General features: G+C 76.4%; 76 protein-coding genes and 7 pseudogenes (2 of these 83 only partly in view). 38 read left to right on the forward strand and 45 right to left on the reverse strand.

The window, feature by feature from the left end; translation table 11 throughout:
- The 3 genes and pseudogenes from VSR01_RS33395 to VSR01_RS33405 all read right to left on the reverse strand — a co-directional run.
- A pseudogene (locus tag VSR01_RS33395) lies at window positions 1–1,797 on the reverse strand (IucA/IucC family protein); its annotated part reaches 31 nt to the left of the window's first position; the annotation flags it as partial.
- The gene (locus VSR01_RS33400) at window positions 1,794–4,037 is read right to left on the reverse strand and encodes an IucA/IucC family protein (RefSeq protein WP_326452717.1); all 2,244 of its coding nucleotides are present in this window, start codon (window positions 4,035–4,037) and stop codon (window positions 1,794–1,796) included. The pseudogene VSR01_RS33395 and the gene VSR01_RS33400, both read right to left, overlap by 4 nt.
- Complete coding sequence (locus VSR01_RS33405; RefSeq protein WP_326452718.1) at window positions 4,034–5,257, reverse strand: ATP-grasp domain-containing protein; 1,224 nt, start codon at window positions 5,255–5,257, stop codon at window positions 4,034–4,036. Before VSR01_RS33405 ends, VSR01_RS33400 begins: the two co-directional genes overlap by 4 nt.
- Before the next feature lie 220 nt (window positions 5,258–5,477).
- Between VSR01_RS33405 and VSR01_RS33410 the strand changes: the two genes are divergently transcribed.
- Entirely contained in the window at window positions 5,478–6,359 is an 882-nt protein-coding gene (locus VSR01_RS33410; RefSeq protein WP_326452719.1) for a (2Fe-2S)-binding protein, read from the forward strand.
- 29 nt (window positions 6,360–6,388) lie between these two features.
- Complete coding sequence (locus VSR01_RS33415; RefSeq protein ID WP_326452720.1) at window positions 6,389–6,949, forward strand: DinB family protein; 561 nt, start codon at window positions 6,389–6,391, stop codon at window positions 6,947–6,949.
- A gap of 28 nt (window positions 6,950–6,977) precedes the next feature.
- Here VSR01_RS33415 and VSR01_RS33420 read toward each other — a convergent pair whose 3' ends face one another.
- Both VSR01_RS33420 and VSR01_RS33425 read right to left on the reverse strand, forming a co-directional pair.
- Window positions 6,978–7,319: a DUF5713 family protein gene (locus VSR01_RS33420; RefSeq protein ID WP_326452721.1), complete on the reverse strand. Its 342-nt coding sequence runs from the start codon at window positions 7,317–7,319 to the stop codon at window positions 6,978–6,980.
- Window positions 7,320–7,419: 100 nt separating this feature from the next.
- Entirely contained in the window at window positions 7,420–8,118 is a 699-nt protein-coding gene (locus VSR01_RS33425; RefSeq protein WP_326452722.1) for an SDR family NAD(P)-dependent oxidoreductase, read from the reverse strand.
- 321 nt (window positions 8,119–8,439) lie between these two features.
- Here VSR01_RS33425 and VSR01_RS33430 point away from each other — a divergent pair, with 321 nt between their 5' ends.
- Window positions 8,440–9,381 (forward strand): helix-turn-helix transcriptional regulator, encoded by a 942-nt coding sequence (locus tag VSR01_RS33430; protein WP_326452723.1) that lies wholly within the window; start codon window positions 8,440–8,442, stop codon window positions 9,379–9,381.
- 30 nt (window positions 9,382–9,411) lie between these two features.
- Here the strand turns inward: VSR01_RS33430 and VSR01_RS33435 are convergent, their stop codons facing one another.
- Window positions 9,412–9,771, reverse strand: coding sequence for a DUF6204 family protein (locus VSR01_RS33435; RefSeq protein WP_326452724.1), 360 nt, complete (start codon window positions 9,769–9,771; stop codon window positions 9,412–9,414).
- A gap of 279 nt (window positions 9,772–10,050) precedes the next feature.
- On the opposite strand from VSR01_RS33435, the gene VSR01_RS33440 reads away from it, so the two are divergent.
- The 7 genes and pseudogenes from VSR01_RS33440 to VSR01_RS33470 all read left to right on the forward strand — a co-directional run bounded on the left by VSR01_RS33440 (window position 10,051) and on the right by VSR01_RS33470 (window position 20,762).
- Entirely contained in the window at window positions 10,051–10,566 is a 516-nt protein-coding gene (locus tag VSR01_RS33440) for a hypothetical protein (RefSeq protein WP_326452725.1), read from the forward strand.
- Window positions 10,563–12,359, forward strand: coding sequence for a hypothetical protein (locus tag VSR01_RS33445; RefSeq protein ID WP_326452726.1), 1,797 nt, complete (start codon window positions 10,563–10,565; stop codon window positions 12,357–12,359). Before VSR01_RS33440 ends, VSR01_RS33445 begins: the two co-directional genes overlap by 4 nt.
- Window positions 12,356–13,930, forward strand: coding sequence for a vWA domain-containing protein (locus VSR01_RS33450; protein WP_326452727.1), 1,575 nt, complete (start codon window positions 12,356–12,358; stop codon window positions 13,928–13,930). Before VSR01_RS33445 ends, VSR01_RS33450 begins: the two co-directional genes overlap by 4 nt.
- Window positions 13,931–14,071: 141 nt before the next feature.
- Entirely contained in the window at window positions 14,072–15,184 is a 1,113-nt protein-coding gene (locus tag VSR01_RS33455) for an ATP-binding protein (protein ID WP_326452728.1), read from the forward strand.
- 71 nt (window positions 15,185–15,255) lie between these two features.
- Window positions 15,256–18,110 (forward strand): annotated as a pseudogene (locus VSR01_RS33460) (hypothetical protein).
- Window positions 18,111–18,538: 428 nt separating this feature from the next.
- Window positions 18,539–19,441: an alpha/beta hydrolase gene (locus tag VSR01_RS33465; RefSeq protein WP_326452729.1), complete on the forward strand. Its 903-nt coding sequence runs from the start codon at window positions 18,539–18,541 to the stop codon at window positions 19,439–19,441.
- A gap of 133 nt (window positions 19,442–19,574) precedes the next feature.
- Window positions 19,575–20,762, forward strand: coding sequence for an L-talarate/galactarate dehydratase (locus VSR01_RS33470; RefSeq protein WP_326452730.1), 1,188 nt, complete (start codon window positions 19,575–19,577; stop codon window positions 20,760–20,762).
- 121 nt (window positions 20,763–20,883) lie between these two features.
- On the opposite strand, the gene VSR01_RS33475 is transcribed toward VSR01_RS33470, so the two are convergent.
- Both VSR01_RS33475 and VSR01_RS33480 read right to left on the reverse strand, forming a co-directional pair.
- Complete coding sequence (locus tag VSR01_RS33475) at window positions 20,884–21,468, reverse strand: hypothetical protein (RefSeq protein WP_326452731.1); 585 nt, start codon at window positions 21,466–21,468, stop codon at window positions 20,884–20,886.
- Window positions 21,465–22,046 carry an NAD(P)-binding domain-containing protein gene (locus VSR01_RS33480; protein ID WP_326452732.1) on the reverse strand — a complete coding sequence of 194 codons (582 nt, stop codon included), beginning with the start codon at window positions 22,044–22,046 and terminating at the stop codon, window positions 21,465–21,467. Before VSR01_RS33480 ends, VSR01_RS33475 begins: the two co-directional genes overlap by 4 nt.
- A 179-nt stretch (window positions 22,047–22,225) precedes the next feature.
- Here VSR01_RS33480 and VSR01_RS33485 point away from each other — a divergent pair, with 179 nt between their 5' ends.
- Window positions 22,226–23,236, forward strand: coding sequence for a LysR family transcriptional regulator (locus VSR01_RS33485; RefSeq protein ID WP_326452733.1), 1,011 nt, complete (start codon window positions 22,226–22,228; stop codon window positions 23,234–23,236).
- A 93-nt stretch (window positions 23,237–23,329) separates the two neighbouring features.
- Here VSR01_RS33485 and VSR01_RS33490 read toward each other — a convergent pair whose 3' ends face one another.
- Window positions 23,330–24,349, reverse strand: coding sequence for a Gfo/Idh/MocA family protein (locus VSR01_RS33490; RefSeq protein WP_326452734.1), 1,020 nt, complete (start codon window positions 24,347–24,349; stop codon window positions 23,330–23,332).
- A 170-nt stretch (window positions 24,350–24,519) separates the two neighbouring features.
- On the opposite strand from VSR01_RS33490, the gene VSR01_RS33495 reads away from it, so the two are divergent.
- The 6 genes and pseudogenes from VSR01_RS33495 to iolD all read left to right on the forward strand — a co-directional run bounded on the left by VSR01_RS33495 (window position 24,520) and on the right by iolD (window position 31,678).
- Window positions 24,520–25,263 (forward strand): GntR family transcriptional regulator, encoded by a 744-nt coding sequence (locus tag VSR01_RS33495; RefSeq protein ID WP_326452735.1) that lies wholly within the window; start codon window positions 24,520–24,522, stop codon window positions 25,261–25,263.
- A gap of 180 nt (window positions 25,264–25,443) precedes the next feature.
- Window positions 25,444–26,193: pseudogene (locus tag VSR01_RS33500) on the forward strand (TIM barrel protein); the annotation flags it as partial.
- Window positions 26,194–26,273: 80 nt separating this feature from the next.
- Entirely contained in the window at window positions 26,274–27,308 is a 1,035-nt protein-coding gene (iolC, locus tag VSR01_RS33505; protein WP_326452736.1) for a 5-dehydro-2-deoxygluconokinase, read from the forward strand.
- Window positions 27,309–27,609: 301 nt separating this feature from the next.
- Complete coding sequence (locus tag VSR01_RS33510; RefSeq protein WP_442785734.1) at window positions 27,610–28,521, forward strand: Cgl0159 family (beta/alpha)8-fold protein; 912 nt, start codon at window positions 27,610–27,612, stop codon at window positions 28,519–28,521.
- Window positions 28,518–29,561, forward strand: coding sequence for a 5-deoxy-glucuronate isomerase (locus VSR01_RS33515; RefSeq protein ID WP_326452738.1), 1,044 nt, complete (start codon window positions 28,518–28,520; stop codon window positions 29,559–29,561). The genes VSR01_RS33510 and VSR01_RS33515 overlap by 4 nt, the downstream gene beginning before the upstream one ends.
- Entirely contained in the window at window positions 29,558–31,678 is a 2,121-nt protein-coding gene (gene iolD, locus VSR01_RS33520) for a 3D-(3,5/4)-trihydroxycyclohexane-1,2-dione acylhydrolase (decyclizing) (RefSeq protein WP_326452739.1), read from the forward strand. The genes VSR01_RS33515 and iolD overlap by 4 nt, the downstream gene beginning before the upstream one ends.
- Window positions 31,679–31,798: 120 nt before the next feature.
- Here iolD and VSR01_RS33525 read toward each other — a convergent pair whose 3' ends face one another.
- The 3 genes from VSR01_RS33525 to VSR01_RS33535 form a co-directional block, all read right to left on the reverse strand.
- Complete coding sequence (locus tag VSR01_RS33525) at window positions 31,799–32,842, reverse strand: LLM class flavin-dependent oxidoreductase (RefSeq protein ID WP_326452740.1); 1,044 nt, start codon at window positions 32,840–32,842, stop codon at window positions 31,799–31,801.
- A 79-nt stretch (window positions 32,843–32,921) separates the two neighbouring features.
- Window positions 32,922–34,133, reverse strand: coding sequence for a cytochrome P450 (locus tag VSR01_RS33530; RefSeq protein WP_326452741.1), 1,212 nt, complete (start codon window positions 34,131–34,133; stop codon window positions 32,922–32,924).
- Between the two features lie 205 nt (window positions 34,134–34,338).
- Window positions 34,339–35,832: an MFS transporter gene (locus tag VSR01_RS33535; RefSeq protein WP_326452742.1), complete on the reverse strand. Its 1,494-nt coding sequence runs from the start codon at window positions 35,830–35,832 to the stop codon at window positions 34,339–34,341.
- A gap of 180 nt (window positions 35,833–36,012) precedes the next feature.
- On the opposite strand from VSR01_RS33535, the gene VSR01_RS33540 reads away from it, so the two are divergent.
- Window positions 36,013–36,915 carry a helix-turn-helix transcriptional regulator gene (locus VSR01_RS33540; RefSeq protein WP_326452743.1) on the forward strand — a complete coding sequence of 301 codons (903 nt, stop codon included), beginning with the start codon at window positions 36,013–36,015 and terminating at the stop codon, window positions 36,913–36,915.
- A gap of 194 nt (window positions 36,916–37,109) precedes the next feature.
- Here the strand turns inward: VSR01_RS33540 and VSR01_RS33545 are convergent, their stop codons facing one another.
- The 10 genes from VSR01_RS33545 to VSR01_RS33590 all read right to left on the reverse strand — a co-directional run bounded on the left by VSR01_RS33545 (window position 37,110) and on the right by VSR01_RS33590 (window position 46,444).
- Entirely contained in the window at window positions 37,110–38,048 is a 939-nt protein-coding gene (locus VSR01_RS33545; RefSeq protein ID WP_326452744.1) for a 4'-phosphopantetheinyl transferase family protein, read from the reverse strand.
- Window positions 38,045–41,467 (reverse strand): S41 family peptidase, encoded by a 3,423-nt coding sequence (locus VSR01_RS33550; RefSeq protein WP_326452745.1) that lies wholly within the window; start codon window positions 41,465–41,467, stop codon window positions 38,045–38,047. Before VSR01_RS33550 ends, VSR01_RS33545 begins: the two co-directional genes overlap by 4 nt.
- Window positions 41,464–42,042, reverse strand: a complete 579-nt coding sequence (locus VSR01_RS33555) for a GNAT family N-acetyltransferase (protein WP_326452746.1) — start codon at window positions 42,040–42,042, stop codon at window positions 41,464–41,466. Before VSR01_RS33555 ends, VSR01_RS33550 begins: the two co-directional genes overlap by 4 nt.
- A gap of 3 nt (window positions 42,043–42,045) precedes the next feature.
- Complete coding sequence (locus VSR01_RS33560) at window positions 42,046–42,549, reverse strand: hypothetical protein (RefSeq protein WP_326452747.1); 504 nt, start codon at window positions 42,547–42,549, stop codon at window positions 42,046–42,048.
- Window positions 42,542–43,147, reverse strand: a complete 606-nt coding sequence (locus VSR01_RS33565; protein ID WP_326452748.1) for a hypothetical protein — start codon at window positions 43,145–43,147, stop codon at window positions 42,542–42,544. Before VSR01_RS33565 ends, VSR01_RS33560 begins: the two co-directional genes overlap by 8 nt.
- Window positions 43,144–43,710, reverse strand: a complete 567-nt coding sequence (locus VSR01_RS33570) for a hypothetical protein (protein WP_326452749.1) — start codon at window positions 43,708–43,710, stop codon at window positions 43,144–43,146. Before VSR01_RS33570 ends, VSR01_RS33565 begins: the two co-directional genes overlap by 4 nt.
- Window positions 43,707–44,870 carry an acyl-CoA dehydrogenase family protein gene (locus VSR01_RS33575; RefSeq protein ID WP_326452750.1) on the reverse strand — a complete coding sequence of 388 codons (1,164 nt, stop codon included), beginning with the start codon at window positions 44,868–44,870 and terminating at the stop codon, window positions 43,707–43,709. Before VSR01_RS33575 ends, VSR01_RS33570 begins: the two co-directional genes overlap by 4 nt.
- Entirely contained in the window at window positions 44,867–45,706 is an 840-nt protein-coding gene (locus tag VSR01_RS33580; RefSeq protein WP_326452751.1) for an acyl-CoA dehydrogenase family protein, read from the reverse strand. Before VSR01_RS33580 ends, VSR01_RS33575 begins: the two co-directional genes overlap by 4 nt.
- Before the next feature lie 25 nt (window positions 45,707–45,731).
- On the reverse strand, window positions 45,732–45,998 hold the full coding sequence (locus tag VSR01_RS33585; RefSeq protein ID WP_326452752.1) for an acyl carrier protein: 267 nt from the start codon (window positions 45,996–45,998) through the stop codon (window positions 45,732–45,734).
- A gap of 272 nt (window positions 45,999–46,270) precedes the next feature.
- On the reverse strand, window positions 46,271–46,444 hold the full coding sequence (locus VSR01_RS33590; protein WP_326452753.1) for a hypothetical protein: 174 nt from the start codon (window positions 46,442–46,444) through the stop codon (window positions 46,271–46,273).
- 368 nt (window positions 46,445–46,812) lie between these two features.
- Here VSR01_RS33590 and VSR01_RS33595 point away from each other — a divergent pair, with 368 nt between their 5' ends.
- Window positions 46,813–47,577 carry a condensation domain-containing protein gene (locus VSR01_RS33595; RefSeq protein ID WP_326452754.1) on the forward strand — a complete coding sequence of 255 codons (765 nt, stop codon included), beginning with the start codon at window positions 46,813–46,815 and terminating at the stop codon, window positions 47,575–47,577.
- Entirely contained in the window at window positions 47,508–48,587 is a 1,080-nt protein-coding gene (locus tag VSR01_RS33600) for a hypothetical protein (RefSeq protein WP_326452755.1), read from the forward strand. The genes VSR01_RS33595 and VSR01_RS33600 overlap by 70 nt, the downstream gene beginning before the upstream one ends.
- 349 nt (window positions 48,588–48,936) lie before the next feature.
- Here the strand turns inward: VSR01_RS33600 and VSR01_RS33605 are convergent, their stop codons facing one another.
- Complete coding sequence (locus VSR01_RS33605; RefSeq protein ID WP_326452756.1) at window positions 48,937–50,043, reverse strand: helix-turn-helix transcriptional regulator; 1,107 nt, start codon at window positions 50,041–50,043, stop codon at window positions 48,937–48,939.
- Window positions 50,044–50,472: 429 nt separating this feature from the next.
- Here VSR01_RS33605 and VSR01_RS33610 point away from each other — a divergent pair, with 429 nt between their 5' ends.
- The 8 genes from VSR01_RS33610 (at window position 50,473) to VSR01_RS33645 (ending at window position 63,084) form a co-directional block, all read left to right on the forward strand.
- Window positions 50,473–50,760 (forward strand): phosphopantetheine-binding protein, encoded by a 288-nt coding sequence (locus VSR01_RS33610; protein ID WP_326452757.1) that lies wholly within the window; start codon window positions 50,473–50,475, stop codon window positions 50,758–50,760.
- Complete coding sequence (locus VSR01_RS33615) at window positions 50,753–52,351, forward strand: acyl-CoA ligase (AMP-forming), exosortase A system-associated (protein ID WP_326452758.1); 1,599 nt, start codon at window positions 50,753–50,755, stop codon at window positions 52,349–52,351. Before VSR01_RS33610 ends, VSR01_RS33615 begins: the two co-directional genes overlap by 8 nt.
- Window positions 52,348–53,649 (forward strand): pyridoxal-dependent decarboxylase, exosortase A system-associated, encoded by a 1,302-nt coding sequence (locus VSR01_RS33620; RefSeq protein WP_326452759.1) that lies wholly within the window; start codon window positions 52,348–52,350, stop codon window positions 53,647–53,649. The genes VSR01_RS33615 and VSR01_RS33620 overlap by 4 nt, the downstream gene beginning before the upstream one ends.
- Window positions 53,650–53,861: 212 nt before the next feature.
- Complete coding sequence (locus tag VSR01_RS33625) at window positions 53,862–56,201, forward strand: AfsR/SARP family transcriptional regulator (RefSeq protein WP_326452760.1); 2,340 nt, start codon at window positions 53,862–53,864, stop codon at window positions 56,199–56,201.
- A complete protein-coding gene (locus VSR01_RS33630; RefSeq protein ID WP_326452761.1) occupies window positions 56,090–56,833 on the forward strand; it encodes a hypothetical protein in 744 nt (247 codons plus the stop codon). The genes VSR01_RS33625 and VSR01_RS33630 overlap by 112 nt, the downstream gene beginning before the upstream one ends.
- A gap of 75 nt (window positions 56,834–56,908) precedes the next feature.
- Window positions 56,909–58,165 (forward strand): ABC transporter ATP-binding protein, encoded by a 1,257-nt coding sequence (locus VSR01_RS33635; protein WP_326452762.1) that lies wholly within the window; start codon window positions 56,909–56,911, stop codon window positions 58,163–58,165.
- 120 nt (window positions 58,166–58,285) lie between these two features.
- Window positions 58,286–59,041, forward strand: coding sequence for an ABC transporter permease (locus VSR01_RS33640; protein ID WP_326452763.1), 756 nt, complete (start codon window positions 58,286–58,288; stop codon window positions 59,039–59,041).
- 11 nt (window positions 59,042–59,052) lie between these two features.
- A complete protein-coding gene (locus tag VSR01_RS33645) occupies window positions 59,053–63,084 on the forward strand; it encodes an SDR family NAD(P)-dependent oxidoreductase (RefSeq protein WP_326452764.1) in 4,032 nt (1,343 codons plus the stop codon).
- 118 nt (window positions 63,085–63,202) lie between these two features.
- On the opposite strand, the gene VSR01_RS33650 is transcribed toward VSR01_RS33645, so the two are convergent.
- The 14 genes and pseudogenes from VSR01_RS33650 to VSR01_RS33715 all read right to left on the reverse strand — a co-directional run bounded on the left by VSR01_RS33650 (window position 63,203) and on the right by VSR01_RS33715 (window position 95,758).
- A complete protein-coding gene (locus VSR01_RS33650; RefSeq protein ID WP_326452765.1) occupies window positions 63,203–64,288 on the reverse strand; it encodes an AMP-binding protein in 1,086 nt (361 codons plus the stop codon).
- 26 nt (window positions 64,289–64,314) lie between these two features.
- Window positions 64,315–64,869 carry an AMP-binding protein gene (locus VSR01_RS33655; RefSeq protein WP_326452766.1) on the reverse strand — a complete coding sequence of 185 codons (555 nt, stop codon included), beginning with the start codon at window positions 64,867–64,869 and terminating at the stop codon, window positions 64,315–64,317.
- 1 nt (window position 64,870) lies between these two features.
- A complete protein-coding gene (locus tag VSR01_RS33660; RefSeq protein ID WP_326452767.1) occupies window positions 64,871–65,668 on the reverse strand; it encodes a thioesterase II family protein in 798 nt (265 codons plus the stop codon).
- Window positions 65,665–66,774 (reverse strand): HAD-IIIC family phosphatase, encoded by a 1,110-nt coding sequence (locus VSR01_RS33665; protein ID WP_326452768.1) that lies wholly within the window; start codon window positions 66,772–66,774, stop codon window positions 65,665–65,667. Before VSR01_RS33665 ends, VSR01_RS33660 begins: the two co-directional genes overlap by 4 nt.
- 14 nt (window positions 66,775–66,788) lie before the next feature.
- Window positions 66,789–67,883, reverse strand: coding sequence for an acyl-CoA dehydrogenase family protein (locus tag VSR01_RS33670; protein WP_326452769.1), 1,095 nt, complete (start codon window positions 67,881–67,883; stop codon window positions 66,789–66,791).
- Window positions 67,884–68,013: 130 nt separating this feature from the next.
- Window positions 68,014–68,286 carry an acyl carrier protein gene (locus VSR01_RS33675; protein ID WP_326452770.1) on the reverse strand — a complete coding sequence of 91 codons (273 nt, stop codon included), beginning with the start codon at window positions 68,284–68,286 and terminating at the stop codon, window positions 68,014–68,016.
- Window positions 68,283–68,975: a 3-hydroxyacyl-CoA dehydrogenase family protein gene (locus VSR01_RS33680; RefSeq protein WP_326452771.1), complete on the reverse strand. Its 693-nt coding sequence runs from the start codon at window positions 68,973–68,975 to the stop codon at window positions 68,283–68,285. The genes VSR01_RS33675 and VSR01_RS33680 overlap by 4 nt, the downstream gene beginning before the upstream one ends.
- 58 nt (window positions 68,976–69,033) lie before the next feature.
- A pseudogene (locus tag VSR01_RS33685) lies at window positions 69,034–69,135 on the reverse strand (3-hydroxyacyl-CoA dehydrogenase NAD-binding domain-containing protein); the annotation flags it as partial.
- A 102-nt stretch (window positions 69,136–69,237) separates the two neighbouring features.
- The gene (locus VSR01_RS33690; protein ID WP_442785735.1) at window positions 69,238–75,786 is read right to left on the reverse strand and encodes an SDR family oxidoreductase; all 6,549 of its coding nucleotides are present in this window, start codon (window positions 75,784–75,786) and stop codon (window positions 69,238–69,240) included.
- A gap of 1,449 nt (window positions 75,787–77,235) precedes the next feature.
- Window positions 77,236–79,535 (reverse strand): annotated as a pseudogene (locus tag VSR01_RS38085) (beta-ketoacyl synthase N-terminal-like domain-containing protein); the annotation flags it as partial.
- 161 nt (window positions 79,536–79,696) lie between these two features.
- Window positions 79,697–85,399 (reverse strand): type I polyketide synthase, encoded by a 5,703-nt coding sequence (locus VSR01_RS33700; protein ID WP_326452774.1) that lies wholly within the window; start codon window positions 85,397–85,399, stop codon window positions 79,697–79,699.
- A 158-nt stretch (window positions 85,400–85,557) separates the two neighbouring features.
- Window positions 85,558–90,225 (reverse strand): SDR family NAD(P)-dependent oxidoreductase, encoded by a 4,668-nt coding sequence (locus VSR01_RS33705; RefSeq protein WP_326452775.1) that lies wholly within the window; start codon window positions 90,223–90,225, stop codon window positions 85,558–85,560.
- Between the two features lie 137 nt (window positions 90,226–90,362).
- Window positions 90,363–94,484 (reverse strand): annotated as a pseudogene (locus VSR01_RS33710) (beta-ketoacyl synthase N-terminal-like domain-containing protein); the annotation flags it as partial.
- Window positions 94,460–95,758, reverse strand: coding sequence for a beta-ketoacyl [acyl carrier protein] synthase domain-containing protein (locus VSR01_RS33715; RefSeq protein WP_326452776.1), 1,299 nt, complete (start codon window positions 95,756–95,758; stop codon window positions 94,460–94,462). The gene VSR01_RS33715 and the pseudogene VSR01_RS33710, both read right to left, overlap by 25 nt.
- A gap of 988 nt (window positions 95,759–96,746) precedes the next feature.
- Between VSR01_RS33715 and VSR01_RS33720 the strand changes: the two genes are divergently transcribed.
- Window positions 96,747–97,955 (forward strand): hypothetical protein, encoded by a 1,209-nt coding sequence (locus VSR01_RS33720; protein WP_326452777.1) that lies wholly within the window; start codon window positions 96,747–96,749, stop codon window positions 97,953–97,955.
- Here the strand turns inward: VSR01_RS33720 and VSR01_RS33725 are convergent.
- Window positions 97,940–98,272: a hydroxyisourate hydrolase gene (locus tag VSR01_RS33725; RefSeq protein WP_326452778.1), complete on the reverse strand. Its 333-nt coding sequence runs from the start codon at window positions 98,270–98,272 to the stop codon at window positions 97,940–97,942. The two genes, VSR01_RS33720 and VSR01_RS33725, sit on opposite strands and share 16 nt — an antisense overlap.
- A gap of 315 nt (window positions 98,273–98,587) precedes the next feature.
- Between VSR01_RS33725 and VSR01_RS33730 the strand changes: the two genes are divergently transcribed.
- Window positions 98,588–98,896, forward strand: coding sequence for a hypothetical protein (locus tag VSR01_RS33730; RefSeq protein ID WP_326452779.1), 309 nt, complete (start codon window positions 98,588–98,590; stop codon window positions 98,894–98,896).
- A gap of 151 nt (window positions 98,897–99,047) precedes the next feature.
- Here VSR01_RS33730 and VSR01_RS33735 read toward each other — a convergent pair whose 3' ends face one another.
- Complete coding sequence (locus tag VSR01_RS33735) at window positions 99,048–102,866, reverse strand: AfsR/SARP family transcriptional regulator (protein WP_326452780.1); 3,819 nt, start codon at window positions 102,864–102,866, stop codon at window positions 99,048–99,050.
- Between the two features lie 343 nt (window positions 102,867–103,209).
- Here VSR01_RS33735 and VSR01_RS33740 point away from each other — a divergent pair, with 343 nt between their 5' ends.
- Both VSR01_RS33740 and VSR01_RS33745 read left to right on the forward strand, forming a co-directional pair.
- On the forward strand, window positions 103,210–103,674 hold the full coding sequence (locus VSR01_RS33740; protein WP_326452781.1) for a low molecular weight protein-tyrosine-phosphatase: 465 nt from the start codon (window positions 103,210–103,212) through the stop codon (window positions 103,672–103,674).
- Window positions 103,671–104,645: a fructosamine kinase family protein gene (locus VSR01_RS33745; RefSeq protein WP_326452782.1), complete on the forward strand. Its 975-nt coding sequence runs from the start codon at window positions 103,671–103,673 to the stop codon at window positions 104,643–104,645. Before VSR01_RS33740 ends, VSR01_RS33745 begins: the two co-directional genes overlap by 4 nt.
- Here VSR01_RS33745 and VSR01_RS33750 read toward each other — a convergent pair.
- Entirely contained in the window at window positions 104,597–105,382 is a 786-nt protein-coding gene (locus tag VSR01_RS33750; RefSeq protein ID WP_326452783.1) for a TetR/AcrR family transcriptional regulator, read from the reverse strand. The two genes, VSR01_RS33745 and VSR01_RS33750, sit on opposite strands and share 49 nt — an antisense overlap.
- 264 nt (window positions 105,383–105,646) lie before the next feature.
- Between VSR01_RS33750 and VSR01_RS33755 the strand changes: the two genes are divergently transcribed.
- On the forward strand, window positions 105,647–106,084 hold the full coding sequence (locus VSR01_RS33755) for a hypothetical protein (protein WP_326452784.1): 438 nt from the start codon (window positions 105,647–105,649) through the stop codon (window positions 106,082–106,084).
- Window positions 106,085–106,266: 182 nt separating this feature from the next.
- Window positions 106,267–106,812 carry an RNA polymerase sigma factor gene (locus VSR01_RS33760; protein WP_326452785.1) on the forward strand — a complete coding sequence of 182 codons (546 nt, stop codon included), beginning with the start codon at window positions 106,267–106,269 and terminating at the stop codon, window positions 106,810–106,812.
- 150 nt (window positions 106,813–106,962) lie between these two features.
- Here the strand turns inward: VSR01_RS33760 and VSR01_RS33765 are convergent, their stop codons facing one another.
- Window positions 106,963–108,078, reverse strand: a complete 1,116-nt coding sequence (locus tag VSR01_RS33765) for a DMT family transporter (protein ID WP_326452786.1) — start codon at window positions 108,076–108,078, stop codon at window positions 106,963–106,965.
- 72 nt (window positions 108,079–108,150) lie between these two features.
- Between VSR01_RS33765 and VSR01_RS33770 the strand changes: the two genes are divergently transcribed.
- Window positions 108,151–108,651 (forward strand): Lrp/AsnC family transcriptional regulator, encoded by a 501-nt coding sequence (locus tag VSR01_RS33770; protein WP_326452787.1) that lies wholly within the window; start codon window positions 108,151–108,153, stop codon window positions 108,649–108,651.
- A gap of 26 nt (window positions 108,652–108,677) precedes the next feature.
- Here VSR01_RS33770 and VSR01_RS33775 read toward each other — a convergent pair whose 3' ends face one another.
- Complete coding sequence (locus VSR01_RS33775; protein WP_326452788.1) at window positions 108,678–109,166, reverse strand: MarR family winged helix-turn-helix transcriptional regulator; 489 nt, start codon at window positions 109,164–109,166, stop codon at window positions 108,678–108,680.
- Window positions 109,167–109,311: 145 nt separating this feature from the next.
- Between VSR01_RS33775 and VSR01_RS33780 the strand changes: the two are divergent.
- Window positions 109,312–110,510: pseudogene (locus tag VSR01_RS33780) on the forward strand (MFS transporter); the annotation flags it as partial.
- A 248-nt stretch (window positions 110,511–110,758) separates the two neighbouring features.
- Window positions 110,759–111,478 carry an EF-hand domain-containing protein gene (locus tag VSR01_RS33785; protein ID WP_326452789.1) on the forward strand — a complete coding sequence of 240 codons (720 nt, stop codon included), beginning with the start codon at window positions 110,759–110,761 and terminating at the stop codon, window positions 111,476–111,478.
- Here VSR01_RS33785 and VSR01_RS33790 read toward each other — a convergent pair.
- Both VSR01_RS33790 and VSR01_RS33795 read right to left on the reverse strand, forming a co-directional pair.
- Entirely contained in the window at window positions 111,453–111,986 is a 534-nt protein-coding gene (locus VSR01_RS33790) for a hypothetical protein (protein ID WP_326452790.1), read from the reverse strand. The genes VSR01_RS33785 and VSR01_RS33790 overlap by 26 nt on opposite strands.
- 161 nt (window positions 111,987–112,147) lie before the next feature.
- The gene (locus VSR01_RS33795; RefSeq protein ID WP_326452791.1) at window positions 112,148–112,903 is read right to left on the reverse strand and encodes a TetR/AcrR family transcriptional regulator; all 756 of its coding nucleotides are present in this window, start codon (window positions 112,901–112,903) and stop codon (window positions 112,148–112,150) included.
- Window positions 112,904–113,039: 136 nt separating this feature from the next.
- On the opposite strand from VSR01_RS33795, the gene VSR01_RS33800 reads away from it, so the two are divergent.
- Window positions 113,040–114,518, forward strand: a complete 1,479-nt coding sequence (locus tag VSR01_RS33800) for an MFS transporter (protein ID WP_326452792.1) — start codon at window positions 113,040–113,042, stop codon at window positions 114,516–114,518.
- Window positions 114,519–114,567: 49 nt separating this feature from the next.
- On the opposite strand, the gene VSR01_RS33805 is transcribed toward VSR01_RS33800, so the two are convergent.
- Window positions 114,568–115,343, reverse strand: the 3' portion of a protein-coding gene (locus tag VSR01_RS33805; protein ID WP_326452793.1) for an acyltransferase family protein. It continues 1,420 nt past the right edge of the window; 776 of the gene's 2,196 nt are visible here — the last part of the coding sequence; its start codon lies off the right edge, out of view; it ends in the stop codon at window positions 114,568–114,570.

Here is a 115,343-nt window from a genome sequence, read left to right on the forward strand (position 1 = left end):
CGGCGGTCCGCCGAACGCTCCCACCTGGTCAGCAGGTTGGCCTTGGCCGGCAGCGGCGCGCCGGCCAGCAGGGCGTCCAGCCGAGGATGCCCGCCGTGCCGGTCGCGGTACTCGGTCAGCACCGCGCGCACCGTCCGCCACAGCGCCGCCTCGGCGCCCGGGCACAGATCGGCGAGCGCCGCCAGCATGTCGCCGACGTTGTTGACGAACAGGCAGTACGCGAGCCTGGTCCAGCCCTGCTCGGCGCCGTAGCTGAGCGGTTCTGCGACGTACCGGGGCAGCGCCGCCAGCGCGGCGGCGTGCCGCTCGGGCAGGAGTTTGGCGCCCTCCAGGTCGCGGAAGAGCACTTGGCAGGGCATCCCGTCGCCGTCGACGCACACCAGCACGTTCTGCAGGTGGGGTTCGAGGACCACGCCGTGGTCCAGGTACGCCGCGAGGACCGGCGGCACGAGCAGCGCCAGATACGCCCGCCACCAGCGCAGCACCGCCGCGGGGCCGGCGCCGGGCGGCAGCAGCCGGCGCGACGTGGGCGGGACCGGTCGGGTACTCGTCGGCGACCGCCGCGGCCAGCAGCGCGGTCGCGCCCGGCCGCAGCACCCGGGACAGTCCCTCGCGGACGATCACCCCGAAGCCCTCCAGCAGGTCCGGGTCCGGCGTCCCGTCGGACCCCGGCAGGGCGAGAGCGCGGTACGCCGGCTCGCGCAACACCGCGTTGCCCGGGAAGCGTTCGGCGAGGTCCGCGGCGACCGGACCGAGCAGCTGGGTCATCGCGACCGCGCCGGCCAGCTCGTACCGCGCGTTCTTGCGCAGGCAGTTGGTGATCCGCACGTTCAGGCTGAACTTCAGGAACGTCTCGCCGTCGTAGAGCGTGCGCACGGACGCGGTGGCCGCGAACGGCTGGTCGCCGGGCCCGAGGTCCCGCACCTCACCGCGCCGCAGTGCCGCCGCCAACACCGGGTGGCCGCGCAGCAGTTCGTACTGCCACGGATGCACCGGCAGGAGCGTGTGGCCGGCAGGTGCCCGGCCGAGCGCGTCGAGGGGCGCGGTCGCCCCGGGCTCCGCGCACTCCTGCACCACCAGGTCGTCGCGGACCGCGAGCAGCCGCACAGGGAAGGCGGCCCCGGCCTCGGGGGCGTACGCGGCCCAGGTCGCGGGACCGGCCTCGCGGGCCTTGGGGGCGGGGTGGAAGCGGTGGCCGAGCGGCAGGGAACGCTCCGAGGCGAGGTAGCGGGCGTGCGAGTCGACGGCGTGGGCTGTTCCGGCGGCTCCGGCGGCGGCGCCCGTCGTCGGCGCGGAGGCGGGCGACGGCCACAAGGGGTGCGCGAGGGCCGCGGTGACGCCCCGGTGGCTGGCCGCGACCTGCGCGGTGAACTCCTCGTTGGCACGGCCGGTGCGCGCAGCGAGTTCGGCGCGGACGTGCTCCGCGAGCCGCCGCCAGCCGATCGGGGACCACCGCCCCTCGTCGTACCGCGCCACCGGGCCGGTGAAGCGGTGCGCTCCCAGGAGCGAGGCGCGCCGCACCGCCACCCGCAGCCGTACCCCGGTGCGCGGCAGCCGCAGCGTCAGCGCTCCGCCCGCGACGACGGCGGTGCCTTCGGGCCCGGCGACCTCCCGCAGCAGGCAGTTGAGAAGGGTGTGGGCCACCGCCTCGCCCGCTGTGGGCAGCCGCGGCAGCGAGCCGGGCGCCGCGCCGGTTTCGGGCACGGCGTCCGGGGCGCCGGCGGCACGGTTCACGGCCCCTTTCGCGGTGCCCGGTGCGACCGTGGCGGGTGCGGGCGGTTCGTCGGTCGACGTCATCGGGGCTCGCGCAGAAGGTAGTTGGGGCCGAGGGTGTAGTGCTTGTTGATGTCGGACGCGCCCGAACGCTCCTTCGTCAGCAGCGTGCCCGCGGTCACCATGGCCTTGACCGGCAGGCGGTCGGACTCCAGGAGCGCGGCGCGCAAGGTGCGCCCGGGGCTGCCGGGGCCGTCGCCGAGGCGTTCGGTCGCCTCCGCGAGGCGCTCGCGGACCAGGCCGGTCAGGACGGGAAACGGCGCGCGGCCGGCGCTGGCCAGGGCCACGGCCAGAGCGCCCGCGCAGAGGTGGACGGTGACGGTGGTGAACAGGTCCACGAGCGGGCCGTCGTCGTCCACGGTGACGCGCGGGTCGTCGAAGGGGGGCGGGCCGTCCTGGGCACGCGAACCCCACGCGTCCGGCCCGAGCGTCTCGGCGAGGCGGCGCCGGTTGACGCGCAGCCCGTCGTCGTCCTTGAACAGCAGCCGCAGGCGCGGCGCGCCCGGACGGTCGTCCAGGACCAGCGAGATGTTCTGCTGGTGCGACTCGAGCGCGACGCCGTACCCGAACAGCGTGGTCTGCCAGTCCAGGAGCAGTGTCAGGACGGCGTCGAACAGCGCCACCGGATCGCCGCCCGTGTGCCGGTCGGCCAGGTGGTCGGCGACCAGCCGGCCGTCGGGCGCGGTCGCGGCCAGCGCCGCCAGCGGCAGCACCGTGCAGCCGTCGAGGCCGGGCGGCAGCCGCCGCACCAGCACGGCGAGCACCGCGTGGCCCGCGTGCGCCCAGCGGGTCTCGTCGCAGTGCGGGACCAGCCCCTGGAACCGCGGCTCGCGGGCCGTGACGGCGGCGAGCAGGCGTTGCGCCGCCGCGCCGTCGACGAGCGTGCCCGGCTTGATGGTGCGGAGGTTGAGCCGGCCCAGCGTGGAGGTGGCGAGCGGCAGCTTCAGATGCACGCCGGGGTGCGCGGTGAGCGCCACGGTCCGCATGGACAGCGTCGGCGCCGCGCTCAGCCACGGCCGCTCGGCGAGCACCGCGCTGCCGAGCAGCCCCGTCGCGCGCAGCGCCTCGTGCAGCGGGCCGCCGGCCGCACCGGCCGCCGTCGACGGGTGCACGGGCAGGGCGAGATGGGTGTGGTCGAGACCCGCGAGGCCGAGGTCCGAGGGCGCGGGCCAGAACGGCGCGAGTGCGTCCGCGAGCGGATTGGTTCCGACGCCGCGTCCGCTTACGGGTGTTCCGGGGGTTCCGGCCGTCCCGGGTGTTCCGGGGGTTCCGGTCGTTCCGGACGCTCCGGGGGTTCCGGGTGACGTGATCGAGGCGGGCGGTCCGGAGGAGCCCCGTGGTCCGGACGGCGGGAGGTCCGGGACCGGGCCGCCGGCGACCGTGAGCGCCTCGCGCGGCACGGCGAGCCAGCGCAGGGCGAACGTCGCGCCGAACTCAGGTGCGTACGCCCGCAGGTGGTCGGCGGACAGGCCGGGGCGGGCGGCCCAGGTCGGGTAGAGCGGGTGTCCGTGCCGCGCGGCGAGCACGTCGAACGCGAGCGCAGCCTGGGGACCGCGCCAGTCCGCGAGGTCGTCGCCGTGCCGTGCGACGAGCCGTGCCACCGTCCCCTCACGGGTGGCCGCGTGGAGCCGGAGCGCGGCCAGCGCGTCGCGGTACTCGGCGGCGAACGCCTCGAAGCCCGGGGCGTCCTCGGCCGTGGCGTGCCGGGCGAGCGCGGCGATGACCTCCTCGCCGTCGGTCACCTCGCGACCGCCGACCACCATGAGCGGCGACCGCGCCGCGTACGCGCACTGGAAGCCGTCCTCCTCGACCGGCAGGAGGAGGTCCTGCGGCGTCCCGTTCGCGCTGTCGAACCGCGGAGTGTCGCCCCGCAGAGCGTCGCCCCGCAGAGCGTCGCCCCGCAGAGCGTCGCCTCGCGGACCGTCGCCCGCCGGGCCGTCGTCGGACCCGGCGTCCCCCGGCGCGCAGTCGCCGCCGGGCAGCCGCAGCCAGCGGCCGTCCGGCCGGTCCTCGACCGTGCTCCGCGTGCGCAGCCCGCACACGTCCTCCCGGAGCGTCGTGCTCAGCACCCGGGTCAGCAGCTCGCCCTCCACCGCCTCCCGCGAGCCCGCGTCGTGCGCCGCGTCCGCCGGGTCCCGCGAGTCCGTGCCGGGCGCCGCGTCCGCCGGGTCCGGGCTCGCGGCTCCCGCGCCTGCCGCGCCTCCCACCGCGCAGTCGCCGGCGGCGCCGTGCGCGGAGGCCTCCCCGCCTCCGGGGCGCGTCACGGTGTGATCTCCCAGGTCCGGGAGGCCACGTACGCGTCGGCCGCGCGGCCCACGCGCGCCGGGTCGGGGCCGATCGCGCGCACCACGCCGAGCAGGTCGCGGTTGGTGTGGTGGACCGGGCGCCTGCTGCCGATCTCGCGCAGCGGCCGGTACGCCAGCCGCACCCCGTCGACTTCGACGTCCTCCGGCCCCGGGGCGGCGGTGAGGACCCCGGCCGTGCGGGCGTAGGGATAGACGAGGCAGGCGGCGGCGTCCGGCGCCGGCCACGGGCCGGGCGGCAGCGGCTCGCCCAGGTGCACCCGCAGCACGAGGTCGAACAGCGGCACCCCGAGCAGCTCGGCCAGCAGCAGGTCGCACTGGTCGCCGATGGCGCGATAGTTGACCTCCACCAGCCGCGCCCGGTCGCCGTCCACCACGAACTCCGTGTGGCAGGCCCCGAACCCCACCCCGAGCGCGTCCAGTTGGACCAGCACCTGGTCCACCAGGGGCCGCGCCAGGTCGGGTTCCCAGGTCAGCCGCTCCTCGATGAAGTACGGCGGAGGGGAGAGGCGGGTGCGGAAGCCGCCCAGCACCCGGCGCGCCCGGCCGTCGCCGAGCGTCTCCAGCGTGTGCAGCCGCCCGGACACGAACTCCTCGACCACCAGGGCGTCGTGCGGGCGGCGGGCGCGGATCTCCCGGCAGCGGGCGGCGAGTTCGGCCGGGTCCGCGACGAGCACGACGTCCTCGCTCGCCACGCCCTCGCGCGGCTTGACCACGCACGGGAACGGCACCTCCCGCACCTGCGGCCGGTCCAGCGCGTCCGACAGGTCCTGCTCCGCGGGGAGTTCGGCGGCGCGCACCGTCGTGCCGGGCGGCAGGCCGGCCGCGGCCAGCCGCCGTCGCATCTCGGCCTTGTCCTTCGTCCGCAGCGCCGCCCGCCAGTCCTTGCCGGGCAGCCCGAAGTAGTCCGCCGCCAGCGCCGCCTGGACCTGGAGGTGGTCGCTGTTGCTGAACACCGCGCCGGGGCGGCGGCCGGCCGAGATCCGGGACACGACCGCGCGGACGTCGCGCACCGCGCACCGCGCCACCTCCACGTCCTCGTCGCCGGCCGCGGCGACGGCGCGGTGCGCGTCCGGCTGGTCGGTGAGCACGGTGACGGTCAGGCCGAGCCGGCGGGCGGCGGGCAGGAAGCCCTCGGTCACCGAGTCCGTCGGGTTGAGGGCCAGCAGGTACATCTGCACAGATGCGTCGGCTTTCCACGCGCGGGAGCTGGTCCGGCCGCCGCGGGCGGCGACGGGCCGAAGTGGTGTGACGACCCTAGGTTAGGCATACCTAATATTGTCAACTCGATTCCGGGTGACCCCAGTTGGACCGGCCCGGAAGAAGGTGATTAGGTTTGCCTAACCCGACGCCCTCCGGTGTCGGCATGGACTGACGCATCCGAGGGTCCGGGAGGACTCCATGTCCCTGGCCCGCGCCTACCGGCGGCTCGCCGCGCTGTGCCCCGCGCTGCGGCTGACCATCGCCGCGCCCGCCGCCGGGCCCTGCGCCGCACCCCGCACCGCCGCCGACGCGCACGCCCCCGGCTGGACCGACGGGCGCCTCCTGGCGTACGACGACGCGGCGCGCCGGGCATGGCTGGACGCCGAGGCCGCCCGCGTCCGCGACGTCTACGGCGTGCGGGCCCGCGAGGACGTCGTCGCCACCAAGGCCCTGCACGGCTACCTCTGGTCGGCCGCCCTGCTGATCAGCGGCCCCTGGTACCTGCAGCGACGGGTGCCGTACCTGCGGCCGCGGGACGTCGAGGTCGGGCCCGGCGGGGCGTACCGGGTCGTCGTCCCCGGCGCCTTCGCGTGCCTGCCCGGCGACCCGGCGGCCGGCAGCGCGCGGGCGACCGTGCGGGACCGCGAGGAGGACCTGCACGCGGAACTGCGGCAAGCGGTCGCCGAGCACGTCGGCCCGCTGCTGGAGGCCCTGCGGCCCCGGGTGCGGCGCGGCGCCCGCGCGCTGTGGGGCATGGTCGGCGACGACCTGGTCTCCGGACTCTGGCACCTGGGCCGCGCGCTGGGCGAGGAGGAGCGCGGCGCGGAGCTGGCGACCCGGGTGCTGCCCGCGCCGCTCGCGCCCTTCCCCGCCGGCGCGCGCTTCCGCCGGCTGCCCGACGACCACCCCGGACCCGACCGGCTGACCCGGACCCGTATCGGCTGCTGCCTGCACTACACCGTGCGCGGCGACGAGGTCTGCGCCACCTGCCCGCGGCTGCGCGCGCTCGCCCCGCGCGCAGCCGGCCCGGCGGCGCCCATACCCGCGCCGCCCCGGCCCGCGGAAACAATCCGTTTGTGAGCACCGCACGACCGGACCACCATGGGCGCATGAGCGACCAGCCCGCGCGATGGACCCAGGCGACCGTGTACCCCGACATGTGGGCCGACCCGGCCGACGACCCCCGCAACAGCGAGGGCCCCAGCCCGGACGGCGAACTGGCCACGCTGCGGGACTTCCTGACCGACTACCGGCTGACCCTGCGGATGAAGTGCGAGGGCCTGGACGCGGAGCAGCTGGCCCGGCGCTCGGTGCCGCCCTCCACGATGTCGCTGCTCGGGCTCGTCCGCCACCTCGCGGAGGTGGAGCGCGACTGGCGCAACTGGATCGGCGACGCCGAGCCGCTGCCCAAGCTCTACGGTCCCCGGGACGCCGACTTCGACGGCGCGGTCGCCGACCAGGCCGTGGTCGACGCGGCCTTCGCCGACCTCGCACGCGAGCAGGAGGCCACCGACGCCGCGCTCGCCGCCCACCCCGACCTCGGCGAACGCGTCGGCAAGGACGCGCTGTCGATCCGCGAGATGCTCGTGCACGCCATCGAGGAGTACGCCCGCCACTGCGGGCACGCGGACCTGCTGCGCGAGTGCGTCGACGGCAGAGTCGGCCAGTAGGCTCCGCGGCCCGGCCCCGCGCCGGGCCTCACCACTCGCGGGGCGCGATCAGCTCCTCCACGTCCGCCTCCTCGAAGCCGTACGCCGACGCCACGAACCAGAAGTCCTCGGCTATCTCCTCACGCGCGACGGTCTCGATCTCGCTGCCGGCGGCCTCGAACGCGGCCTCCAGCGCGTTGAACTCCTCCGTCGCCGCGTGCGTCAGCGTGTAGAGGCCGGGCAGGTCCGCCGGGCGCTCGGCCTCGATCCGCGCGCACAGCCGCATGAGCACGGCCCGGCCCTGGTCCACGACGTGGTCGGGGTAGTAGCCGTCCGCGTACAGCGTGCGCAGGAACGCGTGATCGGTCACCTTCGGATTCGTGATCGTCATGCCGCCGATCATGCACCGGGCCACTGACAATCCGGTCCTGGGCGGGCGGGAGCGGGCCGGGACGGGGCCGGCGGCGGGCCGGGAACGAGTCCCCGGACGCTCAGGACCAGGCGACCGGGCCGTGGCGGTCGACGAACCGCCCGGTGCCGGCGTCCGGCGGCTCGGTGGCCAGGCGCACGATCGCGTCGGTGCCCTCGGTGACGGTCTGCGGCCCGCTGTGCCCGTTGAGGTCGGTCGCGGTGTAACCGGGGTCCGCGGCGTTGACGCGGATGCCCTTCAAGCCCTTGGCGTACTGCGTGGTGAGCATCGTCAGGGCCGCCTTGGACGCGGTGTACGCGGGCGCCACCACGGACGACTCCGGCCGCGACGGGTCCTGGGTGAGGGCGATCGAGCCCATGCCGCTGCTGACGTTGACGATCACCGGGTCCTGGGAGCGGCGCAGCAGCGGCAGGAAGGCGGCGGTGGCGCGGACCACGCCGACCACGTTCACATCGAGGACGGCCAGCACGTCCGCGCCGGTCAGCGCGCCGGGGTCGCCGTGCGGGCCGTGCACCCCCGCGTTGTTCACCAGGACGTCGACCACGCCCTCGTGAGCGGCGACGTCGGCCGCCGCGGCGGCCACCGACGCGTCGTCGGTGACGTCGATGCGGACGAAGCGCGCGCCGAGCGCTGCCGCCGCCGCCTCGCCCCGCTCCGGGTCGCGGGCCCCCGCGATCACGGTGTGCCCGAAAGCGATCAGCCGCCGGGCGGTCTCGTAGCCGAGCCCCTTGTTGGCTCCGGTGATGAAGGTGATGGTCATGCCCCGATCGTCGGCCCGCGGCCGGGGCCGCGCCAGAGACGCCCCGACCGTAGGACCGCGGGTACCACCCAGCTCCCCGGCCTGCGGCCCCGCGAACGGCGGCGGCACCAGGCGCCGGTCGTCCCGCTCCTCCGGCCGGCGGCCGGTCGCTCACGGCCGGCGTTCCGATTCCGCCCGCGCCCGCGCCCGTGGGCGCCGCCGACCCGTCCGGGGTGCGGCCCGGGGGCGCTGGTCCTGACGACGCGGGGCCCCGGGCGTCCACGGGCGCGGTTGTCCACAGGCGTCCGCACGGGTGTGCGCGGGGTGCGGCAGGATGGAGGTATGGCACAGAAGGACGCCGCGGGGCTCGGCGCGACGATCCGCGCGTGGCGGGAGCGGCTGTCGCCCGCCGCGGCCGGGCTGCCCTCCGGGCCTGGGCGGCGGGCGGCCGGGCTGCGCCGGGAGGAACTCGCCGAGCGCGCCGGGCTGTCGGTGGACTACGTGGTGCGGCTGGAGCAGGGCCGCGCCACCGCGCCGTCCGCGCAGGTGGTCGGCGCGCTCGCGCACGCGCTGCACCTGTCCGGCGCCGAGCGCGAGCACCTGCACCGGATGGCCGGACTGGCGCCGCCGGACGCCGGCCCGGTCCCCGACCGGCTGCCGCCCGGCGTCCGCCGGGTGCTCGACCGGCTCGGCGACGTCGCGGTCGCCGTGTTCGCCGCCGACTGGCAGATGATCTGGTGGAACCCCGGCTGGGCCGCGCTCCTCGGCGACCCGGCGGCGGTGCCGCCCCGGCTGCGCAACTTCGCCCGTGAGCGGTTCCCGGTCGGCCCCGAGCCGGTGCGGATCTCCCGCTGGCCGGTGGCCACCGACGACGCCGAGCAGTCCGATCTCGCGGTCGTCTCCGACCTGCGCCGCGCGACCGGCAGGTTCCCGCACGACGCGCGCCTGGCCGCGCTGGTCCGCGAGCTCACCGCGGGCAACGCCGGCTTCGCCCGCCTCTGGGCGAGCGGCACGGTCGCCGCGCACCGCGAGGACCGCAAGGTCGTACGCCACCCGGACGTCGGCTCCGTCGAAGTCGACTGCGACGTCCTCACCGACGGCGATTCCGAGCTGAAGATCGTGATCCTCACCCCGTCCCCGGGCACCGCGGACGCGGCCCGCTTCCACCGCGCCCTCGCCCAGTGCGAGGCAGGCACCGCGGCGTCCGCCCCGCACCTCGCCCCGGACGCCCCCGGCACGCCTGCCGACGCGTCCTCCGCGACGGACGCGGTCTCCTCCCGCTGATCCGCTGATCAGGCCGCGCGGCGGGGGCGCTCAGGGGGTGCAGCGGGAGGCCTCGCGGCGGCGGCGCTTGCCGAGGGCGGCCTGCGAGAGGTCCTCGGCCTGGGACCGCAGGTTCTTGTAGCCGTAGCCGCGGTCGTCGAGCCACGCGCGGGCCGCGGCCTCGGCGCGCCCGGACGCCGCCACGATGTCCTCCTCGGCCTCGCCCGACTCCAGGAAGCGGAAGGTGAAGGCGGACCGCGCGGCCAGGTCGTAGCTCAGGTGTCCCTCGGGGGTGAAGGCCGCGCGCAGGACGTCGTGCTCCGCCGCGTCCGCCGACAGCTCCGCCCGCTGCTGCGGGCTCAGCCCGTCGAAGACGCCCCGGACGGTGACGCGGAAGGTGCGAGTGCTCATGCCGCGGACCCTACGCGGGCGCAGCGGCCCGCTCCACCGGGTTTCCCGGACCCCGGCGGCCGGTCCGCGACGACGCCCGACGTGCCGCGGGCCCGGTCCGGCCGTCCCCGGCCGGGCCGCTGACCTGACGAGACGTCAGTGAGCGCCGCGCCGGGGTCCGTCGGGGCGTTCGCGGTGATCGGGATTGTCAGTGCCCGGCGGTACTTTCGATCACGTCCCGCCGGGAGACGGTGGGCGGGACACCCCCCTTTTCCATGCCCTGGACGCAGAGGAGTCGGCATGTCGTCGCAGTGGGAGCGTTCGAGTACGGCACGGGTCGTGGCGCCGGCCCGGCCGCGCAAGCTCGCCAAGGTGCCGTTCGTGGAGTTGGCGGACGGACGGCTGCAAGGCGTGGTCTCCAGCGGTTCGGACGCGGCGCGGGTCTACGTGTCGTCCGTCGCCGCGGGCGACTTCGCGTACGCGTGCAGCACCAACAACAACCGGCCGTGCGGCGGCGCCCGGGGCGGCTTCTGCAACCACATACGGGCGCTGCTCGGCGAGGCGGTGCTGCAGTACGGCGGTGCGCGCGTCGCCCGCTACCTGCGGGTCGAGGCGGAGGAGGGGGAGCAGGGCGAGCCCGGCCCGGCCGCGATCGAGTACGCGATCTCGCTGACCCGCCCGCCGATGGCGGACCGGACCGACGCCGCGCCGGTCTTCAGCCGGTTCCTGCGTCACCTGGCGTATCTGGAGTTCGCCCCGGCCACCGAGCCGCTGCCGGAGATGACCTGGTTCCCCGCGAACAGGGCGGCGGCATGATGCGCGCCGACCTGCTCACCGCTCCCGTCGAGGGACTGGACGAGGCGCTGGCCGCCGCGGACGCCTTCGACCGCGCGCTCGTCGCCGGGCTGCTGCGCCCGCAGGCCGACCAGGCCGCGGACCTCGCGCTGTTCGCGCAGGCGCTGGGCGGCTCGCCGCTGGCCTCGCGGGTCGCCGAGGCCGCGGAGAAGGCGTCGGCCGGCGCGGCCGGCGAGGACCACTTCGTGGCCCTGGCCGCCGCCCGCACCGCGCTGCTGGGCGCGGCGGCCGACGCGCTCACGGCACGGGCCGCGGAGGCGATCGGCCGTCCGCTCGGTGCGGTCGCGGACGCCGCGGCGGCCGATCCGGCGGGCACGGAGGGTCCCGGGGAGACGGTCCGTCCGGCGGGGGAGCCTGGCGCGGCGCGGGCGAACGGCGACGCGAAGGCCACCGGCGCACTGGGCGGTGGCGCACCGGGCGGCGGCGAGTCGGGCGGCGGCGAGTCGGACGGCGGCGGGCCGGCGCAGACCGGCACGCCCCAGGGGGCCACCGCGGCCATTGCGGCCAATCAGGCCACTGCGGCAACCAACGCCTCCGGGGCTTCCGGGGCCTCCGGGGCCGCCACCTCCTCGGACACGCCCGCGGGAGGAATGCCGGCGAATCTGGCCGCCGCCGCGCGCTCCTGGCTATGCGACCTGGCGCGGGCCGGCTGGCGCGGGCTGGACCACGAGCTGGCGGCCGGCGCGGCCCCCGTCGTGTCCGCGATGCTGCCGGACCCCGCGCTGCGCCGGGCGGCGGCCCTGCTGGACGGCTTCGCCGCCGAGCTGGCCGCCTCCTGCCCGGGCGCGACGCTGGAGCGGATACCCGCGCGCCGCTGGGGCGATCTGTGGGCGCGCGCCATGGTCCTCACCCTGCCCGGCGCCATGGCGGCGCCCGCGCCCGGCGCCGCCACCGGCCGGCTGCTGCCGCTCGGCGTGGACCTGCACGAGCACGCGACCGCCGCACAGGCGCAGGTCCACGCGGTGTTCGAACCGGCCGACGGCGGCCCGGCGCGGCTGGTCCGGGCGAGCGTCTCGGCGCCCAAGCCGGACACCGTCGTCGGCGCGGGCGTGTGGCAACTGCTGCGCCCGCACATGTCGCTGCTGGCCGCCGCGGCCGAGGGCCGCTCGATGGACCTCGCCGACATGCCGCTCACCGCCGAGGGCGACCTGCTGTGGGACGACGCGCGAGCCCGTACCGGCGAGCCCGCGGACGCCTTCGCCACCGCCCGCGTGGCGCTGCCCGCCGCGCGGGCCGCGGCCACCGCGCCACTGGACCGGCACCCGGCGCGCCTCGCCGTCCCCGTCTTCCTGGAGGGATACGCGCCGCGGCGCGGCGACGGGGGCACGCTGGAGTTCGTCTTCCCCGGCCGGGGGGCCGCGGCGGCCGCGACCCCGACCGGGGAGGGAGCCGCCGCCGGAGCGGGCGGAGACGCGGAGGCAGCGTCCGCCGTGCCCGTCACGCCCGCCGCGTCCGCGCAGGACACCGGCGCCGCCGTGGCCGTGGACGCCACGCGGGTGCCGTCGGCCGGACCGCTCACCCCCGAGGCCGTCGCGGCCTCGACCGCCTGCATCGCGCTGCTGCGGTGGGACGCCGGGACGTTCCGGGTCCAGCCGCTCGCCGTGCGGACGGCCGTCCGCAAGAAGACCGTCGCGGTGCACGCCGGGGCATGGGCGGCCGGCACCACCGACAAGCTCGGCGCCAAGGCGGAGAAAGCCGCCACCGACGCCGTCGCCGTGCTGCGCGAGCGCAGCGGGAAGCTGCTGCGGAAATGACCGAGCCGACCGAGCCGACCGAGCCGACCGAGCCCACCGAGCCGACTGGGCCCACCGAGCCGACTGGGCCGACTGGGCCGACTGGGCCCACCGAAGCCGCCGCGGGCGTGCCCGCCGCCGCGACCGTATCCGTCCCGGACCCGGCGTCCGCGCCGCGCCCGGCGTCCGCGCCGCGCGCCGCGTCCGACGACGCCCAGGAGCACCGCCGCCAGGTGCTGTACTGGCGGCTGTTGTCCCGGCTGTTCGACCAGGAGGAGCAGATCGCGCTCGAGGCGGCGAGCGTCGCCGTGGTCGAGGACGCCGGTCTGCCGCCCGCCCTGCTGGACCCGAAGACCTCCGTCGACTCCCTGGTGCAGCGCCACCCCGAGCTGATGGCCGAGCTGGACGGCCTGATGACGCCGGAGCCCGCGGCCGACGGCGCCCGCGACCGCGCCGCCGAGGTGCGCCGCGCCGCGCTCGCCTCCAAGCTGCTGCTCAACGTCTTCGCCGCGGGCTCCGGCCCGGTCAGCGCCGCCCAGCTGGGCCGCTGGCAGTCCGACGCCGGGTGGCTGGAGCGGGCGCTCGGCTGCGCGCCGGGCGGACTGCGCGGCAGCCGGCCGGGGCGGAACAGCGGGGGCCGCGCCGCGAGCCCGACCGGCACCGGCGGCGGGGGAGCGACGCCGGACCTCAGCCGGCTCGTCCCGCCGATCGGTCCCGACCTCGCCGCGATCGAGGCCGACCTGGTCAGCCGGATGCGGCTGCGCGAGGTGCTCGCCGACCCGCGGCTCGCCGCGGGACTCACCCCGAGCATGTCGCTGATCGAGCAGTTGCTGCGGGACAAGAACAACCTGGACGGCGTGGCGTTGGCCAACGCCAAGTCGCTGATCCGCCGCTTCGTGGACGAGGTCGCGCAGGTCCTGCGCACCCAGGTGGCGAAGGCGTCGGCGGGCGAGCTGGACCGCTCGGTGCCGCCCAAGCGGGTGTTCCGCAACCTCGACGTCGACCGCACGATCTGGAAGAACCTCACCAACTGGGACCCGGAGTCCGAGCGGCTCTACGTCGACCGGCTCTACTACCGGCACACCGCCCGCAGGACGACGCCGCAGCGACTGGTGGTGGTCGTCGACCAGTCCGGCTCGATGGTCGACTCCATGGTCAACTGCACCATCCTCGCCTCGATCTTCGCCGGCCTGCCCAAGGTGGACGTCCACCTGATCGCGTACGACACGCAGGCGCTGGACCTGACGCCCTGGGTGCACGACCCGTTCGAGACGCTGCTGCGCACCAACCTCGGCGGCGGCACCGACGGCACGGTGGCCATGGCGCTGGCGCAGCCGAAGATCGCCGAACCCCGCAACACCGTCGTGGTGTGGATATCCGACTTCTACGAGTGGCGCAGCGAGCCGCTGTTCGAGTCGATGGCGGCGATCCACCGCTCCGGCGCGAAGTTCATCCCGGTCGGCTCGGTCACCAGCGCCGGTCGCGGCAGCGTCAACCCCTGGTTCCGCGAGCGCTTCAAGGACCTGGGCACCCCGGTGATCTCCGGGCACATCCGCAAGCTCGTCCAGGAACTGAAGACCTTCCTGACCTGAGCTGACCCGAGCTGACCTGATGTGACGTGAAGCTGACCCGATGTGACCTGGCTTGACCTGACCTGCTGAACCGGCCCGCGCCGCCCGCCGCGGCCCCTCCCGCACACCACCTCCGAACCCCCCTTCGCGAAAGGCACCGACATGTCCGAACTGCTGCGCGCCCCCGCCGAGATCAAGTACGCCGAGGAACTCGACTGGCTGGAGTCGATCGACGACGGCCCCAAGCCGTTCTCCTGGCGGCTGTCGCCGAAGATGGTCCGCCTGTTCATCCTCGGCTCCGAGCGCGCGGACGGCCTGGACCGGGAGATCTCCCAGAAGTGGTTCGGCGACCGCAGCTTCGTCGAACGCTCCGTCGTCACCCTCGCCTCCGACCGCGGCCTGCTGCTCATCGGCGACCCCGGCACCGGCAAGAGCTGGCTGGCCGAGCTGCTGTCGGCGGCGATCTCCCGCAACTCCACGCTGGTCGTGCAGGGCACCGCCGGCACCACCGAGGACCACATCAAGTACTCGTGGAACGTCTCGATGGTGATCGCCAAGGGACAGTCGCGGGAGTCGATGATCCCCTCGCCGATCATGACCGCGATGGAGACCGGCCGGATCGGCCGCTTCGAGGAACTCACCCGCTCCACCAGCGACGTCCAGGACGCGCTGATCTCGATCCTGTCCGAGAAGTACATCTCGGTGCCCGAACTCGACAGCGACAACATCGTCTTCGCCCAGCCGGGCTTCTCGATCATCGCCACCGCCAACTCCCGCGACCGCGGCGTCAACGACCTGTCCTCGGCGCTCAAGCGGCGGTTCAACTTCGTCCGCATCCCGGTGGTGACGAACAAGAAGAGCGAGGCGGAGATCGTCCGGTTCCGCACCGAGGAGCTGCTGCGCCGCCACCGGATCGAGCTGGACGTGCCGCCCACCCTGCTCGACGTGCTGCTGCAGAGTTTCGCCGACCTGCGCGCCTCGGCCGCCGCGGCCGGCAGCGACGACGAGAAGCTGGAGTCCGCGCTGTCCACCGCCGAGCAGATCGGCGTGCTGGAGGACGCGATCCTGCACAGCACCTTCTTCGGCGACCGCGCGCTGACCGCCCGCACCCTCGCCGCCTCGCTGGTCGGCTCGCTGGCCCGGCGCGCGCCGGAGGACCTGGCCATCCTCAACACGTACCTGCACGGCGTTATCGAGCCCCGCGGCAAGGACCTCGGCGGCGCCTGGCCGGAGTTCCTCGAAGGCGGGCGCGACGCGATCGCGACGCTGTCGTGACCGGCGCACAGACGGCCGCCGCCGGCGGCCCGGCACTCGACCAGGCGGCCGAAGCCTCGGCGTTCGGCGCGCTGCGCACCCAACTGCAGGACGCCGCCCGCGCGTTCGCCGGCGGCCAGGACGCCCTGGAGGACATCCTGCTGGGCATCGTCGACGACGTCGACCGTGCCCGGCGCGAGCCGCTGGAGATCTTCCCGGTCTGCCACCACTCGCCCGCCTCGGCGCTCGCGATGGCCCGGCGGCTGCGCGAGAAGCAGCCCGCGGTGGTGTACCTGGAGCTGTGCGAGGACATGGCGCCGCTCCTCACCGAACTGCGCAACTGCCGCCTGCCGGTGGCGGTCCAGGCGTTCGCCGGCGAGGTCGACGGCTTCCCCGCCGACTGGTCGCCGCTGTCGGTGGTCGCGCCGATCACCGAGGCGTCCGCGGAGTACCAGGCGATCGCGTACGCGCTGGACACCCCCGGCGTCGACCTCGTCCTGGTCGACCGCTCCTCCGACCACGTCTTCCAATGGGACGCCAGAGCCGGGCGGCGGGAGCAGGCCGCGCCGCCCGCCGACCCGGACGCGAGCCCCGCCGACCCCGCGCAGCAGCCGCCGGAGGAGGAGGCCGGACTGCACGGCGACGCGGTCGGCGTGGAGATCGGCGACCTGCGGCCGCGCTTCGCGGAGCTGGAGGAGCACCTGCTGCGCCACGGCCGGGTCCGGCACTGGTCGGAGTGGTGGCACCAGTACGTGGAACTGCCGCTCGGCGACAGCGACCACGACACCTACCGGCAGGTGATGTTCCTGATCGGCAGCCTCTTCCGGCGGCTCGCGCCCGGCGACCGGGACCGGCTGCGGGTGGACGAGGACCGCGAACGCCACATGTGGACCCGGATACGCGAGCACCTGGCCGCCACCGGCGCCGATCCCGCGGACTGCCTGTACGTGTGCGGCGCCTTCCACGCGGCCAGCCGCGTCGCGGAATTCGGCGTGCACGGCGCCGACGGCTTCGTGATCGGCCCGCCCACCGCGACGGTCTGGCAGCACGGCCTGATTCCCTCCAGCCACACGGCGGTCGAGGCGCAGTTCGGCCTCGCACCGGGATCGGTGTCGATCGCCGCCACCCAGTGGGCGAAGAACCTCAAGCGCACCCGCGTACGCCCGTACCGGCTGGCCGGCCAGGCCGGCGGGAAGCAGACGGCGGCGCGGACGGCGGCGACGGCGCTCGCCTCGGGCCCGCGGCGCGCCGCGGCGGCCGGGCCGGGCGGGGCCGGCCCCGCGGACCGGCCGGACGCCGGCGCCGCCGACCGGCTCAGCGGGTTCCTGCGGCGCCCACCGGTCCTCGACCCGCTGGACGAGGCGGAGCTGCTCGGCTGGTCGGTGGAGATCGTGCGGGCCGCCCGCAGGAACAACTACCTGGCGTCCACGGCCGACGCCATCGCGGTGTTCGAGACGTCGATCCTGCTCGCCGGGATGCGCGACCGGGCCCGTCCCACGCCGTACGACTTCCAGGACGCCGCGGTCACCTGCATCGAGAAGGACACCGTGGTCGGCCGGCGCGACGTGCGCCGGCTGGTGGAGATCATGATGGGCGGCGACCGGATCGGGCAGGTCGGCTACGACGCGCTGCCGCCGCTCGCCCGGGACGTGCACGACCGCCTCGCGCCGCTGGGCCTCAAACTGCAGCAGCGCGGCGTGCAGCGGGCGTTGCTGGACATCGCCGGCCTGCCGAACTGGCCCGCTGCTCCGACGCGCTGTGGATCCTGCGCCGCCTCATGCCCGACGGCGCCGCCCGGCCGATCATGGGCGAGCGCGCTTTCGGCGAGCGGGCCATCCAGGAGTCCTGGGACCTGTCGCTCGGCACCCACCAACGCGCCCTGATCGAGCTGGGCTACGAGGGGGTGAGCATCGAACAGGTCCTGGAGCAGCGGCTGCGGCGCACCGCCTACCACCCGCAGGCCACGGTGGCGGACGTGCTGCAGACCGTCGAGGACGCGGTGCTGTACCTGCGCAGCCGCCGCCTGGCCGACGAACTCGGCGCCCGCGCACTGGAGGTGCTGGCCGCCGAGCGGAGCGTCGACGGCGCGCCGGAGGTGCTGCGGCGCACCCGCCGGCTGCTGGCGTACTACCGCACCGCCGAGCCGGTCCTGCCGGCCTGGATCGAGTCCTTCGTGACGGCCGGCTACGCGCACTACTGCACGCTGCTGCCGACCGCCTTCACCGACGAGGACGCGACCGTCCGGCAGGTCGCGGCGACGCTCGGGTTCCTGTTCAGCATGGAGGGGCTCGCGCTGTCGCTCGGCTGCGACCGCACCCAACTGGAGCTGGCCGTCGCGCAGTCGCACCCCCGGGAGCCCGCGCGCACCGCGCTGCTGTGGGCCGCCCGGAACCACCTGGGCATCCTGTCCCGCGCGGACCTGCGCTCGCGCACCGACGAGTTGCTCGGCAGCCCGATGACGCTGCCGGGATACCCGCGCTATCTCAGCGGGTTCCTGGAGGCCCTCGTGCCGGTGCCGGGGCTCACCGACTTCGTGGTGGAAGCGGTGTCGAACGCCTTCGCCCGGCTGCCCGACCACGTGCTGCTGCCCTGGCTGCCGACGCTGATCACGACCGTGCGGGAGAGCGGCGCCGAGACGGTGCCGCTGCTGGTCCGCGAGGCCGGCCGGATCTTCCCCGCCCGGCTCGACGCGCTGGACGCGTGGACGCCGCCGTGGCAGCGGGAGGCCGCGCCGGCCGCCGCTCCCGCACCCGGCCCGGCCGGCGGCGCCGGCGGCGTCGCGCTGCTGGCCGCCCACCCGGCGGCGTGCGACGCGGTGGCGGCGCTGCTGGGCTGCGACGACGGGTGGCGGACGCCGGACACGGCGTCCCCACCGCGGGGCGCGGCGCTGCCGGCCCGCCACCCCGACACCGCGGTCGCGCTGGACGCGCTGCTAAGCGCGCTCTGACCGCCGCACCGCACGGGGCGCCTCCCACCGCACGGGGCGCCTCCACCGACCGGGCGCCTCCACCGACCGGGCGGCGCCCGGGCGCGCGACCGGCACGACCCCGCGGCCTCCGAACGACCCCGTGCGGCGTGGCCGTTCGGACGCCGCGGGGCAACGCGGCAGGCGGGCAAGGCGGTCAGCACAGATATGAGACAGCGCAACCGAACCACGCAACGCCTCTCCGCCGTCCTGCTGCTCCTCGCCGCCCTCCTCACGGCCGGCGCCCAACTCCCCGCCGCCGCAAGCGGACCGGGCTCCCGCACGGCCGGGGACCCCGGCGCGGCGGCGGGGCCGGCCATGCCGCGCCCGCCGTCGCGACCGCCCGCTACGACCTGGGCGACACCGCGTTCACCGACCCGCAGAGCGGCACGGTCAGCGAACTGCGCGCCGTGGTGCACTACCCCGCGACCCTGCGCGGCCGACTGCCGCTCATCGTCATGGCGCACGGCTCCTGGTGGGCGTGCGACAGCCAGGACGCCTACGACTGGCCGTGCGAGACCGGCTCTCCGTTCCCCAGCTACCGCGGCTACGACTACCTCGGCGCGGCGCTGGCCGCCCGCGGCTTCGTCGTGGTCTCCATCAGCGCGGACGGCATCAACCAGACGTCCTTCGACTACGGTGACCGGGCCCGGCTGGTCAACGAACACCTGTCGCTCTGGCAGCAGTTGGCCGCGCACGGCAGCGGCCCGCTGGCCGGGCACTTCACCGACGAGGCAGGGCGCCCGGTCGCACCGGCCTTCGCCGGCCACGTCGACATGAGCCGCGTCGGCACCCTCGGCCACTCGCGCGGGGGCAAGGGCGTGATGTGGCAGGCGTCGGACAAGCACCGCGCCGAGTGGCCGGCCGGCGTCCGCGTCCGCGCCGTACTGGGCCTCGCGCCGGTGAAGTTCGACGACCCCGAGGGCGACCACAGCGACACCCTCACCACCACCGTCCCGTTCGCCGTGGTCACCGGCGGCTGCGACGGCGCGGTCCACGAGGCCGGCCAGGAGTACCTCGACGACCTCGCCGGACAGAACACCGTCACCGACTTCTCGGTGTCCCTGACGTACGCCAACCACAACTACTTCAACACCCAGTGGACGCCGCCCGCCCTGTTCGGGGAGGACGACAGCACCTGCCCGGCCACCGAACTCACCCCCGCGCGGCAGCAGGACGCCCTCACCGCGTATGCCACGGCCTTCTACCGCTACGAATTGTACGGCGACCGCGGCGGACTGCCGCTGCTCACCGGCGCCCGGCCGCTGCCCGGCGCCGCCTCCGTCACCCGCGTCGTCCCCGCCGGACGCTGACGCGGGTCGCTGACGCCGGCCGCCGACGCCGGCCGCACCCCCCGCCCGCCTCCCGCGCGGGCCCGCCTCCGCGCCCCGCCCGGTCGTGACACCCCGGGCGGGGCGCACGATGATGGGGTGGGAGGAGGTGCTCATGGTGCGGGAGCGTGCGGAAGGCACGGGGACGGGAAGCGGCCCGGACGGGGCCGGGGAGCGGTCCGGGGACCGGATACGGAACGTGCGGGTGTCCTCGGTGCGGGTGCCGCTGCCCACCCCGGTCAGCGACGCCAAGGTGCTGACCGGAGTGCAGCGGCCGATGACCGAGGTCGCGGTGCTGGTCGCGGAGATCAGCACGCACGACGGGCACCAGGGGATCGGCTTCAGCTACTCCAAACGCGCGGGCGGCGACGGCCAGTTCGCGCACGCCGTCGAGGTCGGACCCGCGCTGGTCGGGGAGGATCCCAGCGACATCGGCCGACTGTGGACCAAGCTGGTCTGGGCCGGCGCGTCCGTCGGCCGCAGCGGACTGGCGACCCAGGCGATCGCCGCGTACGACATCGCGCTGTGGGACCTCAAGGCCCGGCGCGCCGGACTGCCGCTGGCCAAACTCCTCGGCGCGCACCGGGACTCGGTGCGCTGCTACAACACCTCCGGCGGCTTCCTGCACACCCCGATCGAGCAGGTGCTCGACAACGCGACCGCCGCGCTGGAGCGCGGCATCGGCGGCGTCAAGATCAAGGTCGGCCAGCCGGACAGCGCCGCCGACCTCAAGCGCCTGGAGGCCGTGCGCACCCGCCTGGGCGACGCGGTGCCGCTGATGGTCGACGCCAACCAGCAGTGGGACCGCGCCACCGCGCTGCGGCTCGGCCGCGCCCTGGAGCCGTTCGGGCTGACCTGGATCGAGGAGCCGCTCGACGCCTACGACGCGCAGGGCCACGCCGCGCTCGCCGCGGCCCTGGACACGCCGGTCGCCACCGGCGAGATGCTGGCGAGCGTCGCCGAGCACACCACGCTGATCGAGGCCCGCGGCTGCGACATCATCCAGCCCGACGCGCCGCGCGTCGGCGGCATCACCCAGTTCCTCAAGCTCGCCGCGCTGGCCGAGCACCACCGCCTCGACCTCGCGCCGCACTTCGCGATGGAGATCCACCTGCACCTGGCCGCGGCCTATCCGTACGAGCCGTGGGTCGAGCACTTCGAGTGGCTGGAGCCGCTGTTCGCCGAGCGCCTGGAGATCCGCGACGGCCGGATGCGCCTGCCGACGCGGCCCGGCCTCGGCATCACCCTCACCGAACAGGCCCGCGCCTGGACCACGGCGACGGCGGAGATCCCCACGGCGTGACCTGACCTGACCTGACCTGGCCTGGCCGGACCTGACGTGACCCGACGTGACGAGACCTGACGAGACCTGACGAGACGTGACGCGGCCTGACGCGGCCCCCCGTGCCCCGGCCGTCGCGCGCTCAGCCGAGGATGAAGCGGCCCCCGGCCGCCTCCGCCAGCTCCGGGCCGAACAGCGCGCCCGGCGTGTACGCGCCCGGCCGGCCCTCGCCGCGGGCCAGCCGCGCGGCGACCTCGGCCGCCGCACCGCTGGTGAACGACATGGCGTCGCCCGCGCACATCCAGCCCTCGCGGACCGAGCCGTCCGCGTCCTCCACCCGGGCCCGCGCCCAGGTGGACTCGCGCCGCATCGGGCCCGGCTTGACGGTGACCGTGGCCAGACGGCGCTTGGCGGCGTTGCCGAGCGCCGGCATCGCCAGCAGCCGGGCGGCGACCGGGATCACCACGCGCAGCACCCGCGAGGTCGGGATCTCGCTGGACCCCGACACGACGTTCGGCGCCCCGCTGGCGCGCCGGGCCGCCTCCAGTTCGCCGCTGGGCACCCGGCCGGTACGCACCGCGACGCCGTCGGGGAGGGTGAGGGACTCGACGTCCCCGCCGACCGCCGCGCGCACCAGCCGCCCGTTCGCGTACTGCCGCCCGCCGGCCGCGAGCCCGTCGACGAGCGACCCGGCCAGCGCCGCGCCGACCGCGCCCCCCTCGTTCACCAGCGCCGGCACCGCGTCGACCCGGACCCGGTGCGGCCGGGCCGGCCCTGGCACAGCTTCAGCAGCACGCTCTCGGTGCCGAGCACGCCGTAGCCCGCGCCGGTCACCAGGCAGCTCCCGGCGGCGACCGCCCGCTCGTGCCGGTCCAGCAAGCTCGTGACGGCGGGCAGCTCGTTCGCCAGGTCGAGGTAGTGCGTGCCGGGCGGGCACGCGTCCAGCACCGGAGCGGCCGTGCGGGTGAACGGTCCGACGGTGTTGACGACGACCGCGGGCGCGCCGTCCGCGACGCGCGCGGCGACCGCCTCGACGGACCCGGCGACCACCGTGCGCGGCAGCCCCGCCCGCCCGGACCCGCCCTCGTCCCCGACCCGGGACCCGCGCGCGCTCCCGGAGCCGCCCGCGTCTCCGGAGACGTCGTCCGGTCCGCCGTCCGCCCGCGCGGCCAGCTGCCGGGCCGTCTCCCGCAGCCGCTCCTCGTCACGCCCGACCAGCACCGGCGTCACGCCCGCCGCTACCAGCCGCTGGGCGATCGCGCGTCCGGACCGCCCGGTGGCGCCCAGAATCCAGATCTCGTTCATGGCCCGCTTCCGCTCGTACTCGTGGGACCGGCCTGTGCCGTCCGTGTCTCCACGGTGGCGGCGGACGGCGGGCGAGGTCCAATGAGTGTTCCGGGCCGCGCATCCCGATCCGCGCATCACCGCAGCTCACAGCCGATCGCCGGGCGACACGGCGACTCGTGGCGCGTTACGGTGAACGCATGAAGGCTCCGACCCCGCCGTCAGCCGCAGGTCCGGGCCCGCGGTCATCCGCGCCGCCGGCCGCACCGCTTGCGCCGTCGGCCGCACCGCCGGCATCGCGGGACCGGACCCCGCCCGTTCCCGCGGACCTCGACCTGCGACTCGTCCGCAGCTTCACCGTCGTCGCCGAGCACCGCCACTTCGGGCGCGCCGCGGCCGACCTGCACCTCACCCAGTCCTCGCTCAGCCGCCAGATCGCCCGCCTCGAACAGCAGGTGGGCGCGCGGCTGCTGGACCGCACCCCGCAGGGCAACGAGCTGACCGAGGCCGGACAGGCGTTCCTCCCGGCGGCCAGGGCGGTGCTGCGCTCGGCCGCGCAGGCCGCCGCGCGGGCCAGGGCGGCCGCCGAGCCGAGCCGCGTCACGATCGGCTACATCTCCGGCACCATCGTCACGCCCGCGGTGCGCGCCCTGCGCCGCCGCCATCCCGACGCCGACGTGCGCACCGTGCACCTAAACTTCGGCGACGTGGCCGGGGCGCTGCTCGACCACCGGGCGGACGCGGCGGTGGGCCGGCTGCCGTTCCCCACCGAGGGCCTGCACGTGACGGTGCTGTACGACGAGCCGCGGGCGCTGATGATGCCGCGCGACCACCGGCTGGCCGGCAAGGACTCGGTGAGTCTCGACGACGTCGCGGACGAGCCGATGCCGCGGATACCGGACCCCGAGCTGGACGCCTTCTGGCGCGTCGACCCCCGGCCCGACGGCCGCCCCGCGCCGGACGGCCCGCTGATCGGCGCGGTCGAGGACAAGATCGAACTCGTCGCGTCGGGGCAGGCGCTGGCGATCGTCCCGCTCGGCGTCGGCACGGCCGTCTTCCGCACCGACCTCACCCTGGTGCCGCTGCGCGGCGTCGACCCGAGCCATGTCGTCCTGGCCACCCGGGCCGGCGAGCGCGGCCGGCTGGTCACCGCCTTCCGCTCCTACGCCGAGGCGCTGCTCAACGGCGGCCCGGCCGCCGCGCAGGCGTAGGCGCCCGGGACGCCTGCCGCCGCGTGCTCGTAGGTCCCCAGGACGCCTGCCGCCCCGGGCCCGGACTTCCCGGGCGGCCCCTGTCTCGCGCCCTCACTCCGCGGTCGCGGCCGGGGCCGGCGGGACCGCCACCGGGCGGGACTCCGCGCGGGAGCGCGACGCCGCGTCCGCGACCGCGAGCGCCGCGCGGGCGTCGAGCGCGGTGCACGGACTCGGCCGCAGCCCCGCCGCCATCTCGGTGAACGCGATCAGCTCCGCCCGGTAGGCGTCCGCGAAGCGCTCCATGAAGCCCGGGTGCGGCGCGCCGCCCGGCCAGGACGCGCCCTCGGCCGACACCAGCGGGGTCTGGTCCGTCAGGCCTGCCACCAGCGTGCCCTTGGAGCCGCACACCTCCAGCCGCACGTCGTAGCCCGCGCCGTTGTAGCGGGTCGCGGTGCAGGTGGCCAGCGTGCCGTCGTCCAGCGTGAGCACGCTGACGCCGGTGTCCACGTCGCCGGCCGCCGCGAAGAATTCCTCGCCGCGGTTGGCGCCGGTCGCGTAGACCTCGACGACCTCCCGGCCGGTCACCCAGCGCACCGCGTCGTAGTCGTGCACCGAGCAGTCGCGGAAGATGCCGCCGGAGCCGGGGATGTAGGACGCGTGCGGCGGCGTCGGATCGGAGGTGCAGGCGCGCAGGGTGTGGGTCCAGCCCAGCCGGCCGCTCGCCACCGCCTCGCGCGCCGCCAGGTAGCCGGCGTCGAAGCGCCGCTGGAAGCCGATGTGCAGCGGCGCGCCGGCGCCGTCCGCGCCGCCGAGCGCGGCGAGCACCGCGTCGGTCTCGGCGAGCGTCCCGGCCACCGGCTTCTCGCAGAAGGTCGGCAGCCCCGCGCGCTGCGCGGCCAGGATCAGCTCGGCGTGCGCGCCGGTCGGCGCGGCGATCACCACGCCGTCCAGCCCATCGCCGAGCAGCCCGTCCAGGTCGCCGGCGACCCGCGCGCCGACCTTCTCCGCCACCGCGCGCGCCGAGCGGTCGTCGGCGTCGTGCACCACGAGCGAGGTCACCGCCGGCAGCCGGGCCAGGGTCGCGGCGTGGAACGCGCCGATGCGGCCGGTGCCGATGAGTCCGATGCGCATGCCTGGAGCCTTTCGTGCGGTGCGGTGCCGTGACGGTGCGGTGACCTTCTGCTTTCTACGTCGTGGTGGACGGCCCAGGCAAGTATTTGTTATGACATACGGACGTGCGGCACTCCGGAGGAACCGCGGTGGGCCGGCGCGCACACCCGCGGCCGGCTGGGAGGGGTGGCGTGGATTCGTACGCGAGGATGATCACCATCGACCGGAGCAGCCCGGTCCCGCTGTACTTCCAGTTCGCCCAGCAGCTCCAGCGCCTGATCGAGACCGGGGTGCTGCCGCCCGGCACCCGGCTGAGCAACGAGATCGCCATGGCCGGCGAGTTCGGGCTGTCCCGCCCGACCGTGCGGCAGGCCATGCAGCACCTGGTGGACAAGGGCCTGCTGGCGCGCAGGCGCGGCGTGGGAACGCAGGTCGTCACCGACCGGATACGCCGCCGGGTGGAGTTCACCAGCCTCTACGAGGACCTGGAACGCGACCGGCGCGGGCCGCGCACCGAGGTGCTGTCCTTCGGCACCGTCCCGGCGGGACCCGCGGTGGCCGCCGCGCTGCGCGTCGAGGAGGGCGCGCAGGTGGTGGCCTTCCGCCGGCTGCGCTACGCCGACGACCAGCCGATCGCCCTGCTGCACAACCACCTGCCGGCCGCCCGCGACACCGTCACCGCGCAGGCCCTCGCCGAGACCGGCCTGTACCGGCTGCTGCGGCAGTCCGGCGCGGGGCTGCGCACCGCCCGCCAGTCCATCGGCGCGCGCCGCGCCACCGCCGCGGAGGCCCGGCTGCTCGGTGAGACCCGCGGCGCGCCCCTGCTGACCATGACCCGCACCGCGTACGACGACTCCGGCCACCCGGTCGAGTACGGCGCGCACGTGTACCGCGCGTCCCGCTACTCGTTCGAGATGTCGGTGGCCGCCTACTGACTCACTGACTCGCGGCCGGCGTACCCGGCCCGCCCCGCGCACGCCGTGTCCGACCACGATGGGAGACCGCTCATGACCGCGTCCCTCGCCCCGCGCATCGCCGGCGCGCCGATCTCGTGGGGAGTGTCGGAGGTGCCCGGCTGGGGCCACCAGCTCGCCCCCGAGGCGGTGCTGCGGCAGATGCGCGACGTGGGACTGGCCGCCGCCGAGTTCGGGCCCGAGGGCTTCCTGCCCGACGCGCCGGCCGAGAAGGCCGCGGTCCTGGCGGCCCACGGGCTGCGCGCCGTCGGCCAGTTCGTGCCGGTCGTGCTGCACGACCGGGACCACGACCCGCTGCCCGGCGTCGAGGCGGCGATCGCCGGACTCGCCGCCGCGGGCGCCGGCACGCTCGTCGTCGCCGCGGCCTCCGGCGCCGACGGCTACGACGGCCGGCCGCCGCTGGACGCCGCGGGCTGGGAGCGGCTGCTGGCCGCCCTCGACCGGATCGCCGACGCCGCCGCGGCGGCCGGCCTGGTCGCGGCGCTGCACCCGCACGTCGGCACCCTGGTCGAGTCGGGGGAGGAGACCGGGCGGGTGCTGGACGGCTCCCGGATCGGCCTCTGCCTGGACACCGGCCACCTGGTCATCGGCGGCGGCGACCCCGTCGAGGTCGCCGCGCGCCGGCCCGAGCGCGTCGCCCACGTCCACCTCAAGGACGTCCGCCGCGACCTGGCGCTGCGGGTGCGCACCGGCGCGCTCACGTACACCGAGGCGGTACGCCGCGGGCTGTACGCGCCGCTCGGCGCCGGGGACGTCGACATCGCCGCGATCGTCGGCCTGCTGGAGGCCCGCGGGTACGCCGGCTGGTACGTGCTGGAGCAGGACACCGTGCTCGCGGCGGCTCCCGGCGAGGGCGGCGCCCCCGATCCGGCCGACGACGTCCGCGCCTCGCTCGCGTATCTGCTGTCGCTGGCCGACCCGGTGGGCTCCGCCGCCTCCGGCGGCGCGCCGGCCGGCGGGAGGGCTGAGCGATGGCCCACGACCTGCTCGCGATCGGACGCACCGGCGTCGACGTCTACCCGCTGGACCACGGCGTCGGCCTCGACGAGGTCAGGACGTTCGAGAAGTTCCTCGGCGGCAGCGCCACCAACGTCGCGGTGGCCGCGGCCCGGCACGGCCGCGACGCCGCGCTGGTCACCCGGGTCGGCCGCGACCCGTTCGGCCGCTATGTCCGGGCCGAGGCCGCGCGCCTCGGCGTCGACCCCGCGTACATCACGCCGATCACCGCGCCGGACGGCCCGCCCACGCCGGTGACCTTCTGCGAGGTGTTCCCGCCGGACGACTTCCCGCTGTACTTTTACCGGCACGGCGGCGCGCCCGATCTGATGATCGAGCCGGACGAGCTGCCGCTGGACGCGATCCGCGCGGCGGGCGTGCACTGGTCGACCGTCACCGGCCTGTCCGCCGAGCCCAGCCGCGCCGCGCACTTCGCCGGCTGGCGGGCCCGCGCCCGCCGCCCGTACACGGTGCTCGACCTGGACTACCGGCCGATGTTCTGGACCGGGCCCGAGGAGGCCGCGGCGCAGGTCGGCCGGGCGCTGGAGCACGTGACCGTCGCGGTCGGCAACCGCGAGGAGTGCGAGGTCGCGGTCGGCGAGCGCGACCCGCGGCGCGCGGCCGACGCCCTCCTCGACCGCGGCCTGGAGCTGGCGGTGGTCAAGCAGGGGCCCGGGGGCGTGCTCGCGGCCACCCGCGAGGAGCGCGTCGAGGTCGCGCCGTTCCCGGTCCGGGTGGTCAACGGGCTCGGCGCGGGCGACGCCTTCGGCGGCGCCCTCGTGCACGGCCTGCTCAGCGGCTGGGACCTGCGCCGGGTGATCGAGTTCGCCAACGTCGCGGGGGCGCTGGTGGCCGGCCGGCTGGAGTGCTCGACCGCGATGCCCACGACCGAGGAGGTCGAGGCGGCCCTGGCCACCGGCTCGCCGGCCTCCGGGGGGCCCGCCCGCGACCGGCGGGATCCGCCGCCGCGCCCCGGCGGAGCGCCGGTCCGCGCGGACGGACCGGCGTGACGGGCGCGGGCGTGGGCCGCGCGGACGGCGGCGGCGGACCCCGCGGCGGGGACGGCCACCGCGCGAGGGCAGACCGCATGAGGGACGGTGGCATGAGGGACGACGGTACGGCGGTACGACGGACGGCGGCGGGGCATCCGGTCCCGCGGCGGACGAGGGAGGCGCGCACGTGACCCACCACCACGTGGCCGGCGACGGGCTGCCCGACGGCGGCGTCAGCCCCGGCCGCACGCCGGGCGCGGGCGCGGCCCATGACCGGGGCCGCGCCGGCCGTGGGCGCTCGGCGGCGGGCGGCGGCGGGGTGGACGCGGCCGGGCTGACCGAGATCAGGGCGCGTGAGCCGGAACGGATCGGGCGCGCCTGGCAGAAGCGGGCCCGGCGGCCGCTGTGCGGCGAGGACGGACGGCTGCTGCTGGTCGCCGCCGACCACCCGGCCCGCGCCGCGCTCGGCGTGCGCGGCGACCACCGGGCGATGGCCAGCCGCACCGACCTGCTGGACCGGCTGGCGACCGCGCTGTCCCGGCCCGGCGTGGACGGCGTCCTCGGCACCCCCGACCTGCTGGAGGACCTGCTGCTGATGGGCGCGCTGGAGGACAAGGTCGCCATAGGGTCGATGAACCGCGGCGGGCTGCACGGCGCGGTCTTCGAACTGGACGACCGCTTCACTGCCTGCACGCCGCGGTCGATCGCCGCGCAGGGACTGGACGGCGGCAAGGCGCTGACCCGGATCTGCCTGGACGACCCCGGCACCGCCGCCACCTTGGCGGCCACCGCCGCGGCCGTCACGGACCTGGCCGAGCTGGGCCTGATGGCGCTGGTCGAGCCGTTCCTGTCGGTGCGCGAGGGCGGGCGGGTGCGCAACCTGCTGGACCCCGACAGCGTGATCACCTCGATCGCGGTGGCCGCGGGACTCGGCGCGAGCAGCGCCCACACCTGGCTGAAGCTGCCGGTGGTCGACCAGCTCGACCGCGTCCTGGACGCCACCACGCTGCCCACCCTGCTGCTCGGCGGCGACCCGCAGGGCGACCCGCACGACACCTACGAGGGCTGGCGGGCGGCGCTGGCACTGCCCGCGGTGCGCGGCCTGGTCGTCGGGCGGGCCCTGCTCTACCCGCCGGACGGCGACGTCGCCGCGGCCGTCGACATCGCGGCGGGGCTCGTCCACCCCGCGGCCCGCCCGGCCGCCCGCACCGCCCCGGGGAGCACCCGGTGACCGCGGGCGACGCGCGCTGGGTGCTGCCGTACGGCACGGCCGCCGCGGCCGGCTGGCAGGTGGTGGCCGAGCCGGGCGGCGTGGGCGGCGGCTGGCGGCACACCAGCCTGCGGGTGGGGACGCTGACCGACGCCCCCGGAGCCGCCGAACCCCCGCGCCGGCTCGAACTGCCGCCGGACGACTGGGAGTACGTGGTGGTGCCGCTGTCCGGCGCGGTGCGCGTCGAGGCGGCCACGCCCGACGGCGCCGGCCACGCGGCGCTGCTGGCCGGACGCGCGGACGTCTTCGCCGGGCCGACCGACGTGGCGTACGTGCCGGCCGGGTCGCGGCTGGCGCTGAGCGCGGCGGGCGGCACGGCCCGCGTCGCCGTGGCCGGCGCGCTGGTCCACCGGGGCGGGGACCCGAACGCCGCCGCGCCGGACCTCGACGGCCGTGCGCACCAGGGGAGTCCGGGTCCGGCCGCGCCCCCGCGGGCCTTCCGCCACGTGGCCGCGGCCGACGTGCCGGTGGAGCGGCGCGGCGCCGGCGCAGCCTCGCGCGAGGTGCGCAACTTCGCCACCCCCGCCGTGCTCGACGCGGACGCGCTGATCGCCTGCGAGGTGATCACCCCCGCCGGCAACTGGAGTTCCTGGCCGCCGCACAAGCACGACGTCGAACGCCCCGGCTCCGAGAGCGAGTTGGAGGAGATCTACTACTTCGAGACCGCGCCCGCGGTGGCCGGCGCGGCCGATCCGGCCGGCTACCACCGGGTGTACGCGTCCAGCCCCGACCGGCCGATCGACGTGCTGGCCGAAGTGCGCACCGGCGACGTCGTCCTGGTCCCGTACGGCTGGCACGGGCCGTCGGCCGCGCCGCCCGACGCGCACCTGTACTACCTGAACGTGATGGCCGGTCCCGGTCCCGAACGGGCCTGGCTGATCTGCGACGACCCGGCGCACGCGGCGGTCCGCGCCACCTGGCCCGGCCTGCCCTTCGATCCCCGGCTGCCGCTGCACGGCGGCGCCGGCCGGCCCGACACGCCCCCTGGAGGCACTGCATGAGCACGGCGGACCCGGCGCACACGCCGGACACGACGGCCACCGCGCAGGAGGCGGCCACCGCGCGGGAGACGGCGACCGGCACGGTGCGGCTGACGGTCGCCCAGGCGACGACCCGCTTCCTGGCCGCGCAGTGGTCGGAGCGCGACGGCGAGCGCAGGCCGTTCTTCGCCGGCGTCCTCGGCATCTTCGGCCACGGCAACGTCGCCGGCCTCGGCCAGGCCCTGCTCCAGGACGAGCTGTACGCCGAGCGGCTCGCCGAGCAGCGGGCGGGACGGCTCGTCGAGCCCGCCGACCCGCCCGCCGGTCCCGCCGAGCCGCCCGCCGGGCAAGGGCACCTCGACCCGAACGCCGAGCACCCCGATCCCCGCGCCCGCCGCACCCTCCGCTACGTGCTGGCCCGCAACGAACAGGCCATGGTGCACACCGCCGTCGCGTACGCCCGCCAGCGCGACCGGCTCCAGGCGTGGGCCTGCACCGCCTCCATCGGGCCCGGCTCCACCAACATGCTGACCGGCGCCGCGCTCGCCACCGTCAACCGCGTCCCGGTGCTGCTGCTGCCCTCCGACGCCTTCGCCACCCGGGTCGCCGCGCCGGTGCTCCAGGAGCTGGAGCAGCCGTACGCCGCCGACGTCAGCGTCAACGACGCCTTCCGCCCGCTGTCGCGGTTCTTCGACCGGGTGACCCGGCCCGAGCAGCTGCCCGCCGCGCTGCTCGGCGCGCTGCGGGTGCTCACCGACCCGGCCGAGACCGGCGCGGCCACGATCGCGCTGCCGCAAGACGTCCAGGCCGAGGCGTACGACTGGCCGGCCGAGCTGTTCGCGCCGCGCACCTGGCACATCGCCCGGCCGCCCGCCGAGGCGTCGCGGATCGCCGCCGCGGCCGACGCGGTGCGCGCCGCCCGCCGGCCGCTGATCGTGGCCGGCGGCGGCGTCCACTACTCCGGCGCCGAGGACGCGCTGCGCGCGCTCGCCGACGCCATCGGCATCCCGGTCGGCGAGACCCAGGCGGGCAAGGGCGCGCTGCCGCACGGCCACCCGCGGGAGATGGGCGGGATCGGCTCGACCGGCACCACCGCCGCCAACGCCCTGGCCAGGGAGGCCGATCTGGTGATCGGCGTCGGCACCCGCTGGAGCGACTTCACCACCGCTTCCCGCACCGCCTTCCAGGACCCCGGCGTCCGCTTCGTCAACCTCAACGTCGCCTCCTTCGACGCCGGCAAGCAGGCCGGCCTCGCGGTGGTCGCCGACGCGCGCGAGGCGCTGACCGCGCTCGCCGGCGCGCTGCGCGGCCACCGGGTGCCGCCCGCGTACGAGGAGCGGCAGGCCGCGCTGTGGGCGGACTGGGAGCGCCGCGTCGAGGCCGCCTACCACCCGCCGGCCGAGGTCACCGACCGCCTGGCGCCCGGACTGCTCACCCAGGGACAGGTCCTCGGCTGCGTCAACGAACTGGCCGACCCGCGCGACGTGGTGCTGTGCGCGGCCGGCTCCATGCCGGGCGACCTGCACAAGCTGTGGCGGGTCCGGGACCGCAAGGCGTACCACGTCGAGTACGGCTACTCCTGCATGGGGTACGAGATCCCCGGCGCGCTGGGGGTGCGGCTCGCCGACGACAGCCGCGACGTCTTCGCGATGGTCGGCGACGGCGGGTATCTGATGATGCCCACGGAGCTCGTCACCGCCGTGCAGGAGCGGGTCAAGGTGATCGTGGTCCTGGTGCAGAACCACGGCTTCCACTCGATCGGCTCGCTGTCGCAGTCGCTCGGCTCGCAGCGGTTCGGCACCCGCTACCGCTACCGGTCCGACGACGGGCGGCTGGACGGACCGCCGCTGCCCACCGATCTGGCCGCCAACGCCCGCAGCCTCGGCGCGCACGTCATCCAGGCGCGCTCGGCGGCCGAACTGGCGGACGCGGTCAAGCAGGCCAAGGCGTGGCCGGCGGACGGCGGCCCGGTCGTCGTGCACGTCGAGACCGACCCGCTGGTGCAGGCGCCGGACAGCGACAGCTGGTGGGACGTGCCGGTCGGCGAGGTCGCGGACCTGGAGTCCACCCGCGCGGCCCGCGCCGACTACGCAGGGCACAAGCGCGCCCAGCGCCCGCTGCTCGCGCCGCCGCGGTAGTCGTTCGGCAGCGGATCGGCTCTTCGGCGGCGACCGGGCGGCGGCACGCCGAGAAGGGAAGGTCCGGGCCCGCCGCGCGGGGGTCGCGACGGGCCCGGACGTCTCAGGGGGACGCGCCGGTCAGTCCTCGGCCCGGTCCTCGACGTAGGCGAACGTCTCGCACAGCGCCTGGATGTTGTCGCGCAGGTATGCGGTGGGCAGCGCCGCGTTCGGCGAGTAGAGCATCGGCTGCTCGTAGAGCGTTTCGTAGCGCTCCTGGTAGCGCTCCATCGCCTCCTTCGGCGTGCCGAAGACCGCGATGTCCTCTAGCATCCGGTCCGAGACGGCCGCCGTCATGGCCAGGTAGTCCTTGGCCGCGAAGGCCGAGCGGATCGCCGCGGTCTCCTCGGTGTAGCCGTTGAACTCCAGCATCGCGTCGGAGGCGCGTCGGGTGGCGTACGCGGCGATCTGCACCGCCGCGGCCCGCCGCGCCACCGCCGGGTCGTCGTCGACCGCGCAGATGATCATGCCGTTGACCGGCACGTCCTCCTCGCGGCCGGCCCGCCGCGCGCCCGCCGCCAGCGACGGGCGCACGACCTCCTCGATATAGCGGGGGGTGTACAGCGGGTGGCCCACCAGCCCGTCGGCGACCGCGCCCACCGCGCGCAGCATGGCCGGCTGCACGGCGGCCATGAGCACCGGAAGCGGACCGGCCGGCGGCGGGACGGACGGGTCGGCGGGCAGGTGACATTGGTAGAACCGGCCGTCATGGTCCACCGGTTGCTCGCTCAGGTGCCAGATCTCCCGCACCAGCCGCACGAACTCCTCGGCACGCGGGGCGGGATGGGGTTCCGACATGCCGTGCCAGTCCGACATCGACTGCGGGCTGCCGGTCCCGATGCCGAGCTGGAACCGGCCGTTGCTGAGATCGTCGAGCGACCGCGCGTCGGTGGCCAGGGTGAGCGGGCTGCGCCCGAACGCCCAGGCCACCCCTGAGCCCAGGCCGATCCGGGTGGTCGCCGCGGCCATCGAGGCCAGGGTCACGACGGCGGACCTGTTGTAGTACTCCGTGGTCCACACGGACGCGAAGCCGTGCCGCTCGGCCGTCACCGCGGCCTCGGTGACCAGCGCGACGTCACCGCCCTGCACGCTCAGCGCGGGGCGGCGGTTCAAGATCTTCTCCATGGTGAACTCCAGACTCCGGACGTTGTCTCACGGACGATCACGTGGACGGCGATGCTCCGCCGCGCGGGCGTGCCCACCGTCACCAGGTCACGGGCAGCTCGTAGATGCCGTAGAAGTTGGCGTCGTGTTTGAAGGGGATGCGGTCGAAGGGAACGGCGAGCCGGAGCCCCGGGATCTTGCGGAAGAGCGTGTCGTAGACGATCTCCAGCTCCAGCCGGGCCAGGTTCTCGCCGACGCAGCGGTGCGGCCCGTAGCCGAAGGCCAGGTGCTGGTGGGCGTCCCGGGAGATGTCCAGCCGGTCGGGATCGGCGAACACCCGCTCGTCGCGGTCGGCCGCGTTGCCCGCGACGATGATCCCGTCACCCGCCTTGATCAGCACATCGCCGACCCTGACGTCCTCCTTGGCGACCCGCGCGGTGACCGTCTCCACGATGGTGAAGTAGCGCAGCAGCTCCTCCACCGCCCGCGGCGTGCGCGACGGGTCGGCCGCGATGTCGGCGCGCACGTCCGGGTTCTGCAGCAGCGCGAGCACCCCGAGCGAGATCATGTTCGCGGTGGTGTCGTGCCCGGCCAGCAGGATCAGGAACGCCAGCCCCACCAGGTCCTCGTGGTCGGGTTCCGCTCCCTTCGCGCGGTGCTTGAGGATCTGCCGGCCGAGGAAGTCGTCGCCGGGGGCGCGCTCCTTGGCGGTCACCAACCGGTCCAGGTACGCCCGGAGTTCGCCGACCAGGGCGACCCGTTCCTGGTCGGTGGTGTCCCGCTGCAGCAGCCTTATCGACATCCGCTCGAACATCGGATGGTCGTCGTACGGGATGCCCAGGTGCTCGCAGATCACCAGCGTGGGCACCGGCAGCGCCAGCGCCTGCACCAGGTCCACCGGGCCGCCGTGCCGCAGTATGGCGTCCACGAACCGGTCCACGATGCGCTGGATGTACGGTCGCAGCACGCCGATGCTGCGAGTGGTGTACTCGCCGATGACGGATCGCCGGGCGCGCGCGTGCTCCTCGCCGTCCAGGGTGATCATCAGCGGGCGGGTCTGGGCGACCACTTGCCGGCCCTGGATGCCGCCGGGGAAGTTCGGATGCCGCCGGTCGGCGCTGAAGCGGCGGTCGCTGAGCACGACCTTCGCCTCCGGGTGGCCGGTGACCAGCCACAGTTCGAGACCGTCGGCCATCCGGACCCGGCTGACCGGCTCCTCCTTCGTCAGCCGCCGGTGTTCCGGCGGCGGGTCGAAGGGGTGCGCCCGTGGCGCGGGATACGCCGGTAGGGGCCTGACCGTCGTGTCGGACACGTCGTCACTCCTGTCTCCGGGCCGGTCCCGCGGCCCGGTGGTGGCGTTGCTCGGACGAGTCATCGCCCGGATGTACGCAAAAGAGTCGGCGGTTGTTCAGTTGCGGCGCTGTGCGCGTGCCCGGTGCCGTGGGGACGGCACCGGGCGGACTAACGATCTTCGGACGAAGAGGGAACGCGCGCCGTGGCCGCGACCGCCGCCGCCCTCACGCGGCGGCGGTCGCCGCCCGCTGTGCCGCGGCCACCGCCGCGGCCCGCCTGGCCCGCAGCAGCGATCGGGTCAGGAAGCACCCGGCGACCACCCCGACCAGGGCGAACGCCGCCATCCAGAAGGAGGAGACGGCCAGCGAGTGACCCGAGTCGTGCGGGGAGTAGGTACCGACCTTGGACAGGAAGAGGGTGCCGTAGGCGGCGACGCCGATCACCTGGCCGAGTTGCATGGTGGTGGTCACCAGGCCGCTCGCGTCGGGCGCGTTGGCCGGTTGCACGCCGGAAAGCGACTGTGCCACCAGGGGGCTCAGACCGCCGCCCAGACCGGCGCCGAGGACGCTCAGCACCACCCACAGCAGCACGTTGTTCCGCGCGCCGTCATGCATCGCCACGCCGAGACCGACGTACGAGACCGCGCACAGCGCCAGGCTGACCGGGCCGAGCAGCGGCTGGAAGGAGGACGGCAGCCGGCGCCAGTAGAAGCCGACCAGGCCGAACACCACCGACATCGGGACGAAGGTGAGACCGGCCCGCAGCGCGCTGAAGTGCAGGCCGTACTGCATGTGCAGGGCGAACACGAACAGGAAGCCGCCATAGGGGATCATCGAGCCGGTCAGGGTCAGCATCGCGGCGCCCAGGCCCGGCGAGCGCAGCACGTCGAGCCGCATCAGCGGTGCGCCGCCACGGGCCGCGACACGCTGCTCCACGGGCACGAAGACCGCGGCGAGCAGCACGCCGACCGCCATGCAGACGAACGTCCAGGCCGGCCAGCTCTCCTCGTGCCCGAGCACCAGCGGCAGCACGATCAGGAAGACCGCGGGCACCGCGATCGACAGGCCGGCCAGGTCCAGTTTCGCGCCGCCGCGCGGGGCGTCGGCCGGCACCAGGCGCGGCACCATCGCGACGACCAGCAGCCCGATCGGCACGTTGAGGAAGAAGATCGGCCGCCAGGTGTAACCGGCGATGTCGGCGTTGACGATCACACCGCCGAGCACCATGCCGAGCACGCTGCCCAGCGCGAGCACCGAGGCGTAGCCGCTCAGCGCGCGGGCCCGCTCCTTACCCTCGAAGCGCATCTGGATGACGCTGAGGATCTGCGGGACGAGCAGCGCGGCGGCGGCGCCCTGCACGAACCGGAACACCACCAGCGTCGTGGTGTTCGGCGCCAGGCCGCAGACGAGGGAGGACCCGGTGAAGCCGATGGTGCCCCACAGGTACATCGTCCGCCGCCCGAACATGGCGCCCAGGCGCGCACCGGTGATCAGCAGCATGGCATAGGCGACGGTGTATCCGGCGACCACGAGTTGCAGTGATGCCCCGGACGCGTCCAGATCCCGGCCGATGGTGGGCATGGCGACGTTGACGATGCTGACGTCCAGCAGGGCCATGAACTGACCGAGCAGCAGCACGATGAGCATCAGCCACCGGCGGTCGTTCTGCGGCGGCGCGGAAGAGATCGTTCCGGCCGCTGTCTGGGATCTCGTGAACATACCGATCACGGTGACACGTGAGGCGTATGTGCAAGTAGAGCGCGCTTACACTGTTACTGCCACTACCATTGTCAGGAGCGCCCGGTGCATTCGCTGCTGAGCAAAGGGAGCCATGGGGACTGTCGCTGCGACGCCGGGACTTCAGCCGTCCGGACTCATCCGCGAGCGAAGGATTCATCCATGAGCAGCCCCAGCGCACTGGCCGAGACCACCGGTGCGGACGCCGCTGCGCGTCGCAGATCCGAACTCGGACAGTTCCTCAAAGCCTGTCGTGCCCGCCGAACACCCCAGGAAGCAGGGCTGCCGCCCGGCACACGGCGGCGCACCACCGGCCTGCGCCGAGAGGAGGTGGCGATGCTCGCGGGCGTGGGGTTCACCTGGTACAGCTGGCTGGAACAGGGCCTGCCCATCAACGTCAGCAGCCAGGTCCTCGACGCCGTCGCCAGGACCCTGGCCATGGACCACGCCGAACGGCGCCACCTGTACCGCCTCGCCGACGCCACACCCGAGCGCGCCGGTGTCAACACCGCAGTGGTGACACCGGAGTTGAGGGCTGTCATCGACAACCTCGACCCGCTGCCCGCGGTGCTGGTCAACGGCCGGTTCGACGTCGTCGCCACCAACGAGGCGCACGACGACATGCTCTGGCAGTGGCACTCGATGCCGTGCGTCCACAAGAACACGCTGTGGTGCCACCTCACCGAGCCGCTGGCCCGCGAGAAGCTGCTCAACTACGACGAGGAGATCCCCTACGCGGTGGCCCGGCTGCGGGCCGACTACGCCCGGCACGTGGGCGAACCGGAATGGGAGGGCGACCTGCGCCGGCTGATGTCCATCAGCGAGGAGTTCACCGAGCTGTGGGAGCGGCACGAAGTGGCCGGGCCGGAGACCCGGGTGCGCCGGCTGTCCAACCACGACGCGGGCGAACTCACCCTGATCGTCAGTGAGTTGGCGGTCGCTGTGGCGCCGGGCATGCGCATCGAGGTGTACACCCCGGCCGACGAGGACAACCGTGAGCGGCTGAAACTGACCCGCGGCCGCTCCCGTGCCGCCTCCGGGGAAGCGCGCGAGCTCCAGTACTGACGTCCTGTCGGCAGACGGCTCGTCAGGCGCCGTGCGCCTCCGCACGGTACGGCGCGGTACGGCGCGGCCGGGCACCACCGCGGGGGCCGGGGTGCGACGAGGACGACGACGCAGTGGCGTATGAGACCGCGCGATGGGGCGGCGCACGGCGGGGGGAACGACGGAGGGGGCGGCGCGGCTGGGGCGGCGCCCGATCACAGGGCGCGGCGGCGGACCGCGGCGAGCGGCGCCGCCGACGCCAGCGCGACGGCGTGGCCCGCGGGGGCGGGCAGCGAGGTCAGGTACGGGGACTCGGCCGGCCAGCCGGGGACGCCCGGGGCGGCGGCGCGGTGGCCGGAGACATCGATGCGCGGCGGCGGTGCGGCAAGGCCGAGGGCGGCCAGCTTCATCGCCGCCTCCTTGCGCACCCACGCGGCCAGGAACGCCGCGCGCCGCGCGTGCGCGGGGAGCTTGAGATAGGCGGCGTGCTCGGCGGGCGTCAGCGCCGCCGCCGCGAGCCCGTCCGCGTCCTGGCCCGGCGCCAGCGCGTCGATGTCCGCGCCGATCAGCCCGGCGCGGGAGGCGGCGGCGCGCGGGTGCGGGCGCGCGCGGGGGCCCGGGGCGGTGTCCGGGCTGCCGGCCGTGTCGCAGGCGGCGGCGTCCCGGCCGCGTGCGGCGCCCGGCGCGGGAGGGGCGTCCGCGCTGGGACGGGTCTGCGGCGTGCGGCCGGTGTCCGGCGCCGGAGGGGTCTTCGCGGTGGGACGGGTGTCCGGCGCCGGACCGGTGTTCGCGGCGACCACCGCCATCAGCAGCCAGCGCGCGGTGTGCGAGACCGAGTAGTCCACGGGGGCGCCGGGGATGCGCGGGCGGCCGTGGCGCGGGTCGCCGCAGTGCGCGCAGGAGCGGTCCACGGCCAGCTCGCCGGGCGCGGCGTCCAGGTAGCGGGCGGCGACGAGGCGCTGCGCCCCGCGCGAGGTGAGGAAGACCGCCGCGGCCGGGCTCGCGCCCAGCGCCGCCAGCCGCTCGCGCTCGGCGTCGGAGAGCAGGCACTCCCACCGCGGCCGCGGCCGCACCTCCACCAGCCACACGTCGCACACGCCGGGACGCGGCGGCGCGATCCGGGAGGCGTGCGGCGCGGCCTGCGCCGCCGTCACCGTGCCTCCCGGTGCGCCGCGCGCCGCGACCGGTCCGCGGGCGGTCGTGCGACGGCGGGCGCTCCCGAACCGCCGAGCGCTCGGGGGTCGTCGGACGAGCCGGAGCCGGCCGTCGGCCCGTCCGTTCGTTCGGCGCGGGTCCGTTCGGCGCGGGTCCGTTCGGCGTCCGCCCGTTCCGCGCGCGCCGTCGCACGACCGCCGGTGTCCGCCGTCGCGCCCGCCAGCGCCCGCGTCGTCGCCCCGCCGGCCGCCACCCCGTCCACTGTCGCCAGCAAGTGCCGTACGGCCGCGGCCAGTTGCGCGTCCTGGACCGGCGTCGGGCCCTGCGGCGGGACCTCCACCACGATGTCCGGGTCGACGCCGCGGTTCTCCAGCCCCGCGCCCACCCCCGAGAAGTAGTAGGCGAACTCCGGCTGCGTGGTGACCGTGCCGTCGACCAGCTCGTGCCGCGGCCAGGTGGCGATCGTGCCGCCCCAGGTGCGGGTGCCGATCAGCGGCCCGAGACCGCGCTCGCGGAACATGTGGCAGAAGATCTCGCCGTCCGACCCCGTCTGCTCGTTGACCAGCGCCACCATCGGGCCGCGCGGCGACTCCAGCGGGTACGGCACCTCGCCGCTCCACCGGCCGTGCTCCGCGCCGGCCCGCCGCCGCGACAGCCGGTCGAGCAGCAGCGGCGAGGCGTGCCCGCCGCCGTTGAACCGCACGTCCACCACCAGGCCCTCCCGGTCCAGGCCGGTCAGGAACTGCCCGACGAAGTCCGCGTACCCGGTCCTGAACATGTCCGGCACGTGCAGGTACGCCAGACGGCCGCCGGACGCCCGCGTGACGTAGGCCCGGTTGGCGGCCACCCAGTCCAGGTAGCGGGCCCGGTCCTCGCTGCGCGCGGCCCGGACCACCACCCGGCGCGGCGCCGCGCCCGGCCGCCGCACCGACAGCTCGACCTCGCGTCCGGCCAGCCCCACGAGCAGCTCGGCCGGGCCCAGCGGCCCGACCGCGCGGCCGTCGACCGCGGCGATCTCGTCGCCCGGCCGCACGTCCACGCCCGGCAGGTCCAGCGGGGAGGTGGCGTCCGGGTCCCAGGGCGCGCCGCGCAGCACCCGGCCCACCCGCCAGCGCCCGCCGGGACCCGCGGCGGCGTCCCAGTCCACGCCGAGGAAGCCGTGCTCGCGGCCGGCCGGCGGGCCGTAGTCCCCGCCGCGCTCGTACGCGTGCGAGGTGGCCAGTTCGCCGTGCATCTCCCAGAGCAGGTCGGACAGTTCGGACCGGGTGGCGACCCGGTCCAGCAGCGGCCGGTAGCGGTCGTGCACGGCCTGCCAGTCCACGCCGGACATCGCCGCGTTCCAGAAGCTCTCCCGCTGCAGCCGCCACGCCTCGCGGAACATCTGCCGCCACTCGGTGGCGGGTTCGAACGGCACGGTGATCCGGTCCAGGTCCACCCAGCCGGTCTCCCGGCCCGGCGGCGCCACCGGGTGGTCGTAGTCCTCCACCGCCTCCCGCGGCAGACCCGCGGGCACCACGCGCAGCCGGTGGTCGTGCCGGTAGAGCAGCGTCGCGCCCGACGGGTCGGTGCCGATCTCGTCCACCGGCCGCAGATACTCCTCGGTGGCGTCGCCGGTCGCCAGGTCGACCAGGGTGACCTGGCCCTCGGGCTGCCGCTTCACGTCGGCCGGGTCGGGCGCGGACAGCGGCACGCCCAGCACCAGCACGGCCTCCGGCAGCCCGGCCACCGCCGCGTACCGGCCCTGCGGCACCGGCAGCGGCACGATCCGCCGCTCGACGCCCTCGAAGTCGATCTCCACCGCCGCGCCCTCGTCGGGCTCCGGCAGCGTCCGGCCGGCGAACGGCGGCGGCGCGTCGGCGGTCAGCAGCACCGCGTACGGCCGCGCGCCGAACGGGAAGCCGACGTCGAACTGCACCTGGTCGTGCTCCGGGATCAGGTCGCGCTGCCCGATGAAGTACAGGTAGCGCCCCAGCGGGTCGAAGGCCGGCAGCGCGTCGCGCAGCACCGGCTCGGTGACCCGCCCGGTCCGGCCGGTCGCCGGCTCGCACACCTTGACCGCCGTGGTCCGCAGCGTGTCGGGATAGGTGTACGCGACCCAGCGGCCGTCCGGCGACCAGGCCAGGTCGTCGATCCGCTCGTACGGACTGCTGTCCAGCAGCCGCGGCGCGAGCACGGGCGCGTCGGTGTCCACCGCCCACAGCTGCTGGCGGTTGGTGGCGAACGCCACCTGTCCGCCGGCCGGCGCGGCGGCCAGCGCGGTCACGTACCCCAGCTCGTCCAGCCGCAGGTGCCCCAGCTCCGCGCCGCCCGCCGCCGGCAGCAGCACGAGACGCTCGCCCGGACCGTCGTCGCCGGCCACCGCCACCAGCCGGCGGCCGTCGGCGAGCCAGTGCAGCAGCCGGTAGCGCACCCCGTCGGCGGCGCCGTGCCGCCGCACCGGACCGGTCCACGGCGCGAGCGTGAACGCCTTGCCGCGGGCGCCGACCGCGAGCCTGCTGCCGTCCGGGCTGAGCCGGGCGCCGTCGAGGAAGCCCGAGGCGGAGACGATGCGGCGCTGCGCCTGCGCGCCCGAGGGAGTCAGCGCGACCGGCACCCGGCGCACCGAGCCGTCCGCGGGGTCCAGCACGTACAGTTGCGCGCCGCAGTGGTAGACCAGCCGGCTGCCGTCGCCGGTCAGCCCGCGGGCGTAGTGCTCCCGGTGGTCGGTGTGCCGGGTCAGGCCGGAGCCGTCCGGGCGGCAGGAGTAGACGTTGCCGGTGCCCTCGTGGTCGCTGAGGAAGAAGATCCGCCCGGCCGCCCAGCACGGGGACGCCGGGTTGCCCGCGGGCACGTCGAGCCGCACGAAGTCGCCGGTGCCGGCCGCGTCGGCCCACAGCTCGCCGGCGGCGCCGCCGCGGTAGCGCTTGCGCCGGGCCGGGTCGGCGATGCTGCGGCCGATCACCGCGGCGCCGCCCGGGCCCAGCGCGAGCGAGGCGGCGGGCGCCGCCTCGACCAGTCGCGGCGGGCCGCCCTCCGGGCGCACCGCGAACAGCCGCGCGCCGAAGGACGGCGGCAGGCCGGCGGTGGAGGAGTAGACGATCTCGCCGGTCACCGGGTGCCAGCCGGTCACCTGGCAGGCGCCGGCCTGGCTGGTCACCCGGCGCACCGGGCCGCCGTCGACCGAGATCAGGCAGATCTCCGGCACGCCCTCTGGCGTGCCGGTGAACGCGATCAGCCGGCCGTCCGGCGACAGCCGCGGCCCGCTGCACACCGCCGTGCCCGAGGTCAGCCGGCGCGCGTCGCCGCCGCCGGCCGGGACCGCCCACAGGTCGTCCTCGCACACGAACACCACGAGGTCCCCGGCGATCGTCGGCTGGCGGAGATAGCCGCCCGCCGGGCCCGGCCCCGCGGCGGGCGCCGCGGCGCCGCTGCCGTTCATGTCCGCGCCCCCGCCCTGATCCGCTCCGCGACCTCCCGGCGGCGGCGCGCGGCCTCCTCCTGGCGGCGGCGCACGTCCTCGTCGGTCTCGGTCCAGTAGCACGCGGTCCGCCACCGGCCCACGGTGTACGAGTCGTACCCGCAGCGCACCCGCCGCTTGTCGGTCAGCTCGCCGGCCGACACGAGCATGGTGTTGTGCTCCAGCACCTGGTTGACCACCACGCGCATGTTCAGCTCCTCGCGCACATACGCGTGCGCGGCCCCCACCGCCGCCGCCCCGAACGCGCCGCGGTAGCGCGGCAGCACGCCGAAGGACAGCTCGCAGGTCTGGCTGCGCCAGTCGATCGAGGTGATCCAGGCGAAGCCGACGGTGTCGCCGCCCGGGCCGCACAGCGTGAAGATCCGCTTCACGTCGTGCTCCTCGGCGATGGTACGGCGCTGGCCGGTGGCCAGCGCGTCGTCGGAGCTGACCGCGGCGAAGTCCGTCAGGTTCGCCTGGAAACGGGACTCGCGCAGCAGCGCGGTGCGCACCGGGACGTCGTCCTCGGTGAAGTGACGGATCGTCACGAGCGGCATGCCTCAGCCCTCCCGGCCGTGGTCGTCGGTGTCCGGCCGGCGCACCAACGCGTGCACGTGGACGTCGACATGGCGCCCGGACCTGAACAGGTGCCCGGGCAGCACGCCGCGCGAGGTGAACCCGCACGCCTCCAGCGCCGGCAGCACCGGGGAGTCCGCGGGAGTCTCCGCGACGAACGAGAAGCAGCGGTGGTAGGTCCGCAGGAACTCCAGCAGCGCCAGCAGCGGTTCGGGGTCGGGCGAGGTGGTGGCGACGCGCGCCTGGCGCGGCTGCAGCGGGTTGGGCGCGTAGCCGAGCAGCGCGTCGCCGCGGCGCAGCACCCGGGCGTCCTGCGCGGCGAGGTGACGGGCCGTCAGCTCCGGGTTCTGCGTCACCGGGTCGGCGCCGAGGAACCCGCGGGCGGCGGCGCGCGGCGCCGCGTCCAGCGCCCGGGCGGCGCCGAGCGGGTCGAGCAACTCGACGTCCGCGGCGGCGGCTGGCGCGGCCTCGGGCAGGGTGTCAGTCATGGCGGAACACTCCCCAGATCTGGCGGTCGACCGGCCGCCCGTCGAGCCACAGGGCCTGCGGCACGTCCGCCTCCGGGGACAGGCCCGCGGAGCGCAGCAACTCCTCGGCGGCGGACGGGCGTTCGCCGCCACGGGGGTCGTGCGGGTGGGCGTCGTCGGCGCCGCGCGGGTGCGCGGCGGCCCTCCCGGGCGCGTCGTGGGCGTCGTGCGGGTGCGCGGCGCCGGGCGTGAACCAGCCGTACACGCGGCGCAGGTTGAGCGTGCGGTGCGCGTGGGCGAGCGCCGCCCGGAGCAGCGGGCCCGCGACCGCGGCGGCGCCGGGCCGCAGCCCGATCTCCAGCCGCGCCCTGCGGTGCACCCAGTCCAGCTCGCTGAACCGCACGAAGGCGGTCTCCGGCAGCACGAGCACCTCCTCGGCGAGGCCCCGGCCGGGCGAGGGCGGCGGCACCGACGCGGGGTCGGCCAGCGCGGGCCGTCCCGGCACGGGCAGCCCGAGCAGCTCCCCGGGCAGCCAGTCGCCGCTGAGCAGCGGCAGGTCGACGGCGCGGTAGCCGCGCAGGCGCAGTGCGGCCGGAATCGTCACGGCGGGGGCGGTCATGACGCGGGCTCCCAGATCCGTGAGAAGAAGACCTGCCCGCCGCGGCGCGCCTCGCGCACCACCAGACCGGGCAGCTCGCCCTCCTCGGTGAAGCCGGCCAGGCGCGCGGCGGCCAGGCCGCGCTCGTCGTACGACCCGACCACGACCGCGAGCCTGATCACCTCGCGCCGCCAGCGCAGCGCGCGGATCACCTCCGCGTAGGCGGCGGCCCACGCGGCCGGCGGCAGCGCTGCGGTCAGCCGCAGGTGCAGCACCACGTGGCAGGCGTGCGCCGCGCCGTTCTCCTCGACCGCGTACAGGCCTGGCTCGCCGTCCAGGGTGAGCAGCCGGGTGTCCTCGTCGAGCAGCGCGAGCAGCTCCCACTCGGGTCGGGTGTCCGGCCACGGCGTGCGGAAGTGGAAGTCGGGCTCGGTGAAGAACGCCAGCACGGCGTCGTGGTCCGCGGCGCCGACCGCGCGGGCGGCCCAGCCGGAGCCGGCCGGGGCGCCGCGGTCGGCCGGCGGCGCCGCGCCGGGCGCTCGGCCCGGCGGCGCGGGCGGCGCCGGGAGTGTCGAGGCGGTCATGTCCGCACCTTCCGTGAAGCGTTGCTCGGGGTGGTCCGCGCCGCGACGTCGCCGGTGATGTGCAGGCGCTGGATGTTGCTGGTGCCGTCCATGAACTCGAAGGCGCGCACGTCCCGGCTCCACTTCTCCAGCAGGGGGTGCTCCAGCAGCGCGCCCGGGCCCAGCGCCCGCGCCGCCCAGTGGGTGGTGCGCACCGCCAGGTCGGTGGCGTGCAGCTTGGCCGCGGCCGGCGGGCGGCGCGCGTCCGGGTCCAGGTCGATCGCCGCCGCCGCGTCGTACAGCAGCTCGCAGGCCGCCGCCAGCCGCGCCGACGCCACCTCCTGGCCCGGTGCGTCCGGTCGCAGCAGCGCGACCTCGTCCCGTACGGCCAGGGCGGTGCCCAGCGCCAGGGCCGCGATCTGCAGCCGCATCGCGTTGAACGTGCGGCCGATGCCCCACAGTCCGCGCCGCGAGGCCGGCAGGTGCGCGCCCAGCATCATCCCCGGCGGCACCTCCACGCCCTCCAGGTCCAGGTGGCAGATGCGGGCGCCGCGCAGGCCGATCATGTCCAGCGGCTCGGCGGCGAAGCCGGGCGCGGGCAGCGGGACCAGGGCGCCGCGGATGGACAGCGGGGTGCGGCCGGTGCGGCCGAAGACCACGCCGATCGAGGCCCGCGAGGCGTTGCCGACGTAGCGCTTGGCGCCGGTCAGCAGATGGCCGTCGGCCGGGTCGGGATACGGGTCGAGGCACGTCTCCATCGCGGTGGCGTCGCTGCCGTGCTCCGGCTCGGTCATCCCGAAGAAGGTCCAGGCGCGGCCGTCGGCGATGGCGTCGTAGAACAGCTCGCGCTGGGCCTGGCTGCCGAGGGTGTCGACGGCCACGCCGGCCAGCGACGGCCCGGTGTTGGAGCACACCACGCCGGCGTCGCCGCGGGCGAACTCCACGGTGGCCACCACGCGCGACCGGCAGTCGTCCGCGGAGCCGCCGACGTCCGGCATCGAGGCGTCGCGGAACTCCTTGGGCGTGGCCGCGGCGCGCATCAACGCCAGGACATCGGTGTCCAGTTGGGGCTGCGGACCACCGGGGTCGGCGTCGACGGCCAGCGCGTGGCCGCGCAGGGACCGGGCCGCCTCGCGGCAGGTGTCGCGCAACTCCCGCAGGGGCGCTTCCAGTTCGGTCATGACGTCCGCACCTCCTCGTTCGCCGGGCTCGCGACGGCCCGCAGGGCCGCCGGCCGCGGACGCTCACGCCCGGACCCGGACCGGTCCCGCGGCGACGGCTTCGGCGCGTGACGCGCCGCGGGCATGCCGTCGGCGGGCAGCCAGGTCTGCGCGACCAGCCAGCCGACGTAACCGGGCCGCGCCGCGCCGTCGGCGACGAAGCCGGACGCGCCGAGCAGCTTGGCGGCCTCCCAGTCCAGCGCGGTGATCCGGTCGTGCGCGTCGGCCACCGCGGCCGGCACGTCCCCGGCCACGCGCAGCAGCCGCAGCACGGCCTCCAGGCCGGTGTGCACGTCGGCCACCGTCCCGCGCACCATCTGCTTGCGGCTGATCGGCTCGCCCTCGGCGACACGGCCGGACAGATGCGCCACCGCGTCGTCGAGCAGCCGGCGGGCCAGGCCCGCGCGCACCGCCCCGAGCAGGGCGGCCAGCCGGTGCGCGCCGGCGTCGGCGCCGTCCGGTCCGTCCGCGTGGTCCGCGGCGTCCGGGGCGTATGCGTCGTTCGGGGCGTATCCGCCGTGTGCGCTGTCCGCGTCGTACGTGTTCTCGGGGGCGTTCGTGTCGTCGGGGGCGTCCGTGCCGTCCGGCGTCAGCGGCCACCGCACGAAGCTCACGCCCTCGCGCTCGGCCAGCCGGTGCGGCACGACGCGGGCCGCGGCCGGCACCGAGGACGTCGGCAGCGCGGCGACCGGGCCGGGCGGCGCCGGGACGCCGGCCTCGGCCAGCGCCAGGGCGAGCCCCGACGCCAGACCGCCGGCGTGGGCGGCGGCCTCGCAGGCCGCGATCATGTCGCTCATGTCGTCCTCCGTACGGCCGGGTCCGCTATCCCGCGGCGCGGGAGAGTTCCAGACGCGCCCCGATGTAGTCGGCGAATGCGCCGGCGGACCGGAACACCTCGGGTTCGAGGGATTCCGGGTCCACGTCGAGGCCGATGGTGTCCTCCAGGCTCATCAGGAGTTCGATGAACCGCATGGAGTCGATGTCCAGGTCCTCCAGGATCCTGGTCTCCGCGCCGAATTCGGGAAGCGGCCGGTCGAGGATCACGGAGAGGGAATTGCGCAGGTGCTCGATGATCTCGGCGCGTTCCACCGGTCCGTCCTTTCCGGTTGGTCTCGGGTCGGTCTCCGATTCGTTTTCCGGCCGACAGTCGCCGCGGGCCGCGGGGAATTCCCCGCGTGCCGCCGCGCCTGTCGTCGGAAATGGTGCCCGTTCGGTTTCCCCTGTCCCGGGGGAGTCCTTGAGAGGTGCTGCTCCGTGGTTCCGCGGTGCGGGCGCCGGCCGCCCGGTGAGGGGCGGCCGGCACCGGATCAGCCGCCGGCCCGGCGGAGACCGCCGGCCGGCGACGGGTGGTGCGGGCCGTGTCAGGCGGCCTTGACCGCGGCCTTGACGGCCGCCTTGGACGCCGCCTTGCTGGCGGCCTTGGACGCGGCCTTCACCGCGGCCTTGCTGGCCGCCTTGCTCGCGGCCTTCGACGCGGCCTTGGAAGCGGCCTTGCTCGCGGCCTTCACAGCGGCCTTCGAAGCAGCCTTCGACATATGAATCACACCTTCCATGATTACCTGGGACAGGAATTCGACTCCCCGAAGAGGAGCCGATCGCGCCGGTTCCGATGTCGTCCGGCTCCATGAGATTCGCCGATTCCGTCAGGCACCGTCAACCCTTCTCCGTGACCCCTCCACGTCGGCGCGGTGGCAGCAAGTTGCCGTCATCCAGTGGCCATCGCGGAATGCTGCCGCTTTTCCCCGCGGGCCCGATCCTGGAAGGGCCGGGAAAGGCCCGGGGGCCTGTGACGGCCGGGAAAGAGGAGGCGGACGATGGACCAGCCGGGCGGGTACGCGAGGGCCGGCGCACGCGAGAGCGCCGGCGCCGGCACGGGGGATACCGGCGGGCCCGGGGAGCGGCGGTGCGCAGCGCCGAGCTGTGCTGGGGGCAGCGCTACCACTGGCTGCGCTACCAGTCCGTGCCGCCGGCCGCCCGGCACGACGCGCACATCGTCGTCAACTGCGCCCTCCCCGAGGGCCTTTCACTGCCCGCGCTGCGTTCCGCGCTGGACTACCTGGTGCGCCGCCACGAGGGCCTGCGCACGGTGGTGGACCCGGCCGGCCGGTCCGGGCCGCGCCAGGTCGTGCAACCGCCCCGGCCGCTGCCGCTGCACACCGCGACCACCGAGGCGGACGGCACTCCCGCGCCCGCCGAGGTGATCGCGGGGCTGAGCCGGACGCCCTTCGACCTGGAGCGCGACTGGCCGATACGGGTCTGCGCGGTGACCACCGCGGGCGCGCCACGCCGACTCGCCGTGGTGCTCCACCACATGACCTTCGACGACTGGGGACTCGCGCTGTTCCAGCGGGAGTTCGGCGCGCTCCTGGACGCGCTCGGCAGCCGCCGCAGGGCGCAGCTGCCGCCGGTCGCGCAGCAGCCCGCGGACCTCGCCGCCGCCGAGACCGCCATGGCCCCGCCCGACCGCGCGGCGGCCCTGCGGCACTGGGAGCAGACCATCCCACTGCTGCCCACCGACCCGTTCGCCCGCCGGCGCCGCGCGCCCCGCCCGGACCCGGGCAGGCCGGCCCGGAGCCGCAGGCCGCCGCCCGCGGCCCGGTGGCGCACACCGCGACCCTCACCTCGCCCGGGATGCTCGCGGCCGTACGCGACATCGCCGCGCGGCTGAAGGTGTGGCCGTCCGCGGTGCACCTCGCGGCCTACGCGACCGGCATGGCGGCCTACACCGGCGAGGCGGTGGTCGCGCACCGGTGGCTGGCCAGCCACCGCGAGGGCTCCCGGATGGACGTCCTGTCGTGCATGTTCTCGCCCGCTCTGGTCCGCGTCGATCTGTCGGGCGACCCGGGGTTCGGGGAGGTCGCCGCGCGGGTCGCGCGGGCGCTGCGGACCGCGCAGCGGCACGCCTACGCGCCCTGGGACGAGGTGGCCGAGCTGGTCGCCGCGGAAGGGCACCGGCGCGGCCGGCTGCTGCGGGTCACCTCCGAGGCCAACTTCCTGACCAGCCCGGCGCAGCACTGCGGCAGCCGCAGGGACCGCCTGGTGCGCGGCGCCGAGCCGTACGACTGGGCGCTGTCCGCCACCGACACCTACCTGCGGGTGCGCGAGCTGGCGGACGGCGTGAGCGTCGGGCTCAACGCGCTGGACGAGGTGATGGACGCCTACGCGGTCGAGGCTTTCCTGCACGGGTACGCCCGGGTGATCGCCGCCCACGCCGACCCGGCCGTCGACCTGCGATTCTCCGACGCGGCGGCGCTGTTCGGCTTCCCCCCACCGGGCGGCCCGGCCGCGAGTGGCCCGGCCGTGAGTGACCTGGCCGCGATCGACACGGCCGCGATCGACCCGCACGTCGCGCGGGCGGCGGCCCGCGACGACCGCGGCGGCCCCGCGCGGGCGGCGCTCCTGCGGGCCGTCGCCGAGGCCAACGCACTGGATGCGGTGGAGCCCGGACTGCCGTACGTGCCCGCGGGCGGTCGGCTGCTGCGCGCGCCGTACGCGCTCGCGCTGCTGCGGGACCTCGGCTGGGCCGGCGTCGCACTGCCCGACCTGGCCGGCGTCCGCCCGCTCGCCGAGCTGGCCGACGCGCTGGTTCCCGCCGAGCCGGCGCAGGACCCCGCGCGGCACGGCTCCGCCGCTGCCGACGCCGGCCCCGCGCCGGTACGCGTCACCCAACCGGCCTGACGCGTACGCCGGTTGCGACCGACCCGCGGACCCGTTGACCCGCCGGCCGCAGCCCCCGCCGGCCGCGGCCCCCGCCGACCCGCCCACCGCGGACCCCGCCGACCCCCGGCCCCGCCGCCCCCGGCTCGGCGGACACCGCGGACCCCGCCGACACCGCGGCACGGCCGCGCGTGCCGCCGCGTGCCGCCGCGTGCCGCCGCCGCGACAACCGCTCGCACACCCGCGCCGCGGCGCACGGCTCGGCGTCGGGCGCGGGGCACGGCTCGGCGTCGGGCGCGGGGCACGCGGAAGGGGCCCGCGGCCGGGAGGGGATGCGGCAGCGGGCCCCTGGCAAGGGGAGCGCGGGGGCTCAGGCGACGACGGACTCCGCGGACAGGCGCTGCGCGAGCTGGACGCCGGCCTGGAAGCGGCTGACCGAGTCCAGGCTGCGCATCAGCGCGGCGATGTGCCGGCGGCAGGTCCGCACCGACATGCCGAGCCGGCGCGCCACCGCCTCGTCCGTCAGCCCCTGCGACATCAACTGGGCGATGGAGCGCTGGAAGTCGTCCGCGATGTCCTCCGCGTAGCCCGTGTCGTCCGGGACGAAGGGCGACGCGGACTCCCACAGCACCTCGAACATGTCGATCAGGCAGCGCACCATCGCCGGGTCGGTCACCGGGCGCGCGGTTGGCGGCCGGACCCCGTCGCCGGGGTCGACCACGACGGCCAGCGCCCGGTCGAAGACCACCGCGGCCTGGGGCACCGCGCGGACGGTGCGCAGTTCGGCGCCGCCCTCGACCAGCCGGGTGGCCCGGGTGCGGGAGGCGAAGTCGGCGCGGTCGCGGTGCGGCGCCAGGACCCGTACGCCGATCGCGCCGTCCAGCGCGCCGCAGCAGCCGTCGAACAGCGCGCTCACCGGGGTCGCGCCCTCGGCCGCGGGCACGTCGCCGCCCGGCCTGAGCACCGCGGCCTCGGTGTGGCACTCCGCGGCGGCCAGCCGCAGCAGGCCGCGCACCTCCGCCTCGCCCTCGACCTGGTCGATCACCCCGAGCGGCCCCGGAGCGGCCCCGGCCGGGCCGGCGATGGAGTCTATCCGCGCCCGCAGCCGGTCGGCGACCTCCCGCTGCTGCAGGATCGCCCGCTCGATCGGCGAGATCAGCAGCGTCGCCGCGGCCCGCGGGTCCAGCGGCACCAGGGTGCCGTCGCCCTCGTCGCCGGTGCGCAGCATGTGCAGCTCCACCAGGCGCGCGGCGGCGGCGAAGACCTCGCCCGGGGACAGGCCCAGCTCCGCGGCGACCCCGTCGAGAGCGGAGGGGGAGAGCGCGCCGCGGCGGGTCGCGTACTGGTAGACGACGACCAACGCGTCGCTGTCCGGCGGCCGTTCCGGCAGCCCGGCCCGCTGCACCGCGCCGTCCGGGCGCACCACGCCGAGCCGGGCCGCGGCCGGCGGCGCGGCGTCCGTTGTCCCCGTGATCATCGAGTGGCCCTCCTCCTGTCTCGGGCTGACTGCTGCCCCCATCGTGGCCGCGCCCGCCATCACGCCGCCCTCGCCGCCCGGCCGCCGCCGCGCGGCCCGCTCCCGCCGCGCTCCCGTCCTCCTATCGGTCCGCTATCGGTCCGCCGTCGAACCGCCGTCGAACCGCCGTGCGCCGTCCGGCCGCGCCCCGGCCGCCGCCGCGCGCACCGCCCCCGACCTGCGCCGCCGTGTGGCGACAGCCGGGCGATGGCCGAACGAGAGCCGTCAACGGTGATCTGTGTACGCGAACGGGAGACCCGACCGCACCCGAAGGACCCGCGAGAACCCGACCGAGTCCGGTGGACCCGGACCGGACGTGCACCCGAAGAACCCGAAGAACCCGAAGAACCCGAAGAACCCGAAGAACCCGAAAGAAAGGGCCTGACCGTCATGGCTGACACGGAGATTCCGCGTTCCTTCCAGGAGGTGCTGCTGCCGCATCTTCCGTACGCCGAGGCGAGCGAGCTCTCGGCGGCGGACGATCTGGCGGCGCTCGGCCTGGACTCCATGGGCGTGGTCCAGCTGCTCGCCGAGCTGGAGGACGCGTTCGGCGTCGAGCTGCCGGACGAGGCGCTGACCGAGGAGACCTTCGAGACCGTCGGCTCGCTGTGGTCCGCGGTCGACGCGCACACGGCGGCCGGCGCGTCCGCCGCGCCGGAACCGGCCGGCCATGAGTGACCGGATGACGGCCGCCGCCCCGGCCGGCGCCCCGCTGACCCGCCTCGACCGGCTGGTCGGACAGGGCGCGCCGGGCCGCCCGGCACTGACGTTCAAGGAGCGCACCGTCAGCTACGGCGAACTCGCCGAGCAGGTCGCCTCCGTCGCCTACGGCCTGTACCGGCTGGGCGTGCGGCGCGGCGACCGGGTCGCGGTCTACGCCGAGAAGCGCGTCGAGACGGTCGTGGCGATGCTGGCCACCGCCGCGGCGGGCGCCGTGTTCGTGCCCGTCAACCAGCTCTTCAAGGGCCGCCACCTGGCCCGGGTGACCGAGGACTGCGCGGCGGTCGCCCTGGTCACCACCGCGGAGCGGCTGGACACCGTACGGTCCGCGCTGGCCCCCGACACCTCGGTGCGCCACCTGGTGGTGATCGGCGACAGCGGCGAGGCCCCGCCGGTCGACGACCGCTGGCAGGTCACCGCGTGGGAACGGCTGGGCGAGAAGGGCCCGGTGCCGGTGCCCGGCGCGCACGCGGTGATCGACGCCGACGTGGCCGCCATCTTCTACACCTCGGGCAGCACCGGCGGCCCCAAGGGCGTGGTGCTCTCGCACCGCAACCTGCTGGCCGGCGCCGACAGCGTGGCCACCTACCTCGGCCACACCGGCGACGACGTGCTGCTGGCCGCGCTCCCGCTGAGCTTCGACGCCGGCTTCAGCCAGCTGACCACCGCGCTGATCCGCGGCGCGCACGTCGTGCTCACCAACTACCTGCTGCCGCGCGAGGTGGTACGGCTGTGCGCCCGGCACGGGGTGACCGGCCTGACCTGCGTGCCGCCGCTGTGGATGCAGCTGGCCGCGCTCGAATGGCCGCTGGAGGCCACCGGGCGGCTGCGCTACTTCGCCAACACCGGCGGCCGTATGCCGCGCGCGACCCTGGCCCGGCTGCGCGAACTGCTGCCACAGGCACGGCCGTTCCTGATGTACGGGCTCACCGAGGCGTTCCGCGCCACCTATCTCGACCCGGCCGAGGCGGACCGGCGGCCGGACTCCATCGGCAAGGCGATCCCCAACGCCGAGGTGCTGGTGGTGCGCCCCGACGGCACTCCCTGCGTGCCCGGCGAGCACGGCGAACTGGTGCAGCGCGGGGCGCTGGTGGCGCTCGGCTACTGGAACAACCCCGAGGCGACGGCGCTGCGCTTCCGCCCGGCGCCCGGAGGTGTGCCGTCGGGCCTGGCCGAGCGCGCGGTGTGGTCGGGCGACACCGTCTACCGCGACGAGGAGGGCTTCTTGTACTTCGTCGGCCGCGCCGACGACATGATCAAGTCCTCCGGCTACCGGATCAGCCCCACCGAGGTCGAGGAGGCCGCGTACGCCACCGGGCTGGTCACCGAAGCGGTGGCGCTGGGCGCGGCCGACGAGCAACTCGGCCAGCACGTCCTGCTGGTGGTGGCCGGCCCCTGCGACACCGGACGGCTGCACCAGGCGATGGCCCGCGAGGTCCCCGCCTATATGCTGCCGCGCCGCACGGTCGTGCTGCCCGGCCTGCCCCGGTCGGTGAACGGCAAGTTCGACCGGGTGGAGCTGCGCCGGATGGTGGAGGCGGAGCAGTGACCGCGACGCACGCGCCGGCCCCGGCGCTCCCGGACCTCCCCGCGGCGCCGGCCGCCGAACCGCGCACCGGGCCCGCGCTGTTCGGGCGCGTCGACGGCGAACTGGCCGTCGGCGGGGTGCCGGCCGGGCTGCTGGTCGAACGCTCCGGCGGCACACCGCTGTTCGCCTACGACCGCGCTCTGGTCGCCGAGCGGATCGCCGCGGTGCGTGCCGCGCTGCCCGACGCCGTCGCGCTGAGCTACGCGGTCAAGGCCAACCCGATGCCCGCGCTGCTGCACCACATGAGCACGCTGGTCGACGGCTTCGACGTCGCGTCGTCCGGCGAGATGCTCGCCGCCCTCGACACCGGCCTCGGCGCGGCGCACACCGCCTTCGCCGGCCCCGGCAAGACCGCCGCGGAGCTGCGGCAGGCCGTCGCCGCCGGCGTCCTGGTCGAACTGGAGTCGGCCACCGAACTGGCCAGGCTGCGTGCGGCCGGAGACGAACTCGGCGTCCGCCCGCGAGCGGCACTGCGCGTCAACCCGCCCTTCGCGGTGCGCGGTTCGGGCATGCGGATGGGCGGCGGCCCGCAGCAGTTCGGCGTGGACGCCGAGCAGGCGCCCGCGCTGCTGGCCGAACTCGCACGCGGCGATGTGGCGTTCGAGGGCTTCCATGTCTTCGCCGGCTCGCAGAACCTGGACGCCGAGAGCATCTGCGCCGCCCAGCGGGCCACCGTCGACCTGATCGCCGACCTCGCCGGGCACGCCCCCGTCCGCTACCTCAACCTCGGCGGCGGCTTCGGCATCCCGTACGGCCCCAAGGACCGGCCGCTGGACCTGCGGCCGATCGGCGAGAACCTGGCGAAGCTGCTGGACACCACGGTCCGCGACCGGCTCCCGCAGGCGCGGCCGGTGATCGAACTGGGCCGGTACCTGGTCGGCGAGGCCGGGGTGTACCTGACCCGGGTGGTGGACCGCAAGCAGTCCCGCGGCACCACCTACCTGGTCGTCGACGGCGGCCTGCACCACCAACTGGCCGCCACCGGCAACCTGGGCCGGGCGCTGCGCCGCAACTACCCCATCTGCGTGGCTCGTTCGGCACCCGCGCAGACGCCGGCGAGCGACGCGGCCGACGCGACCGAGGTCGTGGACGTCGTCGGCTGCCTGTGCACGCCGCTGGACCTGCTCGGCAAGGACGTCACGCTGCCCAGGGCCGAACCCGGCGACCTGGTCGCGGTGTTCCAGGCCGGCGCCTACGGGCTGACCGCCAGTCCCACGGCGTTCCTCGGCCACCCCGCACCCCGCGAAGTCCTGGTCTGAGCGGGAGACCCGCGGTGAACCACCGGCCCACGGCCGTATCCCGGCCCGCCGCACCACCATCCGGGACCCGGACGCGGGACCGGTCCCGGGCGCAGGACCGGACGCCTGCCCAGGCCGGCACCCGGACCCGCACACGCGACGACCCGCACGACGACCCGCTTGACGACACACACGACGACACACACGAGGCATACGAGGAAGGCGAACGGACCATGGCGACAGCCACGCAACCCTCCGCCGGCGCGCCGGCGGACCCCGCCCCGCCACCCGAGACGGCCGTGCCCTTCCGGGTGCTCGGGCCGCTGGAGGTGCACGTGGCCCGCCCGGTGCCGGTCACCGCGCGCCGCCAGCAGGTCGTCCTGGCGCTGCTGCTGCTGGAGGCCGGCCGCGGCGTCACGCTGGACGCGCTGGTCTCCGCGGTGTGGGGCGGCGCGCCGCCGGCCACCGCCCGCTCGCAGGTCCAGACCGCCGTCTCGGCGCTGCGCCGCTCGCTGGAGCGGGCCGGTCTCGGCCGCCGCATCCGGATGCAGGGCCAGCGGTACACCCTGGAGTTGGCGCACGGCGAGGTCGACCTGCACGTCTTCGACGACCTCGCGGCCCGCGGCCGGGCGGCGGCGGCCGAGTCCCGGCCCGAGGCCGCCCGCGCGGCCTTCCGCCGGGCGCTGGAGCTGTGGCGCGGCGACCCGCTGGCCGGCATCGACAGCCCGGCGGTGCAGGCGCGCGCGGTGCCGGTCGCCGAGCGCCGCTTCACCGTGCTGGAAGCCTGCTTCGACGCCGAGCTGAAGCTCGGGCTGCACCACGACGTGGTCGGTGAGATCGCCGCGCTGGCCGCCGAGTTCCCGCTGCGGGAGCGGCCCGCCGAGCAGCTGATGACCGCGCTGTACCGGTGCGGACGGCAGGCCGAGGCGCTGGCCGCCTACCACCGGGTGCGCCGCACCTTCATCGACGAGCTGGGCATCGAGCTGAGCCCGGCGCTGCGCCGCCTCGAACTGGCCATACTCAACGGCTCGCCCGAACTCGACCAGCCGCGCACCCGCAGCGCCGCGCCCTCCATACCGGCCGTCGTGCCCCTGCAACTCCCCGCGCGCCAGGCGGACTTCACCGGCCGCCAGGAGCACCTGCGGGAGCTGTGCGGCCATGTGACGGCGGGCGTGGGCGCGGACCGGCCCACCGATGCGGACCGTCTCGCCGGTGCCGACCGGCTCGCCGGTGCCGACCGGCTCACGGGCGTGGATCGGCTCACGGGCACGGCGGCGCATGGCCGGGGCGCACCCGGCGGACCCGGCCCGGTCGCGCTGCTCGCCGGCGCGCCCGGCACCGGCAAGTCCGCGCTGGCCGTCGAGGCCGCCCACATCCTCGCCCCCGCCTTCCCCGACGGCCAGTTGTACGCCGCGCTGCCCGCCGGCGACCCCGCGCGCGCCGTCGAACAGGTGCTCGCGCACTTCCTGCGCGCGCTGGGCTTCCCCGCCTCCGCCGTGCCGGGTCCCGTCGCCGACCGGGCCGCGCTCTTCCGCGGCGCGCTGGCCGAACGGCGGGTCCTGGTGGTGGTCGAGGACGCCGCCGACGCCGCCCAGCTCCACGCCCTGCTGCCCGCCGCGCCCGGCTGCGCCCTGCTGGCCACCGGACGCCGCCGGTCCGCCGCCCCGGCCGGCGCGCGCGTCGTCGACGTGGCCGCGCCCAGCGTCCCCGACGGCGTGGAGCTGCTGGCCGCGATGGCCGGCTGGGAGCGGGTGCGGGCCGAGCCCAGCGAGGCGATCGAACTCACCGAACTGTGCGACGGGTTGCCGCTGGCGCTGCGCGCCGCCGCGGGCCGGCTCGCCGCGCACCCGCAGTGGAGCCTCGCCGACCTCACCGCCCGGCTGCGCGACGAGCGCCGCCGGCTGGCCGGGCTCGCCCACCGCGACGTCGACCCGCGGGCCGTGCTGGCCGGCGCGTACCGCGCGCTCACCGAGCCCGCGAGGACCCTGCTGGCCCGGCTCGGCGGGCTGCCCACGCCGGAGTTCGCCGCGTGGTCGGCCGGTCCGCTGCTGGACGCGCCGCCCGCCGAGGCGGCGCGGGCGCTCGCCGAGCTGGCGGACGTGCGGCTGGTCGAGCCGGTCGGACCGGCCGCGACGGCCGGTCCTGGCCTCGCGATCCCGGGAGCCGCCGCTTTCGGCGCGTACGGCGCGGCCCGCAGCCCCGGCGTGACCGACGTGATGGGTGCGGTCGGCGGTGTCGACGGCGGTTCGCCGGGCGGGTACGGCCTGGTCGACGCCGGGGGCCCGGACGGCGCGGGGTCCGGCGACGGCTCGGCCGCCGGCCCGGGGGCGCCCTTCCCGGCGGCGCGGGCGGCGCCGGGGTCCGGTACCGGATACCGGGCCTGGTGCGGCTGTTCGCCGCTGAGCAGCTCGCCGAGCGCTTCGCCGCCGACCCGCGCGAGGAGCGCGGCGCCGGGCGGCGGATGCTGGACGTCTGGCAGACGCTCACCGAGGAGGCCGTGCTGCGGCTCGGCGGCGCGCCCGCGCCCGGCCTGCACCACCCGCAGCGCTGGCCGCTGGACCTGCCGACCGTGACCGCCGTGCTGCACGACCCGGCCGGCTGGTACGCCGCCGAGCGCGACGCCCTGCGCGCCGCGGTGCGGTACGCCGCCGACGCCGACGAGACCGAGCTGCATCGCAGGCTCGCGGTCGCGGTGTGCTCGCTGGCCGCGACCCAGCGGGCGTACGAGGACTGGCGCGACTGCGCGACGCAGGCGCTCACCGCGGCGCGCGAGGCGGGGGACCGGCTCGGCGAGGCCGCGCTGCTGTACTCGCTCGGCGCGCTGGACGAGGAGCAGGGCCGCGAGGACGAGGCCAGGGCCCGGCTGCGCGGCGCGCTCGGCGCCTTCGAGCAGCTCGGCGCCGACGCCTGGTGCGAGCTGGCCGCCGAGGCGCTGGAGCGGCTGGACCACGCCGCGCGGCCGGCCGCTGGCTACCCGGCGCGTCCGGCCGGCCGCACCCCGGGACGGCCGGGCGTCACCCCGGTTGCCGGCCAACCCCGCTGGACCCAGGGCCAGTTCGGCAAGGCGGCGCGCGGCTACGACGGCGCCCAGCCGCGTACCGCGGGCGCCGCGGGCGGCTGGGGCGGCACCGCCAGGCACCGGCCGGTCGCGCCCTCCGGGCCGTTCCCGAACCGGCACCGCAACGACCCGATGGAGGACCGATGAGCATCCAGGCCCCGACCCCGCCGGCGCCCGCCCGGCCCGGCGGCCACAAGCCGGCCGGCGGCGGGAGCGACCGGCGTGACGGCCCGGCCCGCGGCCGGCGACGGCGGCGAGGGCGGTGCCGAGCCCGTGCGCGAGCCCGTGCGCGAGTCCGGCCGCGGCCGCGAGGACCGTGCGCGCCGTCCGCGCGGCCGGGTCCGCGCCGCCGGCGCCGCGTCCGCCGGGACGCCTGCCGCGCAGCCCGCCGCCGATCCGGCCGCGCACACCGCGCGGACCGGCCCGCGTGTCCGTGCCGCCGCCCGCGAGTCCGCCCGCAAGCCCGCGGACGACTTCGCGAAAGACCCCGCGGACGCCTTCGCGGACAACTTCGCGGACAACTCCGCCAACACCCCTGCGAACGCCCGCGCGCGCGGCGCCCGCGGGGACGGCGCCCACCCGCACGACGCCCACCCACACGACGCCCGCGCGCACGACACCCGTACGCCGGCCGCGTCCCCGGTCCTCCAGGTGAGCGGACTGGCCAAGCGCTACGGCGACGTCGACGCGCTGGCCGGGTTCGACCTGACCGTGCGGCCCGGGGAGATCGTCGGACTGGTCGGCCACAACGGCGCCGGCAAGACCACTTTCGTGGAGGTCGTCTCCGGGCTGATCAGGGCCGACGCCGGCACCGCGCTGGTGGACGGCGCCGATCCGGTCGCCGCCCGCGGCGTGATCGGCGTGTCGCCGCAGCACATCGCGCTCTACCCGTCGGTGACCGTCCGCGAGCACCTGCGGCTGTTCGGCGGGCTGTCGGGGCTGCGCCGCGGCGCGTTGCGCGCCGCGGTGGACGAGGTGGCGGACGACCTGCGGCTGACGGAGTTCCTCGACCGGCCGGCCGGTGTGCTCTCCGGCGGCCAGCAGCGCCGCGCCCAGGCCGGCGTCGCGCTGATCCACCGCCCCCGGCTGCTGCTGCTGGACGAGCCGACCGCGGGCGCCGACCCCGAGACCCGCCAGGCGCTGCTCGACGCGGTGCGGCGGCGCGCCGCCGAGGGCGCCGGCGTCGTCTACACCACGCACTACCTGGCCGAGCTGACCGAGCTCGACGCCACCATCGCCGTCGCCAAGCGCGGCCGGGTGGTGGCCCGCGGCACCGCCGCCGAACTGCTGGCGGGCCTGCCCGGCGAGGTCGCGCTGACCTTCGCCGACGGCAGCGAGCAGCGCCGGTCCACCGACGACCCGACCGCCGCGCTGATCCGGCTGCTGGCCGAGGCGACGCAGCCGGTCACCTCGGTCGACGTGCGCAAACCCGATCTGGACGACCTCTACCGATCCCTGGCGGTGCTCGATGAAGCATGACCCGCGGCCCCCCGCCGCGCCCGCGCGGCCCCTGCCGCCCGCGGCGACCCCGGCGGCTCCGGCCCCGGCGGTGACCCCGGCGGTGACCGCGCCCGCCGCGCCCCGCGAAGGCGGTGCCCGATGAACGCCGAGGCCCTGCACCGCACCGGACTGCTGGTCCGGCACAACCTGGTCCTGCGGCTGCGCGACCCCAGCCAGCTGATCAGCTACGTGGTGATGCCCATGGTGCTGATGACCGTACTCAAACCGCTCTACGTCAAGGCGCTGTCCAGCGGCACCGTGCAGGCCGTCACCGGGCCGCTGGTGATGTTCTCGGTCTTCGCGCTGGCCGTCGTCGGCCACTCGATCATGGTCGAGCGCGAGTGGCGCACCTGGGACCGGCTGCGCGTCACCCGGGCCTGCCGCACCGAACTGCTGCTCGGCAAGACCGTGCCGGCGTTCCTGATCCTGCTGCTCCAGCAGACCGTGGTCCTCGGCTTCGGCTGCCTGGTGCTGGGCCTGCGGCTGCCCGCGTCGGTCGGCTGGGTGGTCCTGGCCGTCGCGATCTGGGGCTTCACCCTGCTGTCGGTGGGCGCGGCGCTGGCCACGCTCGCCCGCACCCGCGGCGACCTCAGCGTGGTCTCCGACCTCGGCGCCGTCGCCGTCAGCGCGCTCGGCGGCGCCCTGGTGCCGGTCAGCCTGATGCCGGCCTGGGCCCGCCACATCGCGCCGGCCTCGCCCGGCTACTGGGCGATGTCCCTCATCCGCGCGGCGCTCGAAGGGGACGGGTCGGCGATGGTCCGGCCCGCCCTGGTGTGCCTGTCCATCGGCGTCGCCTTCGGGACGCTCGCCGCCTACCGGCTGGCGCGCGGCTGGGGCCGCAGCCGCCTGTTGTGAGGAAGGAAGCCATGAATCACGTCGTGACCGACGACGCGTTCGACCGGTACGAGTCCGCGGTGGCGCTGGTCGGCATGTCCGGCCGGTTCCCCGGCGCACCCGACGTCGCCGCCCTGTGGCGCAACGTGCTGGCGGGCGCGAGCGGACTGCGCGAGATCACCGCGGACGAGCTGGCCGCGGCGGGCGTGCCGCTCGAGGCCGCCGCAGACCCGCACTACGTCAGGGTCGGCGGACCGGTCGACGGCCTGGCCGAGTTCGACGCCGCCGTGTTCGGCTTCTCGCCGCGCGAGGCCGAGACGATGGACCCGCAGCACCGGCTGTTCCTGGAATGCTGCTGGGAGGCCCTGGAGAGCGCCGGCTACCCGCCGGTCGCGCCGCCCGGACGGGTCGGAGTGTTCGGCGGCGCCGCCTTCCCCGACTACCTGATGGACAACGTCGCCCACGTGGTCGACGAGCCCGGCGGCCGGCTGCTGGTCGGCGTCGGCAACGAACGCGACTCCTTCACCTCCCTGGTGGCGTACAAGCTGGGGCTGCGCGGACCGAGCCTGAGCGTGCAGACCTTCTGCTCCACCTCGCTGGTCGCGGTGCACCTGGCGGTGCAGAGCCTGCTGACCTTCGACAGCGACATGGCGCTGGCGGGCGGCGCGTTCCTGCCGCTGCCGCAGCCGGCCGGCTACCACTACGAGCCCGGCGGCATCACCTCGCCGCTGGGCCGGCCGCGCAGCTTCGACGCCGCCGCCGACGGCACCGTGATGGGCTCGGGCGTCGGCGTGGTCGCCCTGAAGCGGATGACCGACGCGCTCGCCGACGGCGACCTGGTCCACGCGGTGATCCTCGGCTCGGCGGTCAACAACGACGGCCGGGAGAAGGTGGGTTACACCGCGCCCGGCGTCGACGGCCAGGCCGAGGTGATCCGCACCGCGCTGGACGTCGCCGACGTCGCCCCCGAGACGCTGGGCTACGTCGAGTGCCACGCCACCGGCACCGCGCTCGGCGACGGCATCGAACTCGCCGCCATGGCACGGGTGTTCCGCAACGCCCCCGAGCGCCCCGCGGTGCTCGGCACCGCCAAGGCCACGCTCGGCCACCTGGACCGCGCGGCCGGCGTCACCGGCCTGATCCGCGCGGCGCTGAGCGTACGCGAGGGGGTTCGCCCCGGCGTGCCCGGCTTCGAGACGCCCAACCCGGCGCTGGCCGCGGCGGCCGACCGGTTCACCGTGCAGCCCGACACCCGGCCCTGGCCGCGGGGCGAGGGCCCGCGCCGGGCCGGCGTCAGCTCCTTCGGCCTGGGCGGCACCAACGCCCACGTGGTGCTGGAGCAGGCCCCGCCGCGGCCGGAGCGCGGCACGCCGTACCCGGGCCCGCACCTGCTGGCGTTCTCCGCCAACGACGCCGCGGGCCTGGACGCGATCGGCGAACGCCTGCGCGCGCACCTGGGCGAGCACCCCGAACTCGACCCGGCCGACGTCGCGTTCACCCTCCAGGTCTCCCGCGGCCACTTCGCGCTGCGCCGCACCGCCGTGGTCGCCGACCTCGCCGACGCGGTGGCCGCGCTGGCCGACCCGGCCCGCTGGACCGACGGGGAGACCGTCCGCCGCGACCCGCTCGTCCGGCTCGCCCCGGACCCGGCGGCCCCGGCCGCCTGGTGGGCGGAACTCGCCGACGCCGTACGGGAGATGCTGCCGGCGGCCGAGGACGACGCGGCCGCGGCGGACGCGGCGTCCTCGGCGGACGCCGACGGGGACGCGTCGGCGGTCGCGGCCGACCGGGACCGCGCTCTCGCCGCGCTCGCGGAGGGCCTGCGCGCGCTCGGCGTGCGCGTCGCCGACGCCGCGTCCGGGGCGGACGCCCGGGGCCACGTCGAGACCCTCACGGTCGGCCCGGCGGCGGCCGGTCCGGGCCCGGCGGGCTCGTCCGGCGGTGTCGGGACCATCGGCGCCGGCGCCGACAGCGGTGCGGGCCGTGACGCCGGCGACCGCGGCCGGGCGCGGGAGTGGATCGCCGGCGCCCTGGGCCGGCTCTGGCTGGCCGGCGCGAGCCTGGACTGGGCCGCGCTGCACCGCGGCGAGGGCCGCCGGGTGGAGCTGCCGACGTTCCCCTTCCGGCGCAGCCGCTACTGGGTGGACCCGCTGCCCGGCGCGGCCCGCGACAAGGCCGCCGCGGCCCCCGTCGAGGGCCGGGTGGACGACCTGGACCGGTGGACGTACCTGCCGGTGTGGCGCCGCCGACCGCTGCCGACCGCCGACCTGGACGAGCGGCTGCGCGCCGCCGGGCCCTGGCTGGTGCTGGCCGGCGAGGAGCGGGCCGAGGCGCTGGTCCGGCGGCTCGCGCGGGCCGGCGCCGAGGTCGTCACCGCGCGGCCGGGCGAGACCTTCGGCCAGGACGACGCGGGCGACTTCACCGTACGGCCCGACAGCGCGGACAGCCTCGGCGAGCTGCTCGCCGCGCAGTTCGTCGCGCCGCGCACCGTCGTGCACGGCCTGGCGCTCGCCTCGCCCGAGGGCGACGGCGCCGCGCACTTCACCGCCGAGCTGGACCGCGGCGTCTACGCGGCGCTCGCCCTGGTCAAGGCGCTGGCCGACGACCCCCTCGCGCCGCCCGCCGAGGTGGTGCTGCTCACCGGCGGCGCCGCGGCCGTCGCCGGCGCGGACCTCGACCACCCCGAGCACGCGGCGCTGGCCGCCCTCGCGCCCACCATCGCCCAGGAGAACCCGCACCTGACGTGCCGTCACATCGACCTGGAGGCGGGCGGACCGGCCGGAGCGGCCGGAGCGGCGCGGCCGGGCGGACCGGACGCGGCCGCCGGCATCGCGGACGAGGACGTCGAGCAGGCGCTCGCCGCGATGGTCCACCCGCACGAGGGCCCGGCCGCGGTGCGGTCCGGCGAGCTGTGGGTGCGCGACTACCAGCAGCACCCGCTGCCCGCGCCCGATCCGGCGCGGCCGCTGTTCCGCGCCGACGAGACCGTGCTGATCACCGGCGGCCTCGGCGACGTGGGCCTGGTGCTCGCCCGGCACCTCGCCGAGCGCTACGGCTCCCGGCTGGTGCTCACCGCCCGCACCGCCCTGCCGCCGCGCGAGCGATGGGCGGAGCTGGCCGGCGGGGAGGGCCGGCAGGCCCGGCACATCCGCAACGTGCTGGCGCTGGAGGCGGCCGGCGCGCAGGTGCTGGCGGCCGGCGTGGACGTCGGCGACGAGGAGGGCATGCGGGCCGTGGTCGCCGCCGCCGACGCGCGCTTCGGCGGCGTCGACGTCGTGGTGCACGCGGCCGGCGTGCAGGACCCGAGCTGGTTCAAGCTGGCCCACCTGTCCGACCGCGAGTGCTGCGAGACCCATCTGCACGCCAAGGTGCGCGGCTTCCACACCCTCCAGGCGGTGCTCGGGGACCGGGCCAGGGACCGGAGGATCACGCTCTCCTCGCTGTCCGCGGTGCTCGGCGGCATCGCGCTCGGCCCCTATTCGGCGGCCAACGCGGCGCTCGACGCCTACGCCCGGCGGGCCAGGCGGCGCGGGCAGGGACGCTGGATCACCGTCGACTGGGACACCTGGGACATCGATCCCGAGCGCCTGGAGGGCCACAACCCGCAGGTCCAGGCGTACCGGATGGCCCCGCGGGAGGGTGTGGAGGTGCTGGAGCGCTCGCTCGCGGCGGCCTCCGGCGTCGCGCAGGTGGTGGTCTCCAGCGGGCCGATCGGCCCCCGGCTGGCCCGCTGGGTCACCGGCGGCGGCCCGGCCGCCGACGCCGCCGCGTCCGACGGCGAGCGCCACCCGCGCCCCGACCTGACCACCCCGTACCAGGAGCCGGCCGAGGGCGTCGAACGCGCGCTCGCCGACATCTGGGGGGCGGTCCTCGGCGTCGAGGGCGTCGGCGCCGACGACGACTTCTTCGAGCTGGGCGGCCACTCCATGCTGGCCATCCAGATGACCGCGCGGATCAGGGCGGCGGTCGGCGCGGACGTGGCCGCCACCGATCTGGTGGAGCACCCCACGGTGCGCCGGCTCGCCGCGGCCGTGGCCCGGGCGGCGGCCCCGGTCGCGGTCTGACCGCGGACGCCGCTCCGGTGCGCCGCCGGTTCCCGGCGGCCCCGGGCCCGGCGTGTCGCCGTCCCCGGGCGGGGGCGGCTCCCGGCTTCCGGCCGGGGGCCGCCCCCGCCCGCCGCGTTCACCGCCCCCGCGCGGCGCGGGCGGTGAGCGCCTTGCGGTCCACCTTGCGGTTGGCGTTCAGCGGGAACGCCGCCAGCGGGACGAAACGGCGCGGCACCAGCGGGCGGGGCAGGAACTCGCCCAGCGCCTTGGCCAGGTGGGCGGGCGCGCCGGGCGCTCCCAGCAGGAACGCGGTGAGTTCGCCGTCGACCGCGACGGCCACCGCGTCCGTCACCCCGGGCAGGCGGCGCAACGCCCATTCCACCTCGGCGAGTTCCACCCGGATGCCGTGGATCTGCACCTGGTGGTCGCGGCGGCCCAGATACGCCAGCTCGCCGCCGTCCAGCTCACGCACCAGGTCGCCGGTGCGGTACCAGCGCTGCCCCTCGTGCTCCAGGAACCGGCCCTCGTCGTCGGCCGGGTCGAGGTAGCCGGGCACCATCTGGTCGCCGGTGACGCACAGTTCGCCGTCGTGCAGCAGCCGGCGCAGGCCCGGGTGCAGGGTGCCGATCGGCACGATGTCGTTGACGCAGCGGGCCGGGGAGCGCTCGGGGTCCCAGCGGTGCACGCTGCACGAGATGGTCAACTCGGTGGGCCCGTAGAGGTTCTCCACCGTCGAGCCGGGCGCCGCCGCCTGCCAGGCCGCCGCGTCGTGTGCCAGCAGCGGCTCGCCGCAGAACAGGCTCCAGCGCAGGCTCGCCAGCCCACCCGCCGCCAACCCCTGTGGACGGCGGCCCAGTTGGGAGATCAGGCTCGGCGCCGAGAACCACACCGTGATGCCCTGCTCGGCGACGAAGCGCTCCAGCGCCGCGTAGGCGGTCGGCGGCACGCTGACCACCGTGCCGCCGCTGCCCCAGGCGGTGAACAGGTCGAACATCGCCAGGTCGAAGGTCAGGTCGAAGGTCTGCGAGAACACGTCGCCGGCGTGGAAGCCGTAGCGGTCGTGCACGAAGCGCAGATACGCGTCGACGTTGCGGTGCAGCACCGGCACACCCTTGGGACGGCCGGTGGAGCCCGAGGTGAACAGGATGTACGCGACCGCGTCGGGGCCGGCCGGGCGCGGCCGCGGCAGCGCGGGGCCGACCGGCTCCCGCACCACCGGCACGCCGGCCAGCGGACCGCCGGGCCCGGTCAGGGCCGGCAGCGCGCCGGCCCCCGGTCGTCGGCGATCACCGCGTCCAGGCCGGCCGCGGCGGCCATCGCCGCGGTCCGCTCGGCCGGGAAGTCCGGGTGCAGCGGCACCACCGCCGCGCCCGCGTACCCGGCGGCCAGCAGCCCCGCGTACGCCTGCTCGCTGCGCGCGGCCAGCAGGCCGACCCGCCGTGGCCGGCCGCCCGGGACCGCCGCGACGACGGTCCCGGCAAGCGCGAGCGCCCGCTCGTGCAGCTCCCGGTAGCCGAGCCGGGTCCGCCCCACCCGCAGCGCCTCCGCGTCCGGTCCGGCGGCCAGGCCCCGCAGGAACCACCCGGTGAGCGTCCCGGCCGCCGCGGCCCGCAAGTCCTCCCCGACGCCCCCGGCCCCGGACACCCGGGCCGGGCCCGTACCCGGCACCCCGCCCGGGCCCGTACCCGTACCCGACGAGCCGCCCGGGTCCGTACCCGACGAGCCGTGCGCGCCCGGCGAGCGGTCCGTGTCCGGCGAGCGGTCCGTGTCCGGCGCCGCGGCCGTGAGATCCAACGCGGCCATCTCACGCCCCCCACAGGGCGCGGGCGATGTAGCGCTGGGTCACGCCGGCCTGCTCCAGCACCGCGAAGTGGCCGCCGGACAGGGTGTACGCCTGGAACGGGCCGGTGGTGTGGCGCTCCCAGCCGGCCATGCCGGCGGTGCCGGTGCGGGCGTCGCCGTCCGCGGCCAGCGCCGTGACCGGCACGGCCAGCGGCGGCTCGGCCCGCGGCGCGTGCGACTCCTTCACCGCGAAGTCCGCGCGGAACGGCGGCAGGATCATCCGCAGCACCGAGGGGTCGCCGAGCATCCACTCCGGCGTGCCGCCGATCCGCCGCAGCAGCGCCACCACCTGCTCGTCGGACATCGCGCCGATCGGCGGCTCGTCGGCGTCCGGGTCGTCGCCGGGCGCGCCGCACCCGGAGACGAACAGGTGCAGCGGATCGGGACCGCCGCGCCGGCGGATCTCCCGGACCAGCTCGAACGCCTCCAGCGCGCCCAGGCTGTGCCCGTACACCGCGTACGGCCGCACCGGCCCGCCGGCCGGTCCCTCGTCCACCAGGTCCGCGAGCACCGCGTCCGCCAGGTCCGCGACCAACCGGTCCATCTCGCGGTACGGGGTCTCCCGCAGCCGGGTCTCGCGGCCCGGCGGCTGCACCGGCCGGACCGACACCTCGCCGATCCGGCCGAACCACGAACGGAACGCCGACGCCGAACCGCCCGCGTGCGGCAGGCAGTACAGCCGCGGTCCGACGCTGCCGGGGTGCTCGGCGAACGGGAACCACGCGGTGGCCGCCGCCGGTGCGCGCAGCGCCGTCGTCACGGCTTCACCTCCAGCGTGACGTAGCCCGGCGCCGGCTGGATCTGCGACATGTCCGCCGCCAGCACCACCCGGGCGCCGTCCCTGGACACCTCGCGGAACCCGCCGAACGCGTAGGTGATCTGCATCATCCGGTTGCGCCCGGTCTCCACGAAGTCCGCGGTCAGCCCGGCGCCGGCCGCGCGGGCGCGTTCCATGACGTGGCTGAGCAGCACCGAGCCGACGCCGCGGGACATCACCCGGCACGACATCAGCATCATCCGCAGCCGCCAGTCCGGGTCGCCCTTCTCCACCAGCGCCAGGCCGATCTTGCCGTACGAACCGAACCGGTCCACCAGACTGGCGACCAGCAGCAGGTGGTCGGGGGACTCGCGCAGCTCGTCCAGCTCGTCGTAGGAGTAGGTGCGGCCGGTGGCGTTGAGCTGGTTGGTGCGCACCGTCAGCTCCTCGGCCCGCTGGAGGTCCTCCCGGGCGGCCGGCGCGATCGTGAACGTCATGCCGAGCGAGGCGAGGAACTCCTCGTTGGTGCCCTTGAAGTCGCTCTCCACCTCGTCCCTGGCCAGCTGCCCGCGGTACATCGCGCGGCGCTGCGCGGACTCGTCGGACACGAACCGCGGCCGGAACTCCTCGCGCAGCAGCTCGGTGTCCACGTCCGCCGCGTTCACCCGGGTCACCTCGGGCAGCGAGAACTCCATCTCGGCCAGCTCGAACTCCTGGTCGTCGACGAACGCGAAGGCGTCCAGGCCCAGGTTGAGCTTGGCGGCGATCCGGCGCACCGACTCGGACTTGGCGTCCCAGCCGATCTGCGGGAACAGGAACATGTCCTTCAGGCCCAGCTCGGTCAGCTTGGCCACCGCCGTGTCGTGGTCGTTCTTGCTGGCCACCGAGTGCAGGACGCCCAGCGCGTCCAGCCGGTGCAGGTGCTCCACCACGTGCGGGCGCACCCGCACCTCGGCGTCCTCCAGCAGGACGCCGTCCCACAGGGTGTTGTCCAGGTCCCACACCACGCACTTGATGCGGCCCTGTCTGGGCTTGCGGTAGGGGTCCGTCGCCGTGTCCGTCGCCGTGTCCGTCGCCGCTTCCGCCGCGGTCCGCGTTCCCGTGCTCACCGTGCTCGCTGTGCTCACTGTGCTCCCTCCCGGAACGCCTCGTCGGCGATCGTCATCCGCTGGATCTCGTTGCTGCCCTCGATCAGCTCCATCACCTTCGCGTCCCGGTACATCCGCGCGACCGGGAAGTCGGCGGTCATCCCGTTGGCGCCGTGCACCTGGACGGCCTCGGTGGAGTGCCGGGCCGCGGCCGTGGACGCGAAGTACTTCGCCACCCAGGTGGCCATGATCGTCGCCGGGTCCCCGGCGTCCTTCAGCTCACCGGCGCGGCGGCACAGCAGCCGCGCCGCCCGTACGTCGGTGACCATGTCGGAGAGCTTGGACCGGATCAGCGGCAGGTCCCGCAGCCGGCTGCCGGCCACCGTGCGGTGCGAGGTGTAGGCCGCGCACGCCTCCAGGCACGCCTGGACGATGCCGACCGACCCGCACGCCACGCTGTAGCGCCCCAGGTCCAGCGTGCCGCTGAGCACCATGCCGGAGGCGAAGGAGCTGGGCCCGAGCAGCGCCTCGGGCCCCAGCTCCACATCGTCGAACTCGATCTCGGCGATCAGCGACGCGCGGGTGCCGAGCATGTCCTCGATCGGCGTGACCCGCACACCGGGCGCGCGGCGCGGCACCAGCAGCGCCACGATCGAGGTCTCGGTGCGCGCGAACACCAGGTACAGGTCCGCGCGCTGACCGCCGGTGATCCACTTCTTGCGGCCGTTGAGCAGCCAGCCGCCGCGGTGCGGCTCGACCCGGGTGGAGATGCCGGCCGCGTCGCTGCCGGCGCCCGGCTCGGACAGGCAGAACGCGCCCCGCACCCGGCCGGTGGCCAGGTCGCCCGCCCACTGCTGGAGCTGGGCGTCGCTGCCCCAGCGCAGCAGCGCCCAGGAGAGCATGGTGTGCACGGTGAGCAGGGAACGGACCGAGGAGCAGCCGCGGCCCACCTCCTCGTGCACCGCGCCCAGGGTCACCATGTCCAGGTCCCGGCCGCCCCAGCGGGCGGGGAGGAACGGGGCCCACAGGCCCTGTTCCCCGACCCGCTCCTGGACCTCCTCCGGCACCGCGCCGGCCCGGTCGTACGCGTCGGCCACCGGAACGATCCACTCGTCGACGAAGGCGCGCACCGAGTCCCGGTCGATGGGTGCCGGTGCCGGTGCCGGTGTCGGTGTCGAAGCCGGTGCCGGTGCCGGTGCCGGTGCCTGTGCCGGTGGCGCCACGGGTGGCGCCACGGTCACACTCGTCATGCTGTCCTCCTCAGGAGACCGGCGCCGGATCGGTCAGCCGGGCGACCAGCGCGGCCATGGACTCGACGGTGCGGAAGTTGTCGATGCGCAGCTCGTCGTTGGGGACGGTGGCGCCGAAGGTCTTCTCGATGAACATCACCAGCTCCATCGCGAACAGCGAGTTGATGAAGCCCAGGGCGAAGATGTCCTGGTCGGGGGTGATGTCGGCCTGCGGGAACCGGCCCTGGATGAAGGCCTGGACGCGGGCGGCGGGGGTGGTGAGGGTCTCGGACATGATGGTCATCCCTTGGTGTCGTAGGTGTAGAAGCCACGGCCGGTCTTGCGGCCGTGCAGGCCGGCGTCCGTCATCTGCTTGAGCAGCGGGCAGGGCCGGTACTTGCTGTCGGCGTAGTGCTCGTAGAGCACCTCGACGCTGTAGAGGATCGTGTCGACGCCGATCAGGTCCGCGGTCTCCAGCGGACCCATGGGGTGGCCGAAGCAGCCGCGGAAGACCTCGTCCACCGACTCGGCGGTGGCGACGCCCTCGTGGACCAGGTAGGCGGCCTCGTTGACGGTGAGCATGAGCACCCGGTTGGAGACGAAGCCCGAGGCGTCCTTGACCTCGACGGCCTTCTTGCCGAAGTCGGCCAGGAACTGCCGGGTGACCTCGACGACCTCACGGGTGGTGTGGAACCCCGGGATCAGCTCCACGACCGGCTTGGCCGGCACCGGGTTCATGAAGTGCACGCCGACCACCCGCTGCGGGTGGTCGCCGACCGCGGCGACCCGGGTGATCGGGATCGCGGAGGTGTTGACGATGACCACCGCGTCCGGGCTGAGCACCTGGTCCAGCTCGCGGTGCACCTCGCGCTTGGTCTCCCAGTCCTCCGTGACGTTCTCGATCACGAAGTCGGCCTTGGCCAGCGCGTCCAGGCCGACCGCGGTGGTGATCCGGCCGAGGATCTCGTCCGGGTCCAGCACCGGGCCGCCCATCAGGCCGCTGAGCCTGGCAGTTGCGGGAGATGACGGCCTTGGCGCCGTCCAGGACCTCCTCGCTGATGTCGACCAGGATGGTCTCGTAGCCGTACTGGGCCAGGTTCTGGGCGACTCCGACGCCCATGACGCCTGCGCCGACGACTCCAACGACAGTCATTGCTCTCTCCGTTTCCACGGCGCTACCGCCGAGCGTGTACGAATCGGGACGGGGTACGAAAGGGGGCTTGCGGGTCGGGCCGGGCCGGGCCGTCGGTTCCGGTCAGGCGGCCCTGCGGCGGCGGGCCGCCGCGGTCTTCAGGCCGGAACGCCGGCGCTCGGCCTGGTCGGACCGGTCGGCGCCGCCGGCGCCGCCGGAGGCCCCGGCGCTCTCCGGCGCGGAGCCGGCCGCGGACGGGGAACCGGAGCCGACCACCCGGGCCAGCGCCTCCACGGTCGGGGCTTCGTAGAGGATGTGCGGCGGCAGTTCGGCGTCGGGGAAGACCGTCCGCAGCTTGGCCAGCAGGGCGATGCCGAGCAGCGAGTTGCCGCCGAGTTCGAAGAAGTTGTCGCCGGTGCCGACGCGCTCCAGCTTCAGCTGGTCGCGCCACACCTCCGCGACGGCCTCCTCGTCCGCGCCGGACGGCTCCCGGTAGGGGGTGAGCAGCTCCGGCCGGGGGTGGCGGGCGCCGGCCGAGCCGCCGCCCGCCGGGTCGAGAACCGCCGCGACGGTGAAGCCGGTGGCGTAGTCGACCATGGTCGGCAGGTCCTGGGTGGAGACCACGACCCGCGGCTCGCCCGAGGCCAGGGCCCGCAGCAGCGAGCGCCAGCCCTCGTCGAACGCGATGCCGAAGGTCTCCCGGTGGCCGCGGAAGAACGCCTGCAGCCGGTCGTCGTACCCGGCGAGCCCGAACTCCCAGGCGTTCCACTGCCATTCGCCCCAGTCCACCGACACCACCCGGCGGCCGTCGCCGGCCAGCCGCGCGGCGCAGGCGTCCAGGTAGGCGTTGGCGGCGCAGTAGTCGACCTGGCCGGGGCCGCCGCCGGTGGCCGAGGTGATCGAGGAGAAGAACGCCAGGAAGTCCAGCGGGACCTCGTCCGCCTCGCCGATCCGCAGGGCCTGGGTGAGCGCCCGCGCGCCGTCGACCTTCGGCGCGAGCACCAGGTCGGAGTCCTCGGGCCGCTTGAACTGGATCAGCCCGGTGCCGGGCACGCCGGCCGCGTGCAGCACGCCGTGCAGCGCGCCGAACCGCTCGTGCGCGGCGGCCACCGCCCGGCGCACGTCGGCCGGTTCGGCCACGTCGCCCTCGACGACCTCGACCTCGGCGCCCAGCTCCAGCAGGGCCAGCACCTGGCGCACCCGCTCGCGCACCGACTCCTCGGCCGGCTCGGCGCCGTCCGCGACGGCCGTCCACCGCTCGCGCGGCGGCAGCCCGCGGCGGCCGAGCAGCACCAGCCGGGCGCGGCACTCACGCGCCAGGTTCCCGGCCATCGCCAGGCCGATGCCGCCGAGACCGCCGGTGATCAGGTAGACGCCCTCCTGGCGCAGCACCTGCCGGGCGGCGTCGCCCGCGTCCGGGGCGGCCATGGCCTCGTAGCCGGGCGTCCAGCGGCGTCCGCCGCGCAGCGCCACGGTCGCGCCGGTCCGCGGCCGGCGCAGCTCGGCGGCGATCGCGGCGGCCGGCGTCGAGGGCTCCACGTCGACCAGGCGCGTGGTCACCCCCGGGTACTCCAGCGGCACCACCAGCGCGGGCCCGACCAGCGTCGCCGCCTCCGGCCGCGCCTCCGCTCCGTCGAGCACCGCGTGCGCCCCGGTGGTCACCAGGTCCAGCGCCCAGTCGCCGAAGCCGAGTTCACCCGCGGCGTGCGCCAGCGCGACGAGCGTGTGCAGCCCCCGCCGGACGGCCTGCGCGGTCGCGTCGCCATCGGCGGCGGAACCGGTCGGGTCGGCCGGTCCGGACTGCGCGGCCGGTGCGGACCGCGCGGTCGGCGCGGCCGTCCCGGGGGAGCCGAGCGGGCTCCGGGCGCCGCCACCGGCCGCACGGTCGTCGGCGGTCGCCGCGTCCGCGCCGGAGCCGGCGCACGGGAGGGTCCACAGGTGGACGACGCGGTCCAGCGGGAGGCCGCGCTCGCGCAGCGCGCGCAGCAGGGACTGGGCGTCGCCGTGGTCGCCGGGGCGGACCGTGTAGCCGGCGTCGGCGCCGGCCTCCGCGGCGAAGGCCGCGCCGGGACGCACCGCGGTGACGGCGGCGCCCTCGGCGAGCGCCACGGCGCGCAGCTGCGCCAGCACCGGGTCGTCGGCGCCGTCGGCGTACACCAGCCAGTGGGCGGGCTGCCCGGCGGCCGGGGCGGGCGCGGCGGTCTGCCGCCACACCGGCTGCCACAGCCACTGCTCCTCCGGCAGCCGCGGCACCCGGTCCAGATCCTCGAAGGACGTCAGGCCCTCCGCGGCCGGCGCGCCGGCCGCGACCGCGGCGACCCGCCCGCTGCCGGGCAGCGGAGCCGGCTCGATCCAGTAGCGCTGCCGCTGGAACGGATAGGTCGGCAGCGGCACCCGGCCGGGCAGCGCGTCGCCGTGCAGCGGCGCGGTGTGCTGCCCACGGCCGTGGTACGCGGCCCAGTCCAGCTCCACACCGGTCAGCCACAGCCGCGCCACGCACTCGGTGAGCACCGCGTCCGAGGGGCGCGGGTCGCTCTGCGCGGGCAGCGTCGCGGTGATCAGCGGCCAGCGCCGCGGCGGGCAGCCGGCGCCGCGCAGCATCGCGCCGAGCGACGGGCCGGGGCCGATCTCCACGACCGCCAGCTCCTCGTCCTCCAGCAGCCGCCGCATCCCCGCGTCGAAGCGCACTGTGCGGCACATGTGCGCCGCCCAGTAGCCGGGGTCGGTCACCAGCGCCGCGTCCGCGACGTCACCGGTGACGTTCGAGATGTACGGCGACCGGGGCGCGTTGAGCGTGACGTGCTCCGCCACCCAGGCGGTCAGCTCGTCGGCGACGCCGGCCAGCATCCGCGAGTGGAAGGCGTGCGTGGTGCGCAGGCCCCGGGCCGGCACGCCGTCCCGCTGCAACGCCGCGACCAGGTCGTCCAGCGCCTGCTGCGGTCCGGCGACCACCACCGAGGCCGGGCCGCTCTCCACCGCGACGTCCAGGCCGCGCGCCTGGAGCCGGTAGCGGGCGCGCAGCTGCTCCGCGCCGAGCGGCACCGCGGCCATCGCGCCGCGCTCCACCCCGGAGATCAGCCGGGCCCGGTACGCCACCAGCGCCACCGCGTCCCGCGGCGACAGCACCCCGGCCAGGCACGCGGCCACGTACTCGCCGAGGCTGTAGCCGAGCATCAGCGCGGGCCGCACGCCCCAGGCGAGGAAGGTGCGCGCCAGCGCGTACTCCACCGCGAACATCAGCGGCTGCACCACCTCGGTGCGCTCCAGCTCCTCGGCCCGCCGGTCGGCCGCGGCGCTCGCCCGGCCGAGCAGCGCGGCCAGATCCATGCCGCCGCCCGGCCGGTCGCCGGTGAGCAGCCCGGCCACGTCGGCGTCCGGCAGCAGCGGGGCGAGCAGCGCCGCGACGGCGTCGAACTCGGCGCGGAACACCGGCTCGTGGCGGTACAGATCGCCCACCATGCCCGGGTACTGCTCGCCGACGCCGGCGAACAGGAACGCCACGCCGCGGCCCGAGGCCGTCTCCACCCGCGTCGCGACCGGCACGGAGTCGTCGGCGCCGGTGAACACCGCGGCGGCCTGCGCCGCGTCCGTGACCACGGCGGCCCTGCGGTGCTCGAAGGTCTTGCGGCCGACGTGCAGGGTGTAGGCGGTGTCCGCGACGGTGGGGGCGGTCGCCCGAGCGGCGGCGCCGGCCCGCGAGGTCTGCCCGGCGAGGTGGTCGCCGAGGTCGCGGACCGCCTGGTCGGCCGCCGCCTCGGTACGGGCCGAGACGGCCAGCACGTGGTGGCGGCGGGCGCCGGGGCCGCGCTCGGGCCGCGACGGCGGCTGCTCCAGGACGACGTGCACGTTGGTGCCTCCCATACCGAGCGAGTTGACGCCGGCGATCCGCGGCCCGCGCCCGCGCTCCGGCCACACCGCGGCCTCGGCGTTGACGTAGAAGGGGCCGCCCGCGAAGTCGATCTGCGGGTTGGGGCGGGTGTAGTTGAGCGAGGCGGGGATGAAGCCCTCGCGGACCGCGAGCGTCGCCTTGATCAACCCGGCCGTGCCGGCCGCGTGGTTGAGGTGGCCCACGTTGGTCTTGACCGCGCCGATCGGGATCGTGCCGGGGCCGGCTCCCGGGCCGAACGCCTGGGTGAGCGCGGCGACCTCGATCGGGTCGCCCAGTTCGGTGGCCGAGCCGTGCGCCTCCACGTAGCCGATGTCGTCGGCCGTGACGCCCGCCTCCGCCATCGCCGCGCGCACCGCGACGGCCTGCCCCGACACGCTCGGCGCGGTGTAACCCGCCTTCAGGGCGCCGTCGTTGTTCAGCGCGGTGCCGCGGATCACCGCGTGCACGGTGTCGCCGTCGCGCAGCGCGTCCGACAGCCGCTTGAGCACCACCACCGTCGCGCCGTCGCCGAACATCGTGCCGGTGGCGTCGGCGTCGAAGGAGTGCACGTGCCCGTCGTGCGAGTCCATGCCGCCGGGCATCCTGCGGTGGCCCTTGCGGTCCGGCACCCCGATCGAGACGCCGCCCGCCAGCGCGGTCTCGCACTCGCCGGCCCGCAGGCTGCGCACCGCGGTGTGCACCGCGACCAGCGAAGTGGAGCAGAAGGTCTGCACGGCCACGCTCGGCCCGCGCAGGTCGAACAGGTAGGACACGGTGGTGGTCAGCGCGTCCTTGTCGTTGCTCATGATCAGCTCGTACGGGCTCACGTCCACGGCCCCGCCCAACTGCGGGATCATGCCGAGCAGATAGGTGCTGAGGTTGGCGCCGCCGAAGACGCCGATCCGGTCGCGGTAGCCCTCGTCGGCGTAGCCGGAGTGCTCCAGCGCCTCCCAGCACACCTCCAGGAACAGCCGCTGCTGCGGGTCGGCGAGCGCCGCCATCCGCGGGCTCATCCCGAAGAACCCGGCGTCGAAGGAGGCGATGTCGTCCAGCACCGGGCGCGCCCGCACGTACTCCGGGTCGTGCGCCAGCTCCGGGTCGACCCCGGCCTCGATCAGCTCCTCCGGGGTGAAGAAGCTGATCGACTCGACGCCGTCGCACAGGTTCTGCCAGAACTGCCGCACGTCGCCCGCGCCGGGGAAGCGGCCGGCCATGCCGATCACGGCGACGCGCTGGTCGTCCGCGTCGAGCCGGGCGGCGGCCGGGACCGGCGGGGAGGCCGGGGCGGGAGCGGCGGGGAGCAGCTCGGCGGACGCGGCGACAGCCGGGGCCGAGCCGGCGGCGGGGGCGGAGCCGGGGCCGGGCCGCTGGGCGACGGGCGCCGTCTGCTCGACGTCCGCCGGTCGTGCGGGAGTTCCGGCCGCGTCCGGCGCGCCGGGGGCGGCGGTGGACGCGGGGGTCTCGTCGAGCACCGCGGCCAGCCGCCGCACGGTGGGCGACTCGAACAGCGCCACCGCCGGGACGGTACGCCCGAACCGGCGCCTGACCGTGGCCAGCATCTGCAGCGCGGAGAACGAACTGCCGCCCAGGTCGAAGAAGTTGTCCCGGGTGCCGACCGGCGCGACGCCGAGGGTCTCGGACCACAGCGCGCACAGCTCGCGCTCGGTCGCGGTCAGCGGCGACACGTACGGCTGCGGCAGCTCGGGCCGCGGCAGCACCGGGCCCGCGGGCACCTCGGCGGTGACCGGCAGCGTCTCCCGACGGCGCGGCAGCCGGTCCTGCCAGCCGCCCGCGGCCACCACCACGGCGTCCTCCGGCCGGGCCAGGACGGCGTCCAGCACCGCCAGCGCCTGCGCGTCGGTCATCGCGTGGGCGGCGAGCGCCTGCGCGGTGTGCGCCTCGGTACGGGCCAGGGTCGCCGTCCAGGTGTCCCAGCCGACCGAGAGCCAGCGGGTGGGCGAGGCCGGGCGGGCCAGGGAGTCCAGGGCGGCGTTCGCCGCGGCGTAGCTGCCGAAGGCGAGGCCGCCGAGGTGGGCGGAGGTCGAGGAGAACAGCAGCACCCACCTCGGCGCGCCGGCGGCCGGCAGCGACCCGATGGCCGACTCCAGGGCCAGCGCGCCGCGGTACTTGGCGCCGAACTGCCGCCGCACCGGGCCCTCTTCGAGCGCGGCGAGCGGCAGGAAGGCGTCCTCCGCGGTGTCCGCGGCGGCGTGCAGCACGCCGTCGAAGCGCTCGCGGGCGAGCAGGTCGCGCACGGCGTCCGGATCGGTCACGTCCAGCCGGGGCGTCTCCACCCGGGCCGTGCCGAGCGAGCCCAGCCGGGCCACGGCCGCGGCGCGCGGGTCCGCCGGGTCGGCCGGCAGGCCGCTGCGGCTCGCCAGCGCGACCCGGCCCGCGCCGCCGCGCACCAGATGCTCGGCCAGGACCAGGCCGATCACGCCGAGGCCGCCGGTGATCAGGTAGCTGCCGCCGGGCTCGACCGCGGGCGCGGATGTTCCCGCGCCCGGCGCCGGCTCGTAGCCGGGCACGTGGCGGCGGCCGGCGCGGTAGGCCGCGAGCACGGGGGAGTCCGCGGTCGCGGGGGCCGCGAGGGCCGCCGCCAGATCGGCGGCGTCCTGCGTCTCGTCCGAGGCCGGGTCCAGGTCGACGCCCAGGACGTCGAGTTCGGGGTGCTCCTGGCCGGCCACCACGGGCAGCACGGCGAGCGCGGCCTGCGCCGCGTCGGTCCGCGCCTCCCCGGTCCCGGCGTCCGCGGCCGGCGCGTTCCCGGTCACGGGCTGCCCGCCCCGGGTCACGACGACCATCCGGTCCACGCCGGGCTGCTCCGCCCACCGCGTGACGGTCCGCGCGGTCGCCAGCACGGCCGGCACCGGGTCCGCGTCGCCGCGGGCGTCGAGCCCGCCCAACGCGGCGACGGTCAGCGGGCCTTCGCCGCCGGGCCGCTCTACGTCCTCCTGGCCGGCCGCGGCGAGCGCCACGTCCGCGCCCCCGGCGGTGAGGCGCGCCGCCAACGCGGCGCCGACGCCGCCCTCGTCGGCCAGCACCACGTAACGCCCGGCGGGCGTCGCGGTGTCGGCCGGGACGCCGGCGTCGGCGTTCCAGCGGCGCACGAGCAACTCGACGTGACCGTCGGCGGACCGGGCGCGACCGTTGCCGTTGCCGCTGTCGGCGTCGAGCCGACCGCCGGGGTCCGCCCCGACAGTGACCGGCAGCGCGGTCCGGCCGGTCGCGGCGGGGGCGACGGCATCGGCGCCGCGGGTGGTCGCGTCGCCGCCCGCGCCGGAGCCGGGGACGGCGGTGGGCCGCTGCGCGGGCGCCTGACCGGTCGCGGCGGGCGCGCCCACGCCGTCGGCGCCGCGCGTACCCGCCGTGCCGCCTTCGCCGGAGCCGGCAGTGGTGAGGGAGCCGGAGCCGGTCGGGGCGGGCAGTGCTGCTGCCTGGCCGGGGGTGGCGGTGGCCGCGCCAACAGCGCCGGCGCCAGGGGCGGTTGCCGTGCCGTTGCCGCCGGAGCCGGAGCCGGAGCCGGAGCCGGAGCCGGTGGCGGTGGCGGTGGTGGCGTCGGCGACAGGCGGGCGGGGCGCGGGCGTCGCGGCCTGCGGCGCCTGGCTGCCGGCCCCGCGTCCGGTGTGCGCCCGGGCGGCGCTGCCGCCGCGAGCCGGGGAAGCCGCGGCCGTGGCCGTCGTCCCGGGGGTCACCCGGGTCGCGGGCCAGTGGCGGGTGCGCTGGAAGGGGTAGGCGGGCAGGGCGACGAGGCGGCCGGGGGCGCACGAGGCGCGGACGGCCGTCCAGTCCACCGGTGCGCCCAGCTCCCACAGGCGGGCGTAGGCGTGTGGCAGGCCCGCTGGGTCGAGCGGCGCGTCCAGCACGACGGTGTCGGCGTCGGCGAGCCGGCCCACCAGGGCGCCGAGCGCCTGCCCGGGACCGAGGTCGACATAGGCGTGGACGCCGGTCGGCAGTCCGCCGTCGAAGGCCGGCTCGGCCGCCGCGATCCCGGCCCAGCGGGCGGGGTCGGTGGCCTCGGCCTCGGTGAGCACGGCGCCGGTCGCGGCGGACACGAGCGGGGTGTGCGGGGCGTTGCGCGGCACAGCGGCCACGGCGGCGGCCAGTGCGGCCGGAGCGGAGGCCACGGTCGCCTTGCCGTTGCCGCCGTTGCCGCCGTTGCCGCCGTTGCCGCCGTTGCCGCCGTTGCCGCTGTTCGCGCTGTTCACGCCGTTCGCGCCGCGCCCGCCGGTCTCGCCGTCCACTGCGGCCCCCGGCCCCGCGGCCTCGGCGGCGTCGAGCGACCGGGCCCGTACCGCCACCAGCGACAGCGCGTCGCCCAGGGCGAACACCCCGGCCAGCACGCCCGCGGCGTACTCGCCCACGCCGTGCCCGACCAGCAGCGCCGGCCGCACACCGTGGCGCCCGAGCAGCGTCGCCAGCGCGTAGCCCGAGGTGAACCGCGCGAGGTCGGCGACCTCGCGTCCGCTCACCGGCCCGGTCGCGGTCGCTCCCGGGCCGCCGACCGGCTCGGGTCCGGCCGAGGTGCCCGAACCGGCGCCGGTGACCGCGCCACCGGCGGCCAGGTCCTGATCGGCCACCGCTCGCCGGTCGCCCGGCGCCGCGGCCGCGGCGCCCGCGGACCCGAGCAGGGCGGCCCGCACGTCCCCGGCGGCGTCGCCCAGCAGCGCCAGGCACGCGTCGACGGCTTCCGCGAACGCGGGCTCGGACCGGTACAACTCCGCGGTGAGCGCGGCGGACTTCGCCGCGGCGGACGATCCGGCCGGCGTCCCGGTCGCCGCATCCGCATCCACGGCTGAGGCGTCGGGCAGCAGGAAGGCGACCCGGGGACCGCCCTTCACCCGCCTGACCGGCGCGGCGTCGGCGGCCAGCGCCGCGCCCGCCCGCTCCGGCGTGTCGGCGACCACCGCGCGCCGGAACTCCAGCGCGGCGCGGCCCCGTTGCAGCGTGTGCGCGACATCCGGAAGTGCGGCGTCGGGCCGGGACAGGTGCTCGGCCAGCCCGGTCAGCCGCGCGCGGAGCGCCGCGGGGTCGGCGGCGGACACCGGAAGGATCTCGACCCGCGAGGCCGAGGCCCCCACCGACGCCTCCTTCGCCGCGCCCGTCGCGCCCGTCGCGCCCGTCGCGCCCGTCGCGCCCGCCGTGCCGGACGTGCCGGGTGTCCCCGCACCGCCCGCCTCCCGCACGGCCTCCTCCGCCGACGCGAGCACCACGTGCGCGTTGGTGCCGCACCAGCCGAAAGAGCTGACGCCGGCCAGCAGCCCGCCGGACGTCTCGTCGGCGGCGGGGAACTCCGTGAGCCCGGTCAGCGGCCGGACCTGGCCCGCGGCGCGGGTGGTCTCGGAGGGTTCGGTCAGATTCCGGTTGGGCGGCGCGGTCCGGTGCTCCAGGACCAGGACGGCCTTGATCAGCCCGGCCATGCCGGCCGCGGCCTGGGTGTGGCCGATGTTGGTCTTCACCGCGCCCACGTGCAGCGGGCGCGTCCTGCCGCGGCCGAACACGTCGGTCAGCGCGCCGAGTTCGATCGCGTCGCCGAGCGGGGTGCCGGAGCCGTGCGCCTCGACGTAGTCGACGTCGCCGGGCTCGGCGCCCGCCGCGGCCAGCGCGGCCCTGATCACCTCGACCTGGGCGCCGCGGCTCGGCGCGGTCAGCCCGTTGCTGCGGCCGTCCTGGTTGACCGCGGTGCCGCGCAGCACCGCGTGGATGCGGCGCCCGTTGCGGATCGCGTCCGACAGCCGCTCCAGGAGCACCACGCCGCCGCCCTCGCCGAGGACGTAGCCGTCGGCCTTCGCGTCGAAGGTCTTGCACTCGCCCTCGGGCGAGAGCATCGCCGCCGCGCACGCGTTGACGTACATGTCGGGGTGCAGCGCGAGGAACACGCCGCCGGCCACCGCGAGGTCGCACTCGCCGCGGCGCAGCGCCGTACCGGCCTGGTGCACCGCGACCAGCGAGGACGAGCACGCCGTGTCGATGGTCAGCGCGGGCCCGCGCAGGTCGTAGTGGTACGCCAGCCAGGCCACCACGCTCGGCGACACGCCCTGGCCGAGGTACGGCTCGGTCACCACCTCGGCGCCCTCGGCCTCCTTGGTCACCTGGCCGTACTGCAGGATGTCGGAGAACCCGACGAGCACACCGGTGCGGAGCCGGCCAGCGACGGCGGGGGAGTGCCCGCGTCCTCCATGGCCTCCCAGACCAGCTCCATCAGCAGCCGCTGCTGCGGGTCCATCCGCAGCGCCTCGCGCGGCGAGCTGCCGAAGAACGGCGCGTCCCAGCCGGCCACCTCGTCCAGGAAGGCGCCGCGCGTGGTGTACACGCCGCGCTCCTCGACCATCGGCGCCAGGTCGAAGCGCCCGCCGGGCACCTCGTCGCGCACGCCGGAGCGGCCCTGCGCCAGCAGGTTCCAGTAGTCCTCGACGGAGCCGGCGCCGGGGAACCGGCACGCCATCCCGACGACGGCGATCGGCTCGGCCGCCGCGGCCAGCCGGCCGCGCGCCTCGGTGAGATCGCGGGTCGCCTTCTTCAGATATTCCCGGAGTCTGTCTTCGCCTGCCATCTTCCTGCTTCCTGCCTCGTGTCGCCTTGCACGGGGTTCGCGGCGCCCGGCCGATGGGCAGGCGGGCCGGAGGGGTCGTCGTCGGGGTGGGTGCGGGGCCCGGCCGGGGCCGCGGCGCGCGGGCGCCGGGCGGGGAAGGGGGCGGCCGGGCCCCCGCACGGTCAGGACTGGGCGTCGATGAAGGCGAACAGCTCCTCGTCCGTCGCGCCGTCCAGGGAGGCCGCCGGCGTCCTCGCGTCGGTCTCCACCCCGAGGCGGTCCAACGTCGCGAACAGGGCGTCGATCACGCGCTCGCGCAGCGCGGGGGCCGCGGAGCTGAACTCGTTCGCCATCTGCTGCAACCTCTCTTCCAGCGCGTCCATGGGGTCCGGTGGTTCGGGCACGAGCAGACCGGTCAGGTGACCGGCGAGGGCGTCGATCGTGGGGTGGTCGAAGACGAGCGTCGCGGCCAGGTCCAGGGCGGTGTCCGCCTGGACGCGGTTGCGCAGCTCGACGGCGGTCAGGGAGTCCAGGCCCAGGTCGATGAAGGGCGTGGCGCCGTCCAGGGAGGCCGGGTCGCCGTGGCCGAGGACGGCGGCGACGTGCCCGCGCACCGCGCCGGCGACCGCCTCCCGCGCCTGCCCGGCGTCCAGGCTCCGCACCGTGAGCGCCAGGCCGCCGCCGGAGGACTGCTGCCCCGCGCCGCCCGCGCCGCCGGCCGTCCGGCGGCCGGTCCTGACCAGGCCGCGCAGCAGCGGCGGCACGGACCCGCCGCCAGGCCCGGCACCCGCCGGCGCGAGGTTCCACCGGGAGGCGACCACGACCGGGTCCGCGTCCGGGTCGGTGAGCACGGTGTCCAGCAGTCGCAGCCCCTGCTCCTCGCTGAGCGGCGCGATCCCGGCCCTGGCCAGCCGCGCCTCGTCGGCCGCGGTCAGGTGCGTGCCCATGCCCGACGACGCCCACAGGCCCCAGGCCACCGACACCGCCGGCAGTCCGGCCCGGCGGCGCAGCCCGGCGAGCGCGTCCAGGAACGTGTTGGCCGCGCCGTACGTGGCCTGGCCGCCGTTGCCCAGCACGCCGGCCACCGAGGAGAACAGCACGAACGCGCGCAGCGGCAGTCCCGCGGTCAGCTCGTGCAGCGCCCACGCCGCGTCCGCCTTGGGCCGCAGCACCTTCGCCAGGCGCTCGGTGCTCTGCCCGGCCAGCAGGCCGTCGTCCAGCACGCCCGCGGCGTGCAGCACCCCGGTCAGCGGCCGGTCGTCGGGGATCGAGGCCAGCAGCGCGGCCAGCGCGTCGCGGTCCGCGGCGTCGCACGCCTCGATCCGCACGCTCGCGCCCGACCGCCCCAGCTCCTCGGCCAGTTCGGCCGCGCCCGGAGTGTCGGCGCCGCGCCGCGAGGTGAGCAGCAGGTGCCGTACGCCGTGCTGCTCGACCAGGTGCCGGGCGACCACCGCGCCCAGTCCGCCGAGGCCGCCGGTGACCAGCACGGTCCCGTCGCCGAACCCGGCCGGCTCCGCGCCGCCCGCGGTCCGCCGCGCGACCCGCGGCGCCAGCACCGCGCCGTCGCGCAGCAGCAGTTGCGGCTCGCCCGCCTCGGCCGCCGCGGCGACCGACTCCCGCGCGGCGGGGGCCAGCAGCGCCTGGGCCGCGCGGGTCGCGTCGGCGGCGCCCGACGCCGGGGCCCCGTCGGTGGCCGGCCGGTCCGCCGGGTCCGCGCCGACGACCACGAAGCGTCCCGGGTGCTCGATCTGCGCGCTGCGCACCAGGCCCCAGACCGTGGCGGTGGCCGGCCGGTACGGGTCGGCGGCCAGCACCAGCCGGACGCCGGACAGCCGCGGGTCGGCGGCCCAGTCCCGTACGGTCTCCAGCGCGCGGCCGGCCACCTGCCGGGCCGCCTCGGGCACGTCGCCCGGCGCGGCGTCGGCCAGGGCGTCGCAGTCGAGGAGCACGACGTCGGGCAGCGGGCTCGCGGCGGCCACGGCGTCCAGGCTGTCGTAACGCGGCATCCCGGCACCGGAGTCGGAGTCGGAGTCGGAGCCGCCGGCGTCGCCCGTACCGTCGGAGCCGGTCGCAGCCGTGGAGCCGGCCGCGGCCGCGGGCCCCGCCGTGTCGCCGGTCCGCCGCGCCGGGTCCAGGCGGGCCCAGGAGCGGGCCGGACCCGCCGGGGCGACCGGGAGCGGGGTCCAGTCCAGGCCGTGGTAACCCTCGGTCGCGGCGCCGCCGATCGAAGCCAGGAGCGCGGCCGGGGTGACCGCGCGGACCCGCAACTCGTCGGCGGCGAGCACCAGGTCGGCCCGCTCGTCCGCGGCGGTCAGCGACAGCCGCTCGGCGTCCTCGGTGACGATCCGCACCCGCAGCACCGTGGCGCCGGTCGCGGCCAGGCGCAGTCCGCGGAAGGAGAACGGCAGCCGCAGCTCGTCGGAACCGCTGTCCAGCAGGTAGGGGTGGAACGCCGAGTCCAGCAGCACCGGGTGCAGTCCGAACCCGGCGTGCCGGGCCTCGGCCGGCACCTCGACCTCGGCGAACAGCTCGTCGCCGCGCCGCCACGCCGCCCGCACGCCCTGGAACGCCGGCCCGTACGCGTAGCCCATGCCGGCCAGCCGCCCGTAGCCGCCGTCGAGGTCCAGCGGCGCGGCGCCCAGCGGCGGCCAGGCGGCGGCCCAGGCGCACGCGTCGCCGCCCGCCGGGCCGGCCGCGTCCGCGGCCAGGCTGCCGGAGGCGTGCCGGGTCCACGGGCCCGATCCGTCGGCGCGGGCCAGCACCTGGACCGCGCCGTCCGCGCCGACCGCGACCTGCACGTCCAGCGGCCCGCGCTCGGGCAGCGGCATCGGCGCCTCGAACGTCAGCTCCTCGATCCGGCCGAGCCCGGCCCGCGAGGCCGCCTCGGCGACCGCGTCGAGCAGCGCCGTGGCGGGCACGATCGGCGTGCCGGCCACCGCGTGGTCGGTCAGCCACGGCAGGTCCTGCGCGGAGAACCGCCCGGTGGCGACCAGCCCGCCGTCCGCGAGCTCCACCGCGGCGCCCAGCAGCGGGTGCGGCAGCCCGGTCAGTCCGAGCGCGCCCGCGTCCGAGCGGGGCGCGGGCCGCAGCAGCCAGTAACGCTGCCGGTCGAAGGCGTACGTGGGCAGGTCCACCGTCCGGCCGCCGGGCGCCGCCGCGGTCCAGTCGACCGGCGCGCCGGCCGCGTACGCCTTGCCGAGCGCGGTGAGCAGCGCCTCGGGCTCCGGCATCGAGCGGCGCGAGACGGCGGTGACCACCGCCCGGGTCTCCGGCAGCGTCGCCCTGACCATCCCGGACAGCACCGGCCGCGGGCCGATCTCCAGGAATAGCTCGGTGCCCGCCGCGTCCAGACGGGTGGTCAGGTCGGCGAACCCGACCCGGCCGCAGACCTGGTCCACCCAGTAGCCGGGCTCGGTCCAGTCGCGGGACGCGCCCAGGTTCACCTCGCGGGCCAGGTGCGGGGTGCGGAAGGAGAGGGTGGACAGCTCGTCGGCGAAGCGCGCCAGCATCGGCTCCATCAGCGGCGAGTGGAAGGCGTGGCTGACCGTCAGCCGCGTGGTGCGCCGCCCGCGCCCGGCCCACAGCGCGGCGATCTCCGCAGCGGTCTCCTCGTCGCCGGACACCACCACGTCGCCGGGGCTGTTGACCGCCGCGATGGCCACCAGGTGCTCCTTGCCTGCGAGCGTCAGCGCGACCTCCTCGGGCGCGGCGCTGATCGCGAACATCGCGCCGCCGGAGGGGAGTTGCTGCATCAGCCGGGCGCGCGCGGCGACCATGCGGGCCGCGTCGGGCAGGTCCCACAGGCCGGCCGCGTGCGCCGCGGCGATCTCGCCCACCGAGTGCCCGGCGACCCGGTCGGGGGCCAGCCCGAAGGACTCCAGCAGCCGGAACAGCGCCACCTGGTAGGCGAAGAGCGCGGGCTGCGTCCAGTACGTGCGGTCCAGCGGGGTGCTCCCGCCGTCCGCCGGCTCCGTCCACATCACCTCGCGCAGCGACCCCTCCAGGTGCGGGTCGAGCGCCGCGCAGACCTCGTCGAAGGCGCCCGCGAAGGCGGGGAAGGCCGCGTACAACTCCCGTCCCATGCCGGGGCGTTGACCGCCCTGGCCGGTGAACAGGAAGGCGGCGCCCGGCCGTTTCGAGGCGAGGCCGTGCGGGGCGGCGGCGTCAGCGTCGTCCCGCGCGAACGCGGCGAGCCGGCGCAGCAGTTCGTCGCGGTCGCGGCCGACGACCACCGCGCGGTGACCGAAGCGGGCGCGGCTGGTGGCCAGTGCGTGCGCGACGTCCACCGGGCGCAGCGCCCGGTGCGCGGCGACGTGGCGGCGCAGCCGCTCGGCCTGTCCGCGCAGCGCGGTCGCGGACTCGGCGGACAGCGCCCAGGCGACGGGGGCGACCGGCGCGGCCGGCGCGTCGGCGCCGGCCGGGGAGCCCGGCGCGGTGTCGGCGCCGGCCCGCGGGCCGTCCGCCGCGTCGAGCGCGGCCCACGGCTCCGGCGCGGACTCCGGCTCCTCCAGGATCACGTGCGCGTTCGTCCCGCTGATGCCGAACGACGAGACCGCCGCGCGGCGCGGCGCGTCCTCGCGGGCCGGCCAGTCCCGCTCCTCCACCAGCAGCTCCACCGCGCCCGACGACCAGTCGACCTGCGGCGTCGGAGCGCTGAGGTTGATGGTGCGCGGCAGCGTGCGGTGCCGCATCGCCATCATCATCTTGATCATCCCGCCGACCCCTGCGGCGGCCTGGGTGTGCCCGATGTTCGACTTCAACGAGCCCAGCCGCAGCGGCCGTTCAGCCGGGCGCCGGGCGCCGTAGGCGGCCAGCAGCGCGTTCGCCTCGATGGGGTCGCCGAGCGGCGTCGCGGTGCCGTGCGCCTCGACGGCGTCCACGTCGGCCGGGGTGAGCCGCGCGTCGGCCAGCGCCAGCGCGATCACCCGCTCCTGGGCCGGACCGCTCGGCGCGGTCTGGCCGTTGCTCGCGCCGTCCTGGTTGACCGCGCTGCCGCGCACCAGCCCGTACACCGGGTGGCCGTTGCGGCGCGCGTCGGACAGCCGCTCCAGCAGCAGCACCCCGGAGCCCTCGCCCCACGCGGTGCCGTCGGCGTCGGCGGAGAAGGACTTGCAGCGGCCCTGCGGGGACAGCCCGCGCTGCCGGGAAAACTCCACGAAGGTGTCGGGCGTCGCCATCACGGTGACGCCGCCGGCCACCGCGAGCGAGCACTCGCCGTCGCGCAGCGACCGCACCGCCTGGTGCACGGCCACCAGCGAGGAGGAGCACGCGGTGTCCACGGTCACCGACGGGCCCTCCAGCCCGAAGGTGTACGAGACCCGGCCGGAGAGCATGCTCGGCGTGCTCGACACCATCAAGGTGCCCTCGGCCTCCTCGGGCGCCGCCTCGGAGAACCGCGCGGCGTAGTACTCGTACATCACGCCCGCCCACACGCCGGTGTCGCTGCCGCGCAGCGTCGCCGGGTCGATGCCGGAGCGCTCGAACGCCTCCCACACCGTCTGCAGGAACAGCCGGTGCTGCGGGTCGATCGAGGCCGCCTGCCGCGGGCTGATCCGGAAGAACGGCGCGTCGAAGTCGCCCGCGTCGTGCACGAACCCGCCGCGCGTGGTGTACGTCGTGCCGGACGCCGCCGGGTCGGGGTCGTACAGCCGCTCCTTGTCCCAGCCGCGGTCGTCGGGGAACTCGCTGGTGGCGTCCGTGCCGGTGGCCACCAGCCGCCACAGGTCGTCCGGGCTCTGCACGCCGCCGGGGTAGCGGCAGCCGATGCCCACCACGGCGATGGGCTCGTGGTCGCGGGCGTCGGCGTCGGCCAGCCGGCGCCGCGCGTCGGCGAGGTCGGCGGTGACCCGCCTGAGGTAGTCGCGAAGCCGCTCTTCGCTTGCCATGGCTGTTTCCCTTCCGGTGTACGTGGTGCGAGAAGTCGGTCGTCGCGGATGCGCCGGCTGCGTGGTGCGGGGGGTGCGTGTGCGTGTGTCTGTGCCTGGTGCGGGGGTGCGCCGTCGTGGGGGGCCGCGCGGCGTAGGGCCGCGCGGTCGTGCGGGGGTCAGAGCTGGGTGTCGATGAAGTCGAAGAGGTCCTCGTCGGAGACCAGGCCGAGTTCGCCGGGCAGGCCCGGTGCGCCCCGGCCGCGGACCCGGTCGAGCGCCTGGTGCAGCGCGGCCTCGGCGGCCTGCCGGGACTCCGGGTCCCGCGCCGCGGCCGCGTCCGCCACCTGCGCGAGCACCGCGAGCGCCCGGTGCAGCGCGGCCAGCGGGTCCTCGTCCGCCGGGGCCCTGGGCTCGTCCGGCCCCTCGCCGAGCAGCGACTCCAGATGGGCGGCGACGCCGGCCACGGTCGGATGGTCGAAGACCAGCGTCGGCGACAGCCGCAGCCCGGTGTCCCGCTCCAGCCGCTGTTGGAACTCCACCGCGGCCAGTGAGTCGAAGCCCAACTCGGTGAACGGCTGGTCGAGTTCGACCGCGTCCGGCCGCGGGTGGCCGAGCACGGCGGCGGCGTGCGCGCGGGCCAGGTCGAGCGGCGGCGCGGCGGGGGCGGTACGGGACCCTTCGGGTCCGGTCATGGCCGCCGGGTCGCCGTCGCCGTGCCCGGGGCCGGTCCCGATCCCGTACGGGTCGGGTCGGCCGCTGTGCGCGGGCCGTGCGGGGTGCGCGGCCCCGCCCCGGGCGGCGCGGCCGTCCGACGCGGCGGGCACCAGCGACCGCAGCACCGGCGGACCGTCGGCGCGCAGCCCGGCCGGCTCCCAGCGCGCCGCGACCAGCCGGCCGTCCGGCGGGCAGGAGCGCAGCGCGGCGTCGAACAGCGCGAGGGCGTCGGCCTGTTCGAGCGGCGCCACCCCCTGCCGGGCCAGCCGGGCCAGGTCGCCGCGGCCGAGCCCCGAGGCCATGCCGGCCTCGGCCGACCACAGCCCCCAGGCCAGCGACAGCGCCGGCAGTCCCGTGGCCCTGCGGTGGGCGGCCAGGGCGTCCAGGAACCCGTTGGCCGCGGCGTAGCCGGACTGTCCCGCGGTGCCGACGACGCCGGCGACCGACGAGTAGAGCACGAAGGCGCGCACCGGCAGATCGGCGGTCAACTCGTGCAGCAGCCAGGCCGCGTCGGCCTTGGGCCGCAGCACGGTCTCCAGCCGGTCGGCGTCCATCGCGGTCACTAGACCGTCGTCCAGCACGCCCGCGGCGTGCACCACCCCGGTCAGCGGCCGGTCGGCGGGGACCGACGCGAGCAGCGCCGCGAGCGCGTCGCGGTCCGCGACGTCGCACGCCGCGATCCGCACGGCCGCGCCGGCCCGCTCCAGCCGCCCCCGCAGCTCCGCCGCGCCCGGGGCGTCCTCGCCGCGCCGCGACACCATCAGCAGGTCCCGCACGCCGTGGCGCTCGACCAGATGCCCCGCGACCAGCGCGCCCAGCCCGCCGGTGCCTCCGGTGACGAGCACCGTCCCGAGCCCGAACACGTCGTCCGCGTCCACGAGTTCGGCGTCGGCCGCACCGCCCGCCCGCGAAGCGGCGTGCGCTGCGGCGCGGGGAGCCGGCGCGGACCAGGGCCGCGCGCCGGAGGTCGCCCTGTGCTGCGCGGCTCCCGGTGTGTGGGTGCTCGTGGTCGCGGCTCCCGGTGCGTCGGTGGTCGCGTGTGCGGCTCCCGGTGTGTCGGTGGTCGTGGTCGTGGCTCCCGGTGTGTCGGTGGTCGCGTGTGCGGCTCCCGGTGCGGCAGCTGCTCCGGGCGCGGAACGGGGGGTGGCCGCAGCCTCGTGCCAGGCGGCCGGGCCCGGCGCGGTGGAGGGCCGGGACGCGGCGTCGGCGCCGCGGGTGTCCGCGGCCGCCGTCCCGGCCGCCGCCCCCGGTGCGTCCGCCGCGTCCCGGACGGCCCCGGGAAGGGCCGCCGTGGCGGGCGCGGGCGCCGTACCCGGTCCGTCCTCGCGTCCGGACGCCGCTCCGGCCCCGGGCGTGGCGTCCTGCGCGGGTTCGGCCGGCCAGGGGGCGAGCCGGGGGACCAGCGTCGCGGGCGTCCCGGGGGCGTCGCCCGCGGCCGGCGACAGGGTGGTCGTCGCCGCGATGCCGGGCAGCTCCGCGCGCCGCGTGGAGCCCGGTGCGGCAGAGGCCGCCTGCTCGCCGGCCGGCGGTGTCGTGAGCGTGGCCGCGCCGGCCGGCGGCGTCGCCGCGGACTGGGGCTCGGCCGCGGTGAGGCGGGGCCAGGCGGCGCCTTCCGGCACGTGGGTGACGGCGAGGGCGCCGGGGTGCTCGGCCTGGGCGGAGCGCAGGAAGGACCACAGGGGCGCGCCGGTCAGGGAGTTCGGGTCCGCGGTGAACACCAGCCGGGTCGCGGCCAGTTCGGGGTCCGCGGCCCTGCGGCGCACGAGGGCCAGCGCCTGGTGCAGCGCACCGCGGACGGCCTGCGGCACCGGGACGCCCGCCGGCGCGCGGTCCAGGCCCGGCACCACCACGAGCGGCGGGGCGCCCTGCGCGACCACCGCGTCCAGGTCGGCGGCCCGCGCCACGTCGGCGCCCGCGGCGCGCAGCGCCTCGGCGGTCCGCGCCGCGTCAAGACCCTCGCCCAGCACCACGCAGCGTCCCTCGTGGGCGTCGCCTTCCTCGCGGCGGCCGGGCGCGTCGCCGGACCCGGCGCCGGACCCGGCGCCGAGCGCGTCGCCGGGCGCGGGCGTCCACACCAGCCGGTAGAGCGCGGCGGCGTCCGCGGCCCCGGCGCTCCCGGGGCCCGCGTCGAGGCCGAAGCCGTCGGGCGCGTTGCGCAGGACCACCGTGGTCCCGCCCACCGGGCGTCCCGCGTCGTCCCAGAGCGCGAGCCGCACCGGGCCGTCCGCGCCGAGCCGCGTGGGCGCACCGGCCCCCGCCGGGCCCGTGGCCGGGTCCGCGGCCGACAGCCGCACCCGCAGGGCCGTCGCGCCGGGCGCGGTCACCTCGGTGTCGGTGAACGCGAACGGCACCGGCCGCGCGCCGTCCCGCTCCAGCAGCAGCGCGTGCAGCGCCGCGTCGAGCAGCGCGGGGTGCAGCGGGTGGCCGGCCTCCGCGGCGATCGGCAGCCGCACCTCGGCGTACAGTTCGGCGTCCGCGCGCCACGCGCCGGTCAGGCCGCGGAACGCGGGACCGTAGCCGTAGCCCGCGTCGGCCAGCCGCTCGTACGCGCCGTCCAGGTCCAGCGGGCGGGCGTCGCGCGGCGGCCAGGGCCCGGTCCACGCGTCCCGGCCGGGCTGCCGGGCCGGCGCGGCGACCGCCGCGGTACGGCCCGTGGCGTGCACGGTCCACGGCGCGTCCGGGTCGCCGGCCGGCCGGGCGTGCACGGTCATCTCGCGCTGCTCGCCGGCGCCTTCGCCGTCCTCCGCGTCCGCGGGGCCGACCGCGACCTGCACCTCGACCGCGCCCCGCGCCGGGAGCGCGAGCGGAGCGGTCAGGGTCAGCGCCGCCACGCCCTGCGCGCCTACGGCCGCCGCGGCCTGGAGCGCGAGTCCGGCGACGGCCGTGCCGGGCACGACGGTCGCGCCGCCGATCACGTGGTCGCCGAGCCACCGCGCGGAGCGGCGGGAGAAGCGTCCGTCGAGCAGCAGCCCGCCGTCCGCGGCGACCGCGGTCGTACGGTGCAGCACCCCGCAGGCGCCGTCCGCCGGGTCGGCCAGCCAGAAGCGGCGGCGGTCGAAGGAGTACGAGGGCAACGCGGCGCGGGCGCCCGCCGGTACGGTCGCCGACCAGTCCACGGGCGTGCCCGCGGCGAACGCCTCGGCCAGGCCCTGCAGCAGCGCCTCGTGCTCGCCGCGACCGCGGCGCGCGATGGCGGCGACGGCGGGGGCCGCCGCAGACGCCGCGGACGCCGCAGACGCCGTGGATGTCGTGGATGCCGTGGATACCGCGGACCGCCCGCCGGCCAGGGTCTCGCGGACCATGCCCGCAAGGTGCGCCTGGGGCCCCACTTCGAGCAGCACACCGGTACCGGCCTCGACCAGCCGGCCCACCGCCGGGGCGAACAGCACGGCCGCGCGGATCTGTTCGGCCCAGTAGCCAGGGTCGGTCCACGACAGCGCGCTGTCGGCCGTGGACGCGTACGCCAACCGGGGTTGGGCGAAGGTCACATGTGCGACCTCGCGCCGGAACGCGGCCACCGCGGGCTCCATCAGCGGGGAGTGGAAGGCGTGGCTCACCGTCAGCCGCTTGGTGCGCAGCCCCTGGGCCGCGAACGTCGCGGCGATCTCCTCGCACGCCCCCGCCATCCCGGAGATCACCACCGCACGCGGCCCGTTGACGGCCGCGAGGCCGACCTCGCCGGCGTGCCCGGCCAGTGCCGCGCGCACCTCCTCCTCGCCCGCGCCGATCGCCACCATCGCGCCGCCGCCGGGGAGTTCGTCCATCAGCCGGCCGCGCACGGCCACCAGCCGCGCCGCGTCGGCCAGTTCCCACACGCCCGCCGCGTACGCCGCGGCGAACTCGCCCACCGAGTGCCCGGCCACGCTCCGCGCGGTGACACCCAGCGTCCGCAGCAGCCGCCACGCGGAGGTCTCGAACGCGAACAGCGCGGGCTGGGCGTACCGCGTCCGGTCCAGCAGCGCCGCCTCGGCGCTGTCCGGCCGCGCCCACACCACGTCCCGCAGCGGGCGGTCCAGATGCGGGTCCAGCGCCGCGCACACCTCGTCGAACGCGGCGGCGAACGCGGGGAAGACGTCGTACAACGCGCGGCCCATGCCCAGGCGTTGCGCTCCCTGGCCGGTGAACAGCACGGCCGTGTCCGCGGCGCCGCGAGCGCGGCCCTCGACCACGCCGGCGGCCGGCCCTCGGCCAGCGCCGCGAGGCCGCCGAGCAGTTCCTCGCGCCCGGACCCGAGGACCACGGCGCGGTGCGCGAACACCGTGCGGTCCGCGAGGGTCCGCGCGGTGCGCGCCGGCGCCTTGTCCGCCGCGGCCCCGGCGATCCGTCCCGCGTGGGCGCGCAGCGACTGCGCGGTCCGCGCGGAGACCACCCACGCCATGGGCGTCGGCTCGGCGACCTCGTCCGCCGCCGCGTCCTGCCGCGGAGCCTCCTCCAGCACCAGGTGCGCGTTCGTGCCGCTGATCCCGAACGACGAGACCGCGGCCCTGCGCACCCGCTCGCCGCGCGGCCAGGCCCGCGCCTCGCCCAGCAGCCTCAGCCGGCCCGCGTCCCAGTCCGCCCGCGGCGTCGGCCGCCGCGCGTGCAGCGTCGCCGGCAGCACCTCGTGCCGCAGCGCCTGCACCATCTTGATCACCCCGGCCACCCCGGCGGCGGCCTGCGTGTGCCCCACGTTCCCCTTGACCGACCCGACCCACACGATCCGCTCCCCACCCGCGGACTCGCCTGCCGGCGCCGAAAGGGTCTCGGGGGTCGCGGTGTCGTGGGTGGTGCCGGTGGCGGCGGGGTGGTGGGGGGCGCCTGGTGCGGTGGCGGGCGTGGGTTCGCCTGTCGGTGTGGTGGTGGTGAGGGTTCCGCGGGTCGGGGTGTTGTGGGGGCTGCCGCCGGTGGTGGACGCGGGTCCGTCCGCCGGCGGGGCGCCCGCGGTAGTCCCGTCGGTCGGCGTGGTGTCCGAACTGCCGTGGGCGGCGGGGAGGGTGGCGGATGTCACGTCCGCGCGGCGGGCGGCGTTCGCTGCGGCGGCCGGCGCCGGCGTGGCGGTCGGCGTGGCGGAGGTGATGGCCGGGACACGGCCGTGCGTCGTCCCGTCGTCCGCGCCTCGGGCGGCGTCGCGCGGCGACCCGGCGGGCGCGGAGCCGTGGTCCGGGCCGGGGGGCGTCGTCGCGGCGGGCGCGGAGCCGGCGGTCGGTGTCGGGCCGGCGTACGTCTCCGCGGACGCGGAGGAGGCACGGGCAGCCGGGGCGGTCGGGGGCTTCTCGGCCTCGGGGGTCGAGGCGGCCGGGTGGGGGGTTCCGGGCCGGAGGCCGTAGGTGGCGATCAGCGCGTTCGCCTCGACGGGGTCGCCGAGCTTCGTGCCGGTGCCGTGCGCCTCGATCACGTCGACGTCGTCGACGGTGAGCCGCGCGTCGGCGAGGGCCTGGCGGACGACCTCGCGCTGGGCGCCGCCGTCGGGGGCGGTGAGGCCGTTGGACGCGCCGTCCTGGTTGACGGCGGTGCCGCGGATCACCGCGAGCACCGGGTGGCCGCGCCGCCGCGCGTCGGAGAGCCGCTCCAGCACCAGCACGCCCGCGCCCTCCGCGAACGACGTCCCGTCCGCGTCCGCGGAGAACGGCTTGGCGCGCCCGTCCGGGGCCAGTCCGCCCTGCCTGCTGAACTCCGTCAGCATCCCCGGCGTCGACATCACGGTCACCCCGCCCGCCAGCGCGAGCGGGCACTCGCCGCGGCGCAGCGCCCGTACCGCCAGGTGCACGGCGACCAGCGACGACGAGCACGCGGTGTCCACGGTCAGCGCCGGGCCGCGCAGGCCCAGCGTGTACGCGATCCGGCCGGACAGCACGCTCGACGCGGTGCCGGTCAGCAAGTGGCCGTCCGCGCCGCCGTCCTGGCGGTGCAGGCGCGGCCCGTAGTCCGAGGCCATCGCCCCGACGTAGACGCCGACCGGCTCGCCCTCCAGCGCGCCGGGCCGCAGCCCGGCCTGCTCCAGGGCCTCCCACACGGTCTCCAGCAGCAGCCGCTGCTGCGGGTCCATGGCCAGCGCCTCGCGCGGGCTCAGCCCGAAGAAGGCCGCGTCGAACAGCGGCGCCTCGTGCAGGAAGTAGCCGCGCGGCGCGGCGCACGCGCCGGGCGAGCCGTCCCGGCCGAGCAGCTCGTCCAGGTCCCAGCCGCGGTCCGACGGCAGCTCGCCGATCGCGTCCGTCCCGGTGGCCACCAGCCGCCACAGGTCGTCGGGGCTCGCGACGCCGCCGGGGTAGCGGCAGCTCATCGCGACGACGGCGATCGGCTCGGCGTCCGGGTCGTCCCCGTCGTCGTCGAGGCGGCCGGAGTACGCCCCCAGGTCCGCGTCCGTCTCGGCGTATGTCTCCGCGTCCGCGTCCCGGTCCAGGTTCCGATCCCGGTCCAAGTCCCAATCCGGGTCCAAGTCCAGGTCCGCGTCCGCGTCGGCGCCGGTCCCGGCGTCCGTCCCCGCGAGCGCGTCAGCGCCGCCTACCGCCTGCTCCGCCAGCAGCCCGGCCAGGTGCGCGGCCACGCGCCTCGGGCTCGGGAACTCGAACAGCAGCGTGCTCGGCAGCGGCAGCCCGGTCGCGGACCTGAGCCGGTTGCAGAGGTCGACCGTGCCCTGCGAGTCCAGCCCGAGGTCGGTGAAGCTGCGCCCGGCGTCGAGGGCGGCGGCGTCCGCGTGGCCCAGGACGGCGGCGGTGGCGGTGGCGACCAGATCGCGTACGGCGCCGGACGGCTCGCCCGCGCGTGCCGGGGCAGTCGCCCCGGGGCGTGCCACGGCCGCGGCGTGCCGCGCCCGCCCGCCCGCGCGCCGGGTCCGCGCGCCGCCACCGCGCACGGCCGGCGCGCCCTCCAGCCAGTGCCGCTCGCGCTGGAACGCGTACGTGGGCAGGTCCACCACGCGCGCCCCGTCCGGCGCGGCCTCCTGCGCCCAGTCGACCTCCGCGCCGGCCGCGTACGCCTCGGCGAGGCTGCGCAGCACGCGCGTGCCGTCGCCCTCGTCGCGGCGCAGCGTGCCCACGGCGGCGGCCTCGTACCCCGCGTGCTCCGCGGTCCTGGTGACCGCGCCGGTCAGCACCGGGTGCGGGCTGCTCTCCACGAACAGCGCGCAGCCGTCGGCGAGCGCGGCCGACGTGGCCTCGGAGAACCGCACGGGGTTGCGCAGACTGTCGTACCAGTAGCCGGCGTCGAGCCGGGCGGTGTCGATCAGGCCGCCGGACGCCGAGGAGTAGAAGGGGATGTCGACCGACCGCGGGCGTATCCCGTCCAGCGCGGCCAGGAGTTCGTCGCGCAGCGGCTCGACCGCGGGGGAGTGCGACGCGTAGTCGATGGGCAGCACCCTCGCCCGTACGCCGTCCGCCTCGAAGCCCGCGGCCAGCTCGGCCAGCGTCGCCTCGGGCCCCGAAAGGACCGTGGCGTCAGGGCTGTTGACCACACTGACGCACACACCGGGGAGACCGGCGATGCGCCCCTCGACCGCCGCGGCCGGTGCCGCCACGGCGAGCATCGCGCCGCTGACCCCGCGCAGCAGTCGGCTGCGCAGCGCGCTGACCCGGGCCGCGTCGTCCAGCCCCAGCGCGCCGACGACGGTCGCCGCGGCGATCTCGCCCTGCGAGTGCCCGAGCACCGCGTCCGGGCGCACACCGCGCGCCCGCCACACCTCGGCGAGCGAGACCGTCACCGCCCACAGGGCCGGCTGCACGACATCCACCCGGTCGAAGCCGGGCGCGCCGGGCGCCTGCCGGAGCACGTCCATCAGGTCGAAGTCGGTGTACGGCGCGAGCGCCTCGGCGCACGCGGCCAGCCGCTCGGCGAACGGGCCCGGCACGTCCATCAGACCGCGGGCCATCGCCGGCCACTGCGAGCCCTGGCCGGGGAAGACGAACGCCCGCCGGCCGGCCGCCGCGCGCCCGACGGTGACCGAAGCCCCCGGCAGCCCGGTGGCCAACTCTGCGACGCGCGCGACCAGTTCGGCCCGGTCCGCGCCGAACAGCACGGCGCGGTGCTCGAAGCGGGAACGGGTCCGCAGCAGCGACACGGCGACGTCGGCGGCGGCGAGGCCGGGGTGCTCGCGCAGGTGCTCCGCCAGCCGCGCGGCCTGGCCGCGCAGCGCGGCGGCCGAACGCCCGGACAGCGTCCACACGGTGGTCCGGGGCGCCGGGCCGGGAGCCGCGGCCCCGGCGGCGGGCGCGCTCACGCCGTCGCCCGCACCGTCGCCTTCTCCCGCGCCCGCGCCGTCGACCTCTCGGGTGCTCGCGCCCGCACCGTCGCCCGTGCCGGCGTCGACGCTTGTCTCCGCGCCCGTCTCCGCGCCCGTCCGCTCGCCCGAGTCCGCGTCGCGCGACGCCTGTTCGGGCGCGGGCGCCACGATCAGGTGGCAGTTGGTGCCGCCCATGCCGAACGCGCTGACGCCCGCGACCGCGCCGTCCGGCCAGGGGCCGGCTCGGCGGCGACGCGCAGGCCCAACTCGGCCAGCCGGATACGGGGGTTGGGCGTGACGAAGTTGAGGCTGGCCGGCACGGTGCGCCGGCGCAGCGCCAGCAGCACCTTCAGCAGTCCGGCGATGCCGGCCGCGCCTTCCAGATGGCCGATGTTGGTCTTGGCGGACCCGACGAGCAGCGGCGGCAGGCCCGCCTCCGCGCGGACCGCGCCGAGCGCCGCGCCGAGTGCGGCGGCCTCGATCGGGTCGCCGACGGCGGTGCCGGTGCCGTGCAGTTCGACGTAGCCGACCTCGTCGGGGCGGACGCCGGCCGCGCGCAGCGCCTGCTCCACGACCTGTCGCTGCGCCTGCTCGTCCGGCACGGTCAGGTGGGCGCCGGTGCCGGCGTTGACCGCGCCGCCCAGGATGACGCCGTGGATCGTGTCGCCGTCCGCGACGGCGGCGGCGAGCGGCTTGAGGACGACCAGGCCGCCGCCCTCGCCGCGGACGTAGCCGTTGGCCCGGCTGTCGAAGGTGTGGCAGCGCCCGTCCGGGGACAGCGCGCCGAACCGGCCGAGCGCGTCGTCGGTCTCCGGCAGCAGGTTGAGGTTGACGCCGCCGGCCAGCGCCACGGTGGCGGCGCCGCGCCGCAGCTGCTCGCAGGCCAGCTCCACCGCGACCAGCGAGGAGGACTGCCCGCAGTCCACGGTCAGGCTCGGCCCGTGCAGGGACAGCAGGTGGGAGACCCGGTTGGCGATCATGCTGCGGTGCGTGCCGGCGACGTCGTGCCGCCCGCCCTCGCTCCCGCCCGTGCCCCGGCGCCCGTCCGCGCTCCCGCTGTCGGCTCCGCCCGCGCCGCCGGCCCGGTCGTGCAGCAGCGCGTAGTCCCCGGCGATCGCGCCGACCACCACGCCGGCGCCGCTGCCGGCCAGGTCGGCTGGCACGATCCGCGCGTGCTCCAGCGCCTCCCAGGCCAGTTCGAGCACCAGCCGCTGCTGCGGGTCCATCGCGGCGGCCTCACCGGGGGACACGCCGAAGAACGCCGCGTCGAAGCGGTCCACGTCCGCGACGAACCCGCCGCGCCGTCCACCGGCCGGGCGGCGGTCCGCCGGCGCGTCGCCGACCGCGTCGCGGCCCTCGCTCAGCAGCCGCCAGTACGCCTCCGGGCCGTCGGCGCCGGGCAGCCGGCAGGCCATGCCGATGACGGCGACGGGCTCGCCGCCCGAGGGCCGATGGGACTGAGCGGACATGACCCACCTTTCTGTGCGCATCGCGTTTCCGTTGCCGGTCGGACCGGCCGGGCTGTGCCGAGCCGCCCGTACGCGGGTCGGGCCGGCATTCGCATTCCGCGTGGTTCCGCTTTCGCCGTCCCGGAATGCGGGGAACGGCGGCGTGGAGCAGTCGAATACCTGCGCATATCTGCGGGGAATTCAGGAACGACGGCGACGTCGTATTCCGCCGCGCGGTGCGCGGTGGGCTCTTCGGTTCGTCCCGTGTTCCGGTGACACCAGGAATCGTCGGGGGCGGCGCTCGGCACGTCAAGGCTGTTCAGGGGGTGTGGCGATGGCAGAGAACTGCCGGGAACTTGCTGCCAGCGCGCGCGGATTGACGAGGTGCGGCGGCGGCTGGATAAGTGGTAAGCCGCCGCACCGGAAATTCCCGCCGAGGCGGCGGGGGCGAGTCCGGAAGGAGGTGGAACCGTATGCGCGAGGTCGTCTGTACCCGAGTGGTGTGCACCCTCGTGGGGTGACCCGGGGCGCCCGCCCGCGCGGCGCCGGCTCCCCGACCGTACGTCCCGGGGCCGCCGGCGCCGCCGACCACGACCACTGACCACCGACCAGCACGCACCCGGAGGGACCATGGCCGTCGAGGCCCCGCTCACGTTCGGCCAGTTGTCGACCTGGCGTTCCATCGAGACCTTCGCCGCGGACCGGCTGATGGAGGTCAACGTCCCCGCCCTGTGGGACGTCACCGGCCTCACTGAGTCCGAAGTGCGCCTTGGGCTGCGGCGATTGACGGCCCGTCATGAAGCGTTGCGCACGACGTTCCACGCCCGGCGGGACCCGTTCACGACGGCCGGGGCCGCGTCCGCGACGGCCGGGACCGCGTCCACGACGGCAGCGGGCCCCGCCAGCGGCTCGTCCGAGCCCTTCCAACGGGTCCACGACGAGCTGCCGTTCACCCTCGGCCGGGTCGAACTCCCGCACCCCGACCCGCTGGAGGCCCAGCAGGTGCTGCGTGAGCTGTACGCGCGGCCGTTCCCGGTCGTCGGCGACCCCGGCCTGGCACGGCGTGCTGATCACGGTGGGCGGCCGGCCCGTGTGGCTCGCGGTGTCGATGTCGCACATGGTCGTCGACGTGTGGGCGATCCGCGCGCTGGAGAGCGAACTGCGGCTCGCGGCACGGGAGGACGCCGGCGCGGCGGCCGTCGTCGCGCCCGCGCCCCGCGCACTGGCCGCGCTCCAGCACGGCGACGCGTGGGCCGCGCGCCGACGCGGCGCGCAGAAGCACTGGCGGCGCGTGCTGGACACCGGGCCGCTGCACAATCTGCCCGCATTGGGCGGGAGTTCGGACCCGCGCGGTGGGTCCGGCGGCGCCCCGTACGAACGCCGCGTGCAGGCCACCCTGCGCTCCCACGGGCTGGCCGTGCTGCTGGCCGAGGGAGCGCGGACGCACAAGGTGTCCCCGCAGAGCCTGCTCACCGCGCTGACCGCCGCGGCGCTGGCCGGACTGCTCGGGCGGGACGCGGTGACGCTGAGCCTGATGTGCGCCAACCGCTTCGACCCCGCGTGGCTGCCGGTGATCAGCACGATGAACCAACTCGTGCCGCTGCCCTGCCCGGTGGACCGCGACGCGCCGCTCGCGGCCTTCGTCAAACGCACCCATCTGCAGGCCCTGCTGGCCTACCGGCACGGCTGCTACGACGTGGACGCCGCCGCCGCGCTCGCCGCCGCCGCGCTCGCCGCCGCGGCCCCCGGCCCCGACGGGGCGGCCTTCACGCACGACTGCTGGTTCAACTACGTGACCGCGCCCGAGGACGACGGCGGGTCCGGGCCCGGACCGCGGCCCGACACCCGGGGCGGGACCGGGACCGGGCCCGCGGCGACGCCCGCCGCGACCGTGCCCGACGCCACGCTCGACTGGTCGCCGCCGGCCCGCAACGCCGGACACCCGTTCTACCTGCGGGTCAACGGCGACGGATCGCGGTGGGCGGAGCTGACGCTGCGGGTCGACCCGGCACGGGTCCCGCAGGCGGCCGTGCCCGAGCTGCTGCGGACGATCGCCGCGGGCGCGCGCCGGCTGCTGCACGTCCCGGACGCCACGGTCGGCGCCCTCCTCGACGGCGCCGCCCGCGACCCGCTGCCCGCGGACGTCTTCCCGCCCGCACCCGCGACCGCGCCGCCCACGACCGCCCCCGCGCCCTGGTCCGTTCAGTTGCCCCGGTAGCTGAGCACCGAGTGCGCGGAGACGACGATCGGCAGACACAGCTCGGCCTCCGGCTCGATCACCCGGAACTCGACGATCGCGCGCGGGAAGAGCGCCGCGGCGCCGAGGATGGCGTAGTACGCGTCCAGGTCGCAGACGAGCTGGTACACGGAGGCCGAGACCTGCCCGTCGGCCAGGACCGAGAGGCGGCCGTCCTGGCCGGTGCGGCCGCGCACCACCTCCTGCCAGCCCGACTCGGTCTGCCGGCGCAGCAGGACGTTCACGTCCGCCGCCGGAACACCGAACGAACTGTCCACGATGTGGACATCGAGGCTCATGGGAATCACCGTCTCCGCTTCGGACCTGGGGCAACGGCGCCGGAGCCGGCGCCTCGCACGAGAGTGGGGAGCGCCGCTATCGCCCCGCTCTCGCCGCGCCATCGCCGGCGATCGCCGCCCCATCACCGGGCCATCGCCCGCGCGCCGCGCCCGTCGGCCGCCCGCGCCGGCCGGTGCGCGGCGAGAGCGAGGCGATAGCGAGCCGGCAGCGGCACGAGGACGGACCGAAAGGGGCCTGCCGAACCATCGGTGTCATCGAAAGCGGCGGACCCGGACGGGCCGGCCGCGACCTCCCCGCCCCAAGGAGACGGCATCATGACGGCTCGCACCCTGCGCCACGGCATCACCGCGGCTTCCCTGCTCCTGGCCCTGACCGGCGGCGGCGCGGCCCTGGCCGCGACCCACCGGCCCGCCCCCGCGCACCACGCCGCGGTGAGCGCGGACGGCACGGGCACGGCGGGCACGGCGGGCGCTGCCGGCGGCACGGTCGTGAGCCCCGCGAACACCATCTGGGACGCCCCGGCGCCGAACCCGACGAACCCGACGAACCCGACGAACCCGACCCCCGCGCCGGTCCCGACCACCGACCCCACCGCGAGCCCCGACAACACCATCTGGGACTGACCGCGCGGCCCCACCGCCCGCGAGCGGCACCGCCGGTCCGGTGTTCCGCGCCGTACGGGCCCCTCGCCGCCCGATCTCGCCCCGCCCGATCTCGCCCCGCCCGACCGCGCGCCGTCCCCGGCCTCCGGCCGACCCCCGCCCCGGGCTCCGCTCAGTCCGCCGGCCCCTCGGCCCCCGCGACCGCCCGCACCGCCGGCCCGACGGCGACGCCCGCACCGGCCTGCGACGCCCCCTGCGACGCATCCGGCGCCGCGCCCTGGGCGGCGCCCGCCACCCCACCCCGCAGCAGCGACCTGATCTCGTCGGCCAGCGCCACGTTGCCGTCGCCGACGTGCAGCCCCGCCAGCACCCCGCCCGCCGCCTGCCAGTCCGCCTTCGCCCCGGCCGCCTCGCCGGCCGCGGCCCTGACCCGGCCGCGCAGCACCATCGCCTGCGCCTGCTGGAGCGTCGCGCCGATGGCCTCGAACCCCCGCAGCGCCCGCTGGGCATACCCCTGCGCGGCCTCCAGGTCACCGGCCAGCAGCACCTCGCCCAGCGCCAGCGCCACCCTGCTCTCCGCCATCCGCGCCCTGGACCCCACCGCCAGGTCCAGCGCCTCGGTCAGCCGCGCCGCCGCCGCATCCGGCCGGCCGCGCCGCCGGTCCACCGCGGCGAGCCCGAGCAGCGCGTAGCACTCGCCGACCCGGTCGCGCGCCGCGCGCACGCTCTCCAGCACGGCGCTGTACGCCGCGTACGCCTCGTCCAACCGCCCCTTGCGCAGGTGCAGTTCGCCCATCCGGTTCTGCACCTGCGCGGCCACCCTGCGGTTGCCGACCTGGCGACAGATCGCGTCCGCGCGCGCCAGCAGCTCCAGCGCGGCATCCTCCTCGCCGCAATCCAGGTGGGCGTGCGCCATGTTGTGCAGCACGTGCGCCTCGGCGATCCGGTCGCCCGACACCTGGAAGACGCCCAGCGCCGCCTCCCAGCGGGCCCGCGCCGACACCAGGTCCCCCGCAAGCCGGTCCAGGTACGCCATGTTGCGCAGCACCAGAGCGGCGCCGTGGTCGTCGCCCAACTGCTCGTACAGCGCGTACGCCTGGTCGAACTGCCGCTTGGCCGGCGCAGACGACTGCTCGAACATGTGCAGCGACCCCAGCGAGTAGCGCATCGCGGCCTCGCCGTGCAGGTCCCCCGCCCGGCAGGCGGCCTTCAGCGCCACCTCGTGCGTCTCCCGCCAGTCGTCGAAGTAGCAGTGCGCCTCGAAGATCGTCACCGAGCTGAGCGCCAGGTCCCAGCTGTGCTCGACCATCCCGGACACCGCCGCCTGGCGCACCGCGGCCACGATGGCGCTGCGCTCCTGCTCGTACCAGGCCAGCGGGTCGGCGAGCAGCCGCTCCACCAGGCGGTCCGGCAGCCGCCACCGGCTGGCCGGGCTGCGCCGCTCCAGGAACCCGCCGGCGTACTCGCGCCGGTGCGCCTCGCCGGTCAGCGACAGCAGCGCGCCGAGCCAGCGCTCCAGCGCCGCGCCGCGCTCGTCCGCGCCCTCCTCGACCAGCCGCTCCTGCGCGAACGGCCGGGTGATGTCGTGGAAGCTGTAGCGCACCTGGCCGCCGGGCCCGGGGCTGGCGTCGATCAGGTACGCCTCGGCCAGCACCTCCAGGGCCTCCTGGGCCCGCAGCACGTCGACCTCCAGCAGCGGAGAGCCCACCCACGCCGCGAAGTTGGGCACGTCGAGCAGCGCCAGCCGGCGGAACAGCAGCCGCGCGTCGTCCGAAAGGCTGTCGTACGTCAGCGAGATGCTCGCCCGAACCGTCATCTCGCCGTGGCCCAGCTCGTCCAGCCGGCGCGACTCGTCCAGCAGCCGGTCCACCAGGTCCGCGACGCTCCAGTGCGGGCGCGCGGCCAGCCGCGCCGCGCAGATCCGCAGGGCCAGCGGCAACCTGCCGCACAGCCGCGACAGTTCGGCGACGCCCTCCGGATCGGCGGCCACCCGCTCGGGGCCGACGAAGTGGGTGAGCAGCTCCACCGCGCCGGGTTCGCTCAGCGCGCCGATCTCCACCCGGCCGGTCGACGGCAGTCCGGTCAGCCGGCGCCGGCTGGTCACCAGCACCGCGCAGTCCGCGGTGCCCGGCAGCAGACAGGTCACCTGCCGCTCGGTCATCGCGTCGTCCAGCACGATCAGCAGCCGACGGTCGCTGACCAGGTCGCGGAACAGCTCGGCGCGCTCCTCCAGAGTCCTGGGCACACTCGGCCCGAGGACGCCGAGCGCGCGCAGGAACCGCTCCAGGATGTCCGAGGGGCTCACCGGCCGGTCGCCCGCGCGCAGATCGGCGAAGAGCTGCCCGTCCGGGAACTCCGCGGCCAGCCGGTGCGCCACGTGCACCGCGAGCGTCGTCTTGCCCGCGCCGCCCGGGCCCACGATCACGCAGATCGGCACGGCCTGCCCGCGCCCGTGCCCGCCGTCGTGCGCGCGCAACTGCCGCAGCACGGACTCGACGTTCTCGTCGCGGCCGATGAAGTCGGGGATCGCGGCGGGCAGCAGACTCGGCGAACGGACCGCGCCGGCCGCGACGTCGGCGAACGCGCCGGCGTTCGAGCCCGCGCCGAAACGCGCCTGCGCGGACGGTCCGCCGGCCGCGGTTCCCGACCCGGCGCCCGCGGCGCCGGATGCGGCGGGCGCTGCGGCCGCGGTCGGATCCGCGCCGTGAGCCCCGGCCGTGCCCTGGCCCGGCCCCCGGTCGGCCGCTGCGACGAAAGGCTTCCCGCCGACGCCACGACCGGACTCCCGGCCGTCCGCGCCGGCGCGCCCGCGCCCGTCCCGCGACTCGAACTCCGGGTCCCGCTGGGCCTGTTCCCGGTACCGCCGTTCCTGGTACGCCCGCTCCCGGTACGGCTCCCGCCGGGGCTCTTCGCCGTACGCGTCCTGGTACGGGTCCGGGCCCGCTGAATCCGGGTATGCGGCGTCCAGGTATGCGGCCGAATACGCGGGGTCCTGGTGCGCGGCGTCCGGATACGCGGGGTCCTGGTGCGCGGAACGCGGCGCCGACGCGCGGCCGTCCGGGCGTACCCGGTCGTACCCCGGCTCCGGCACGCGGTCCTGCACCCGCTCGTGCCGCTGCCCGCCCGGCCCCTGCCCGCCCGGCCCCGGCGCCGCGGCCGATCCGCCGCCCGAGCCCTGCCCGGGGGCGGTCCGCACCGCTCCGGGCGGCCGGGCCGCATAGCCGAGCGCGGCCGGCGGCGGGAACACCCCGGACAGCAACGCCTCGTGCAGCGACCGCAGTTCGCTGCCGGGCTCGATCCCCAGCTCGTCGCGGAGCGCGGTGCGCGCGGCGCGGTAGGCGTCCAGCGCCTCGGCCTGCCGGCCCGCCGAGTACAGCGCGGCCATCAGCAGCGCCCAGAAGTGCTCGTGCAGCGGGCGCTCCGCGACCAGCGCGCGCAGCTCGCCGATCGCCTCGTGGTGCTCGCCGGCCTGCAGCGAGCACTCCAGCGTCTCGCCGATCACCGCGAGCCGCCGCTCGTCGAGCCTCCCCACGCCCTGACGGGTGAGGATGCTGTCGATGTCGGCCAGCGCCGGTCCGCGCCACAGCGCGAGCGCCGAGCGCAGGACCCGCGCCGCGCCCGCCGGGTCGCCGGCCGTCCGGGCCGCCCGCCCCTCGTTCACCCGAGCCTCGAAGTCGTGCAGGTCGAAACCGTGCCCGGCGATGCGCAGCAGATAACCGGGGCGGCGGGTGTCGATCAGGTCCTCGCCGCACGCGGCCAGGATGCGGCGGCGCAGCGCCGAGATGCAGATCTGTATCTGGCCGCGGGAGGTGGCCGGCGGGTCGTCGTCCCACACCGCGTCGATGAGCCGCTCGACGGAGATCACATGCCCGGCCTCCAGCAGTAACATCGACAGGACGGTGCGCTCGCGTGAACCACCGAGCTGCACAGAACGCCCGTCGGCTGAAACGTCCAGATGCCCGAGTATGCGGAACTCCACTGATTCCCCCACGACGCTGACGCGTCCCCGTAAACGAAAGGTCCGTGCGGGTTGAGCGGTACTGAGGACGAGTTGATGGTGCTGTGGTCAGGCGGTCATGGTAGCCCACACCGATCACTTGGGAACCGTGCAAACCGAGAACGCACTGTGAATTCGTATACGCCTCCGGCAACTCCGCTTTCCCATCCGGTCGCTGGTAATGGCGAATACTTTCGGTGCCCATTTGACTGCTGGAGCGGTTGATAAGGGTGGGACGTGCGGTGCGTCCGAGAGCGCAGGTATTCCGTGGGGGCCGGGTATCGCCGTGCGTTTTCGGATGCGCGCGCGAACCGGTGCGGGGCCGTAGGCTGGTGCGGTGCATCTCTGCTTCGTCTGCACCGGGAACATCTGCCGGTCGCCCTCCGCCGCCCTGGTCGTCGCCGAACACCTGCGCAGGCAGGGCCTGGACCACCGGGTGCGGGTCACCAGCGCCGGCATCGGGCCGTGGCACGCCGGCGAGGACATCGACGAGCGGGCCGGCGAGGTGCTGCTGCGGCACGGCTACCCGGTCGAGCACGTCGCCGCCCAGGTCGGCGCGGAGCACCTGGACGCCGATCTGTTCCTGGCCATGGACCGCGGCCATCAGAAGGCGCTGCGCGGCCTGGTCGAGGACCCCGGGCGCATCCGGCTGCTGCGCTCCTTCGACCCCGCCGCGCACGGCGACCTCGACGTCCCGGACCCCTATTATGGGGGCGACGAGGGCTTCGAGGAGGTCCTGGCGATGATCGAGGCGGCGACGCCCGGCCTGCTCGACTGGGTCCGCGACCACCTCGACCCGTGAGCGGGCGCCCGCCGGCGTCGCCCGGCGACGACCCCGTCGCCGCCGCGGCCCGCCTGACCGGCCGCACGGCGACCGACCCCCGGCCCATGTCCGGGGCCCTCACCCGGCTCACCCTCACGGACCCCCGGGCCACGGACCCCCGGTCCACCGATCCCCGGTCCACCAACCTTCGGGCGGCCCCTCCCCGAAGCACCGGCCCGCGGGCCGCCGGCGGGCCCGTCGCCGCGGTGGTCAAGCGCGGGGACGGCCCCGGCGCCGTGGCCGCGGAGGCGGCCGGCCTGCGCTGGCTGGCCGAAGCGGACGCGGTGCGCGTCCCGGCCGTCCTCGGCGCGGACGCGCACTGGCTGGTCACCGAGCACGTCCCGCAGGGACCGCCGGACGCACGGGCCGCGGAGGAGTTCGGCCGGGACCTCGCGGCCCTGCACGCCGCCGGCGCCCCCGCGTTCGGCGCGCCGCCGCCCGGCGGCCCGCGCGAGGCGACCATCGGGCGCGCCCCGATGCGCAACGAGACCGGGCCCGACTGGCCCTCCTGGTACGCCGAGCACCGGGTGCTGCGCTACCTGCGGCTCGCGGTCGACGCGGGCGCGCTGCGGCCGGCCGAGGCCGTCGTCGTCGAGCGCGTGTGCGCCCGGCTGCCGGAGCTGGCCGGCCCCGCGGAGCCGCCCGCCAGGCTGCACGGCGACCTGTGGAGCGGGAACGTCCTGTGGGGCGCGGACGGCGCCGTACGGCTCATCGACCCGGCCGCGCACGGCGGCCACCGCGAGACCGACCTCGCCATGCTGCGGCTGTTCGGCTGCCCGCACCTGGACCGCGTCCTGGCCGCGTACGACGAGGCCGCGCCGCTCGCCGCCGGCTGGACCGCGCGCGTGCCCCTGCACCAGCTCTTCCCGCTGCTCGTGCACACCGTGCTGTTCGGCCGCGGCTACGCGCGAGACGCCCTCGCCGCGGCCCGGTCCGCGCTCTCGTCCTGACGGCGGCGACCGCGCGCGGGGCTCTCGGCCCGTGGCGGCGTACGCGCCCGGCCGGCGTCAGCGCGCGGCGCGCATCCGGGGGACCGGCGGCGGTTCCTCGTCGCCGGGGAGAGCAACAGGCCCTCGGGCGCGGGCAGTCCGTACATCGCGTACAGCCGGCGGCGGACGCGTTCGGCCGGGTAGCTGTCGGGGTAGACCGCCGCCTTGAAGATGACGCCCTCCAGCACGCTGCGCAGCACGACCTCTTCGAGCGCCGGGTCCTCGGCGCCCCGTGCCGCGAACAACTCCCGCAGACCGTCCTCCAGTTCGCGCAGCCGCTGCTCCATCCGCGCCTCGGCGGCGGCGAACAGCGGGTGGGTGGAGGGGTTCACGACGAGGCTCAGCGCCATCCGCTGCACCGGCACGGTCGTCGCGGCGGCGACCACGATGCGGTCGATGATCCCGGCGAGCCGCTCGTCGGGGGTGCCGGTGACGTCGAGCACCGAGGCGACCCCGTCCAGATAGCGCACCAGCAGCTCGTCCACCAGCCGCTGCTTGCCGGGGAAGTAGTACGTCAGCAGGCCGCGCGAGACGCCCGCCCGCGTGGTGATCTCCGAGATGGTCGCGTCGTGGTAGCCCTTCTCCGCGAAGACCTCCAGCGCGGCCGCGAGGATCTTCTCCCGCGACTGGGCCCGCAGTTCCTCGTTCGCCTCCGCCGACCGTGGCGACACCCGGTACCCCCGTCTCCGCTCGCTCACCCGCCGATCCGTTCCCCATTGTCACCCGCGTCGCGCGGCCGCCCGAGGCCGACCCGGCCCGGCACACCACGCGTGCGCCAACCACGGTGCGCGAACGGCGTGTTGGGACGACCTGCGGCAGTTGGGATTTCGATTGGCTGTCTGTACAGTCAACGCCGATGCGCCGCCGGGGACACGGGCGGCGCGCGGGGCCCGCGCGGGCGGACAGAGGCTGTGCGGAGCCGATCTCGACGCGAAACCGACCGAACGTGAAGGTGCACACCAGTGGCGAGCAAGGAAGAACTCAAGGCGGCGATCCACGCGGCCTTCGACGCGGCCGTTCCCGGCGGCGCGGACTACATCAAGGTCTACGCCTCGGACATGAAGCAGCGGAACTACATCGTGTTCCGCAGTACCACGGTCTACAACTACGCGGTCGGCTTCCGGCCGGACAGCAACGACCTGGTGATCGTCCCGCTCGCCGAGGACAAGGGCGCGGTCACCGCGGGCGCGCCGGTCACCATCACCGACGCCAACCGCGGCGCGGTCAAGAAGCGGGACCTCCAGGGGCGTTTCCACATAGCCACCACCGACGGCCAGAAGTTCCGGCTGGTCGTCATCCCGTCGGTCCCGAAGATCACGGCCGGCTTCTACCAGCTGCCCGTCGACCAGCGCGCCGAGTACGAGGCGTTCGAGGCGGTCAAGCAGCGCATCTGCGCCTGACGCCCGGGGGCCGCCGCCGTCGCGGCGGCGGCCCGCCCGGCCGGTGCGGTCCGGCTCGCCACGGACATGCGGGACGTCCGGCCCGACTGCCGCGTTCGATAGCCGCGGCCTATCACGTCGATTCGGACTCGGTGTTGGCCAAGTCACCCCTCGGCGTGATTCGATCGATCATCGATCGGCCGATGACGACCGAGGGGGAGAGCGAGATGACCACCACCGCCGTACGTCCGTCGTCCCGTCGGATGCCCGAATGGTCCGAGCGCTTCGAGCGCGAGGTCCTGACCCACCTCGACCGGCTCTACGCCGGCGCCCGCTGGATGACCTCCGACGGCGCCGCGGCGGAGGACCTGGTCCAGCGCGCCGTCGAGCGCGCGCTGCGCGACTTCCATCCGGCCCGGCCCGAGAGCGCCGTGCGCGTCTGGCTGTTCGGCCACCTGGTCGGCGCGTGGTTCGACGCGGAGCCGCTGCACCCCGGCGCGCCCGGCCGGGTCCGCCCGACCGTGCCCGCGACCGCCGACGAGGTGATCCTCGGCGCGAAGGACGCGCTCACGCCGATCGTCCGCATCACCCTCTACCTCGTCGACGTCGAGGAGTTCGACTACCGCGAGGTCGCCGCCGTCACCGAGGTGACCCCCGGCATCGTGGAGTCGCGGGTCCGCCGCGCCCACGAGCGGCTGTCCGACCGGCTCGCCGCGTGGCTGCGCGACGCCGCGACGGGCGGGGAGTGAACCCGCGCGCAGTGCGCCGCGGCTGATCCGCGGGCGGCGAGCGGGCGGGACGCGCGCCGCGCTTCGCCGTCCGCCACGGCCGCCGGCCGGTAGGCCCCCGGAGCCGGACGCACGCTCCCGGCTCGTGCCGGCTCTCCGGCCCCTACCCGCTCAGCCCCGTGCGAGCTGCTGCTCCGGTTCCGCACCGGCCACGGTCGCGGCCTCGTGCGCGGCCGCGACCTGGGCGGTCCGCGGCGCGGCGGGCCCGCGGCGGCGGGTGGGGACGCAGGCCGCGACGAGCCCGGCCAGGATCAGCAGGCTGCCGGTCGCGGCCCTCGCGGTGAGGTGCTCGTGCAGGACGACGACGCCGAGGAAGGACGCCGCGAACGGCTCGGCCAGGCTCAGCGTGCCCACGGTCGCCGCGCCGGTGGCGGGCAGGCCCGCGGAGAACAGCCAGTAGGCCACGGCCGTGGTCGCCAGCCCCAGCCACGCGACCAGGCCCAGCCCCGCGGCGCCGCCGAGCGCGGGCGCGGACGCGGCGATCCACGGCGCGAGCGGCACCGCGCCCAGCAGCAGCGCCAGCGCCGACACCGCCGGCAGGTGGACGCCCGGGTGGTCGACGGCCAGTTGCTTGGCGTAGACCGTGTACACGCCATAGCAGATCCCCGAGGCGGTCGCGGCCAGCAGCCCGAGGAGGTCGGGTCCGGCGCCCGAGGGCGCGAGCAGCAGCGCGCAGCCGGCCACCGCGCCGGCCGTGGCGACCAGCCACGTCCTGGTCAGGCGCTCCCCGGTCACGACGCGCGCCATCAGGCCGGTCGCCACGGGACCGACGCCCAGCGCCACCACGGTGGCCAGCGCGGCCCCGGTGCGCGCCGCCGCGTAGAGGAAGGCCGCCTGGTAGACGCCGGTGGCCGCGGCGCACACGAGCAGCGGCCGGGCCAGGCCGCGGCGCAGCGCCGGTCCCAGACCGCGCAGGCCGCGCCGGGCCATCACCGCGAGCACCGCGCCGCCGACCAGCAGCCGCCACCCGCCGAGCCCCGCCGGGTCCATCGGCGCGTCCGCGAGCGCCTGCGCCTGCCCGACGGTTCCCCACAGCAGCGCCGCCGCCAGGACCAGCCCGGCCCCGCCGGGACGGAAGGAGCCGCGACCGCCGCGCCGAAGCCCGCTCCTGCCGCGCCCGCCCCCGCCCGTCTCGCGTCCGCTCGCCGTCCGCTGTTCGCCCGTGGCCTCGTGTCCGCCCGCGCCGGGCCCGCTCCCGTCCGACCACCGGTGTTCGTGTCGCCTCATGGCCTACAAGCTAGCCAGGAGTTCGCCATACTGATCCGGTCAGCGCACATCGTCAGGCATAAGGGAGCAAACGTGGAACTTGATGCGGTCGACCGCGTCCTGCTGCGGGAACTGCAGAACGATGCACGGCAGACCAACCGCGAGCTGGCCGCCAAGACCGGCGTCTCGCCCTCGACCTCGCTGGAGCGGGTGCGGCTGCTGCGCGAGGGCGGCCTGATCACCGGCTACCACGCGGCGCTCGACCTGGAGGCGGCCGGGCGGCCGGTGCAGGCGCTCATCTCGGTGCGCATCCGGCCGCCGGCCCGTCCGGTGATCGAGGGCTTCCGCGAGTGGGCGCACCAACTGCCCGAGGTGATCGCGATGTTCGTGACCTCGGGCGCGTTCGACTTCCTGCTGCACATCGCCGTGCCGGACGTGAACGGCGTCTACGCCTTCGTCATCGACCGGCTCACCGAACGCCGCGAGGTGGCCGACGTGCAGACGACGATGGCGTACGAGCATGTGCGGTCGCGGGTCATCGAGCCCGCGGGCGGTGAGCGCGACACGCCCCGCCCCACCCGCCGCCGGCGCTGAACCGCCCCACCCGCGCGCCGACCACCTCAGTGCGCGGGCGGCGACCCGGGATCGCGGCGTGTGTCGTCCAGCTCGCGCAGCCGCTCCAGCGCCGGGACCGCGGCGGCCAGCGCGGCGGCGTCCTCGGCCGGAAGCTCGGCGATCAGCTCGGCGAAGTGCTCGATGCCGGCCTCGCGCCGGGCGTCGAGGTAGTCGGCGCCCGCCTCGGTGAGGGCGACCAGCACCACCCTGCGGTCGGCCGGGTCGCTGCGCCGCTCCACCAGGCCGGCCCGCTCCAAATTCGTCACCAGCGTCGTCACCGACGGCTGGGTGACGCCCTCGACCGCCGCGAGGTCGGTGATCCGGCGCGGCCCGGTGCGGCGGAGCGTGGACAGCGTCGCCAGCGACGTCAGGCTCATGTCGCGGCGGGTGTGCCGCATCAGCGAGGCCAGCAGCCCGTAGACCGCGCCGGCCGAGCGCCCGGCGCCGGTCCGTTCGGAAGCGGCGGCGGGGGCCGGGGCGGCGGGTCGGCTCATGTCCCGAAGCTTAGCCACGTCCATGCCGCGTCCTCCGGCTCCCTCGACGGCTTCATTGACGATTTATATAGACTATCAATATAGTTGAGCGAGGGGCAGTGCGTCACCGACAGCGACAACCGGGGGGCGGAGGAGAGGAGCACCCATGAGCCGTACGGCAGCCACACCCGAGGCGGGCGCGGCGGCGAGTCCGTTCCGGCAACCGAAGGCGGTCTGGGCGGTGGCCTTCGCCTGCGTGATCTCCTTCATGGGCATCGGTTTGGTGGACCCGATCCTGCCGTCGCTCGCGACCAAGCTGCGGGCGAGCCCCAGTCAGGTGGAGCTGCTGTTCACCAGCTACCTGGTGGTCACCGCGGTGGCGATGCTGGTGACCGGCTGGGTGTCCAGCCGGATCGGCGCCAAGCGCACCCTGATCAGCGGTCTCGTGCTCATCGTGGTGTTCTCCGCGATCGCCGGCGCCAGCGGCAGCATCGGCGAGATCGTCGGCTTCCGGGCCGGCTGGGCCTGGGCAACGCGTTGTTCATCGCCACCTCCCTCGCGGTCATCGTCGGCTCGGCCAGCGGCGGCTTCGGCGGCGCGATCGTGCTGTACGAGACGGCGCTCGGCGTCGGCATCGCGTGCGGCCCGCTGCTCGGCGGCCTGCTCGGCAACGTCAGCTGGCGCGGCCCGTTCTTCGGCGTCTCGGTGCTGATGCTGATCGCCCTGGTCGCCACCGCCGTGCTGGTGCCGCCCACCCCGCGGCCCGAGCACCCGTCCTCGATCAGCGAGCCGATCAAGGCGCTGCGGCACCGCAGCCTGGCCACCACCAGCGTCACCGGACTCCTCTACAACTGGGGCTTCTTCACCATCCTCGGCTACGCGCCGTTCCTGATGGACCTCTCGCCGCTCCGGCTCGGCGCGGTGTTCTGCGGCTGGGGCGTGCTGGTCGCGGTCTTCGCCGTCTTCGGCGCCCCCTGGCTCAAGTCCCGCTTCGGCACAGCCCGCACGCTCTACGGCAGCCTGCTGCTGATGGCGGTCGACACCCTGGTCATCGGTCTGTACCCGGACGACCGGACCGCCGTGATCGTGGCGACCATCGTGGCCGGCGTGTTCATCGGCACCAACAACACCCTGGTCACCACCGCCGTGATGAGCATCGCGCCGGTGCCGCGGCCGGTCGCCTCCGCGACCTACGGCTTCGTCCGGTTCATCGGCGGCGGCCTCGCCCCCTTCGTGGCGGGCAAGCTGGTCGAGCACTACGACACCCACGTGCCGTTCGTGCTCGGCGCGGTCACCGTCGCGGCGTCCGCGGTCGTGCTGAGCACCGTGCACCGCGCCCTGGAGGAGGCCGACGCCGACGAGGGCCACGCGGGCGCCTCCCACGAGCGCGCCGACGCCGAACAGGCCGCGGGCCGCGCGCCCGGACTGCCGGAGGAGGCCGTGCTCGCCGAGGAGGCGCTGATCGAGGACCGCGCCCTGGGCGGCCCAAGGCGCGTGGGCCGAACGGACAATGATCGCCGAATCGGGTGATGACCTGCGCTTTCAGCATCCCGGTGCAAGGCCGTGATCCACCCTGGACGAGTCGGCCGACCCTGATCGCGAGAGGGACACCCATGACCACCGCGCCGCAGGACATCACGACCATCAGGCTTGAGCGCACCTTCGACCAGATGGACGCCGACAGCGACGGCTACCTCGACTGGACGGACTACGAGCGGCTGAGCGACCGCTACACCCAGGCCTACGGGCTGCCACGGGACGACCGCCGGGCCCGGGCGCTGCGAACCTTCTGCCAGATCCACTGGCTGGAGCTGCTGCGCCACGCGGGCGTCGACGGTGACCGGCTCACCAAGGACCAGTTCGTCATCGGCAGCCGCCTCGCGCTCATGGACACCAGCCGCCTCAACGTGACCGAGGGAGGAGGCCACGCGATCTTCGACGTCGTGGACACCGACGGAGACAACGAGGTCAGCAAGGACGAGTTCGCCCGTCTGATGCGAGACGTCTGGAAGTACGACTCGCCGGAGACGATGGAGCTGTTCTCCAAGCTGGACACCGACGGGGACGGCGCGATCTCCCGCTACGAGTTCATCCGCGCGGTCCGCGAGCACTTCCTGTCCAACGACCCCGAGGCCCCGGGCAGCATCTTCTTCGGCCATATCCGACCCGCTCGCCCGACCCCTACCGCCGCCCCCGGACTCCCTCCGCGGGCGGCCGTCCGCGTGGCGGTGCGGAGCGGCGGCGGACCCGGCGACCGCGGGGCGGGCGGAGGCGCGGCGTACGGGTCAGCGGCGGGTCAGCGGCGGGTCAGGAGGTGGAGACGAGCGCGGTGAGGTGGACCAGCCGGGCCACACCGAACTCCAGCGCCAGCGGGAGGGTGTGCGCGGCCGTGACGCCGCGCACCGCGGTGAAGCGGATCACCGGGTTGCCCGAGCCGCCGAAGACGACCGTGGTGCCGGGGCGCAGCGAGATCCCGGCGGTCTCCAGCGCGCCGCTGCCCTTGTGCGAGCCGCCGACGATGCTGCCCCGGCCGCCGCCGGGCGTCGCCACCATGTCCAGGTGCTCGGGGACGGAGCTGCCGTTGCGCACGGTCATCGTGAGCGTGCCGTTGCCGGCGGCGTCGAGGTGGGCGACGGCGTCGGTGATGTCCAGGTCCACGTCCGGCGCCTGGACGCTGAGCCGCCCAGGCGTCGTCGGCTGCGCGGTGGGGACGGCGTCGTCATGGGAGTCCGAGGAGCCGGAACAGGCCGTGGCCAGGGCGGCGACGGCGGTCAGCGCCGCACAGGCGGCGACCGCCCGCCCGGCTCGTCCGGTCCCGGCGGTGGCGAAGGTGCGTGTCATCCCTGCATCGTGTCAAAGCGGCGGGACCTGCCCGCGCCCGCCCCCACCGAGCGCGCCCGCGCCACGGCGCTGGCTCCGGCACGCGCCCCGGCGTGCGCTACGGCACGCGCTCCGGCGCGGCGACATCGGCGTGCGCTACGGCGCGGCGACATCGGCATGCGCTACGGCGTGGGCTCCGGCGTCCACTGCGGCGCCGCGTCCCCCGGCCGCGGACCCGGCCGCGGACCCGGCCGCGCGTCCTCCGGCACCGGGACCGCGCCGATGCCCACGAGCATCGCGTGCAGCATCCACCGCATCCGCTCCCGGGGCGCGCCCGAGACCAGCGCGGGAGCCAGCGCCGCGACGTGCGGGTAGCGGTCGGCCGGCGCCTCGTGGACCGCGCGGACCAGCGCCTGCCACTCGCCCTCGGAGTCCGCCGTCCGGTCGCGGGCCGAGTGCTCGGCGGCCGTCGCGGTGGCCTGCTGGAGCAGCAGGTCGATGCCCCAGGCCGCCTGCGCCGGCGGCACGCCGCCCTCGTCGAGCGCGTCGAGCAGCGCTTCGGCCAGCCGCAGTTGGTTCTCGCCGCGGGGTCGGGTGATCAGCGCGGACCTGGCCAGCTCCGGGTGCGCGTAGAGCAGCGCCGTGTAGTCGCCGAGAAGCTTCTCGATGCGCTCCTGCCAGGGCCCGCCGACCGGGATCGCCAGGGTGCCCAGCAGCCGGTCGAGGATCAGGGCGTGCAGCTCGGCGGTGTTGCTCACATAGACGTAGAGCGAGGCCGGGCCGGTGTCCAGGGCCTGGGCGATGCGGCGGGTGGTGACCTTCGCCAGCCCCTCGGCGCGCATGATCTCCACCGCCGTCGACACGATGCCGTCCCGGGTCAGCGCCGGCTTGGCCGGCCGCTCGCGGCGGCTGCGCGGCTCCTGCGTACGTGCTGCCATGCCCTCACCGTACCAAACGTGCTCGCTACGAACAGGGCCGTGACGAGCGCGTTCGTGCCGAACTTGTTCTCAACGAACATGTTCGTTACCGTGGTGGGTGCTGAGACACCACCCCTGACGTGAGGAGATGAGGACCATGCCGGCACCCTCCACCGCGGCGGACGCGGACGACACCGCGAACGCGCGTAAGCAGAACGCCTCCGGCCGGTCGCGGGCCGGCGGCCCGAGCCCGTCCGCCGGGCTGATGTGGGCGATCCTCGGCCTGGTCCTGGTGGCCGACGCCCTGGACATGATCGACTCCACGGTCACCCAGATCGCCGCGCCGACCATCGTCCGCGACATCGGCGGCGGCGAGAGCCTGATCAAGTGGCTGGGCTCCGCCTACGCGCTCGCCATGGGCGTGCTGCTGGTCATCGGCGGCCGGCTCGGCGACCGCTTCGGGCAGCGCCGGCTCTTCCTGATCGGCATGTCCGGCTTCACCCTCGCCTCCGCCGTCTGCGGGGTGGCGCCCGACCCGGCGCTGCTCGTCGTGGCCCGCGCGGTACAGGGCGCCTTCGGGGCGCTGCTCATCCCGCAGGGCATGGCGATCATGACCAAGACCTTCCCGCGCGAGATGCTGGGCAAGGCGTTCGGCCTGTTCGGGCCCCTGCTGGGCCTGTCCAGCGTGGGCGGCCCGGTGCTGGCCGGCTTCCTGATCAACGCCGACATCGGCGGCTGGTCCTGGCGGCCGATCTTCCTGATCAACGTGGTGCTGGGCACCGTCGGCACCGCCCTCGCCGTCCGCCTGCTGCCGCGCGGTGACCGCGACCGGGAGGTGGTGCTCGACGGCGCCGGCGCCGCGCTGCTCGCCGCGACCATGTTCGGCCTGCTCTTCGGACTGATCGAGGGGTCGAGCAACGGCTGGGGCGCGCTGCCGGTCACGGCGCTGCTTCTCGGCGCGGTGTGCTTCGCGCTCTTCGCCCGCCGCCAGACCACCGCGGCCGACCCCCTGATCAAGGCGACGCTGCTGCGCAACAGGGGCTTCACCTCCGGCCTGGTCGTCGGATTGCTGTACTTCGCCGTGACCAGCGGCCTGGTCTACGTGATGTCCCTGTTCATGCAGCAGGCCCTGCACAAGAGCGCCGGCGCGACGTCGCTCGGGCTGCTGCCGCTGACCCTCGGGATCATCGCCGCGGCCGGCGGCGGAATGGCCCTCGGGCCGAAGCTGGGCCGCCGCCTGGTGGTGGTCGGCATGGCCCTGACCCTGGCCGGCGGCGGCTGGACGCTCGCGCTGGTGGCCGCGCGGGGCACCGGCGTGGGCCTGTGGCAGCTGGCGCCCGCGGTGTTCGTCGTCGGCCTCGGCATGGGCGCGTGCTTCGGCACCATCTTCGACATCGCCCTCGGCGACATCGGCGCGGCGGAGGCGGGCAGCGCCAGCGGCTCGCTCAGCGCGGTCCAGCAGCTGTCCAACGCCATCGGCTCCGCGGTCGTCACCACCGTCTACTTCCACAGCGGCGCCGCGGGCCACGCGATGACCGTCAGCCTCGTCACCGTGCTGGCCATCACCGCGCTGTGCCTGCCCTTCGTCCGCCTGCTGCCCGAACGCGCCCCGGCCGAGGCGGGCCACGGCCACTGAGACCGCGTCGGCGACCCCGCCACGACGACCTGGGCCCGGCGGCGGAGGGCTACCGGGTCGCGGTCAGGGACGCGGCGAGGCGGCCGGCGAACAGGGCGGTGCCGGCGCCGCCGCGAGGGTGGGTGTGGTCGATCCACAGCAGGTCCTGGTGGGACTGCGCCGCCGCGTACCAGTCGTCCACCACCACCTCGGGGTGGTCGCGGTGGTACGCGCGCACCACCGCGTTGACCTCGTCCTGCCAGGGGAACGGGCCGCGCACGGTCATCAGCACCATCCGCCGCGCCCCGATGACCGCGCGGACGTCGTCCAGCACGTCCGCGCCGAACTCCGCGTTGGTGCCCAGCGCCAGCACGACCGTGCCGCGCAGCCGGTGCGCGGCCAGCAGCCGCGCGCACAGGTCCGGCGCGGACTCCATCATCCGGCCCACCTCCGCGTGCAGGTCGATCCCCGGCAGCAGCCGGTGCAGGTCCGGCGACGAGCCGAGGCTGAGCGAGTCCCCGATCATGGTGACGTCGCTGCCGTCGGCCCCGCCGGCCGGAACACCGCCGCCCTGGTCCGCCCCGGCGCCCGCGCCTCCGGCGCCGTCCGGCGGGGCCGCCGCCCCCGTGGGCGCGTCAGGAGGGGAGCCGGCTCCCGACATCGTGTGCGGGCTGCCGGGGCCCGCGCCGTCCGGACCGCCGCCCCGCGCCGCCGACCCGGCGTGCGCCGGACTGTCGTCCGCGCCGAGCCCCGCCTCGTACCGCTCGGCCGCCTGAAGCTGCCGCTGCAACGCGCTCGGCGCGGACGCCGGGCTCAGCACGAGCACGCCGGCCGCCGCCGCGACGG

It is taken from the genome of Actinacidiphila sp. DG2A-62, assembly GCF_035825295.1.
GTDB lineage: Bacteria > Actinomycetota > Actinomycetes > Streptomycetales > Streptomycetaceae > Actinacidiphila.

Coding starts and splice junctions, on each gene's coding strand:
- VSR01_RS33680 (WP_326452771.1), bottom strand. CDS start 68,975: ATGGGCGGCCCGGTGCTGGACCCGGACGAGATCCTCGGCCGGATCACC.
- VSR01_RS33410 (WP_326452719.1), top strand. CDS start 5,478: ATGTCCCTGGCCCGCGCCTACCGGCGGCTCGCCGCGCTGTGCCCCGCG.
- VSR01_RS33555 (WP_326452746.1), bottom strand. CDS start 42,042: ATGCCGCTCGTGACGATCCGTCACTTCACCGAGGACGACGTCCCGGTG.
- VSR01_RS33605 (WP_326452756.1), bottom strand. CDS start 50,043: ATGATCACGGGGACAACGGACGCCGCGCCGCCGGCCGCGGCCCGGCTC.
- VSR01_RS33690 (WP_442785735.1), bottom strand. CDS start 75,786: ATGGTCGTCGTGACCCGGGGCGGGCAGCCCGTGACCGGGAACGCGCCG.
- VSR01_RS33645 (WP_326452764.1), top strand. CDS start 59,053: ATGAATCACGTCGTGACCGACGACGCGTTCGACCGGTACGAGTCCGCG.
- VSR01_RS33430 (WP_326452723.1), top strand. CDS start 8,440: ATGGCACAGAAGGACGCCGCGGGGCTCGGCGCGACGATCCGCGCGTGG.
- VSR01_RS33445 (WP_326452726.1), top strand. CDS start 10,563: ATGATGCGCGCCGACCTGCTCACCGCTCCCGTCGAGGGACTGGACGAG.
- VSR01_RS33470 (WP_326452730.1), top strand. CDS start 19,575: ATGGTGCGGGAGCGTGCGGAAGGCACGGGGACGGGAAGCGGCCCGGAC.
- VSR01_RS33425 (WP_326452722.1), bottom strand. CDS start 8,118: ATGACCATCACCTTCATCACCGGAGCCAACAAGGGGCTCGGCTACGAG.
- VSR01_RS33610 (WP_326452757.1), top strand. CDS start 50,473: ATGGCTGACACGGAGATTCCGCGTTCCTTCCAGGAGGTGCTGCTGCCG.
- VSR01_RS33800 (WP_326452792.1), top strand. CDS start 113,040: ATGCCGGCACCCTCCACCGCGGCGGACGCGGACGACACCGCGAACGCG.
- VSR01_RS33540 (WP_326452743.1), top strand. CDS start 36,013: ATGAGCAGCCCCAGCGCACTGGCCGAGACCACCGGTGCGGACGCCGCT.
- VSR01_RS33590 (WP_326452753.1), bottom strand. CDS start 46,444: ATGTCGAAGGCTGCTTCGAAGGCCGCTGTGAAGGCCGCGAGCAAGGCC.
- VSR01_RS33630 (WP_326452761.1), top strand. CDS start 56,090: ATGCTGGACGTCTGGCAGACGCTCACCGAGGAGGCCGTGCTGCGGCTC.
- VSR01_RS33580 (WP_326452751.1), bottom strand. CDS start 45,706: ATGAGCGACATGATCGCGGCCTGCGAGGCCGCCGCCCACGCCGGCGGT.
- VSR01_RS33450 (WP_326452727.1), top strand. CDS start 12,356: ATGACCGAGCCGACCGAGCCGACCGAGCCGACCGAGCCCACCGAGCCG.
- VSR01_RS33420 (WP_326452721.1), bottom strand. CDS start 7,319: ATGACGATCACGAATCCGAAGGTGACCGATCACGCGTTCCTGCGCACG.
- VSR01_RS33725 (WP_326452778.1), bottom strand. CDS start 98,272: ATGAGCCTCGATGTCCACATCGTGGACAGTTCGTTCGGTGTTCCGGCG.
- VSR01_RS33435 (WP_326452724.1), bottom strand. CDS start 9,771: ATGAGCACTCGCACCTTCCGCGTCACCGTCCGGGGCGTCTTCGACGGG.
- VSR01_RS33775 (WP_326452788.1), bottom strand. CDS start 109,166: ATGAGCCGACCCGCCGCCCCGGCCCCCGCCGCCGCTTCCGAACGGACC.
- VSR01_RS33730 (WP_326452779.1), top strand. CDS start 98,588: ATGACGGCTCGCACCCTGCGCCACGGCATCACCGCGGCTTCCCTGCTC.
- VSR01_RS33455 (WP_326452728.1), top strand. CDS start 14,072: ATGTCCGAACTGCTGCGCGCCCCCGCCGAGATCAAGTACGCCGAGGAA.
- VSR01_RS33550 (WP_326452745.1), bottom strand. CDS start 41,467: ATGAACGGCAGCGGCGCCGCGGCGCCCGCCGCGGGGCCGGGCCCGGCG.
- VSR01_RS33485 (WP_326452733.1), top strand. CDS start 22,226: ATGAAGGCTCCGACCCCGCCGTCAGCCGCAGGTCCGGGCCCGCGGTCA.
- VSR01_RS33655 (WP_326452766.1), bottom strand. CDS start 64,869: ATGGCCGCGTTGGATCTCACGGCCGCGGCGCCGGACACGGACCGCTCG.
- VSR01_RS33640 (WP_326452763.1), top strand. CDS start 58,286: ATGAACGCCGAGGCCCTGCACCGCACCGGACTGCTGGTCCGGCACAAC.
- VSR01_RS33700 (WP_326452774.1), bottom strand. CDS start 85,399: ATGGCAAGCGAAGAGCGGCTTCGCGACTACCTCAGGCGGGTCACCGCC.
- VSR01_RS33440 (WP_326452725.1), top strand. CDS start 10,051: ATGTCGTCGCAGTGGGAGCGTTCGAGTACGGCACGGGTCGTGGCGCCG.
- VSR01_RS33785 (WP_326452789.1), top strand. CDS start 110,759: ATGACCACCGCGCCGCAGGACATCACGACCATCAGGCTTGAGCGCACC.
- VSR01_RS33715 (WP_326452776.1), bottom strand. CDS start 95,758: ATGTCCGCTCAGTCCCATCGGCCCTCGGGCGGCGAGCCCGTCGCCGTC.
- VSR01_RS33525 (WP_326452740.1), bottom strand. CDS start 32,842: ATGGAGAAGATCTTGAACCGCCGCCCCGCGCTGAGCGTGCAGGGCGGT.
- VSR01_RS33615 (WP_326452758.1), top strand. CDS start 50,753: ATGAGTGACCGGATGACGGCCGCCGCCCCGGCCGGCGCCCCGCTGACC.
- VSR01_RS33795 (WP_326452791.1), bottom strand. CDS start 112,903: ATGGCAGCACGTACGCAGGAGCCGCGCAGCCGCCGCGAGCGGCCGGCC.
- VSR01_RS33535 (WP_326452742.1), bottom strand. CDS start 35,832: ATGTTCACGAGATCCCAGACAGCGGCCGGAACGATCTCTTCCGCGCCG.
- VSR01_RS33790 (WP_326452790.1), bottom strand. CDS start 111,986: ATGACACGCACCTTCGCCACCGCCGGGACCGGACGAGCCGGGCGGGCG.
- VSR01_RS33490 (WP_326452734.1), bottom strand. CDS start 24,349: ATGCGCATCGGACTCATCGGCACCGGCCGCATCGGCGCGTTCCACGCC.
- VSR01_RS33565 (WP_326452748.1), bottom strand. CDS start 43,147: ATGACCGCCCCCGCCGTGACGATTCCGGCCGCACTGCGCCTGCGCGGC.
- VSR01_RS33570 (WP_326452749.1), bottom strand. CDS start 43,710: ATGACCGCCTCGACACTCCCGGCGCCGCCCGCGCCGCCGGGCCGAGCG.
- VSR01_RS33480 (WP_326452732.1), bottom strand. CDS start 22,046: ATGAACGAGATCTGGATTCTGGGCGCCACCGGGCGGTCCGGACGCGCG.
- VSR01_RS33560 (WP_326452747.1), bottom strand. CDS start 42,549: ATGACTGACACCCTGCCCGAGGCCGCGCCAGCCGCCGCCGCGGACGTC.
- VSR01_RS33765 (WP_326452786.1), bottom strand. CDS start 108,078: ATGAGGCGACACGAACACCGGTGGTCGGACGGGAGCGGGCCCGGCGCG.
- VSR01_RS33415 (WP_326452720.1), top strand. CDS start 6,389: ATGAGCGACCAGCCCGCGCGATGGACCCAGGCGACCGTGTACCCCGAC.
- VSR01_RS33575 (WP_326452750.1), bottom strand. CDS start 44,870: ATGACCGAACTGGAAGCGCCCCTGCGGGAGTTGCGCGACACCTGCCGC.
- iolD (WP_326452739.1), top strand. CDS start 29,558: ATGAGCACGGCGGACCCGGCGCACACGCCGGACACGACGGCCACCGCG.
- VSR01_RS33625 (WP_326452760.1), top strand. CDS start 53,862: ATGGCGACAGCCACGCAACCCTCCGCCGGCGCGCCGGCGGACCCCGCC.
- VSR01_RS33675 (WP_326452770.1), bottom strand. CDS start 68,286: ATGACCATCATGTCCGAGACCCTCACCACCCCCGCCGCCCGCGTCCAG.
- iolC (WP_326452736.1), top strand. CDS start 26,274: ATGGCCCACGACCTGCTCGCGATCGGACGCACCGGCGTCGACGTCTAC.
- VSR01_RS33760 (WP_326452785.1), top strand. CDS start 106,267: ATGACGACCGAGGGGGAGAGCGAGATGACCACCACCGCCGTACGTCCG.